This is a genomic window from Methylotenera oryzisoli (assembly GCF_004661485.1).
Classification (GTDB): domain Bacteria; phylum Pseudomonadota; class Gammaproteobacteria; order Burkholderiales; family Methylophilaceae; genus Methylotenera; species Methylotenera oryzisoli.
Genome location: NZ_PQVH01000008.1, coordinates 1 through 114571 on the forward strand (window position 1 = coordinate 1; position 114571 = coordinate 114571).

The window sequence follows — 114571 nt, forward strand, 5'->3', positions numbered from 1 at the left end:
GCAGCCGACCAAGCCGCAGTGAAAGTTGAGGCAGTTTTGCTGCGTGATAGCAATCTTGGTAATGCTGGCGATATTGTCAGCATTAAAGAATCAGAAGTTGCAGCATATACATTGCACGGGATTTTGGATGTTCACCCAGATGCAGTGAGTTATGCAAAGTCTCAACAGCAGCAGTAAGCAAATTAAAAAGCCTCACTTAGTGGGGCTTTTTTGTTTGTAGACAGATGTTAAATATTAATTAAAGGTAGTGATAAATGGGATTGAAACTAATTACAGCGCCAGCTGCTGAGCCGTTATCTCTGCCTGAAGTAAAACTGCATTGCAGAATTGACCATGACGCAGAAGATACGTTATTGGCTATATTGATTAAGACGGCGCGTGAAAAGGCTGAGCACATGACTGGCCGTGTATTAATCACGCAAACGCTAGAGCTTGCGTTGGATGACTTTCCGTGCACTGAGATTGAGATGCCTGTTTCTACAGTGCAAAGCATTGCAAGCATTAAGTATCTTGATCTAACTGGTGCTGAGGTGACGTTGCCTTCGCAAAATTACAGTTTGGATAATTACGGAATAAAAAACTTTATTTGTTTGCGCCCAGGCTTTTCATGGCCAAGTGTTTACTCTGATCAGAATGCTGTAAAAATTCAGTTTGTTGCTGGATATGGTGCTGCTGATAGTGTGCCATCTGGCATTAAGTCTTGGATGTTGTTAACGATTGAGACCTTGTATAAGAACAGGGGTGCTGTTGTTGAGGCGCAAAACTACGATATTCCATCGCGTTTTTATGATTCTTTGTTAGACCCGTTCCGCGTTTGGGGTTTTTGATATGGACGCAGGCAAACTTAACCGCCGTGTACTGATCCGCAAGCAGACGGATATTCCTGCAATGGGCGCTGCAATCACGCAAACGTTTGATGCAGGCATCCCAGCATGGGCCAATGTTGAGCCGGTTGGTAATGCCATTTTTTACGGTACCAAGCAAGTTGGCGAGAGTACAACGCACCGCATTATTGTGCGATACCAACCTGGTACCGTCACCGATATGGTCATTACTGGTGATCATGTGATTGACCAGGTAATTGGTGGCGTGACTGTACGTTACCGTGTGAAGCGTGCGAGCGATCTGCATGATGACCGCACTTATGTATTGATTGAAGTGGAGCTGTTGGGCAATGCTTGAAGTTAACGCAACCATTACAGGCTTTAGCCGTATTGACTTTGATAAAAAGAAAATACGCAAGGTGCTGCGTGCTGAAGGTGCGATCATCAGAAAAGAGTCACGTAAGCTAGTGGCTAGACGCGCAATTGCCTCAGCGCCTGGTGATTACCCTGCAAGGCAAACCGGCACGTTGAGACACTCAATAAAGTTAAAAGTTAGTAAACCTGGATTTTTGGTGGTAATTGCACCCTATAAAACATCCGAAATGTCTGCTTTTTATCCTGCATTTCTAAATAACGGTATTACTGGATTGCCAGCCCGTAAAGATAGGAAGGCGCAATTAAAAAACGGAAAGTGGCGTGTTGCACCGCGAAAAAACTACATGATTGAGGCCTTGAATCACAGAAGAGAAACATCACGTGCGGCGATTTTAAACGCCTTGCAAGATTCACTCATACCGAGAAAATAAATGATTATTGAGATTGTCGAAGCTTTAAAAACTCGGTGTGTGACACAGTTTACAGGCAGAGTAGCTGGCGCTGCAGAGTATCAGCAGCTAGACCCTGCTGCACATATGATGTTGCCAGCTGCTTATGTGATTCCGCTAGATGATTCAGCAGAGCCTAACACGTCAGACAATGGTTATACCCAGGTGATTCGAGATAACTTTGCGGTGATTGTAGTGTTAAGCAATGTTGCAGACGAAATTGGTAAGGCTTCCATCAGCCAAGTCATTCCCACACGAAATGCATTGTTTTCAGCGCTGTTAGCTTGGTCACCAGATGATGAGCATGGCCCCATTGAATATGAGGGCGGCAACCTCTTAAGCATTGACCGGGCTAGGATGTATTACCAGTTTGAGTTTTCGTGTGAGACACAGATTGGCGAGGCTGACACTTACCAGGGTGCGGCTAATGCACTGTTGCCAGATTTTACGCAGGTTGGTGTAAAGGTTGACCTTATCGACCCTAGCCTTACTGGTGAGCCTGATGGTGATTATGAGGCTGTAATTCAAATTGATGTACCCCAAACTTAAAGGATAAATTATGTTTATTGTACCTGTAGGCAAGAAGCAAATCCCAGACCCAATTCGCGGTGGTTTTTTACCGCCAGAAGGTGGTCGTGTTGATGAGCATGACATTTACTGGCAGCGCCGTATTGCAGATGGCGATGTTGAAGTAGTAAAAGAACCTAAGAAATAAAATCCCCATTTTAAGAAACCCGACTTTGTAACCCGCTTAGGCGGGTTTTTTTATGCCTGAGAGGAATACAAATGACTGTATCGTTTAACAACACGCCAAAAAATGTGCGTGTGCCATTATTTTATGCCGAGGTTGATAACTCTCAGGCTGGCTACTTTAGCCAAAACTTACGCACGTTGATTCTTGCGCCAAAACTAGCAGCTGGTAATGCGGTTGCTGGTGCATTGCAGTTAGTTTCTAAAACAGATGAAGCTAAAACCTTGGGTGGCCTAGGCTCTATTGCTGCAAAAATGCATGAGATTTATCGCCAGAATGATGCTAGCGCTGAAGTTTGGATGGTGATGGTCGATGATCCTGCAGGTGCAAAAGCATCAGGCACGCTGACCGTGAGCGGCAGCGCATCAGAAAGCGGGACATTAAACGTATATATCGGTGCGCAAAAAGTGCAGATTGCGGTGGTTGCAGGTGATGCTAACACTGCTATTGCAACGGCAATTAATGCAGCAATCAATGCTGATAGCACATTGCCAGTCACTTCTACGGTGGCTTCTGGCGTTGTGACTGTTACTGCGCGTCACTTTGGTTTGGTTGGCAATGATATTACCTTACAGCTTAACTACAGAGGCACTGCAGGCGGTGAAAAAACACCGGCAGGTGTAACGGTAGCCGTTGTCACTTTAACAGGAGGTACGGGCTCTCCTAGCTTATCTAGCGCATTGGCCGCGCTAGGTGATGAAGAGTTTGATTTCATTATTCATCCGTTTAGCGATACGACCTCGCTCGATGCGCTTAAAACACTAATGAATGATACTACTGGCCGCTGGGCATATAACCGCCAAATTTATGGCCATGTTTACACGGCTAAAAAAGACACTTACTCAAACTTAGTAGCTCTTGGTTTAGGGCGCAATGATCAGCATGCAACGATTGCTGGTTATGAAAATGGCGTGCCAAACCCTGCTTATGAGTATGCGGCTGCTTACGGTGCGCGTAATGCGGTGTTTGTTGCGGCAGACCCTGCTCGTCCAACACAAACTGGTGAGTTGATTGGCATCTTGCCTGCGCCTGCTACTAGCCGTTTTATTTATGCAGAGCGTAGCAGCTTGCTGAATAGTGGCATTGCAACTAGCTTTGTGGGTGGTGGTTCGGTGCGCATTGAACGTGCAATTACTACGTATCAGAAAAACACATTCAACATTAGTGACCCAAGCTACTTAGATAGTGAAACATTGCACACATTGGCTTACGTGTTGCGCCGTTTGCGTTATTCAATTACGCAAAAATATCCACGCCATAAACTGGCAAATGATGGTACGCGCTTTGGCGCTGGCCAAGCAATTGTGACGCCTGCGGTGATTCGTGGTGAGATTCTTGGTGAGTACGCAGCACTTGAGGAAGAGGGCATTGTTGAAAACGCTAAAGCCTTTGCTAAATACTTAGTGGTTGAGCGTGATATTAACGACCCAAATCGTATTAACGTGCTTTACCCACCTGACTTAGTGAACCAATTACGTGTGTTTGCAACGCTGGCTCAGTTCCGCTTGCAATATCCAGCTGCAGCATAACCTTAGTTTGACAAATACAACCCTGCTTTTGCAGGGTTTTTTACTTTTGAGAGGTAATAAAAATGGCATCAAAACCACTTGCAGGCACTGCATACGTGAAGGTTGACGGTGATCAGCTTGAGTTAAAGAGCGATAGCGGCATTAAAGCGCCGCCGTTTGATAAAAAGCGCGAAACCATCATGGGACAAAGCGGCCCAGCTGGCTACAAAGAAACAGCACAGATGCCTTATGTAAAGGGCACGTTCTTGGTGAATAAAGACTTCCCGCGTGAAAAGTTAAATGAATCAGATGATATGACTGTCACCGTAGAGTTTATTGATAAAACGGTTTACACGTTATCTGGCGCTTACGTCGTTGGTGAGTCAGAGCGTGATTCAGATACTGGCGAAATTGAGCTTGAGTTTAATGGTACGAAAGGCATTTGGTCATGAGATACCAACTAAGTAAGCCAGTAATGCATGGTGACACCGAGATTGCTGAGCTTGAGCTACGTGAGATGACTGGTAAAGACATCATTGATGTTGGCTTCCCTTACTTAATTGGCGTAGATGGCGGTGGTGAGCTGAAGATTCAGGCTTCTGTGATTGTGAAATATGTCAGCCGTCTTGCAGCAGTGCCGCCAAGCGTAGTTGAAAAGCTAAGCCCATCAGACATTACTGGATTAACCGGTGTGGTGATGGGTTTTTTCGGCCAGTCAGCGGGAGCCTAGAGCAGTTTGAAAATCTGTGTTACGAGCTGGCTTACTTTTGGCGGCTCAACCCAGATACCGTTTTAGATTACACGCTGGAAAAAATAACAAAGCTTTCTGCACAAGCAGAGCGCATTGCTGAGGCAATAAGAAATGGCTAATAAAACCGAATTACGCGCAGTATTAACCGCTGTTGACAAGATGAGCGGCCCACTAAAAAACATAGTGCGCGGCTCACAGCTTGCTCATAAATCATTGCGTGATATTGGCAATGCTGGTGGTGAGCTGATGCGTAAAATCGGCTTGCCTGCAATTGCCTCATTCACTGCAGTAACGTATGCAGCGCTGAATGCTGGCAAGGCGTCTTTAGAGTACGCTGGCAACATTCAAGATGCTGCAGACCGCACAGGTGCCGGTGTAGAAAATTACCAGGTATTAAGCAATATGCTTGGTTTGGTTGGTGCCTCAGCTGAAGACAGTGAGGCGTTGATCACTAAGTTTAATAAAGGAACATCAGAAGCTGCTGCAGGGGTAGATAAAAACTTTGCTGGGCTGATGAAAAAATTAAAAATCCCGCTTAAGAGTGCTAATGGCGACATTATTAGCCTAACTGATGCATTGCCAGATTTGGCTGCGGCTTTCGCTGCTAATAAAGACCCAGCACTTCAAACGCGCATGGTGATGGAGTTATTTGGCAAAAGCGGTACTAAGATGCTGCCTATTTTAAATAAAGGGCGTGAGGGCGTTAAGGCGTGGATTGCAGAGCAGTCACGCTTGGGTGCTGTGGTTAAAGAAGAGTCAGTCGGGGCATTGGATGATCTCGGTGACTCATTAGCGACCGTGCAAACGCAAGTTAAGGCAATGCAAACAAATGCGTTTGCTAAGTTGGTGCCAGCACTTAAGCCAATTGTTGACAGCATGAGCGAATGGCTTGCTGTTAACCAGGAGTGGTTACAGGCTGAAATCGTATCCACGATTACAGATATTTCTAATGCACTTAAAGAGGTGAATTGGAAAGAGGTTATTAAAGACCTTAAAGAGACTTTTGCCGTGATTGGCAGTGTAGTCAATGCGCTAGGTGGCCTTAAAGGGGTGGTCATAGGCATGGGGTTGGCATTCATTGCAGGGCCGATTGCTGCTGTATTAACCATTGCCGGTTCTGTATTACGGTTTGGCTCAGCTATTGTGATGATGCTGGGTGGCTGGTCTGCAGTTGGCGCGGTGATTATGCGTGTGGTTGGTATTGGCCGAGTTTTTGTGAGCGTGCTGATGCTTGTTGGTAAGTCTATATTCTTAATTGGCCGGGCTATTTTAATGAACCCTATCGGACTTGCAATTACTGCTTTAGTGGCTGGTGCATACCTGGTTTATAAAAACTGGGACAAGATTAAAGTTTGGTGGCAAAGCTTCTCAACCTGGATAGGCGGCATTGTGACGGATATCGCTAAAAAGCTAACCAACTTAATGCCTGATTGGGTTAAGAATATGTTTACAGGTAGTTCTATTTCAGTCATGGGTGCGCCATCTAATGTGAATAGTCCTGGCAATAAATCCAACATATTAGGCGCTAACAAACTTAATGGTGAGATGACAGTGCGCTTTGAAAACGCACCGCAAGGGCTACGGGCTGGTCAAGGTAAAACGAATCAAGCGGGGGTTGGTATGAATGCAGATGTTGGTTACAACCCATTAGCGGCATTTTCATTATGACCTGGCGCGATAATCTACAAAAAGCCTCTTTCAGAGGTGTGGCGTTTGAAGTTGATACTGAAGACGGTACTTTTGGCAGACGTGGCACGCTGCATGAGTTCCCTCAACGTGATAAGCCTTACCGAGAAGACATGGGGCGTAAAGCTCGTGGTTTTAGCTTGGTTGGGTTTGTCATTGGTGATGATTACATGGCCAAGCGCGATGCGCTGCTGGCTGCAGTAGAGAAAGAAGGTGCCGGGGAGTTAGTGCACCCTTGGTATGGCCGCATGATGGTGAGCGTGCAAGATGATGTGCGCGTAAGCCATAGCCATGCAGAGGGCGGAATGTGCCGATTTAACCTTAGCTTTATTGAATCTGGTGAGATTGCATTTCCATCATCCGGCATTGCCACTGGTACGCAGTCTATTGCGGCAGTAAATGTACTAGAGCAGGCAGCGATTGCCGATTTTGCATCGTCATTTAGTGTAGATAATCTGCCTGATTTTGCGGTGCAGGATGCAGTATCTACAGCTAGTGCTGCGCTTTCGTTGGCAGATTCTGCACTGGGTAATCTTAATGTGGTGTTGCGTGATCCAATTGGTGTGCTGCAGTCTGAGTTGGGTGATTTAGTACGTGACCCGATGGCATTAGCAACGCGCATGTTTGGCATTTTGAATAAAAGCAGCGCGTTGATTGATGTGGTGGGGAGTCTTAGCGGTTTAAATTTTATGCGTGTGTTTAGCGTGCTTAACTTATCGGCTAATTTTCCAAGCCGCACGAGCGCTGCAGCAACACCTACACGCACGGCAATGCTTGCCAACTATAACGCCACGCAGACTTTAATGCGCCGTGTGACACTCGTTCAAGCGGCTGGCATGGTGGCTAATATGAGTTTGCCAGTGTATGACGATGCTTTGTCGCTTAAATCTAAGCTATTAACGGCCCTGGATGATGAGGCGGCCGTTGCAAACGATGATGTTTACTTGGCGCTGAATAATGTGCGCAGTAAAGCATTTATTGACGTAAACGCTAAGATTAAAAACTCAGCGCGGATTAACACAGTGCAGCCCAAAGAAGTGACGCCAGCCTTGGTGCTGGCTTATGACTTATATGAAGACGTGGCGCGTGAGAGTGAGATTGTCTCGCGCAACAAGCTGCGTCATCCTGGCTTTACGCCTGCCATTGGTATTAAGGTGCTTAGTGTATGACAGACTTAGTTTCATTGCGTGTAAATGGCGCTGATTATGCTGGTTGGCTAGATGTTGAAATCACTGCCGGCATCGAGCGCCAGGCGCGTGATTTTAAGTTAAGCATTACGCGCTCATGGCCTAATGCGCCAGCTAATGTGCGGCGTGTAAAGCAGGGTGATCTGTGTGAGTTATACATTGGTGCGGATAAAGTGCTAACCGGATTTGTGGATGCAATGCCCATCGGTTACACCGGCACTAGCATTTCACTGTCAATCACAGGTAGAAGCAAAACGGCTGATTTAGTCGATTGCTCTGCTGACTTTGGCTCTGGCCAATGGCGCAATAGAAAGATTGAAAAAATCGCGGCTGATTTAGCCTCAAGTTACGGCATTAAGGTAATTACTGATATTGATACAGGTGCGCTGATTAGTGATCACCAAATTGATACAGGTGAAACTGCGTTTGAAAGCATAGGCCGCTTGTTGCTGCTAAGGCAGATGTTAAGTACAGATGACGCTGAAGGCAACTTACACTTAATTTCAGCAGGCTCTGGCGGGCTAGCAAACACCGCGCTTGTATTTGGTAAGAATGTATTAGCGGCCAGTATCGGCAATGATTACAAAGATGTGTTTAGTGACTACGTAGTGAAGGGCCAGCGAGCTGGTAATGATTACGATAGTGCTGAGTCGGTAGCATCGGTCTCTGCAGTAGCTAGTGATACAACATTAGCCAGGCATCGCAAAACAATCATCATGCTCAATGGCAACGCAACGCAGCAAGATTGCTCGCAGCGGGCAAGGTATGAGCGCTTGTATCGCGCGGCAAAGGCGATTGAAACTGTTTATACCGTGCAAGGTTGGCGGCAGGATGATGGTTCGTTATGGCGGCCAAATCAAATGGTTTCTGTGAGTGATCCAATCATTGGCTTTGAGCGCACGCTATTAATTACTGAAGTTTCTTACAGGATTAGCGAGTCTGACGGTACTACTTGCGATATTAAAGTGGCACCTAAAGAGGGGTTCATTCCATCGCCTGAAGTGGCAAAAAAAGAATCAGACAAAAAATCTGGCAAGGCTTCTACAGATTGGCCAGACGTAAAGGCGGCAACATGAGTGAACGATTATCTAGCAGAATGATTGCATCATTGCGCCGTAGTTTACAGAACATCGCTTTGCGTGGCGTGGTAACGCTAGTGAATAGCGCCACCAAGATGCAGTCTGTGCAAGTCTCGTTAAGAGAGGGTGAGCTTAAAGATAGCCTTGAGCATTTTGAGGCTTATGGCTTTACAAGCAACCCAAAGGCTGGTGCTGAGGCTGTTACGCTGTTTTTTAATGGTGATCGTAGTCATGGCATTGCCATTGTAATTGGTGATCGCCGTTACCGCCTTCAGGGTTTGGCATCTGGTGAAATGGCGATACATGATGACCAGAATCAAAAAGTACATATTAAACGTGACAAGATTTTAATTGAAACGCCGCTAGATATTGAAATGCGCGGCAATAACGTGCGCATACATGGCAACGCCAGCTTGATTCTTGAATGTAATGGCCACGGTGAAAAATGGCTACCTACACATAAAGAGAGCTGGACCATTGGCAGCACTGGCGCTAGTTACGCAATTAACCCGCCTCAAATCCCGTAGGAATTCCAGATGATACAAAACGATATGACCATCACTGTTGATGGCATTGAGAGCACTTCGCTCGCGCCTGGCGATTCACTTGCTAGGGCGGTGATTATCAGCTTATTTACTTGGCGGCGTGCAAATGCAGATGATATTGCAGAAGGCCAGAAAATGGGCTGGTTTGGTGATGTTGCCGAGCCCCTGGTGGCGAACGACAAGATTGGCTCACGGCTTTGGCTGCTGAGCCGTGAGAAACTGGTGCAAAGCACATTTAACCGTGCGCGTGAATATGCGCGTGAAGCGCTGCAATGGTTGATTGATGACCAGATCGCCGTGCGCGTAGACGTGAGCGCAGAACGCTATGGTATGGATGGCATGGCGCTGGTATGCACCATCACCCGTGAAGATGGCAGCAATATCAGCCTGAGATTTAACGATGTTTGGGAGAAAGTACGTGCCATTTAGCAGACCGACTTTAAATGAAATAATCACCAGAACACGCGCTGACGCACAATCGCGCTTGAGCGCTGAGCAGATGCGCCGCTCAGATTCTGAGGTCTATGCACGCCTAATTGCAGCAGCTTCACATGAGCTGCATGGGCATCTTGCATTTATTGCTTCACAGGTGCTTTACGATACTGCAGAGGCTGAGTTTTTGGACAGGTGGGCATCCATCTGGCTGACTACGCCACGTAAACAAGCTGTTGTTGCAATTGGTGACATAGTTTTTACTGGAGTAGACGGCACAGTAATTCCGGCTGATACCCCGGTAATTCGTGCTGACGGTGTTGAATTCACTACAATAAATGAAGTCACTATCACATCAGGCGCGGCAACGGCCACGATAGAAGCCAGCGCAGCGGGGCAAAATGGAAACACTGTCGCTGGCACAATTTTAAGTATGTCATCTCCAATATCTGGCATTGATAGTAATGCTGTTGTGAGTGTAGGTGCTATCACTCAAGGGGCTGATGTCGAAGATGATACTAGTTTGCGAGAGCGTTTAGTTGCTCGTATTCAACAGCCTCCACAGGGGGGTGCAGCACATGATTATGTTACCTGGGCGCTTGAGGTGCCTGGTGTAACACGCGCATGGGTTTATCCGAAAGAGCTTGGCGATGGAACTGTTACCGTGCGCTTTGTGCGTGATGATGATGCCAGTTTGATTCCTGATGCTGCAGAGGTTTTGGCTGTGCAGGAGTATATCGATGCATTGCGCCCAGTTACTGCTGATTTAGCCGTAGTTGCGCCGGTGCCAGTACCGCTTGATTTTACTTTGGCGGTCACACCAAACACATTGTCAGTGAAAGCTGCAGTTGAAGCTGAGTTAAAAGACTTGCTCACGCGTGAAGCTTCGCCTAGTGCAACTATTCTATTGAGTCACATTCGTGAAGCAATCTCAATTGCTGCAGGAGAAAGTAACTACACCATGATGGTGCCAAGTGCAGATATTACGCATAGCACTGGGCAAATTGCGGTGATGGGAGTGATTACATGGCTTTAACTGCTGAAAGTTATTTACAGCAACTGCAGGCTTTATTGCCGCAAGGTCCAGCATGGCCAAGAGAAGAGGGTGCGTTAAACACTAAGTTGCTGGATGCGTGGTCTGCAGAACTAGCTAGAGTAGATGCTCGTATCGAGGCGCTAATTAATGAAGCTGACCCTCGCGTAACGTCTGAGTTACTTGCAGACTGGGAGGCGCTTGCTGGTCTGCCTGATCCATGTGTGACTGTAGATCAAACAGTAGATCAGCGGCGATTGGCGCTGGTTAGTAAGCTCACTAACCTGGGTGGCCAAAGCCGCCAATACTTCATCAACTTGGCTACAAGCATGGGTTATGCAGATGCCACGATAGATGAATACAAGCCAATGAACTGCAATGACAATTGCAATGATGCCCTTTATTCAGATAACGACCGCTTTTATTGGACGATGAACTTGCCATCAGATGGCGGTATTTTTATTGCCAATTGCCAAAGCCCCTGCGATTCCCCGCTGCAGTCATGGGGCGACGAAGCGATTGAGTGCCGTATTAATAAATATAAACCTGCCCATACAACCGTAATTTTTGCTTACCCTTAGGAGATGATGAAAAATGAAAAGAATTGATACATCAACCCGTGCTGTAGATTTGTTCGGCGCGGGTAAAGATGGTTATAAGGATGGCAATAAAGCACTAGGCATTGTGCCAACAGATATGAATGCTTCATCTTTAAACTCAATCCAAGAAGAGATTGCTTCCGTGATTGAAGGCACCGGCGTTGCACTCAACCCTGCTGATAATGCGCAGTTAAGCACGGCAATTAAAGCCTTGATTGCTAATTACGGCAACGACTACATTGCCAAATTCACCACCACCGCCAATATCAACCTTAACGGGTTGGCTGCACAAGCTGGTGGTGATTGGTCAGGCGCACTTACGGCTGGTGACGTCATCCTAGTGAAAGACCAAACCACAGGTGCGCAGAATGGTTGGTATGTTGCCGCAGCTGGTGCTTGGTCACGTGTTACCTGGGCAGACGTCTCTGCTGAAATTAAGCCTGCAGTATTAACAATGGTGAGCGGTGGAGCAACGTTAGCAGACAGCATTTGGATATTAACCACGGATGCGCCAATTACATTAGGTACAACTTCACTAGTGTTTGCGCGTAAGGATGGTGGTGCAGTAACAGCGGCTAGTGACCCAACCTTCGTTAATAACAGCTCATCACCGGCTAGTACAAGCTGGGTACGCGGTGCGATGGCAGCCATTGCTACAGCAGCAGGTTTTGCTGTTTCATTAACCGCTAATGGATATATTAAATTTCCTAGTTGGCTGGGTGGGTGGATTGTTCAATGGGCTACTGGTACTAACGATGCGGCAAATAATACAGAGGTCTCTCAAACAATTACATGGCCTTTAGCGTTCCCAACTGCAGCCTTGTTTTCAAGCGTAAGCACTCAAACAGCCACTCTATCAGGTTCTTGTGATTTATTTTATCAGTCAGCACCACCAACACTTACCAACATTCAAGTGCAACGTAATCAAACAGGGAGCGCGTCATCAAACTCAGTTTTAACTGCACCCAAAGCATGGGCAGTAGGATATTAGGAGGAATCATGTTTTATTCAGCAACAACTAAAGGCGTTTATTCAGAAAAACATCATGGGGAAAACATTCCAGCCGATGCTTTGCCTATTCCAGATTTGCTCTATCAGTCATATTTGAATGCTGAAATTTCACGCTTTGATGTGATTGATGGGGTTGTGGTTGCTTATAAAAGAGCAGAGCCAACGCCTGAAGAATTTACCGCACAAGAATTTGAGTCAGTACGCGCTAAATTGCAATCAGAGATTGATGCCAAAGCCAAGGCACTAGGCTTCAGCGGCGGCAACGCACTGATGCTTTACGCTGGTTTCTCAAATGGCTTCCAAACGCTAGCTCAGGCGTTTGCACAATGGGAGGCGGATGTTTGGATTCAGGCCGGGGCCTATAAAGATGAGGTGTTGGCTGGCACCAAGCCGATGCTAACACCTGATGAGGCAGTCGCCATGATGCCAGAGTTGGTACTGCCGGCATGATATTAATCTACCTAAAAAACAACGCCATTGCCTTTGATCAGCAAGTCAATGCGTTGTTGGGTGGTTCGCCAGATGAAACGCTATCCAGCCGCGCTTACCGGGTAAGTAGGAATGGCAGCTGGTGGCGCTGGCAGATTTGCATGGTGGTGATTAATAGCTTGGCTTTTAACCGTAACCACTGTTACGAGTCTTATTTAAGTGAACTTAACCGCAGGCAGCGCCGCGCGAATTTTGGGTGAATTGAGATGAAACTAATCATTATTTTAACTGGCCTCATCAGCTTTTTAATTAAGTTGGTGCTAGACCTTCCGTTGATGTTGCTAGGCTTGCTAGTGATCGCAATCGCTTTGCCATTCAGAAAAAACAATCACCTACCTGCATGGGCTGAGTGGTGCTGGGGTAATCGTGATCACGGCAATGATGGTGAATCATTCTGGGCTAAGCGTACCATCGGCTGGCCATACTTCATACGATGCTGGTGGTGGTTGGCAGTGCGTAACCCTACGTTTAATTGGTCAAAGTATGTGCTTGGCCTCAAGGTGACGCAGTTGGCCGTGAGCATTGGTAATACCACTGTTGATGAAGATGAAGGCGCAACCGGCTGGCACTACTCCATTGGCGATGCGTTTGAGTTCAGGTTCATCGGCTGGCCATATACCGTTTTTGGTAAACACTTTTGCGTAAAACTAAGATTTGGCTGGAAGATTGAAGGCAAGGATATTGGAGAGATGGCACAGTTTTGCTTTGTGCCTAATCCGGTGTGTGCTTTTACACCAAAAACATAATAAAAATTCAATTTGTACTAGTTGATAAATGCCGCCTTGAGCGGTTTTTTTTACGTCCAAAAATAATAAAAAGGGGTGGTAAATGCCAGATCCAATAACACATGCTGCTAGTCCGTTAGCTATTGCAACATTATCTACGGCGGCTAGTTTTCTATTTGATCTGCCTCTTGGGGTAGTGATTACTGCAGTCGGTGGCGCTTACTGGGCCGTATATAGAAATAAGTCACTGAAGGTGGGGCGGTCAATTCTATTGATTATTGGCGCTACGCTTATTGCCGTGACCTTAGTGCATGGTGTTACATGGATGTTCGATACTTTACTCAACATGAAAGACATCCCTCAGCGTCCGGTAGCTTTCTTGCTAGGTTTCGCTGTGATAGATAAGCCTTTTAGGGATTCATTAATCGCCTGGGCTAAATCTAAATTTGACTTCCTGCAGGTGCAAAAATGAGTGCAATTTTAAGTATTTTAATTGGAATATATATCGTGGTGGACGCAGCATATCTGGCTGCAATTGCAGACAGTGAAACTAGGCATTGCATGATTGGGAAACACGCTGGCGCAGTTATGAGCGGGTTGTACATGATTGTTGGTTTTCACAATGACTTTACCATTTTGTTTGGAGTGACCATCGCACTATTCATGTGGCCAGATACTTACTTTAGGTTGCTAGATTACCTGCAGGCAAAAAATCACCGAGTGTACCTCTTTGTTATTGGGCTTTTTAAACATAGATCACGTAGAAAGAGCGGGTCGTAATGAAAAGAACTATTAATGCAATTGTGATCCATTGTGCTGCCACCCCCAATGGTAAGGCTTTTGAGGCGCTAGATATTGACCGGATGCACAAGCTGAGAGGATTTAAACGTGATAGCCAGGCTGTGCGGAACTTCAACCCAGAACTAAAGAGTATTGGGTACCACTTTGTTGTTGGTGTAGACGGCAAGACTCAAACGGGCAGGGGCCTTGAAGAGATTGGTGCGCATGTGCAGGGCAGTAATGCCAAATCAATTGGAATATGCATGATTGGAACGGACCAATATAGCCAGGCGCAATGGTTGGGATTGCGCGAATGCTTAGTTAATCTGTCAAGCAAGATATTAGGCCGCACTATTTTAACGCCTGCATCGATGCTGCAGTCATTAAATGATGCTGGTATCAGCATTAAAGGCCACCGAGATTATTCGCCTGACTTAAATGGCAATGGCGTGATTGAGCGGAATGAGTGGATTAAAACCTGCCCAGGTTTTGATGTTGCTGCATGGATTAAAGGCGGCATGGTTCCTTTGAAATAAGTTGGAGATAAATAATGATAGGTTTTCTTTCTGGATTAAGTCTGCAGACAAAAGCATTAATTGCTATTGGTTTGTTTCTAAGTGGACTTGCCTCTGGCTGGGTAGTGCATGGATGGAAAACAGACTCCAGTGCAGCCAAAAGTATCAACAATCAAATTAAAACGGCCACAGCGCTTCAAAATGAATCTAAGCCAATTATTAACAAGAAAATAAATGATCTACAAAAGGCCGAGATTGTTTATAGAACGATTAAGGAGAAAATCTATGAAAAGAATGATACTGACATCTGCTTTGATGCTGAGTCTCTCAGCTTGTGGAACAGTGCCATCGCAGGTGCCGATAGTAATCGACCAGAGCCTGCTAGAGAGGCCGCAGAAAATGAAGCCATTGTCGCCAGTGTTGAAGAAGTCCTTGTCAACGCCTCAGACAACTTTGAAACCTGCAACAAAAACATTATCAAGCACAACGCTTTAATTGATAAAGTTGAATCCCTTGATGGTAAAATGTGCGCCTGCAGCAGATGATCATTTTGTTGGCTTCACCAATATGATCATCTGTTTTGCGGAGCGGCCCTAAAATTGCGGAGCGGAATATTTTATAAAATAGCCTGAATCCATTGTTAAATAAGGCTCGTAAGCAACAACGCCCCCGTAGCTCAGTGGATAGAGCATCCCCCTCCTAAGGGGAGGGTCACACGTTCGATTCGTGTCGGGGGCACCACATTCAATATTGTTTGCAGTTGTTTAAGTACAGTTAAAACATGTTAACTAGCTGTGTTTGATTATTTGTGTTTAGAAATTGGCGTATTTGGAAATTAAGTAGAGTTGGAAGTTAAGTATGCTTATGAATAAGCATACTTGGGAGTAACTGCATAACCTTAGCGAGTGACCACTAGAAAACCTATAAAAATGACATCAACAGTATTTCAAAGATTATCTCTAGCACTATTTTCATTACTAACTGTTTTTATTGTGGTGACTTTTAAGCAATACGGTATTAGTAATGATGAGCAGGTGCAGCACGTTTATGGGCAGCTGCTACTTAATTTTTACAGTAGCGGGTTTGTGGATCACGCAGCGTTTACTTACAAGAACCTCTATTTGTATGGTGGTTTATTTGACCTAATTGCCGCCATGTTAGAGAAGCTTTTACCGCTTTGGGTGTGGGATATACGTCATTTACTTTCAGCATTGTTTGGTTTAGCAGGCATTGTGGCAGTGCATAAAATTACCAACGAGCTAGCAGGTGCACGGGCAGCTTTTATTGCAGCGTTTTTACTTACCATTACTGGTGCATGGACCGGTGCAATGTTTACGCACACTAAAGACGTGTCTTTTGCTGCTTGTATGGTTTGGGCTTTATATTACACATTGCTTATTGCTAAACAGTTGCCTCGCATCCCATTGGTCTTGAGTTTAAAGCTTGGCGTGGCAGTCGGCCTAGCGTTAGGTTTGAGAATTGGCGGTGCCTTTGCCGTTATTTATTTGCTATTAATGGTACTGGTCGCCGGGTGCTTAACTGCCGAAGGTTGCAAACTGAAAATAACGTTTTATTGGCAAAGTTTTATTGGTCTATTGCCGGCAGGTGCCATGGCTTTAGGTTTAATGGCTATTTTCTGGCCGTGGTCGGTGATGGGCTCTGATCATATTCTAATTGCTGTTAAGTCTTTTTCACACTTTTCTTTCGATATGAATACTATTGTGAATGGTCAGTTTGTTAGCATCGGGGAGGTGCCACGTACTTACTTATTTCAGTATTTGGGTATCCGCTTGCCTGAGATTTTTCTGCTTGGCTTAATAAGCTTAGTTATCGTGCTGGGGCTGAGATTAAAGCAAGCATCGTTTTTGAAGCTAAATTTGTTGCCAGAGATTACGGTGAGTATCGCTTTACTTACCCCTTTAGTCTTTGTGTTGTTGGATCGTCCTGCGCTTTACAATGGCGTACGGCATTTTACTTTTGTGATTCCTACATTAGCGATTGTTGCCGGGGTTGGTTTATCCAAAATGTTTGATGTTTTGGTAGGCTATAAAAAATGGCGCTTAGGCTTTGTTGCAGTATGTACGCTACTGAGTGTGAACACGATATGTACGCTTTACGCGCTGCATCCATATCAATATCTTTACTACAACCATTTTGCAGGCGCTGATTTTAAACATGCCCAACATAATTGGGAGGGGGATTATTGGTCTAGCAGTTTGATTGACGCGACTAAAATGTTAGAACAGTATGTAGATGCAGAGGCTGTGAGTTTGCCAAAGAAAAGTGACGCTGTATATTCAGTCGCGGTTTGCGCAGAAGCTTTTCAAGGGCAGGCGTATTTAGACAAGCGGTTTAGTATCACTGAAAATTGGGTGACTGCTGATTTCTTTATTTCTAGTACTAATATGAATTGCGATAAAGTGTTGCAAGGTGAGGTTATTGGTGTGGTAGAACGTTTAGGCGCACCACTTGCGGTCGTGAAAGATCGTAGAAGATTAATAGGCGATGCACGGATACCACGTGCCGCACCACGGGATTAGGGTCATGAATAAAAACATTTTTCCACGAGTAGGCACTGAAGCGCATATTAGCGTGATTGTTCCGGCCTTTAATGAAGAGGCCGCAATTGTTAGCACTATCCATACCATTGTGGATCGTCTAAAGCAGCTCAGTGAAAACTGGGAAATCATTGTGATTGATGATGGAAGCCGTGACCAAACAGCTAATATAGTACGTAATTTACCTGAAAGTTTACGAACAACCCTAGTACGTTTTTCGCGTAATTTTGGTAAAGAGTATGCCATCACAGCCGGTTTGGAATATGCGACGGGCAATGTGGTGATATGCATGGATGCCGATGGACAGCACTCATCTGAGTTGTTAGCGCAAATGTTAGAAAAATGGCGTGAAGGATATGACATGGTCTATGCATACAGGCAAGACCGTGATGTAGAGTCGCGATTTAAGCGTTGGGGCTCACGTATTTTTTACCGAGCAATTAGTCTAGGTGGTCAGATTCATATTCCACGCGATGCTGGTGATTTCCGCTTAATGGATAGGCAAGTGGTCAATGCTCTGCTTTCTTTGCCTGAGCGTAATCGCTTTATGAAGGGTATTTATGCATGGGTTGGCTACCATTCTATTGGTATTCCATTTATACCATTGCCTCGCTCACATGGTGAAAGTGCATTCTCGAAGTTAAAACTGATTCAGCTGGCTTGGACTGGGGTCACCAGTTTCTCTGTGATGCCATTGCGATTGGCAAGTGCAGTAGGGGCTTTACTTGCTTTGCTGTCTTTCACCTATGGGATGTACGTAGTGGTTGATCATATGTTTTTTGATGAGTCAGTGCCAGGTTGGCCCACTATTATTGCCAGCATGATGTTTTTTGCCGGAGTGCAATTGTTGTTTATTGGTATATTAGGCGAGTACCTATCACGTATTTATGACGAGGTTAAAGGGCGGCCACCTTATATTGTGGCAGAAGTGCTTAAGCCTAAAGTGATCACGCAGCACCAATGACACAAACCCATCGACATTCCATTTCCTGGTTTGCAGTAATTGGTGCACTGGCTGCTGGTGTGCATTATGTTGTTGCCGTCGGCTTAGAGCTTAGCCACTTACTTACAGCTATTCATGCAAACACAATAGGTTTTTTGTTTGCATTCCCTGTGAGCTATTTTGGGCATCGTAAATTAAGTTTTTCTGGGCAGACATCTACACACTTGCATGCATTTCCGCGTTTTTTTGCCGTTGCAGTATCCGGTTTCTTAGCGAATCAATTTTTAGTGATTAATGCCATTTACTTTACGAACATTCCATTTTGGTTGGTGCTGGGGGTGGTGATGGTGATTGTTGCTGTTTCAACTTATTTTTTGAGCCGTTACTGGGCATTTAAAGGCAAATAGTCATGAAGCTTATTATCTGTGCTGACGATTTTGCACAAAGCCCAAGTATTGACGCTGCTATTGTGCGCCTTATCGAAAATAACAGACTGACCGCAGCGTCCTGTATGGTCAATAGCCCACACTGGGCATCATCTGCCAAATTGCTCACTTCAGATATTAGAGACAAAGCGCATATTGGCTTGCATCTTGATTTTACGTTATTTGGATATCGCTACCCACACGGTATATTGACCTTGCTGAGCCTGTTACGCTGCCTGCCAAAAGCTTCAATTCAAAACAGTATTGAACATCAGTTGAATCAGTTTGAAGTGGCGTTAGGCACGCAGCCTGATTATGTTGATGGGCATCAGCATGTGCATCAGCTTCCACAAATTCGTCAGGTTTTGTTGGCGGTGTTAAAACAGCGTTATCACCATCAATTACCTTGGATAAGAATTGCGAAGCCCAATGATGAAAGCGGCATTAAAGGCCGCATCATTAAAATGCTTGGTGCCAGTGCGCTGGAGCGGGAAGCTAAACAGCTGGGGTTTAAGTGCAGTAATGTGCTATTAGGCGTTTATAATTTTAGCGGAGATGTGCAAGATTATAAAAAGCGCTTAATTGATTGGGCAACACAAGCTAAGCATAGTGTTGGTACATCGGTGTTGATGTGTCATCCAGCCGTGGCGGCAGCAGAAGGGTACATCAATGATCCTATTTACCCTGCCAGAGTGAATGAGTTTAGCGTACTGAACAGTGATGCTTTCGCCACAATATTTAATGACGTTAAGATTGTGCGAGAGCCATAGTTTGTACGAGTGCTGCTATTGCCTAGTAACTACTCTTAGTAGCTACTGATTGGTGCAGCACTCACATTAACTAGTGGTTTATGGTTTGTTGGTATTGAATGCTATAGGTTTAAGCCGGTTTGGGTAATTTTTTGTTTGATTGTGCGCTTTTTTGCATGACGCAGGTTTCCTTGCCATAAGTGCCAACATTAGAATCTACTTCATAGTAATGATTGGTGTAAGCATACTTACCAGCCGGGTTTTTGCTGATATTCGCAATGCCGGTACTGAATTCTGCAGAGCTGACCTCAGACATACTTAAATTAAAGGCAATCTTGTTTGCGTTAGCGACTGCTTTGCCTTTGTATGTGAAAGAGTTTTCTGTTTCGAGTGCAAAATCATAAATGCCGATGCTGCCTCTGCTCGCTGCGCGATTTAATGTGAGTTTTGCTAGCACTTGATAGTCACCAACTTTACTGTTGTTGCCTTTGCATGAATAAGTGCCACTGTAGTTTACGCCAACAAAATTAGGTTTTGCTTCCGCTATCTGAATGGTGCTGATGGTGATTAATAAAGAGGTAAGAATCGCACGTTTCATGATGGATATTTTAGGATATTTTAAAAGCGTCTATTGTAGCGTGAGGCTGGTATGTGATGAAACTTACTTTTTATATTTTTTATGCCTTAATGTTTTGTTTTGTTTATGTGCTTGCATTATGATGGGCGCCTAAATCAATTTTTAATCGATTATTTGACTTAATACATCAAAATTTATGCAAATTTCCCCAGTTAAGGCATTATCGACCAAGTTACTTTGGCGTTTCTGTATCTTCAATATTGCTTTGCTATTAGGGTTGATATTCTGGCTTTGGCAAGCAAGTCAACCCGTTAACTTAATACAGCCTCAATTGCCGAACGATGGCAAGTTGCAGTGCGTTTCTTACTCCCCTTATTACCACCCAGGACAAACACCACTTAACCCTAACAGTTTTATCCAGCCAGCACAGATTGATCATGACCTTGCTGCACTTTCCAAGCGGTTTAATTGCGTACGAATTTATTCGGTCTCTCAAGGCCTTAGTTATGTGCCGGAAGCAGCCTCTAAATTAGGGATTCAGGTATATCTGGGGGCTTGGATAGGCTGGGTAGCTGCGAACAACGATAAAGAGTTGGATTTGGCCATAAGTGTTGCGAATAAATATCCGAAGACTGTGAAGGCACTGATTGTCGGTAATGAGGTTTTATTACGTGGTGAGCAATCTGAGGCCGCGATGCAGGCGTATTTGGAAAAAGCACAACGCTCAACCTTAGTACCAGTGACTTATGCTGATGTTTGGGAGTTCTGGCGAAAACATCCAAAACTAGAGGCTAATGTGGATTTTGTGACGGTGCATATACTTCCGTATTGGGAAGATGATCCGCAGGCAATCACTGAAGCAACCCAGCATGTAGTGAATGTGATGAGTTTACTTGCAGAGACCTTCAAAAAGCCTATTTTAATTGGTGAAACTGGCTGGCCATCCGTAGGTAGGCAGCGTCAGGCTTCTGAGCCCAGCTTAATTAATCAAGCGAGTTATTTACGTGGATTTTTACAACTCGCACATGATCATGCTTGGCAATACAACTTGATTGAAGCAATTGATCAGCCATGGAAGCGAGATCTTGAAGGTACCGTTGGTGGTTATTGGGGTATTTTCGATACGGAGCTAACGCCTAAGTTTGCCTTTACTGGTGATATACAGCCACGTCATGATATAAAGGCTATCGGGCTGTCTGGCGCATTGGGCTTTGCCTTATTTCTAGGCTTGGCGTTTTTATTTAAAGCGCGTCAAGTTTATATGAAGTTAGGTTTATGTGCGGCCGGCATCGTGTTTGGCATCTCAGTCTGGCTACAGACTCAATACTTGATCAGTGCTTGTCGAAACATCACTGAATGGCTAACCTTGAGCGGGTTAGCTTTTGTTGGCTGGCTACTGGTGGTTGGTTTGATATGGCGCATATGCCAACCCAGTAAGCATCATGCGCTAGTTTTAAAAACAGGCGTATTTATACTTTCAGTTGCGGCAATCAGCGCCACAGTTTTATTGATTGTCGATGGAAGGTATCGTGATTTCCCCATCAGCTTATATGTCTTGCCGATTTTACTGTTATCATTTTCCTCTGTATTTTTAGAGGTCGATGTGAAACCAAAGCGCTGGCTGGGCTATGTGCTTAGCTCAGTTCTAATGGCTGCGGCACTGTATTGTGTTTATTTAGAAATTGAAAATATATCTACTTATTATTGGCTTGGTCTGTGTGGCTTACTTATAGCTGCATTATGGCCAAAATCTCAAGCTTCAATTCGTTCATCACTTTGATAGAAATTCTCAGCGTAACCTTATGATTAACAAAACTAAACGCTATTTAATTCCACTTTTGTTTGCAGTGCTAGTGGCTGCGATCCACTTTAGTCTTTGGTATATTTCCAATCGCGCGCTACCTTTAATTAATGCGCCAGAAATTGTAAATGGCTTTGCCTTTAGTGGATTTCAGGAAAATCAGAGCCCATTGCGGAAAGAGTATCCGAGTACGGCTGAGTTGGAAAAAGATTTACGCTTACTCAAACCTTTGACTCATCGTGTTCGTATTTATGGTGCGCTGGAGAATAGTGAAGTTACTGCGCTTGCTTCTAGTTTAGGGTTCCATGTAACAGCTGGTGCTTGGTTGGGTAGTGATGCCGCTGCAAACTATCGTGAAGTTGAGGCGCTGAAGGCCAAGATTAAAATCTATCCAAAAATTGAGCGTGCCATTGTGGGTAATGAGGTTTTACTTCGTAACGACCTAACGCCTGAGCAATTGATTGGTTACATAGAAGACGTTCGTAAAACCACGAAACTGCCAATTTCTACCGCAGAGCCTTGGCATGTCTGGCTGAAAAACCCTGAACTGGTCAAGCACGTAGATTTTATTGCGGTGCACTTGTTGCCTTACCATGAAGGCGTACCGGTAGAGGATGCCGTAGATTACTCACTGAAGCGTTATCAAGAGTTAATGGATGTGTATCCAAGAAAAAAAATCGTGATTACAGAGATTGGTTGGCCTAGTAATGGGCCAACATTAGGTGCAGCAGTAGCCTCTAAAGTGAACCAAGCGCTTTTTGTCCGGGAATTTTTGGCTAAAACAGCACATAAAAACTACGATTATTACTTAATGGAAGCATTTGACCAGCCTTGGAAAAAAGAGCTGGAAGGTTGGGCTGGCGCCTACTGGGGCATGTTTGATGCCGAGCGCAATGAGAAATACTCATTGCACGGCGCAGTCCCTAAAGATGATCGCTGGAAAGCAAAAGCACTTTGGGCAAGTCTGTTAGGTTTGTTGCCAATATTCTTTATTGCTTATCGCTTCAGGCATTGGGGTTTACGCGCCCGTAGTTCGATGGCGGTGTTACTGCAAGCTTGTATTACCACTTTAGTGGTTGCTTGGAATTTACCTGGAGATTATTACTATACGATGAAGGATTTTGTCGTGTTGATTGCATTACTGATCGGCATGGGGTTAACGTCTGCAGTATTGATGATTTATGCGGTTGAGTTTAGTGAAGTGATGTTCAAGAAGGGCTGGAATCGTGCATTTAAGCGTGCAAAGCCACTGCCTGCGGATGAAGAGCTGTTTGTTTCTGTACATTTGGCATGCTACAACGAGCCACCAGAAATGGTGATCACCACCATTGAAAGCTTGGCTAAACTTAACTACACCAACTTTGAAGTGATTGTGGTTGATAACAACACTAAAGATGAAGCGAAATGGAAGCCGCTTGAAGCCTATATGGCAAAAATGCCGGAGAATTTTAAATTCTTCCATCTGCCGCAGTGGCCTGGCTTTAAGGCCGGTGCTTTAAACTTTGCACTAGAGCAAACAAACCCTAATGCGCAGGTAGTGGGGGTAGTGGATGCCGATTATGAAGTAACCCCTGATTGGCTGTCTGATTTAGTACCACATTTCCTTGAGCAAAAAGTGGCTGTGGTGCAAGCGCCTCAGGCCCATAGAGACTGGGAGCATAGTTTCTTCCGCAGTATGGGTAACTGGGAGTTTGAGGGTTTCTTCCGCATTGGTATGCACCACAGGCACGAACGTAATGCCTTGATTCAGCATGGTACGATGACCTTAGTGAGATACCAAGCGTTAATGACTAGCGGAAAATGGTCTGAATGGTGCATCTGCGAAGATACCGAGTTAGGCTTACGTTTACTGGAAGACGGCTATGAACTACGCTACATTGATGATACGTTTGGCCGTGGCTTAACACCTGCAGACTTTAAAGCACTCAAGTCACAACGCTTCCGTTGGGCATTTGGTGCGATGCAAATTTTGAAACATCACATACCTAAGTTGTTAGGGGATTCAACCTTGACCTTTGGGCAGCGTTATCACTTTTTAACGGGTTGGTTCGGCTGGTTAGGTGAGGCTTTGCAGCTAGGCTTTACCATAGGCTCTATCGCATGGTCTGTGGCTATGCTGTTATTCCCAGAAGAGGCGAGTTTGCCGGTTTCTCTGATGATTACCACCATTATTTGCTTCTTGGTGATTAAAGCGATTATGGGCCCGATGTTGTATCTAAAAACCATGACGTGTCGCTGGATTGATATCTTTGGTGCATCTGTCGCCAGTCTTGGGCTATCACATGCTATTGCCAGAGGCATTATCAGCGGCATCATTAAAAAAGATGGCGTGTTTAAAGTGACTGCAAAAGGCAAGGGGCTCAAAAAATCCAACTGGTATGATTGGATTGCACCAATTCAAGAAGAGTTATTTCTACTGAGTGCGTTAACGCTGAGCAGTATCGCGATGCTAGCTACCCGCGGAGTTGGTAATAGCGATGCTCAAATCTGGGTGGCTATGTTGAGCTTGCAATCATTACCTTACATAAGTGCGGTTGCCTGCCAAATTATTAGTAAAAGAGAAAACGGTTAATATCATTTGATGAACACGAATACACCAGAGCCGCATAAAATGAATACGGATCATCGTGGCCGCCATGTTTTACGCGGTGCCATTAGGTTTGCAACCTATTTATGCGCATTCTTTTTAGTGGCCGTAGCTTATTGGGTGGCTGATAACTTTGGCGAGCCTTCACTAGAACAACTGTTCTATCATGCGCAGTTTGGCATGGGCGGTTTGATTGATACCGATGCCGCAATTATTAAGAGTTTCGTCATTTGGTGTATTGCGCTACCTATATTTATCGCATTGTTATTGGTGTTGATTGAGTATTCAATTGCGCTATTTCTCACGCATGGATCTTCACACTGGTTAACCAAGCCTGCCAGGCTTGCCAATATTCATTTCATCAAGGTGTTTTATTGGTTTATTGGACACAGAGCCCCTTTATACGCATTAACCGTAGCAACAGTGTATTTTGGAGTGCAGTTCTCCGTTACTGTTTTTCTACATAATCTATTTGGTAAAGATTATTTTTCGGCACACTATCTAAACCCGGCGGAGGTGCAAGTAGAAACCACAAAACCTAAGAACCTAGTGTTGATTTATGTAGAGAGTTTAGAAAATAGTTATCAACAACCTGAGCTGTTTGGTAAAAACTTGCTCAGCAGCCTAGATCGTTTAAAAGGTTTAAGTTTTACTGACTATAGAAAAGCGCCAGGTACATGGTGGACGATTGCCGGTATTACCGCAACGCAATGTGCCGTACCGCTGAAAAGTGTTAGCTTATATGACGGTAATGACCAAGGTGAAAAAATTAAAAGCTTTTTGCCGAATGCGGTTTGCTTAGGCGATATTTTGCATGATGCCGGTTATCACAATGTTTATATGGGCGGTGATGCACTTGGCTTTGCAGGTAAGGGCATGTTTTTTCAAGATCATCACTATGATGAGGTGTATGGTCGTGATGAGTTAAAAGGCAAGCTCACCGATGCGCAATTGAATTTCTGGGGTTTGTATGATGATGATCTATTTGCATCAGCCAAGACTAAGTTGATTGCGCTACATAAAAGTAAGCAGCCTTTTAATCTAACCGTGACCACTATTGACACGCATGGCCCAGACGGACATTTTTCTAAATACTGTAAGTCTGTAGGGACTAAAACGTTTGAAGGTATTGTAGAGTGCACCTCAAATCAGGTAGTTAGTTTTGTTAAATTCATTCAGAAAAGTGGCTACTTAAAAGATACTAATGTTGTCATTCTTGGTGACCATTTAGCGATGGAAAATCCAGTGAGTGAGAAGTTGGATTTGATTAAAGAGCGCCATATTTATAATCAGTTTATTTCAAATGATCACTTTGAAAAGAACCGTAATCAGATATTGCCATTTGACATGTTTCCGACCATTTTAAACTTTATTGGTTTTAGCGTGCCAGGAGGGAAGTTAGGCTTAGGTTATACCGCTTTGTCTAAAGAGGCTGATTTGTCGTTGCTACTTAACTATGAGGAAATGAATGAAGACCTGCTTAATCAATCGGATATGTATCTAGACCTTTGGAGGGATGAAGCTAAGCTGTAGTTTTTAATGATTAGCGCCGTTTGTATCGTCATCCTTACCACTGGTACCGTACTTTATGATCAAAATGATATGCGTACAGTGAACCAAATATAACTGAAATACATATCAATTAACGTAAAAAAACCAGCTGAATCTTAGCTGGTTTTTTAGTTTGAGACTTTGTAATTATGCGTTACGTTTATCTAGCGCTTCCCAACGCGTCATCTTGGCTTCAACCTCGGTATCAATTGCAGTTAACCGAGCTTGCAGTACTTTCACCTTGTCAGGGTCTTGCACATAGATATTAGGGTCAGCCAGCGTTGCATTAATACTGCTTTGCTCAGCTTCTAAGTCTTCAATCAACGCCGGTATTTCATCTAGCTCTTTTTGTTCTTTAAAGCTAAGTTTGTTGGCCGGAGTTTTAGGGGAAGCCTCTTTCGTGACAGGCTTGCTTGTTTGGGCTTTCGCTAGAGCGGCCTTATCTGCTTCACGTTTAGTGCTAAAGCGCTGCCAGTCATCATAACCACCGCCAAACTCGGTCAACACACCGTTACCTTCAAATGCAATCACTTGCGTTACTGTGTTTTCCAAGAACGCACGGTCATGGCTCACTAGGAACAATGTGCCGTTAAAGTCTTGTAATAGGTTTTCCAATAATTCTAGGGTGTCAATATCCAGATCATTGGTGGGCTCATCTAGTACTAAAATATTAGCAGGACGTGCAAACAGACGTGCTAATAGTAGCCGGTTGCGTTCGCCACCGGAGAGTGATTTAACTGGTGAGCGTGAGCGTTGTGGTGGGAACAAGAAGTCCTCCAGATAGCTAATCACATGTTTACGCTCCTCACCAATTTGCACAAAGTCAGAGCCTGGGCTAATGGTGTCTGCCAATGTGGCTTCTTCATTGAGCTGTTCACGCATTTGGTCAAAATAGGCGACGCTTTGTTTGCTACCGCGCTCAATCGAGCCGCTATCTGGCTCAATATCACCGAGGATTAGTTTAAGTAGTGTGGTTTTGCCTACGCCGTTAGGGCCTAGCAAGCCAATTTTATCGCCACGTAAAATACGTGTGCTGAAGTCTTTAATCAGCACTTTATTACCATAGGCCTTGCTGACGTTTTCCAGCTCCGCAATCAGTTTGCCACTACGTTCGCCCACATCTACATTTAGTTTCACGTTGCCTTGGCGTTCGCGACGTGCGGCGCGCTCTAATCTCAGCGCTTCCAGCCTGCGTACGCGGCCCTCATTACGTGTGCGGCGTGCTTTAATACCTTGGCGTATCCAAACTTCTTCCTGTGCGAGTATTTTGTCAAACTTGGCTGCATGGGTTTCTTCAACGGCAAGCAGTTCTTCTTTTTTAACTTGGTAGGCGGTGAAATTGCCGACAAAATCTGTGAGTTTGCCACGGTCTAGCTCAGTAATGCGTGTCGCAAGTTTGTCCAGAAAGCGTCTGTCATGGGTAATAAACAGTACGCTGCCATTAAAGCCTAGTAATAAATCCTCTAGCCATTCAATAGCACTTAAATCCAAATGGTTGGTTGGCTCGTCTAGTAACAGTACTTCAGGTTCTGCCACTAAAGCACGACCCAAAGCCACACGCTTACGCCAGCCACCTGACAGCGTGCTGATAAGCGCATCTGCATCTAAGTTTAAGCGGCTAAGCACGGCCTCTACACGGGATTGTGCTGCCCAGCCATTTTGCGCATCTAAATCATGCTGTAGCGCCTGCATTTTTGTCATTAGGGCTTCAATGTCGGCATCTGGCATTCCCATGTCATGGGTAACTTGATGGTAATCAACGAGAATCTGTTGCAGATTGCCCAAACCTTCTGCTACTGCTTCAAACACCGTGTGCGTTGCTACCAGCTCTGGTTCTTGTGGTACATAAACCACGCGTGCATTAGGTGCGCGCCAAACCGTACCATCATCTAGTTTAATGGTGCCTGCGATGGCTTTTAATAAGCTGGATTTCCCTGCGCCGTTGCGGCCAATTAAACCAACGCGTTCACCTGCATCTAGCTGAAATGCAGCATGGTCGAGCAGGGCATGGTGACCAAAAGCGAGGCAGGCGTTATCGAGGGTAATGTATGGCATGAGTGACTTTCAAATTTTTACTTAAGTATATTAAATGCTAGTAGAAGAGATGGAAAATTTATTGTTTATTCAGCATGGCCCTGATGTTTGCCATTTTTGATTTACCAAAATCTTTACTCGCTTCTGGGTCTTTATTAAATGGGTTACCAAAGTGGCGCAGATCATCTTTAGGAATTTCCGCAATAAAACGGCTGGGCTCGCACATTTCCATTTCACCCGCACGTTTGCGTTTTTTACACCATGATATGTTGAGTGATTTTTGTGCGCGGGTAATGCCTACATACATTAGGCGGCGCTCTTCTTCAATCTTGTCATTATCAATTGATTCGCGGTGTGGCAGTATGCCTTCCTCGGCACCAATCAAAAACACATGACCAAACTCTAAGCCTTTAGAGGCATGTAGCGTTGATAGTTTGACCGCATCTGGCTCGCCGTTTTCACGGCCCTCCAGCATGCTCATGAGAGATACCATCTGGGTGAGTTCTAGCAGATTTTTGCCTTCTTTTTCATTACCATACTCAGTGCTAGGCTCACCTTTTTTAGACAGCCAGCCGGTGAAGTCCAGTACGTTTGCCCATTTCACTTCTGCCGCACGCGGCTCTTCAGAGTCGTATAAAAACGCCTCGTAATGTATGGATGATAACAAGTCATTCAGTACTTCATTGGCAGGGTCTCTTACCGCACGTGTTTGCAGTTTATTGATGTATTGGCAAAAGTTAAGCAGGTCTTCTAATTGCTTATTCCCAATTTCGCTTTGAAAACCGCCTTCGAATGCTGCCGCGAATAGTGAAATTTTATGCGCGCTGGCGTATTCACCTAGGCGCTCTAGTGTGGTATTGCCGATCCCTTTTTTAGGGGTGGTTGCGGCACGAATAAATGCTGGGTCGTCATCTTCATTGGCAATTAATCTTAAATAACTGATGAGGTCTTTAATTTCAGCTTTATCAAAAAAAGATTGCCCGCCAGATACGGTGTAGGGGATTTTATGGTTACGTAGATGTTGCTCAAGTATACGGGCTTGATGGTTCCCACGATAAAGAATGGCGTAATCTTTGTAGAAAGTACGATGCTCAAATTTATGTGCTTGTAGCTTCATGACCACGCTTTCAGCCTCATGCTCTTCACTCATGGCTGCTGTCACTTGAATTAAATCACCCGTGCCTAGCTCACTCCAAAGCTTCTTCTCAAATAACTTAGGGTTATTTGAAATGACTTGGTTTGCCGCACGTAAAATGCGTACGGTAGAGCGGTAATTTTGCTCAAGCTTAATGACTTTAAGTTTGCTGAAGTCTGTGGTCAGTTGGCGCAGGTTTTCAACATCGGCACCGCGCCAGCCGTAAATAGCCTGGTCATCATCACCTACTGCGGTAAATTGGCCGCGTAAGCCCGTTAGCATTTTTACCAGTTTATACTGGCAGGCATTGGTATCTTGGTATTCGTCAATTAATAGATACTGTAACTTACGTTGCCATTTGTTGAGTGCTTCTTCGTGCTGCTCAAATAGCTCTACAGGAAGTTTGATTAAGTCATCAAAATCCACCGCCTGATACGCTTTTAGGGTTTGCTGGTAAATCTGGTACACCCTGGCAGCGGCATGGGTGAGCTCTTCGTCCGCCTGTGCTTTGGCTTGGTCCGGATTAATAAACGCGTTTTTCCAGCTGGAAATCTGCCATTGTGTTTTACGCAGCAACTGTTTATCTGTGGTGGCCAACACATCTGCCAAGATTTTAAAACTATCGGACGAGTCTAGAATCGAGAACTGTGGTTTATAGCCAAGTAAAGATGCCTCAGCCCGTAGCATTTGTAAGCCTAGGGAGTGGAAGGTGGCAATGGTTAAACCTTTGATGTTAGTGCCTTGCATCAGCTTACCAACACGCTCTTGCATCTCTAACGCAGCTTTGTTGGTGAAAGTAATCGCTGCTATTTCTTTTGGCGCGTAACCAGCCTCATTAATCAGGTAGCTGATTTTTTGCGTAATCACGCGTGTTTTGCCACTACCGGCACCGGCAAGTACCAGAAGAGGGCCGTCTAAATACTTTACTGCCTCACGCTGGGGCGCATTCATTGAATTTAACATTGCAGATTACTATTGTGCGGAGTTGGTTGAATCGTCTGTTTCGGCGGCTTGCTCTGAGTTATTGGCTGGGCTAATTTGTGAAATGGCCATCATTTCTGCCCTAGATGTGGGCGTTTCTAAGCTGACACGGCCAATCGCACCGCTGCGGTAATCAGTTAAAAATGCAACTGCAGTTTTTTCCATATCCCATAAACCATCATGCCGTTTGTAAGATCTGCGCTTTGCAATTGCATCAAGTAGATCAACACCATCCATTTGTGTGACATCAAGCTTCATTGCGTCTAGTTTATAACGCGCATTCAACAGAGCAGGGTAGCTCTTTAATAGGTTGTTGGCTAAAAATGTAGCGACATCTTCATCAATCACCGCATTTCTACCAATGGCATGACTAGCAGCCAGCATGTAGCCATCTGACTCGTAAGCGATTCTAGGCCACATCATGCCTGGTGTATCGGTAATGCTCATCGTGTCGTCTAAATCAAAACGTTGCTGGTTTTTAGTCACCGCTGGTTCATCACCCACTTTTGCCACGCGGCGATTGAGTAGGGCGTTCATGAGGGTAGATTTCCCCACGTTAGGGATGCCCATAATCAACATGCGTAATGGTTTTAAATGCGTGCCACGGTGTGGTGTGATTTTTTTACAGATGGCAGGTATTTTTTTAGCATCACCCGCTTTTTTACAGGAAAGCGCCACAGCTTTAGTATTAGGCTGCGCGTTAAAGTAGTTTAGCCAAGCTTGGGTAGCGGCTGGGTCTGCTAAGTCTGCCTTATTTAAAATTTTAAGCTGAGGGCGTTGGCGGAACAGCCGCATTTCATCAATCATTGGGTTATGGCTGGCTGCTGGTACACGCGCATCTAATACCTCAATCACCATGTCGGTAAACTCCATGGTCTCTTCAGCTTTTTTACGCGCTTGGGTCATGTGACCCGGGTACCATTGAATTGCCATGTATTTTTTCCCTCAATAATTCTGACTATGTTGCCTACTGCTTGGCTGACATAAAAGTGTAGTGTCTAAAGTATGGTTTCTTTGGCTTTATGCCTTGTTATCTTGCGATGTTGAAACGAAAATTGCTTTAAACTAATTTCGCTATTTTAGCATCGACGGCTTCAATTCAAGTTTTTATCTGTGATTCTCCATGGAATATTTATGTAATCATCTGGTTATTGTGCTTGTTCCATTTTTCTTTCTTTAATTTGTTCACGCAATTCACGACGCTGCTCTGGACTCATATTCCTGATGCGGTTTTTAAACGCCTCTTTTTGCTCAGGCGACATATTTTTCCAGCGCTCACGTAGCGCGCTGCGTTGCTCAGGGGGTAATTGTCTAAATTTTTGTATGTGCTCTTTCACCCGCGCCTTGTCCTCTGGCGATAAGTTCTTAAAGCGTGCGATATTTTCTTGAGCGCGCGCTCTTTGTTCAGGTGGCATGTTTGCCCATTTATCTGCACCTTTGCTTAGTCTTTCCTGACGGTGCGGCGGCAACTCATTCCAGTGATCTTTCACAGCACTTAGCGTCTGCTGTTGCTGCGGATTGAGTGATTCCCAAGCAACGCCTTCTGCCATGGCTGAGTTTGCAAATAAACTGATCCCAAGCAAGAAGGTGTATGCCATTACACGTTGCTGAAAATATAAAGTGGTATTCATTTTTTGTTGCCTCCTGCAGGTGTGGCTGTGTCAGTGTTTTGTTTGCTGCTGTTTTGGTTGTTGATTATTTTCAGGTTTTTACTCGGCTTGTTTTCCAGCTCACTTAATGCTGCGGCCAGCATGCTGTCATCCTCTATTTCTCCCAGCAGCTCAATGACATCTAATGGTGGGTTGGAGGCTGCAGTGGCTGCAAATGAGTAGTTAAAATTGATGAGTATTAGTAAGGCGATGGCTGGTAATTTAAACTGCATTTTTCATACCTTCAGTTGCTAGCACCTCATCTATCCAGACATAAAAGTCTGGGTCAGTCGCAGTCTCCAAGTCTTCTGTATTCGTTATTAGTTCTAGCATAGTGAGATGCTCAGGCTGTTCGTGACTAATGTTTTGTTGGCTTGCTACGCGCTGTAATGCATCATCCAAACTATTTGGTTGATAGACAAACAATATCGCGAGTAAAGCACTGAGTGCAAAAGCGCTTGCAGGTCTCCATGCATTGAAGTTGAACCAAGTGCGATGTTGTTGTTTTTTTAGCGATATTTCGCGTATAGCTGCTAATGCCTGCTGGGTATCTTGATCTAAGGAAATGACGCTAGCATCCAGGCTGGATTTAATTTTGGATTCTAATTGTGTCGGTTCCATTGTCTGTTTGGTGGTCATTGGTGATCCCCTAGCTTTTCACGTAACTTTTCTAACGCGCGTGCATAGTGCGTTTTTACACTGCTTGCCGAGCATTGCATGATGGAAGCGGCTTCATTGATATCCATTCCTTCCCATACGCGCAGTAAAAATACTTGTTGCTGGCGTAGCGGGAGTGCGCTCAGTGCAACATTTAAACTTGCCATGAACTGATTATCCTGTAGCTTGGCATCTGGCGTTTGGTTTGTATCATCCGGATGCTGTGCTAATGCGTCTTCAATACTCTCATCATCGTCATCATGCCAGTTCAGCCAACTTCTAAAACGGTTACGTACCGATTGCCTGCGGTGCCAATCTAAAATGCGTGTATTCAGTATGCTGTAAAACAATGCTTTCCATTCGGTGGTAGGCTGATGGCTGTATTTTTGCACCAGCTTCATCATCGTGTCCTGTACTATTTCCAGCGCATCGTCACGATTGCCTGTGGCAATTTGTGCCATACGAAAAGCGCGACCTTCAATATCTGCAAGAAAATGATTCATACTCAGGTATTGTTTATCAAAATCGCGCTCCATAGGCATAGATATTCGCTGCGTTTATTTACGTTTAGCGCGTCTGTCCAGGCGGTTGTTGATACGCTCGCCCTGTCTATCCATATGATTATTAACGCGCTCGCCACGGTTATCTAAGTGCTGGTTAATTTGATCACCTTTGTTTTCTAAATGGTTAGCACGTTTCATGTTGCCATTTTCACGCGCTCTATCAGCTTTGGTATCTAAGTGGTTTTCAATTGCGTCTCCACGGTTGTCAAGACGTTGTTCAACGCGATCACCTTTATTATCTAAACGCTGCTCTATACGATCACCACGCTCATCTAAGCCAACTTTTCCATGTGTGGTCTCATCAGCCGTTGCAGATGCTGAAGCAAGTATTGTGAGTAAAATGGTTGTGATTGAGAGTATGTTTTTCATCATGATGTCCTTATCTTGTCTAATTGGTTTTTGCTATCGGAACACCAATGCATAAGTGCCCTTGCTATATAAAACGCAGTAATGATTTGTTTGACGACAAGTCAGATAAAAATATTATTTTCCATTAAAATAGCGAGATGCAAAATATTCCAGAAATAAAGCCTAATCAATCCATTGAGTTACTTAAAGCGTTACATATACTCACGCGTGATGGCAAGCTTAACCAAGATAGCCGTCGTAAACTCAAGCAAGTGTATCACTTGGTCAATTTTATCGAGCCATTATTCAATGATGTGTTGGCGCATAATGCAACCCCAATTTTGGTGGATCATGGTGCGGGTAAGTCATATCTTGGGTTTATCCTTTATGATTTGTTGCTGAAGCAGTTAGCGGCAGGAGAGGTGGTTGGCATTGAGACACGGGCGGAATTAGTTGAGAAATCAAAAGATTTAGCACAGCAGCTTAGCTTTGCACGTATGCGCTTTGAGCACTTAACGGTAGAAGAGTCGACCACGTCCCATGTTATCCCTAATAAAGTCGATATTGTGACCGCTTTGCATGCATGCAACACCGCAACCGATGATGCGATTCAATTTGCATTGAAAAAACATGCTAAATATATGGTGTTAGTGCCATGCTGTCAGGCTGAGGTGGCGGAAGCATTAAGGCAGCATAAAAATGAAAGCTTCGGTAAAACCCCATTGAGTGAGATTTGGCGTCATCCTATTCATACCCGTGAGTTTGGCAGCCAAATTACCAATGTGTTACGTTGCTTGCAATTAGAGGCTGCTGGTTACAGTGTGACAGTGACTGAACTTGTGGGGTGGGAGCACTCCATGAAAAACGAGTTAATCATTGCAAAATATACGGGCCAGCCGCGTAAAAATGCAAAAGAGCGTATTGCCGATATTTTGAGCGAGCTGAATCTGGAAAGCATGAAGCCTAGATTTTTAGGGCAGTAATGAGGATTTAATAATGAAATACTTTATTTACAGTCTATTCTTGTTAATGAGCTTTAACAGTGATGCGGAGCAAACTGTTGCGCCAGACTTTAGCGGTGTCTACAACTGTGTGGGAGATGATACACACGAAGGAAAGTATACTGGCGTTGTTACCATGGCATTAAAACCATCACACAGTAAAGGTAATTACGCGAGCTATGACTTCAAGCTGGAGGTGCCGGGTTACGGCACCTATTTAGGACACGCTGCGGCAAATGGCTACCATGTTGCCATGCACTTTGCGCTGCAGGATCAAAGCACTAAAGACTACGGCACAGGGATTGCCGAAATGAAAAAGAATGCCAGTGGTCAGTGGGGCTTTCATAAGTTTTACTTTGAACCAGAATTTAAAGGTGGCAATACTGGGGTTGAAGACTGCACTATTCAATAAGCTTATAAGCAATAAGTTATCAGGCGATAACGACTAAACTTGAGCTTGATGGTTTCAAGTGATACGTATGAGCTAAACTTAATTTTTAGCGTCTAACTCTACATGCGTTTATAATAGAGCTGTATTTGGGAGATTAGCTCAGCTGGTAGAGCAGCGGACTCTTAATCCGTTTGTCGCGAGTTCGAGCCTCGCATCTCCTACCAAAATATATAAAGCTTCTAACGAGTTTTTTTACATTGTACTTATGTCGCAATACTGGGCTTAACGCGCCAAAATAAACACTTTTAAACTAAGCACAAACAGCACGCACTTGTGTGATGTCTGTATTGCCATTTAAGATTTTGATAATTCCATCTTGTTTAAGCGTGTTCATGCCGCTTGCTAAGGCTTCATGTGTAATCTCACTAACAAGTGCGCGTTTTTGAATCATCCGTTTTATTGCGGGCGTTACAGTCATTAACTCATACAGGCCGATGCGGCCACGATAGCCAGTCTGGTTGCAAGATTTGCAGCCCTTAGCTTTATACAAGGTCAGTTTATGATCTTTTGTGTACTCTTGTTTCCACTGTTGTAGTGTGACGTTTGCATCACCATCTGTGTTATCAACAAACTCTGCCGCGAGCGATTCCAACTCACTCTCGGCAGGTTCGTAAGCTTCCTTGCATTTTGGGCAGAGTGATTTTGCAAGACGTTGAGCCAATATTGCAAGCAAGGCATCAGCAAAGTTAAACGGATCCATTCCCATATCTAACATACGTACTATACTTTCAGGGGCACTGTTTGTATGTAATGTTGATAGTACTAGGTGGCCTGTTAGCGATGCTTCAATTCCTATTCTTGTTGTTTCTTCATCTCGCATCTCTCCAACCATAATGACATCTGGGTCAGCACGAAGAAAGCTTCTCATTGCCGCTGCAAAAGTAAGTCCTATTTTTGGATTCACCTGAACTTGCCTTAAGCCAGTTTGTGAAATTTCGATAGGGTCTTCTGCCGTCCATATTTTACGCTCGGGCGTGTTGATATGTCCTAGAAGCGAATGCAGTGTGGTAGTTTTACCTGAGCCTGTGGGGCCACATACTAGAATTAAGCCATACGGGCGTTCGGATAGATTCTTAATGGTGTTATACGCGTTTGGATTTAACCCCAGCTTTTCCATTGGTAATGGTTTCGACGCGGCAAGTAAACGCATCACGATATCTTCAAGGTTATTAGAGGTAGGGATTGTCGCAACCCTCAACTCAATTTTTGCTGGACCAAATTGCTGAAAATCTAATTTACCATCTTGCGGCTTACGGCGTTCAGAAATATCTAGTTGCGACATAATCTTTATACGCGATATCAAAGCATTGCGGAAATTGGCTGGGATCTCAAGATAGGGGGTAAGTGATCCATCTTTACGGAAGCGTACTTGTGTATTTTTCTTACCAGGATAAGTTTCAATATGAATGTCAGACACACCGTCTTTATACGCGTCTAGAATCATTTTGTTTACAAGCTGTACTAACGTATTGTCAGACTCCTCGATTGGTTCTGAGGCAATTTCTACGTTATGCGATTGTTCTTCACTGAATAATTTGCTTGCAAGTGCATTAATGCCAGATTCGGATGAAATACTATCATTTAAATCGAATTCAATTGAACCATCGAAGTTAGCGTGGTGGTTGCTTAAATCATCTGTGCCGTAATTGTTTTCTATAGCGGATAAAATATCTGAACGTGATGCCATGACTGACAGCACTTTCATCTGCGTTACAAAACGTAGCTCATCAATTGCTTTTGAATCCATCGGATCCTCAATGGCAGCGACCAGCATGCCATCATGGATGCACAATGGCATTAGCATTAACTTTCTTGCGAGTTGCTTATTGACCAATTTGATCGCATTCAGGTCAAAATTGAATTTGCTTAAATTGACAAATGGAATCCCTAATTTTTTTGAGAGCGTGCTTTTTAGTGTATTGTCATCAACAATTCCCATGTCGATGATGATCTCACCAAGTTTTAATGAACGATTGAGCTTTTGTTTAGCTAGTGCCTCTGCTAGCTGCTCTTCGGTGAGAAGATTAAGCTGTATGAGTGCTTCCCCCAGTCTAAGTACTGGTCGCTGTTCTTGGTGGACAATTGCCTGCCTGAGTTGCTCGGCCGTCAGGATCTGATTTTCATTTAAATAGTCACCAATTCGTTTGGTGCGCAATTCTTGTTGGTATTGCAAAGCACTTTCAACTTCAGTTGCTGTTGCAAGATTCTCATAAATTAATATTTCACCAATGTGCATGCCTGTATTGAAGCTTTTAATTGCATGGTGTGGGATAAAATGCCGCTCTACTTTTTCATTGCCAGTAAGTGGGTAAATGTATAAACCAGCATCTGTGTTGACAGAACCAAAAGTTTCACCGGTCTTTGTTATGTCATTTGTAAATACGAGTTTATACGGTTGTTTATCCGACAATTCAAATACATCTTGAGCACGAGCCTCAAGAAAGCTCTGCTCTCGCACAAAACTAATCGGCTTTAGTAATTGCAGTTCTCTAAATTGGTTAAAGCTTATAATTTCGCTACTATTACCCGTCACTGGCTGAAATAAAATGCGTGACTCTGTCGGTGAGAATCTAATGAGGTAGCCAGCTAACTCTTGCCCATCGTTCAAATGCACAAAGCATGTTTCTTTTTGTGACTTTCCAGTACTTTGTGTAAATTTAAAGTAAGGCGGCTCCGGCCATTCAAGGCTGTTGCCGTTATATGCTGTGTTTAAATTTACATTTTCCATTTATGGTTCTTAATTGTTCGTTATTTGTGATTCAATCGATAAACTATATTATGAAATGTGAGTAAAGTCCAAATGCAATATTTTACGTCACTGTTAAATAACAGTAGTTTTGATGTGCGGATAGAAAAATTAATGGCGACTCAACTCAAGGATTTATTCTCGGCCTATCAATGTACTAAGCTGATAAGTGTGCATTTGCCTTAATTTGTTTTCAAATGCGTCCACAGGCAAAGGCTGGCTAAACAAGTAGCCTTGGCACAGATTGCATTTGTTTTGCTCCAGAAACTCACGCTGAGTCTCTGATTCTACCCCTTCTGCAATCACTTCAATGCCTAGATTGTTAGCCATGCCAATAATGGTTTGCACGACTACAGCATCTCTATTATTCATACACATATTCCGTATAAAGGACTGGTCGATTTTTAGCTGATCCAACGGCAGTTTGGTTAAATAAGAGAGTGATGAAAACCCAGTGCCAAAGTCATCCATAGAGAAGAGTACGCCATAAGATTTAAGTGCCTGCATTTTCATAATGGCTTCTTCTACATTATCTAACACTAGACTTTCTGTGAGTTCCAGCTTGAGGTTGCCAGGCTTGATTTTGTGGCGGCTCAGCATTTCAATTACTCGCTCGACAAAGCTCGAGTCATGAAATTGGCATGCACTCACATTAACCGCAACTTGCAAATCACGGGTTGCTGGGTCACTTTCCCAACGTTTAATTTGCGCACATGCCGTTTCCATTACCCAGTGTCCAATTGGAATAATCAGTCCAGTTTCTTCGGTAAGTGGGATAAATTGTAACGGGGGGACTAGCCCTTTTTGAGGGTGCTGCCAACGAATGAGTGCCTCCGCACCATGCACATTACCTGAGTGGTCAACTTGCATCTGATAGTACAGTCTGAACTGATTCTTTTTGATAGCCAATCGCAAGTCAGTTTCTAATGCGGCGCGAGCCTCTAGTGCTGCTTGCATGGTGGGGTCATAAAAGCGTTGTGTGTTGCGCCCCGCATTTTTTGCCTGATACATGGCTATATCAGCTCTTTTCAGTAACTCATCTACCGTGAATTCTTGGTTTCGAAATAGGCATACACCAACACTAGTAGAGCTGTGATATAAATAACTGTCTAAGTAGTAGGGTAAATTGATCGCAGAAATGATCTTAGCGCAAACTGTTTCTGCTTGAACCGCTGCTTGGGATGAATCCTCACTTAGGTCTTGCAGTATCACTACAAACTCATCACCACCTAATCTTGCTAAGGTGTCTCCTTCCCGCATGCAGGTTTGTAATCGCTTAGCAACCTCCACTAGCAATAAATCTCCAACGCTATGGCCTTTGGTGTCGTTTAGTGTTTTAAAATGGTCTAAGTCGATAAAGAGCAGGGCACCATGGTTGTGATGTCTGGCACTCATTGCTAAAGTGTGTTGCAGGCGATCAATCAGGAGTAGTCTGTTAGGCAGGTTCGTTAGTAAATCATAGTAGGCCAAATGTTGAATTTTATCTTCGGCTTCCTTCCTTCTGGCAATGTCTTGCTGTAGAAATTGGTTGGCTTCTTCTAACTGCAGCGTTTTCTCTTCTAGTTTGCGGATAAGTATCACGCTGTAGTCTTTGAGCGTGTCACTATGATCGTTATTCGTCTCGCTGGTGCTGTCTGGCGTGGCTACTACACCTTTAGCCAGAACTTCAACAAATCGGGCAATAAAATCTTCGGGCTCGCATGGTTTAAGAATAAATGCATCAGCGCCAAGACTAAGCGCCAGTTTTTCATCTTCAGGCTCTGTATAAGTGGCGGTGTAAACGATAAACGGAATTTTTTTTAGCTTAGCATCACTCTTCCAGTGACGTAGCAAGGTGTAGCCATCCATGACCGGCATAAGTAGATCAGAGACAATCAGTTGAGGTGGATTCTGGCGCGCTTTGACTAGTGCCTCAGCACCATGGCGAGCGAGCTCAACAATATACCCATTACCAGTGAGCAGGGCTTGTAGGTAATAAAGGTTCTCCTCTTTGTCGTCAACAATCAAAATATGCTTCATAAACTTCCTTGTACAGCTAATCAAGCGGTTAGATAAAGGGAAATCTCAGCTACAAAAGTTTCAGGATTGATTGGTTTTTCAATATACCCATTACAACCGGCGGCTAGGCATTTTTCACGGTCGCCAACCATGGCGTATGATGTGACAGCAATAATGGGAACTTGTTTTAATGATTCTATTTTTCTTAAGGCCGTAGCAACAGCGTAACCATCCATCATGGGAAGTTGTATATCCAGCAGTATCAGGTCAGGTAATATTTTTTTTGTTAAATCAATACCAGTCGGGCCATCTGCCGCGGTAACCACATTCATGCCATTCGTTTCTAAAAGAAAAGTGGTCAGATAACTATTCTGTTCATTATCTTCAATCAGTAGTATGTTTTTTTTCATGATTTGACCGCACCCTCCATCGGCAGTAGAACCGTAAACTTGCTACCTGCTGACCATTCACTCTCAGCTGAAATTTGCCCACCCATGAGCTCCAGTAGACGCCGACAGATGGCAAGCCCTAGCCCTGTGCCTTCGTGCAGGCGTGAAAGCCCACTATCAATTTGATGAAACGGTTGGAATAGCAAGTCCAGATCGTCAGGCTTAATACCTATGCCTGTATCGATGACGCTTAGTTTTAAGAATGGGGCAGGGGTGGTGTCTAATGATGCTTTGAAGTCACTGACTAACTCTGCGGTAATGGTGATACTGCCTTTTTCTGTGAATTTGGCTGCGTTGTTGACTAAATTAATGAGTATCTGTTCAAGTCGCCTGCGATCACTCACAATTAAACCTAACTCTTTGCTAATTGAGGTGCGAAGCAGTAAGCCTTTTTTTTCTATTATTGGCGTTAATGAATTCACCACTCGTTCAATGAGTGCTACCAGATCAAAGGCTTCGGTACTCACCTCTAATTGGCCTGCTTCAATTTTAGAAATATCGAGTACATCATTAATTAACTCCAGTAGATGCCTGGCGCTGCCTCTAACCATTCCAAGCTGTTTGGTTTGTTCGGTATTCAATGGGCCAGCCATGCCTTGTAAAATAATGCCAGTAAACCCGATAATTGAGTTTAATGGTGTTCTTAACTCATGCGACATCGTAGCTAAAAAGGCTGATTTAATTTTATCTGCTGCTTCTGCTCTAACCAGCGCCGTTTGTAGTTCTTCTGTACGTTCTGTAACACGTTTTTCTAGGCTTGCATTCAGCTCTCGAATCTCTTGTTCGGCGAGTAATCTTTCCGTGATGTCATTACCAATGCTAAGTATTTCTACCACTTTGCCTTGTGCATCCAGCACTACCTTGTTTGTCCAAGAGATCCATACGCTTTCACCATTGCTACGTATATTCTCGTTGATGTTTTGTTCAAACACTTTCGTATCCAGACAGATCTGTTGCATCAGCACTTGCAGATCGCGTCCGGCGCTATCTGTATTAGGCACTATCGTGCCGATTACATGCTTGCCGACGATTTCATCAAATGCATACCCAAAGAAATGCAGCCCGAATGAATTAAGAAAAGTGATGTAACCTTGAGCGTTCCAGCGCAAGATGATGCTATTAGCCGACTCTACTAGTTCACCATACTTTTGCTCACTTTCATTGAGTCTAAGCTCTGCATTCTTTCGTTCGCTAATATCTATGCCCATGCCAACTAAGCAGTCGGTGCCCTTGAAAGTAACATTTCTACCTGTAAATAAATAAGGTGTTTTTTTACCGTCTTTGGATAACAGCGACGCCTCTACAAATGCTTGTCCTTTGGTAAACACCTCTGATATTTTATTTGCAATAGCCGTTTTTTCTTCAGGTGCAAAAAAATCTAACGGATGCATCTTGGTGATTTCTCTGCTGGAGTAGCCAGAAACAGTTTGAAAATTATGATTCCAACGTAAGAACCTGCCTTCGTGGTTATAGAAGTAGAGAATTCCTGGCATGCTCTCAATCATCATGTCTGAAAATAATGATTCATTTTTAGCATTAAGCTCTGCTTCTTTACGCTTTTCTTCACGCTCTAAGTTTTCTAAGGAAAAAGAAATATTGCCGGCTGCTTCTGCCAACAATGCAATTTCTTTATCATGGAAAAATAAAGCTTGGTTGGTGTAAACGCTTAGAATGCCACTTACTTTATCTTTTGCTTGAATCGGAAAAGCGGCAGAAGCGCGAAAGCCTAAGCGCACTAAATCATCACACCAAATCTGTGTTGCTGGGTCTGCCAGCATATCGTTGCAAATGTAGGGTTCCCCGGTGCTAAAAGCTAGGGTAATTGGTCTTTTGACTGCACGTTTATCGTCTGCATAAATTTTGATGTTGTTAAAGTAATCGTAATGTTCACCCCAAGATGCAACTGGCGCTATTTGCTGAGTCTTGCTGTTATGCCAGCCAATCCAAGCCATGTGAAAGCCGCCTTCATCCACCAGAATCTGGCATACTCGCTTAAAGAGCTCTTCTCTGGTAGGTAGCCAAATAATGGCCTGATTGATTTTAGTGAGTGCAGCGTAAAGCCGAGATAGTTGTGAGATTTCACGTTGCTGCTCTTTCAGCACAGTAATGTCTCGTATCAAGCCTAGCAGATTGCCATCAGGCATAGTGGTTGCCATGATTTCAGCACTAAAAACGGAGCCGTCTTTGCGCCTTAGCAACCATTCCCGCATGTAGTCAGATTGTGTTTTGATGGTATCCAGCGCGGATTGGATATGGGGGACTTCAGTTTGAATAACGATATCAGTGGCGTGCATGCCGATCAGTTCATCTCGGGTGTAGCCTAACATGTTGCAGATGCTTGGGTTAGCATCCAGATAGTAGCTTTGAGCGTCAGCAATAAGAATGCCGTCTGGCGCATATTCAAAGAGTGCCCGATAGCTCGCCTCACCAATCTGATGCACTGATTGGCTACGTAGCTCTTCGGTTGATTGATTCTTAACACTATGTTTTGTCAAGATATTTCACTCTTTAGAGTTTTTTGTTTTTCAATTTTATAATCATTAAGAAAATAAAATTGCGTATTGTTAATAATCTACACGTAATTTTATTTAAGCGAAATAAGAAAACAGCATATATGCTTAATTATTATTAAGTTTTTCCGGCAAGGAATGAAGTTAAGTGCGTTTATCTGCATTAAACGGGCAGTGAACCATCAGAAATAGCGACACTCGAATAGTTAAATACAAACAACTTAAATATAAACGACAAAACGCACTGTCAGATTCAAATAAGCTTATCCATTGAGTTATGGTGGTGCGTATGAATAATTAAGCGTAGCCTGCATATACTTTTGCACATATTTGGTGCGTTATGTATACTGTAATAGGTTGAATATTTTGATATTCCGCACCTTTTAATGTAATTCAGGCTGTTGTAGCTATAGGTTTTGGTGTTTTCAGAAAGGGAGTCTCTATTCTAAATTACCGAAAACAGATTCTACTGCCACCGATTGTTGCATCAATCATACTGTTGATTGCAATGTCATGGGTCTTTTTTAGCGCGCAGAGTTTGTTGGTGCTGAGTGACCGCAAGGTTAAAATTGCAGACACGCGTTACGAAGTGGTCAAACTCATGAACACGGTTGTGAATGCAGAAACCGGGCTAAGGGGCTATCTCCTCACCGGCAGTGTGCAATTTCTTGAGCCATATAATCGCTCATCTAAAGATACGGCTTTACTTTTCTCTCAAATCAAAAGTCGTGAAAAAGACTTTGCCGAGTTTACCCCCATTCTGATTACGCTTGATCAACTGATTAAGGAAAAATTCAGTGCTATCGAGTCAACGCTTCAGGTTCAACTTACAGCAGGGTCATACTCACCTCATTTAAAATTTACGACGGGCGCTAGTAAGCTGCTGACGGATGAAATTTCTAATGAGGTGAATAAGCTCGATAAGATTTTACGAGATGAGAATGATCGCATTGAGGTAACGCTGTCTTTAACCATTAATCGCTTGAAATTAGCCTCGCTAGTGGTTGTATTCTTAATCATCAGTATATTGCTTGTTAATTATAAAAGAACCATTTCGCTGTTTGAGCATGCATCTTCTAGCCAAGAGCTTGCTGAGGAGTTTGGTTACCTTGCCATGCATGATGCGTTGACGCATTTGCCAAACAGAAGAAATTTTGAGCAATACCTCAAAAAATCGATTTCACAGGCAGCGCGCAGTAAACAAAAAGTTGGTTTGTTATATATGGATCTTGATGGGTTTAAATTAATCAATGACCAGTTTGGACATGATGCAGGTGATGATGCACTGATTGGTGCTGTGACTAAAATTAATCATGTATTGCGTGATTCTGATTTTATTGCACGGGTGGGTGGAGATGAGTTTGCGCTAGTGGCACACAACTTTAATGATTCTAGTGAGTTGTTAATTTTGGCTAATCGTATTATTCAAGCGCTCAAAGAGCCGGTTATTGCAATAGCTGGCAGGGATGTTTTTATGGGGATCAGCATAGGCATTGCGATCTACCCTGATCAAGTGAAAAGCATTAAATCTTTAATTTCTGCCGCAGATGAGGCAATGTATAAAGCAAAATCAACAGGCAAAAACCAGGCAGTTCTCCATTAGTCACTGGCTGTTGTGAAACGCGACGGTTGTTTTTCTATTTGCTAATCTAAAGTCGCTTTTAGCTTTATACACACCATGTGCGCATGGTGCCTTGCAAGCCTTAATCATGCTTTTCTCCACCCCATGGTTTAGTTTTTATGGATATCTCGGCTATATATACAGTGTTTGTAAATTTTTAATTATTATTAATATTCAATATATTAATAACTTTTATTAAAGTTTAAGTTTAACTATTTCGCACAGTTTTTTATTGCTGTATTTAAGTGGCTTTGATGCGTATTTCTTAGGATTCATGTAACCTTGTGAAGCAATAGTTTATTTAACAATTACAATGCAGCTTATGTTTAACGGCATGACAAACAGCTCCACATTATTAATTATAAAAACAATTACTTCCTATGGGCACTTCTAATTTTCTGATTCAAACGATGATTTATCTATCATCAGCCATACTGCTCGTGCCAATTTTTAAAAGATTAGGCTTGGGCTCGGTGCTGGGTTATTTAATCGCAGGGATATTGATAGGTCCTTACGCGTTGAAGCTTATTCCTGATCCTGAGCATGTGCTGCATTTTGCTGAGTTTGGTGTTGTGCTTATGCTGTTTTTGATTGGGCTAGAGCTTGAGTCCCAAAAGGTTTGGGAGCTACGAAAGATCTTATTCGGGTTAGGTGGGCTGCAAGTACTTGGTACATTAGGTCTGGTAGCAGTCGTTGCGCACATGATGCATTTTTCATGGCCAGTGGCTATTGTGATTGGCATGGGTGTTGCGATGTCATCTACGGCAATTGGGCTTACTGCACTTGCAGAGAAAAAACAGTTAAGTACACCTGGCGGGCAGGCATCATTTGCCACATTGCTGTTTCAGGATTTGTCAGTCATTCCGTTGTTTATGGTGCTGGCGTTTATTGCGCCTGATAGTGGCCAATCCAGCTTTGATGTCTGGGCCGTGGCCAAGGCGTTGGCTGTGATAGCTGCCATTATTGTTGCTAGCAGAACTTTGCTGCGACCGATTATGCGCATTGTTGCGCAGACGGAAATCCGCGAGATTTTCGTGGCATTCTCATTACTTCTGGTGATTGGTGTATCACTAGCTATGCAGTCTGTAGGCTTATCGATGGCGCTAGGGACCTTTTTGGCCGGTGTACTGTTAGCAGACTCAGAGTATCGCTATGAACTCAGGCTGGATATCGAGCCGGTAAAAGGTTTGCTGCTAGGCTTGTTTTTTATTGCGGTTGGGATGTCTGTGGATTTGTCGTTATTGGCGAATTCACCAGTGATGATTTTTGGATTAGCTTTACTGGTCGTGATGGTCAAGATAGCCATATTGTTAGGCCTAGCATATTTATTTAAATACTCGTTGAGAGATGGTTTGTTATATGGTGCCGCGCTCTCGCAAATTGGTGAATTTGCGTTTGTGATATTTGGTATCGCTTTCACACAAAACACCATTCCGCGTGAGACTTACAATGTGCTCAATGCAATTGTGGCAGTATCTATGCTCATCACACCGATATTATTATTGCTTTATGATCGGTTTTTAACGCTGCAATGTGGCGAGCGCCCTAAAGATAGCATTGACGAAAATAATTCAGTAATCATTGCCGGATTTGGTCGTTTTGGGCAAATCGTTGGTAGGGTGTTGCTGGCTAAGGGAATTGCGGCAACCTTAATTGATAATGACCCAAATCAGGTTGACTTGATGCGCAAGTTTAAGTGGCGTTGTTATTATGGCGATGCATCTAGGCTAGATCTGCTAGAGGAGGCTGGGATAGCCACTGCTAAGTTATTGGTGATTTCGGTGAACGACCCTGTGGCTGCACTCCATATTGGTAAACTGGTAAAAGAGCGATGGCCTCAGCTTGCTGTTGTGACTAGGGCGCGCAGCAGAACCGATGCTTTTGATTTGCTAGATGTGGGCTTAGACCCTATTCGCGAGACTTTTTATTCTTCATTAGTTGCAGCTAAGCAAGCTTTGTTGGCGCTTGGTGAAACACCAACCTCTGCTGCAAAAATCATTAAACACTTTGAGCGCCATGATATAGAGCAGCTAGAGGCTGCTCGCAACGTCAAGCACGATATGAATGCACTGCTGAGCATGTCAGAAAAGGGGCGCCAAGATCTTAAAGATTTACTCGCGCTTGAGTTGGATGAGGCAGGGAAGCCTAGTGGTAGCTAATTTACGTTAAATCACATCCCAACTGGCAGGAAGGGCGGAAGTTAAATGATTGATGAAGGTTTTAACTTTTAATGTCATAGCGTGATGGTCACGAAAGCACGCATAAAACTCCAGTGGCTCATTATCCGCATGCACGATTGAAGGGTTACTTATATCTTGCTGGAACAACGAGATTAATTGCCCACTCTTGATTAGGGGATTGGCAATAAATGCAGCAAGCCTTGCGATGCCAGCGCCGGCAATGGCTAACTCGGCCAATGCGTTGATATCATTGCTGATAATAGACGGTTTAAGTTCAGGCTCAAAACGTAGTTCGTCGCGCAGAAATCCCCAGTTTAATAACAGCCCGCTGGTGGGCATGCGAAACATCAGACAATCGTGTCGTTGTAATTCCTCAGGTGTGCGTGGCTCTCCCTTACGAGCAATATAAGCTGGGGATGCACAAAATAATACTGGAATGACAGCAATCCTTTTTGCAACCAAGCCAAGCTCTAATTGTTGCTTGAATCGGATGCTGATATCAATATCCTGTTTGACGTGATCAATGTTCTGATCGGTAAGAATCAATTCAATTGATAGTTTTGGATACATGGCAGTGAATGACGGGATAATGCTGGAGAGTACATGCCGACCAAATGCCGCGGATGTTGCTATTCTCAGCCGTCCTTGAGGTTCACCTTGGAACTCTGTCACTAATGACTGTGCGTTTTCAATATCATTGATGACATGACGCACTTTTTCATAATAGATTTCACCAGCCTCCGTTAAGGCTAGGCTACGCGTTGTCCTAGTCAGCAAACGCGCGTTCAGTGACGCCTCAAGCCTGATAATGTTTTGGCTGGCCGCCGCCGGGGTAATGCCTTGCAGACGCGCGGCAGCTGCAATACTTCCGCCTTCAATTGCTTTTACAAAGCTTTCAATGCTTCTTAATGTGTCCATCTGGCTATCGATTTTGTGTGGTGATTCGATAGTTTATATTTAAACTGAGCATAGTGTTAGTGCTCTATGCATGGATTTAGTTAGGCGTTACAGTGGCACCCTAATCTTTACCTTCAAGGACTATGATGAAAATTCCTCACCGATATACTGGTTATGTGTTCGCATTTTTTATGGCTATGATTATGGCACTATTGATGTGTACCATTATTGTGGCGGCCAATAGCGGTATTGGCGCTGGTTACTTGCAGCGCGTCATTCATGCCTACACATTGGCTATGCCATCGGCCTTTGTATGCATATTGTTTGTAAGGCCTATTGTCGTTAAATTGATGTCATGGGTTGTTGAGGCACAATAACCATTAGTTTTTTATTGATGGCTTCTGCCACTAGCTCATCTTTCGATTTAAAGCGAGCATAGAATCCACTTAATAATCTTTGACGAGTAAGCTGCCTGTGTTCATTTCTTAACTTTACGGTAAATGTTCACTTTGGAGTGAATATCACTGGGCATATTTAATTACTTTAAGAATTACCTATAATTTTTAGATAAAACTGGAAATAAGTAAGAATCTAGATTTTTCTGATATCATTAATTAAATGTAATTATTTGTAACAAATTGTTCGGTGCGCATATCCAAAGGCGGAATGTTGTACTAAAGCAAGTTACGCAAGTTATTAGGGCCAACGTAGGCTCATATTGGATAAGTAGTTCAAGACAAAGGCGTCTTGATAACTGACTAAACTTTTTTAAAGAGTTAGTCGGTTGTCATGCGCCTTTTTTTTTCGTCTAAATTTTGTGTCATTAATGATTCAGTTGCAGCGGTGTTGATTCGATATAAAGGTAACAAAGATGAGCTATTACAAAGGTTTTGAGGTGGATGATCGTTTGTATGGAGTGATTCGACATATGAACGGTGTTGAAAAATATCGAGATGATTTACATAAGCAGCAGGTGGCATGGGATTACTTATCGGTATTAGGGCAACTGGCTAAGTTGGACACGGAGCTATCTCAAACACGTAAAGAGTTTACTCAGTTGACGGGGACCTTGCTGAATCAATTGGGGTTGGAGTTGTTAAATAAGTCGGTACGTCAGTACGCGTTTAAGGCGCAGGTCGCGATTAACATTATGATTCGCAATCTGTTTGAGCGTACTGCCGATATTGGTTTTATTGCAACGGACGATGACGTTTGTGCTTACTTGAAACAACTGGAGTCTGACCCTGACTCTGAAGTTTTAAATGAGAAACGCCAGTACTTACTGGACAGATTTGAACAGTATGTTGCTAAATATTCTGTGTATCACAATATCATTCTGCTAGATACGCAAGGCAATGTGGTGCTGCAGTTAGACCAGCACAATCCAGTGACGCAATCTAAAGACCCTTTAATCATGGAGTCTTTGCATACGGAAAACGCTTATGTAGAAAATTTCAGGTATAGCGATTTATTACCCAATGAACAAAATAGTTTGATTTACTCATATCGTGTTGTATCGCCAGAGGATGGTCATGCCCTGGGGGTGATATGCCTGTGCTTTAAATTTAAAAATGAGTGTGATGGCATTTTTGCTGGTTTACTTAGTGATGATCAATTAGCAATTGTTACCTTACTCAATAAAGAGGGTAAGGTCATTGCGAGCAGTTCTGATAAGGTGGCCTTAAACGCAAGGTTTAAACCAGAGCTTAGCCAGGATTACAGCGTGGTGAATTATGAAGGCGTTGAATACTTTTGTTGTACACGCCAGACCGATGGTTTCCAAGGCTATCATGGTTCAGGCTGGCTTGGCTTTGTGATGGTGCCACTTAGGAAAATATTTGGCCAGCAGTCTAATGTGGCTATAGATTTACCAGCCGCATTGCTTGATTCTGTAATGCAGGGGGCGTTATTTAATGCGGAGATTAAAAATATCCCTGTTAGTGCAAGTCAAATTCAGCGTGAGTTGAATAGGTTGGTTTGGAATGGAAACGTACAGCAAGCAACTGATAAAAGCAGCAGTGATGCGGTTGTGTCTAAAGTGCTGCTGAGCGAGATTAAACACACCGGCGTATTGACCAAACACATATTCGAGAACTCAATTGCGGATATTCAAAAAACCGTGATTGCATCTGTATTACAAGGCAGCATGAATATGGCTGCGCTTGCCATTGATATTATGGATCGTAATTTATACGAACGAGCCAATGACTGCCGCTGGTGGGCTCTCACCACAACCTTCAGAAGTTTGATGAGTAAACAAGCCTTACAAACGCAAGATGTGGGCGAGATACAGTCTGTACTGCATTACATTAATAGCTTATACACTGTCTATGGCAATATTATTGTGTTTGATACCCAGGGCAGGGTGATTGCTGTATCTAACCCGCAAGAGCAGAGCTTGCAGGGGCAGGTACTGACAGAGCCTTGGGTGAGAAAAGCACTGGCCTTAAGGTCTGCGCAGGATTACGTAGTGTCTGACTTTGTTACAACCCCTTTGTATAACGCCTTGCCCAGCTACATCTATGCGGCGGCTATCCATGCAATCGAGGATGAGAAAGTATTAGGTGGAATTGGTATTGTATTTGACGCTGCACCGCAATTTTTGGCAATGTTGCAGGATGTACTGCCACATGGAAAATTGGATAGAGAGCAGGAAGTGCAGCTTGATTACAGCTTTGCGGTTTACACTGATGCAGATAAATCGGTGATTGCCTCTACGCACAAGCGCTTTTCAGCGGGCGATTTACTTGATATTAGCGATGACTTTTTTGCGCTGACGCATGGGCAGTCTATGTGTAAAGTAGTTACATTCCACCATAAGAACTATGCAGTGGGGTGCAGTAAATCCGCTGGGTATCGTGAGTACAAAGGCACTGCCGATCATTACCAGCAAGAGGTGTTTGCGTTTGTGTTGATTTATCTGGGTGAGGAGACGCAGGCTGTGCAGCAGCCGGCATCGCTCAAGCCAGTGTATGTGCAGCATAGTATGCATAACAGTATTTACAACCTACAGCTCGCTACATTTTATGTTGGCAATAACTGGTTAGCACTGAGTGCAAATCAGGTTGCAAGTGCGATTCAAGTAGATACGCACCTGCCAATTTCAGGTGGCGAGCAAGATATAGTAGCGGGCTATTTGATGTACAGAGGTAACTCATTGGCGCTCGTGCATACCTCTATGTTGCTGGGTGGTGCAAAGCCTGTGAATCAAAAGATTACGGAAGTCGTCGTTGTTAAAATAGACAGTGAATATATTGGACTGGTTGTAGATGCACTGGGTGAAATGATGGATGTTGCGATGGAGCAGATTCGACCAGTAGGTACTGAAATTTCAGCTTACAACCAGATAGTGAAATCGTTGGTGCTATCTAGCTCACAGAACCCGCAAGAACCTATGCTGCAAATTATTGATGTTGAGCAGTTGAGTTATTGCTTGCAAGAGACTGCCGAAGCTTAAATTCGCCATATTTACTGCGTTGGCCTTGTTAGCTAACGCATTTTTTATGATTTAAGTGCTGACTCAAACTCATGTATAGGTAATGGTTTGCCAAGCAGATAGCCTTGGAAGTGTGTGCAGCCATTGTTGAGTAAATACGCACGTTGGGCTTCGGTTTCTACGCCTTCAGCAATCGTTTCTAAACCAAGGCTTTGTGCCATGGCAATAATGGTACGAATAATCACTCGGTTGCTTTCATCCACCGTAATGTCGCGCACAAATGACTGATCTATTTTTAATTGGTTAAGCGGCAATCGCTTGAGATATTGGAGTGATGAGTAGCCAGTACCAAAGTCATCGAGTGAGAACCGAACGCCAGTGGTTTGTAATCTACTCATGATACTAATCGTGTCTTCAATCGAGTTGAGCAGCATACTTTCAGTAATCTCAAGTTTAAGTAAATTAGGGTTTATTGCATACTTGTCAATGGTGTTTTTTACAGTAGAGGTGAAATCTACTTGATGCAGCTGCTTTGCGCTGACATTCACAGACAACACTAAATCCTGAGTGCGTGCGTTTTGCTGCCATTGTTTAAGTTGCGCACAGGCTGTATCCAGTACCCATGAGCCGATAGGGATGATTAAATCATTTTCCTCTGCCAGCGGGATAAATTTAGCTGGCGAAATTAAGCCCATTTCAGGGTGTGGCCAGCGGATAAGTGCTTCAGCGCCTATGGCTTGCCCGTGGCTGTCTAGCTGTATTTGGTAGTAAAGCTGAAACTGCTGCTCATTGATAGCAATGTTTAAATCGCGCTCAAGTTCAACGCGAGCATTAATGCTGGTTTGCATTTCGGGGTCAAAGAAGCATATTGCATTACGTCCAAGTTTTTTAGCTTGGTACATGGCAATATCAGCTTGTTTGAGTAGTTCATCTTGCGATTGTTCGTGATGGTGAAATAGCGCTGCGCCAATACTGCAAGTGATTTGGTACTCATACTCGCCCAGGTTGTAAGGCTGACTTAATCGTTGCAAAATCTTTTCACCGATTAATTTGGTTTTAGACGCGGCCTCATCTAGCTGTAGGCTTAAATCTTCTAAAGTAATCACAAACTCGTCGCCACCCAGTCTCGCTACGGTGTCACCTTCGCGTACACAGCTATTTAACCTCTCCGCTACATGAAGCAACAGCATGTCACCTACTGCATGCCCTAGTGAGTCGTTAAGGTTTTTAAAATTATCTAAATCAATAAATAATAAAGCCCCTTTACTTTGACTGCGCGCGCTTGAGGCGAGGGCATGGCTTAAGCGGTCTATGAATAAGCGTCTATTTGGAAGGTGTGTGAGTGGGTCGTAAAAAGCTAATATTTCTATTTCTTTTGCAGCTGCCTTGTTCGAGGTAATGTCTGCCATGGTCGCTACATAATTAGTCACGGTGCCATGCTGGTCTTTTACTGCGGTAATCGTCAGGTATTCCGGGTAAATTTCACCATTTTTACGCCGATTCCATATTTCTCCGCTCCACGAGCCTTTATTGGTAATACTTTCCCACATGGCGCGATAAAAGTCAGCATTATTCTTACTGGAGCTAAGTATTCTTGGATTTTTACCAATGACCTCTGTAGCCGAGTAGCCGGTAATGGCAGTAAATGCATGATTAACGCGCAAGATGATATTGTTTGCGTCCGTGACAATCATTCCCTCTTGCGCCTCAAACACATAAGCGGAAATTTTTAGTTCATTCTCTATACTTTTGCGTTCGGTGATATCGTGACTAATGCCAAGCACGCCGGTAACGTTGCCTTGCTCATCATAGATTGCAGTCTTAGTGGTTTCCAATAGTTCAGAGTGACCATCATCGGCGAAAGTAATCCATTCTTCATTAATGCACGGTACGCTGCTTGCCATTGCTTTTTTATCATTTTCTCGGAAAGAGTCAGCAAGCATGATATCAACAAAGTCATAATCCGTTTTTCCAACAATCTCAGATTCTTTTTTACCAAAGAACTTCTCAAAACGTGAGTTACAAGTGAGATATATACCATCAGGGCTTTTTAGCCAGACCAAATCTGGAATCGCGGTCAGCAACCCTCTGAGGCGTGATTCGCTATCCTGAAGCGCGTGCCTGGAGAGTTGATGTTCAGTTGTATCTCTAAGTACGCCAATAATACGTGTAGGCTCTCCAGCCGAGTTGCGGGCGACTGCTACCCCTTGTTCCAATATCCATTTGGTATTTCCATTGTGATCAATAATGCGATGCTCACTGATGTAGGTTTTTGTTTTATTATTTAAATAGTCGTGTACGCTTGAAAACACACAAGGTTTATCCTCAGGGTGAATGTTGCTCTCCCAAGTTACCATGTCATTGTTGATGATGTCATTGCTTAAGCCATGAATCTCTGCCCATTTACTTGAGTAGTACGTTTTATTGGTTTCCAAGTTCCAATCCCAAACCCCGTCACTTGTTCCTTCAATTGCAAATCTCCATCTATTTTCTGTTTCAATGCGTTTGGTTATTTCATCACGCAATGTTTTTAGTGTATAGAACAAAATTCCAATACCAATCAGCAAGCTGATCAGCATAACTACTTGCGCGATGCCTACTTTCAGCGATGCTAGACTCTGACGTTCATTTGATCTGTTTTGCACGGCGATATCAAACGCATGCAGCTTTGAAGTCAGCAAGTTAGTAAGGTGATTGATGTTGCCTTCAGTAATGATAGAAATACTCGGGCCAACAATGACTAAGCCACCTTTGGTCGGCAAGATAGACTCAGACTCATTAATGGACTCTCTAAAAATCCCTTCGACGCTTTTAATCTGGCTTTGCATTTCAAGGTTTTGTCCCGCCATTTTTTTAATTGTAGACAATGACTGGAATACATTGGAACGTATGGACTGCAGGTTTTCTAACAGGCTAGGGCTTGGGTTGTGTAGATACTGAGTAATCAGGGATTTATGGTCGTAAAATCCGCTCTGTAGATTTTTAGATAGATTGAGTAACTGGTAGGTTTGTTCTAACGTATATGCAGAGATTTTGCTTTGCTCTGTACTGGTGAGCATAGCCACAGACGAGATGATTAACATGCCCAGCGACAGCATGATATTAAAAACAATAAATCTGGGGTGCTTGAATGAAAGTTTTAAAGACAGACTTTCATTCATCATATTGCCTGTGTTGGACAAATACAATATGGCTGACGTTGCTAGTTTCATTACGGGCATTGGTAACAGCGCCTAGGTTCAAATATACTCATGGAGTGTGGCTCAGAGTATTTTGTTTTGCCGAAGTCTGATTTGATGTATATCAAATCGTGAGTGTTTTGCTTTTAATTAAGCAAGTCGCTGCTTATTTCTAGCATTTTCCGCAGATTTACTACAGATTCTTTGTACTCATCGTATGCAAAAGTGGCATATTAAGCGCTATTTGCAAATGCTTTTGTATGATTATTAAAGTAGAACAGCACGGCATGATAAAATTTGCGCCTATGAATGTGAGTAAACCTGATAATTTAATCCCTGCTAATTTTGAACACGCGTTACAAAGCTGCATGTTGGCCGATCGCTATACATTGCGCCGTAAAATGCAGGAAATCAAATCGCTACAAAAACTTGGGGATGAAAAGTCGCTAGCCAAGGCTCAGCGCATGGTCAATGAAGTCTTGCAAAAGATGCACGCTTCACAGCAGAAGTATCAATTACGTTTAGCGCAATTGCCTAGGCCTGAGTATCCGCTAGAGCTGCCAGTAAGCGGCAAGCGTGATGAAATTGCGACCGCAATCAGTAAACACCAAGTGGTGATTGTGTGCGGTGAAACCGGCTCAGGTAAAACCACGCAATTACCTAAAATCTGCTTAGAGCTCGGGCGCGGGGTTTCCGGATTTATTGGCCATACCCAGCCGCGGCGCATTGCCGCAAGATCAGTCGCCAGCCGTATTGCACAAGAGCTAAAAACGCCGCTGGGTGAGGCAGTGGGCTACAAAGTACGATTTAACGATAAGCTATCTGAGTCCAGCTATGTGAAGCTGATGACAGATGGTATTTTGCTTGCAGAAACACAGGGTGATAAGTTTTTAAACGCTTACGACACCATTATCATCGATGAGGCACACGAGCGTAGCCTCAACATCGACTTCTTACTCGGCTACCTTAAGCAGCTGTTACCCAAACGCCCTGATTTAAAAGTGATTGTTACGTCAGCAACGATTGATGCTGATCGCTTTTCGCAGCACTTTAATGGCGCCCCTGTGATTGAAGTGTCCGGCCGCACTTTCCCCGTAGAAATTCGTTACCGACCATTAGGCGCAGCCGGATTCCGTGCACGTGAGGTGGCTGAGGCTGAGAATGCACAGTTTGACCTAGAAGATGACACTATTTTTGGTATTGCACGTAAAGCCAAAACAGAGGCGCGCTGGCTAGAAGAGGATGATGAAGAAGAAGCGATTGAAGAGGCTATTTTAGATGCGGCCGATGATTTATTGCGACAGGGAGATGGTGATATTCTGGTGTTTTTACCAGGTGAGCGCGAGATTCGTGATGTGGCAGAGCATTTGCGCAAGTATCAAGGACGCTCAGCTAAGCTGAAGCACATAGAAGTGCTACCTTTGTTTGCCCGGTTAAGTATTGAAGACCAGCAGAAAATATTTAGAAGCCATAGTAGCAGGCGCATTGTGTTGGCAACCAACGTGGCCGAAACCTCGCTGACCGTCCCCGGCATCAAATACGTGATTGATGCTGGACTGGCGCGGGTAAACCGTTACAGTACGCGAGCAAAAGTTGAACAGCTGCAGATTGAGAAAATTAGCCAAGCTGCTGCTAAGCAGCGCGCAGGGCGCTGTGGCCGTGTTTCAAACGGTATTTGTGTGCGGCTCTATTCTGAGCAGGACTTTAACGGCCGCCCAGAGTTTACTGAGCCGGAAATCTTGCGCAGTTCGCTGGCTGCAGTGATTTTACGCATGGCAGCCCTGCGTTTAGGTGATGTAACCGAGTTCCCGTTTATCGAGGCCCCTTCATCGCGCCTGATTGCAGATGGCTATTTGCTATTGCAGGAGCTTGGCGCAGTAGATGCACGCCGCCAAATTACAGATACCGGCTTGCAATTGGCGAAGCTGCCGCTGGACCCGCGTGTAGGTCGTATGATTCTGGCGGCCAAACGCGAGCATTGCTTAAAAGAAATCTTGATTATTGCAAGTGTGCTGAGCATACAAGACCCACGTGAGCGCCCAATGGATAAGCGCGAAGCGGCGGATAATGCACATGCCAAATTTGCGGGTGAGGGCTCAGATTTTATGAGCTATCTCAAGCTGTGGGACTTCTTCGATAACGCACTCAAAACTAAAAAATCTAATAAAGACTTGCTCAATCAATGCCATAGCAATTTTTTATCATTTTTACGCTTAAAAGAGTGGCGTGAGTTACACGGGCAGTTGCTAGAGATTGTTTCCGAGATGGAGTTTAAGCTGAATGAGCAAGAGGCTAATTTTGAGCAGATTCACAAAGCGCTGCTCGCCGGCCTGCTAGGTAATATTGGATTTAAAGATGGCGACAGTGACTCCTACGCCGGTGCACGTGGTATTCGTTTCCATGTTGCACCAGGCTCTACACTCAAGAAAACGCGTCCAAAATGGGTAATGGCTGCCGAGTTGGTAGATACCACCAAGCTATATGCGCGATGTGTCGCTAAAATTGAGCCTGACTGGATCGAGCCGCTAGCCAGAGGCCTTACCGATAGCCATTATTCAGACCCGCGCTGGGATAGAAAAATGGGCATGGTTAACGCTTGGGAGCGCGTCAGCTTGTATGGTCTGACAATTATTCCAAAACGTCGTGTGCATTATGGCCCGATTAACGCTGCAGAATCGCGTGAAATATTTATACGTGAAGCGCTTGCGAACGGAGAGTTTGACACCAAAGCAGCATTTTTTACTGCTAACGAGCGCTTGATTGCAGAGGTTGAAGAGCTAGAGCATAAGGCTCGCCGGCAAGACGTATTGGTGGATGAGCATAAACTTTTTGCTTTTTACGATGCCAAAATACCAGTGGATATTTTTAATGCCGCCAGTTTTGAAAAGTGGCGGGCAGATGCTGAGAAAATATCACCGAGGCTGTTGTACTTAACGCGTGATGATTTAATGCGCCATGGTGCAGATGCCATCACTGCAGTACAGTTTCCTGAGAAAGTCATGTTAGATGGTGTTGAAACTAATTTGAAGTATCGTTTTGAGCCGGGCCACGTGCTGGATGGTGTAACTGCGACGGTGCCGCTTGCCTTATTGAATCAGCTAAACCCGGTGCAAACCGAGTGGCTAGTCCCAGGCATGTTGCGTGAGAAGATCACATATTTGATTAAAGCGTTGCCTAAAACATTTAGGCGTGTATGTGTGCCTGTGCCCGAGTTCGTCACCGGTTTTTTGGACGAAGTGAACCAGCAGTTCTCACAGCCTGTACTTGAGGCCTTGGCCTCTTATATACAGCGTAAAACTACGCTCAAAATTAGCAAAGAGGATTGGAACCTGAGCGATATTCCGTCACATCATTTGATGAATTTTAGTGTGCTGGATGATGGTGGCAGGGAGTTGGCCATGGGGCGTGACTGGAACGCCCTGAAAAAGCAGTTGGGGTCAGCCGCGCAGCTTACGTTTAGAAATACCTCGCCAGATATAGAAAAAACGGGTTTAAAACAATGGGATTTTGGTGATTTGCCACAGACCCTTAGTTTTGAACGTGATGGACTAAAAGTGACAGGCTACCCTGCGCTTGAAGATGCGCATGACAGTATTGCCGTTAAGCTGTTTGACACAGAGCGTGAGGCTGCACTTAGTCATCGCAAGGGCGTGTGCCGCCTGATGCGATTTGAACTAAAAGAGCAGATGAAGCAGCTGGAAAAAAGCCTGCCAAACTTTAATCAGTATGCGATGGTCTTGCGTAATGTGATGTCGGCAGATGATTTGCGTGAGGACATGATTCTAGCGATTGCAGACCGTGCGTTTATCGGCGAAGATGATTTGCCGCGTAATAATGCTGAGTTTATGGTACTGAAGCAACGTGCTAGAACACGCTTGCCAGCCGTGACACAAGCGGTAGCAAGGCAAGCACAGGCAATTGCTACCGAATACCAGTTGCTAGTGCAGAAGCAAGGGCAAATGGCCTCCACCGCCAACCGGCTAAAACGTGATTTAGAGCAGCAAATTGGTTTGTTAGTATACAAAGGAAGCTTTCACCAAACACCTTGGGAGCAATTGCAACATATTCCGCGTTATTTAAAAGCACTGCGACTACGTATCGAGAAGCATCCGGCTAACCCGGATCGCGATGGTAAAAATGCGGCAAGCGTTGGCTTGGTTTGGCAAAAATGGCAAGATAAAGTCAATGCTTTAAATACTGCGAATTTGGATATTCCACAGCATTTGCAGGATTTTAGATGGCTAATTGAAGAGCTGCGTGTGTCTTTATTTGCACAAGAGCTTAAAACACCGTTTCCTGTGTCGCTCAAACGCCTTGAAAAAACTTGGGCAGACATGCGCTTTTAATCTCCATGTATTCAGATCAAATTAATCACAATCAAGTCGAAGAAAACTTTGATGAATTTCTAGCGCGGGCGCTCAAATTCAAGCCTGTCAACGAGCAGCTGATTCGCGTGAATATCAGCCGTAATACTTTATTCGCGATTGTTATTTCTATCCTAGTTCATTTGGCCATCTTCTTTCTAGCACCCAAAGTTCAGTTTGATCAGCCGCCGGCTAGCACATCCAGCCCGATTGAAGTAAGCCTAGTGCCGCCCAAGCGTGCACCAGTCGCTGCGGCAGCATCCCAGCCTAAAACAGAACCTCCGGCTAAAGTTGAGCCCAAGGTAGAGCCTGTAAAAAGAAAACCGGTAGTAAAACCAAAGCAAAAAGTGATTGCAAATATACCCACCACGACGGCTGACTCAAGCTTAAAGGTACCAGATACGCCTAAGCCCCCACCACCCGTACAGGAAAATAAGCTGGATCCCACTAAGTTCCCGGATATGGCCTCTTACATGAAAGCAGTACAAGCCAGCAGACAGGGCACTGAGTACGATGCCGCTCGGCAAAATGCGGAGGCAATTGCCAAGGAGCGTGGGCCGAGTGCAGAGCAAATGCGGGATGAACGCATTAAAAACAACTTTAAAAGCGGTACTAACGGTATTTTTGAGATTACCAGCAGAAGCTCACGTCACGCGACTTTTGCCTTTAAGGGTTGGACTAATGACTATAGCAACGCCAAGCTGCAATACTTTGAAGTTGAAGCCGGCAGCGGCCAAGATATTCGTTTGATGATAGTGAAACGTATGATTGCGTTGATCCGTGAACATTATCAGGGTGATTTCACTTGGGAGTCTCATCGACTTGCGCGTTCGGTCACGCAGTCTGCACGCTTGGAAGACAATGCCGGTTTGGAGGACTTCTTAATGATGGAGTTTTTTGGCAGTAACTACCGTAATAACTAAGCGGATTAAATATGGTGTTTAATCCGCTTAGATTTGCTACGTTTTTGAGTTGGATTTGCTTTTACTTTGCTATTGATTACTTTTCTTTATTCAGCGCGCGTCTGTACTCTTCAAGTCTTTCCTGATAATTTTCTGCATCCCCGTAATCAATAAAGCGCGAATAGCGTGAGTGTGTGCCTAATATCTTTCTGGCATGTTTAATCGGGCAAAAGTATTGTTCCGTGCGTGCCACAATTTCACTAATGTAGGCAATCATGCCGCTACCATAGGCGCAGTAGGTGCAATGAAATTTTTCTATAAAGTTTAGGTACTGTAACTGCTGCCGATCATAAATAATGTAATCAGCCCGGCGTACTTTTTTAATGCCGTAAATCGGGAAGCAAGTTAACTGGTAAAACGTGATGAAAATATCGGTAATAACCAACGGAATAATCATGGCATAGATGATGGGCCCCGTAATCAAGTTTTGTGGGCGGTTAGTGATAAGCCACGTAAAAAAATTTCTTTTAAGGTGCTTGTGGGTATCTTTGATTGATTTTTCAAACTCAACACGCTTTCCTTTGATTTGAAAAAATATGGTGGACTGTTGTTCATTTAGTGCGCTGCGTAAATCATCTTCAAGTTCGGTAATTTGATTTAGTAATTGTTGAATCCGTTCGTTCATGCAAACCCCTTGCGCAGTTAAATAACTTATATAAATTACAGCACAGTATGTGATACTCCCTGTTGACGAGTATAGCGCTATATCAGTTAATTAGCTGATATATAGTAATTTGCCATAGGTTACGTTGGCAAAAACTATACACATCTGTATACTTTAAGTTGAATCTTGCCTATTTAAGCTAAATTAAGGATGCTTTTTATGTATCAGCAATTGAGTGTCAAGCAGTTAAAGCCTGTCGTTAATGTGTTGTTAATGGCAACTACTGTTTTAGTGACCGCATGTTCCGGCTTGGAAAACCAGCACTCATCATCCACACAAAAAGATTGGCCTATCCATGGTGGCGATTACACCAACCAGCGTTTATCACCTCTGACGCAAATTAATACGCAAACGGTTAGCAGGCTATCATTAGCCTGGTCTTTTAAAACCGGCGTATCCGCTAGCTTTCAAGCTACGCCAATCGTGCAGGGTGGCATCATGTATGTCGCTTTACCTTTTAATCATGTAGCCGCGCTTGATGCTAAGACCGGTAAGCAGATTTGGCGTTACGAGCATACCCGCAAAGCAGATTGGAAAATGTGTTGTGGGCCAGCTAATCGTGGCGTGGCGGTGAGCGATGGCAAAGTATTTATTGGTACTGTGGATGCAAGGCTCATTGCTTTGGATGCAAAATCGGGGCGTAAACTGTGGGACATTGATGTCGCTGAAGATACCGCGTTAACTGAAAATACAGGTTTACTCAGCAAAGCAGACGCTAAAAGTAAAAAGGAAATGTATGGCGGTACCGGAATTGGCATTGCAATGGCACCGGTGGTATATAACGGCAAGGTCATTGTAGGTGTTACTGGCGTTGGCTATGGGCTGCATATTGACCAGCCAAGATTAGATGCACCACTCGGTGCTGTTGTCGGGGTGAGTGGTCAATATGGGCGCCCTGGTTTCTTGGCCGCCTATGATGTACATAATGGCGAAAAAGTATGGCAGTTTGACACGATTCCATCCCAAGGCTGGGAAGGAAAGTTCGCTGAAACCACCTCTGATGGTGTATCACTTAATCGTAATATTGCTGCTGAAAAAGAAAATCTGAAAACACATCAAGATGCCTGGAAGTTTGGTGGCGGTTCTGCGTGGACTACCCCAGCGATTGATACAAAAACCAATACGCTATTTTTTGGCACAGGCAATCCTTCACCACAGATGAATGATGTATCTCGTCCGGGTGATAATTTATATACCGTATCTCTGGTTGCCTTAAATACCGAAACAGGAAAGATTAAATGGCATTATCAGCAAGTGCCCCATGATATTTGGGGCTACGATGTAGCGAGCCCGCCAGTGCTGTTTGATTATGTGAAAAATGGTAAAAAAATTGCTGCGGTTGGACAGGCTGGTAAAACCGGCTGGTACTACGTGAATGACCGAGCAACTGGCGCTTTGTTAAACAAGTCCGATGCTTTTGTACCGCAGCATAATATGTTTGCCAAAGCAACGAAAGAGGGCACCGTATTGTATCCAGGCATACTAGGCGGCTCAAACTGGAGCCCCAGTGCATTGGATGAAAGTAGCCAAACCAGCTATGTGGCTGGCATACATGCGCCGATTAAATATACTTTAGTGGAAGAACCAGCCAAGGGCGATTTACCTGCCATACAGTATGTCTCGTCTGAGCCAACCAATGATGCGCGCTGGGGTGTGTTGTCTGCAATTAATTTAAGCACCGGCAAAATGCGCTGGCAGGTGAAAACGGAGCAGCCGTTAATGGGTGGTCTGCTGGTCACACGCGGCGGCCTAGTGTTTATGGGGGAAGGCAATGGCTACTTTAAAGCTTATAACAGTCTTACCGGCCAACAAGTTTGGCAGTCAAAAGCCACTGCAGGAGTTAATGCACCGCCCATTAGTTATGAGGTTGATGGTGTGCAATATGTTGCCGTAGTCGCTGGAGGCAATGCTATTTTTGGTTTTCCTGCTGGGGATGAAGTTCTGGTTTACGCACTCCATTAATGCACTGGATGTTAAATGATTAAACGCTTATTAGTTGCTGCAACTTTGCTCTTGTTGGCAGCTTGCGGCTCAGGCCAGCAGTTTACTGCACTCTCAGCCAATGCCAATGTTGTCGTTCTAGGAGATAGCCTAACTTATGGTACGGGTGCCGCAAGTGGTGAAGATTACGTGAGCTTATTGAGCAACAGTACTGGTTGGAATATCATGAATGCAGGTATTCCAGGCAATACCTCTGCAGATGGTTTGGATAGGCTTGACGCACTATTAGCACCACATGATGATGGCTCACAGAAAATCGATTTGCTCATTGTCGAGCTTGGCGGTAATGACTTTTTACGGCACATTCCTGAAGCAGAAACTGTGCATAACTTAAGTGCAATACTGGCAAAAAGCAAAGCGCGCAGCATTAACACAGTGTTAATTGCGATCCCAAAGTTTAGTCCGATAGGAGCAGCGTTGGGTAGTCTTGAAGATCATCCTTTGTATGAAAAGCTCGCGGAGCAGACTAATACGCCGCTGGTAGAAGATGTGTTTTCTGATGTGCTGGCAAAAAATAGCCTGAAAGCAGACCCAGTGCATCCTAATGCAGATGGTTATCGCATCGTAGCAAGTGGCTTAAAAAGTGCTTTATCGGACTTGGGATTGTTAAAGCACTAAAATCCGCTTAATTCGAATGCGTGATTTTCAGATATAGCACTACACACGCCAGTATGAAGGTGATACTGTTGGCAATAATAATTGGCCAACATGTCATCAGGACGCCATACACCAGCCAGCCAAACACGCCTAAGCTAAATATGCTGTACATAGGTAGAGATACGCCAGATAAATCCCTAGTTTTCCAAGAGTGTAGTGCTTGCGGCACAAAGGCAAATGTCGTTAAAAATGCTGATAAATAACCTATAAAATCTGTCATGTTCAGCATTAGCTCGCCTTAGTTACTGGTAATAGTTTTTTAACAGCCAGCATTGCTACCAAGGCCGCAATTCCTGCAACTACACCAAATAATCCATTTAATAAGGTTGGGGTAATGCTTTGCAGAAAACCACTACTCATGCCATTACCGATATGCTCAATGGCGTGATGTACCACTGGTATACCGTGAACCAAAATCGCACCACCTACTAAGAACATGGCAGCAGTGCCAACCACTGATAACGTTTTCATCATGTGCGGTGCAAACCATAAAATGCCGAAGCCAAGTTTACGTTTTAAGCTGGCGAGTATGGTGTGGCCTTTGCAGCTCGCTAGATATAAACCACCATCATCCAATTTTACAATCCCAGCGACTAAGCCATAAACACCAACGGTCATTATGACGGCAATCCCTGTTAGCACTAATATTTGCTGCGTAAAGGCTGCGGTTGCCACCGTGCCTAAAGTAATGACAATGATTTCAGCTGAGAGCACAAAGTCTGTGCGAATGGCACCTTTGATTTTTTCTGTCTCGAGTACTTCTAAGGTTTTACTCTCGTCCAGACCAATCATTTTTTTAGGATCATGATGTACGGTTTCTTCAGCATGAAAATACTTATGAAACAGCTTTTCAACACCTTCAAAGCACAAAAATAAACCACCTAGCATCAGTAGCGGTGTAACTAGCCAATTGGCTAAAGCGCTGATCACCAGTGCCAAAGGTACTAAAATGACCTTGTTCACAGCAGAGCCTTTGGCTACAGCCCAAACCACGGGCAATTCTCTATCGGCATTCACGCCAGCAACTTGCTGAGCATTCAGCGCCAAGTCATCTCCCAATACCCCCGCGGTTTTTTTTGCCGCAACTTTAGTCATGACAGATACATCATCTAAGATGGTTGCGATATCATCAATCAGCGTTAAAAGACTTGCCCCGGCCATGATTGCTCGTTTCTACACAAAAGTTAAAGGTTAATTAGGTTGACGAGGATTATAATGGATTACCAACATAATCATCTTTACTGATACTAAAAATCATGGCTAATCAAGCAAATAGTGAACGGGCATTAGCGATTAAAGGCATGACTTGTGCATCTTGCGCGAACCGAGTCGAAAAGGCACTACTTAAAGTGTCAGGGGTGCTCAGTGCGGAGGTTAACCTCGCTTTAGAAACTGCGCAGGTTGCTGCTGTAGACAACGTCACAATAAAGCAGTTAATCGATGCCGTGGTCGCTGCAGGCTACCAAGCGCAGTCATTAAACGCAGAGCAGGACAGAGTTGAACATCTGGCAAGTGTGGTCCAACAGCATCAGTGGTGGCCGAGTGCGCTTGCAGCCATGTTCTCGCTACCGCTAGTGATTGCAATGATCACTCAATGGCTAGGCTGGCAGGGGCAGATTCCTGGTTGGGTGCAATGGCTGTTATCCACACCGGTACAGTTTTGGTTAGGTTGGCGTTTTTATCAAGCAGGCTGGCATGCGCTTAAGGCCAGAGCCGGCAATATGGATCTACTGGTTGCAATCGGCACTTCCGCTGCCTATGGCTTAAGCGTTTATTTATTATTTATCCCGTCTCACAGTGGTGCTGTGCACCACTTGTATTTTGAGTCCTCTACTATTGTTATTACCTTGGTGTTGTTTGGTAAGTGGCTGGAAAGCCGCGCAAAATCGCAAACTACGCAGGCAATTCGCGCCCTTAATACCTTAAGGCCGGAGTTTGCTACGGTGGTAGTTGACGGACAAACGCAGCAAGTCTCAATTGCAATGGTGAAAGTAGGGGACATAGTCTTGGTGCGGCCGGGTGAGCGAATTGCGGTGGACGGCAATGTACAGCAAGGTGATAGTCAGGTGGATGAGTCTTTAATTACGGGTGAGAGCTTGCCTGTGGCTAAAAAAGTTGGCGATAAAGTCACTGGCGGTGCCATGAACGGAGAAGGTGCGCTATACGTTGAAACTACTGCTGTCGGCGCTGAAACGGTACTGGCGCGTATCGTAAGACTAGTTGAATCTGCACAAGCAAAAAAAGCACCGATTCAGCGTTTGGTGGATAAAGTGAGTGCAGTCTTTGTGCCAATTGTCATGGTGATCGCGCTGCTGACTCTGCTGGTGTGGGGCCTTTATAATGGTAACTGGGAGGCTGCTATAATTAACGCGGTAACTGTGCTCGTTATTGCCTGCCCATGCGCACTGGGTTTGGCAACACCAACGGCTATTATGGTGGGTACTGGTGTTGCCGCGCAGCATGGTATTTTAATTAAAGATGCTGAGGCGCTTGAACTTGCCCATGCGATTAAAACAGTGGCGTTTGATAAAACAGGTACGCTAACAGAAGGGCACCCTAAGCTGCTTGCCATGCATTCCACTGCTAAAGGGGAGGATGCTCAAGATAACGACCAATTACTGATTTTGGCTGCAAGCTTGCAAGCTGGTAGCGAGCATCCGTTGGCAAAAGCTGTGACAAATGCCGCCAATGCCAAAGGCTTGTCGCTGCAGTTGGCGCATGGATTACAGGCATTGGCAGGTAAAGGTCTGTTGGGTGAGGTTAATGGGCAGAAACTGTATATAGGGAGCTCGCGCCTGATGAATGACTTAAAGGTCAATCTTTCTAAATTTAAAGATGATGCACTGTTGCTGGAGAAAGCCGGGCATAGCGTTTCTTGGATAGCGCAGGCGAGAACGCTCGACAACTTTGCACCCAAGCTGTTGGGATTTTTCGCCTTTGGCGACACGATAAAACCAACGGCGCAGAAAGCAATTGCGAATTTATCACGGGCTGATATAAATACAGTGCTGATATCGGGTGATAACCAAGGTAGTGCTGCTAACGTGGCTAGTCAATTAGGTATTTCACAATATTATGCGCAAGTGTTACCGGATGAAAAAGCCGATATTGTGTTAAAACTGAAACAAAATGGGCTGGTTGCCATGGTGGGTGACGGTTTAAACGATGCACCAGCGCTAGCTGCGGCAGATGTTGGTGTTGCGATGTCTAGCGGTACAGACGTGGCAATGCATACCTCTGGTATTACCCTAATGCGCGGCGATCCTGCCTTAATTGCACAAGCGATTGATATTTCTAAGCGCACCTATCAAAAAATCAGACAGAATCTATTTTGGGCATTTATCTATAACGTAGTCGGTATTCCGCTGGCAGCCATGGGTATATTAAGCCCGGTACTGGCTGGTGCGGCGATGGCGTTAAGTAGTGTGAGTGTCATTTCCAATGCGTTATTGCTTAAGTTCTGGCGGCCTTCATAACGCGCTATTTATTTGATTGCTAGGACTTTAACGCTGACTGGCATTTTTACTTACTTAGGGTTTGATGAATTTTCTTGAGTTGCTGATCAACAAAGCTGGCAAGCGCGGGGCTGAGTGAGCCTATTTGTTGCGCTCTAACAAATGCTTGTTGTGCATTTTCAAGCTTACCTACGGCTTGTAAAGAAATACCTAAACCCACCAATGTGTTGGTTTTTACACTGCCGGTGTTGTTTTCAATTGCAATGGCTTTGGTGTAGTGGGTAATCGCCGCATCATGTTGGCCGCTACGCTGTAACAATGTAGCGAGAAAAGCATAATAGTCTGCACGATTACCTGCATAAGGCAAACCTTGCTCTAAAGTGCTGAAGGCTGCGGCTTGGTCGCCAGCGTTGACTTGCAAACGCGCTAAGGCGATACGAAACTCATTTTGCTCAGGGGCAATTTGCAACCCTGTATTGAGCACGTCTTTTGCGTCATTTAGCCTTTTGTTATCAAGCAACAAGCTTGCAAGTGTTAGTCTAGCCTCATGATGTGCAGGGTTAAACTCAAGCACTTTTTCTAAGTAAGTCTCTGACTCAGACACTCTGCCTTGCTGTAAATAAATCAGTGCTTGCTGGTAGTTGCTATTAGCCGTTTGTTCGGGGCTCATTTTTTTATGGATATTGGGCTGCTTATTGGCAAGCGCCAGTGCGTTTGTACTTTTACTGGTAACAGTCTTTTCGCTGTCATTTTTTATACTATCTTTTTTTTCAGGCTCTTTAACATCAGTTTCTTTTATTGGACCTTCTTTTGTTTGCGGTGTTGCTGTACTGTTTTTTTCAGCGACCAATGATAGGGGGCTTTTTTTTTGCAGACTGGAGTCTGCGTTTTTAGCTGGTTGTTCTTTAATCGTTTGTGGGGTGAATTTAAGCGATCTTTCAAATAAATGAGCTGGCTCATTAGGTTTGGTTAATGCGCTAGCGGTAGGTTTATTCATAACGGGAGGGTTGACGTCAGATTCATTGCTGATGTCAATACCGGCTGCTTCTGGTGACTGATTGGGCGCTACGGTTGCTGCTTCTGGTAACGTAGCTGTAGCTGCTGCTTTGTCTTGTATGGGATGCCCAAATTTTGAGGTCTTAATTTTCGCGGCAGGGTTGCTGTTGTTATCGTTGGTGGGTTGATTAAAGCCTAGTATTTCTTTGAGACGAGCCAACTGTGCAGGGGATGAAAGTGCAGCGTAGCCAATTACGATAATAAGCAAGCTAACACTAATCATATAAATGGATTTGCTACCGCTTTTTTTGGTGTATGCGCCAAATTGTGGTGTGATTGAAGGTTGTTGAACATCTGTGGATGTTGCACCACGTTGTTCAAGGTCTTTCAACATTTGATTGATTAAACTCATCGATTGTCTTTTTTATTGAGATTTAATATGGCTTTAGATTGTTAATGAAAATAAACACGATTAAGCCGATCGCTCCAAGCAGCATGGTTAAAGGTAAACTTTTTAACCCAAAATTTCGCCATGTTGCGTAGACAGACTCTGTGTCCGACGCAGCAGCCAGTACTTCGCGCATACCTACTTGGTGCTTACCTTTACCGTAAGTGGCTAGTAAGGCTTTATGTGCCAATATGTTAATCAGCCTAGGTACGCCTTTTGAGTAATAATACATTAAATATAAAGCGGTACGGCTAAACATACGGCTACCTTTGTAACCGGCAATGGTTAGGCGGTGATTAAGGTAGTATGCCATTTCGTCGCGGCTTAGTAGATCAAGCTGGTACGCAAAAGTAATCCTTTGCTTGAGTTGCCGGATGGAAGCATGGTTGAGTTTATCTTCAAGCTCTGGCTGCCCAAAAATGACCACTTGCAGTAATTTTCTTTTTTCAGTCTCAAGGTTGCTAAGTAAACGTAGCGCTTCTAACGTTTCTATTGGCATAGCCTGAACTTCATCAAGGCAGACCACTACTTTAATGTTCTCTCTCGCAAAGTTTAACAGTGCATGGGTCAGCGCATTGAGTATCACATGTTGCGTTATCTGTGTGTCAGTGGGCAAGCGTATGTTTAGCTCTTCAGCCAGTACCATTAAAAGAGATTGGGGCTCTAGGTAGGGGTTTGGTACGTATGCAATTTTATAGCTTTGATCCAGGCTGGACATGAGCTTGCGACATAGCAGGGTTTTGCCTGTGCCGACTTCACCAGTGATTTTAATAAATCCCTCACCGGTGGTCACTGCGAATATGACAGTATTTAGTGCATCTTGATAACTTGCGGATGCAAAGAAATAACTCGTATCTGGTGTAATACTAAAAGGAAACTCATTAAGCCCGAAGTGTTGCAGGTACATGGGTTATTGAGCCTCGGTGCCTGCGTCTTGCCTACGCATGTCTTCGATACGCTGTTTGCTTGATAACATGTCGTTTGACCAACTATCTTGCCCTTGAACAACGGATGCTTTTAGCAAAATGACCAATTCAGTTTTTGTTTTAGCAGTGCTTTGTTGACGAAAAGCAGCGCCTACGCCTTTGACATCACCCAGACCAGGTACTTTAGATTTTGTGCTAGATGCGCTCTCTGTCATTAAACCGCCAATCACTATTACGCGCCCGTCACGGGTGCGAACAATGCTGTCGGTCTCACTGATATTGCTAGATGCTAATGGTAGGTTAATTTGACCAGCAGTCCCACCTAATGTTACTTGCTTATTGACGGTAGAAACCTGGCTGATAGAAGGATGCATGTGCAGAATGATGTTGTCATCCTTATCAATCTGCGGTGTTACATCCAAGGTAATCCCAGAGAAAAATGGTTGTAATATTACTTCTGGCACAGTGGTAGTTGCACCTACAGATGCAGTGGTGTTAGAGGAAATCCCTGTTACAAAAAACTCATCGGTACCAACTTTGAGTACTGCTTTTTGATTGTTAATCGAAGAAATACGTGGGCTGGATAGTACTTGTACGTCGCCTTGTGTCTCTAAAAACGATAGCAGTGTGGAGAAATTAGCGCCTTGAAGTGCAATAGCAAATAGTGGGCCACCTAACGCGGTTGTTGCAGCATTAGTCAGTGCTGTGCCGCTAGAAGCCGTTAAGTCGCCGCTTACAAGGTTGCCATTGCCACTGCTTGAAAGACGTGTGTTTGCATTAATATTTCCTACAATACCAGTATTAGAACCGCTACGACCGAATACTGACCAGTTCACACCGCTTTGGGATTGATCATTCAGTTGCACGTTGAGTATTTTGGCTTCAAGTATTACTTGGCGCTCAATTGATACCTGCATTAAGTTTAAAAAGGACTCAACGTTACGAATCTCGTTCGGCATTGCGCGCACGACAATGACACCTGACTGCAAGTTAACAATAATACGACGACCATTCTCGTTACCCACAATACCATTTAATGATTCTGTTAAATCACGCCAAAAATCGTTATTGGAGGTAGTGTTGATACTTGAGCTAGTAAATGTGCGGTTGTTGTTGGCGCCACCACTGATGTTGTTTGATACTTGTGAAGTCGCGCCGGTGTTATTAGTGCCTTGCTGGTTGTTTTGACTGCCGCCGCTAATCGAACCTGATGTCACGCGGATATCAGATGCACCCTTACGTTGCCCGACAATGTAGTTAACTTGGAATACACGGGTTTGCATTGACTGTTGTTCAATAAAGATGCGTGAGCCATCTACTTTATATTCGTAACCATAGAGCTCTCTTAAAGCGTCTAGAGCCTCAAATACAGTGACATCTTTTAAATTAACCGAGATATCTCCTTTAATGTCTGGATGCACCAGCATGCTGTACCGTGTGCCGCCTACAATCCCCATCAAAACCTGATTTGCCGGTGCATTGTTAATGACTAAATCAAAACGTTGTTCCAGTTTTTTTGCAGTAGCTTTTGGGATTTCAATTTTTAATGGTGGTAGTAGTGCGTCATTAATTTCTACTGGCGTAACAGTTTTAGCAGGCTTTGTTTCAGCCCCAACAGTTAACTCATTTTTGATTGTGTTTAGCGTGGTTTGATCATGTGGCTGCAAAAAACCAGCGCAGCTAGTGAGTAGTATTACAATCAGTAGTGGAGATAGTCGGATTGCAGTTGTCGGCATGTTGTTCTCGTTTGGTACATTTTTTCTATATTGAGCAATCATTATTGCTTAATTTGACCGCTTTTTTTAGCAAAGCTAGCCTGACCATTAGTGGAAAGAATTTTCTTTTGCATAGCATAATCCATCGTTAATATTTTCAAAGTATTGTCTGGGTTACGCAGAATGGCCTCTCGCTCATTAAGTCTGATTAATGTTGCACCGTCATATTTCATTCCGAGCATAACTTTTTGACCATTAATAATCGCTGCATGGTGATTAGCACCGAGAATGATTGATTGTAGCACGGGGCCATCAAGCAAACCGCTACCATCAGTGCTGTGTGCTTGATTATAAAAGGCTGGAGGCGGTTGAGTTGGATCTCTTAGTGCTTCGGCGTAGACAGTATTCAGTGTAAGCAAGCACGTTGCCCCGATCTGCCATAGTTGGTTGAAAGTCATCTTCATGCTTATATGCTCAACCATGTTTTATCAGAGCTCAAAGTATACACTGTGAGCTTAAGCTGGTTATTCGGAAATGATTTTACGGTTAGTTCGCCTCGGTTCCACAGCACATGCCAATGCATACTTTCGATAGTACTAACATATTCCAGTAAATCTAAATAACGACCCTCTACAGTAATTTCCACTCCATGCTTAAACAAAGCACCCTCTTGAATAGGCGCTGGATTTTGCTCGGCTGAGTCAGCTACCGATGCTGTAACACCGCTATCAGTAGGTTTTAATGGCATCTCTACGAGATTTTTGGGTGGTAGCGTATTTAATGCGATTAATTTTAATTTGCCGTTTTTGGATAACAAATCCCTTAATAACTCAGGCATCTTTTCTGGGCTAATCAAGCTAGCATTAAGTTGACTTTGCTTGGATTCAAGCGCTTGCAGCTGGGTATGTAACTCTGCAATCCGCTGCTTGTTTTGTGCATCTGGGTCAACTGGAGGTTTGCTTTTGTACAAAGATGTCTGTTGCTGTAACTCTTGCGCTAGTGCTTGATCTGTCGAAATTTCAGTTAGTAATCTTTTTTTGCTTGCCTCAAATGAGTCGATCAGCAACATATGCATTATGGTATACGTCAACAATGCAGCTGCGCCAAGCACCATCAAACGTTCACGCTGATTGAGTGCCTCAACTTTACCGGAAAGCAATAACCATTTTTCCATGAAAGTGGTTTTCAAGGTTTTCCTCCAGTCATGGGGCTTGGGTTTGTGCTTTGAAGTGGGGCACTGGTTGTTAATGCCGATGTGTTATCAAGTCTGGACTCTAATGAGAACTCGATGTAATTAGGTTGATTTGTAATAGTTAATGTGTTTTTGGTATTGTTTTTTTCCGCTTCTGCTTCGGGCTTGCTTTGTGTTGTTGGCACCGGTATGTTAGCTAATTTCGGCGTGCTAATATTTAAACTAGAAAATAATTTACCTTTTAGTGCAGGTTCGTTGCTTAAGCCATTAATATACTGCGGCACCAAATCGCCACGTAGTGCACGACCCTGAATATTAAGCGTATCCGTTTGGCTATCAACACTAAAGCCCGTTAACCAAAGGCCATCAATGTTCTGTTTGGCAAATGCACGCATTAATGCTGCGTAGCTGTTAGTTGGTATTTTGCTTGATTGGTTAAGTGTGTTGAGTATCTGCTGCTGCACCTTTTCGCTTTCTTCTAGCGTTTCAATTTGCTTTTCCAGTGCGCTGTCTTTATCACGCGGCATGTGCAATGCAGTGATTGCTTTGAGTTCGGTTTGTGTTTTGATGAGCTCATTAGCCACTTGCTGGCGCTGCATGCTAAGAGAGCTAACTTCGCTTTTAATATAGGCGTAATAAGCTAGCATTGCAATTGTGATTACCCCTAGTATTACAGCGATGCTATTCAGGGTTAAGAATTGTTTTTGTTTGATTAATGCAAGGTTGACGAGGTTAATCTGTTGGTTCACAGTTCGCCCCCGTCACGCAGAGCGGCACCCAACACAGGGAAGAACAAGGCTTGAGACTCTAAAGTATTGAGTTTAGCATTACTTTCAAAGTCAAATATGTCTGATAAATCCAAACGTTCAACTTTAATATATAAATAAGAGCTTAGATAATCGTAAAAGTCTTCACGACCAACAAAAGGTGAGAGCACTAGGCGGTTAATTGTGAGTTGTGGGAACTGACGCTCAAAATTATCTAGAGAACGTTGAATTTCCAACCCAAATCGTTCGAAAATATTAGATTTTTGTTCGCTGTTGTCGCTGGAAAACGCTTCTGTGTTTAATTCAATCTGCCTCGCGTGGTATAGCGCCTTATTAGCTGTGAAGGTAAGTAAGCCGCCATTGCTGTCGATAGATAATAACGCTAGCCCACGGTTTTCTTCTTCAATGTATGATGCAATATTCCTTTGCGCCATCTCTTGAATATCAATCACCTCTAATCCGGATTTGCTAATATCCGCAAATTGCTGCATATAGTTGCCGATCACGGTGTTCTTGGCTGACACCGCATACACATAAGACTGCCTATTTGATTTGGTGTCATCAAGTGGAATATGGATCACGTCTACCGTTGCTTGCTCAACGGCATAATCAATCATATCTTTAAGCTTCCAGCCAATGGCTTGCTTTAATTCATTATCAGACACATTTGGTTTTTCAATCTGAAATATCTGGTATTCACCTTGCTTCATCAGCAAAGCGCAATGAAAACTATTGAAATCTAAGTCAGTATCCGCAATGATTGACTTAATATCAAAAGCATCTTTGGTGTTGTTTGCCTGAGAAATCGTCATTTTTACCAAGGGCTTACGGTCGCGGATTTTTATCACATGGGCAAGTTGCGTGCTATGCCCTGATGGCTCGATACACAACCATCCTTGCGATTTTTTCTTGGTAAAAAATTTGATCATGAGCGTTTCATCGAAGCCAAAATTTATTCTTGCTTTTAAATAGTATATACTACATTAAGTTGTACGTCGTAACTTATTGTAATATATCATTAATCGACTCAACTTTCTCTTTTATAACCATTTGTTTGGCACAAACGTACAGTCAATTAACTGGAGAGCACTAGAAAACTTCTCGCAAGTAAATAATAGGTGCTCTATAAGTGCCAAATGTGGCGCGTGCGCTTGGATTCGTGTTTCCTGCCCCTGTCCAGTTATATTTAAGCCAAGCAGGCACGGTTGCAGTCACATCTATTGAGCCGGTGTTGCCTGCGCCGGGAGCCCTGAGTGTTAGGTTGAAGTTACCATTACTTGGCGGTACTTTAAAGCGTTTGGATGCAATTCCTGACGCTGTACAACCTAAACCGCTACTGCCTGGGTTGCCTGTATCCAGTACACACAACTCACTGGGTACTAGGCCATCTGCGAGATTGGGATCTGTAAAGGCTAAGCTAACACCTGTCGTACAAATGTCGTTGCTATTGAGTGCCCATGAACCATTATTCCAGTACTGTGCCACCATTGGCATTGGCAATTCTAGCAACTCAGATCCGTAGGCATTTTGTATGCGTATGCGACCACTGCGTATCAAGGTACTGCCTTCTATGATTCCAGATGCAGAGCTTACCGCATCTGTATCGGCAGCTCTTAATTTAATAGTTGCTGGTGAGGTAAGCGCACTGGTGAATGTGTAATTTGGTGTGGTATTGGCAATGCCTTGTGTGAATGATGCCAAAGGCACGCTTGCGTTTAAAAGTGAGCCGGTTGCAATTGCATTAGCATCGCTCAATGTTGTAGTCTTGGAGAAGTTAGGGCTGGTATTTGCCGTGCCGTCATAGTTTATTGTGATGTTGCCAAGCGCATTCATTGCCTTAACTTGCACATTAAAGGGTTGGGCAGAGTAGCTAAAGTTTCCTGCATTACATCCTTGTGTAACGATGGTATCAAAATGATCTGGGATAAAACGGCCAACGTTACCTGCGCCATTGCACACGGTGCCACTATTGCCAGTATTATTGCTAGCCGTTATATCTGATCCTAAATAGCTACCACTGGTTAAAGTTGCCGTGATATCTCCATTTCCAACTTCAGTCCATTTTAGCGTACTGGCTGTTGCTACGCCGTTTGTAAATGATCCTAATGAACCTGTAAAGCTACCATTGACTGAATTGCTACCGGATGGTTGGCATTTATTAAAACTCAGTGAAGCGCCTTCTGCCGTAGTTTCTTTACCAAAGTTTGGGGTAGTTGTATTTGCTGAGTTTTGTGCAGTGACGGTAATGCCAAAGTTGCTACCAGCTTTAATCGGGGCTGTACTAATTCCTGAAAATGCAAAAATAGCTGGGGCAGTAATGAAATTATCAGAGCCTGTCATATTTAGACCACCTGTGGTGATTTTAGCGGTGAGAGTCATATTGCCCACATCTGCATATTGCACCGTAGTAGTGGCAACGCCGCTGGCATTAAAGCTTAAGTTGACGTTTTGGCCGCTGCTATCGCAGGCGGCAGTTGTGCTATTGCCGGAGTTTAATGCTTTATTGCCTACTCTTACTGGCATAGAGCCTGTGGCAGGGTTGTTGTAGTTACAAGTGAAATTGATATTTCTGTTAACGCTAGCGAATGCAGGCGTACAGGTTAGGCTGTTATTAGACTTTCTAACTGCACTGACGGTGACTGTTTGACTGACTTCTGAAATATGGTTTAAAACATCAAATAAAAAACCAGCTTCTAAAAAAGTAAGGTTGCTGTCACAGGTGGATCCAAAGGTGTAGTCTGAAGGGACGCAAATGACACCTGCGCCGCTTGTCTCTGTGATTTGACCGGGACCCGATTGACCAGAGGCTAGATTGATATTCAGTGTTTCAATAAACCCATTAGTTAACCCTAGCGTGATGCGAGATTCATTACTGAAGGTGTAATTGGCGGTACCGTTGCCGGTATCGTTAACAGGGTTAATGGTAGAAATGCCAGACCAAGTGCCATGGCTGCTGCTAGTAGCAATTTGCATGGTCGTGCCAGCTAAATTAAATAACGCATGGGCTGCATCATGGGCTTCTACTACGACATTTGCCGGGTTGCAGCCAACCACTTGCCCGCTATGCACAATGTGGAAATGATCTAATGACGTACAAGTGGTACGTACGATATTCATATCAGCCTCAGCTTGTGTTGCACTAATATCTCTGGCGTATATATATATCTCATCAATGGTGCCGTTGGCACCATTAGGTGTGCCGGTATTGGGTGTAATGCCAGAGGTGCGGTTGTCACCAATATAAATGGAACTTAAGTTTGTAATATTGCCACTTGAAGTGCTGCGGTACGGTGTAGTAGTGTTGGTTGTTTCTAAGTCGCCATCCAGAAATATTTGCAAAACAGTTTGGTTACTACCGGGCTTGATGTTCCAGCTCACGCCCACATGATGCCAGGTGTTTGCGGCAAAACTACGGCTCGTTGAGGTTTCCGCAGTGAGCACGGTGCCTGCGCTGTCTGTAATCGCAAACCTTAGCCTGCCATTGGCTAGCTTCATAAAGAAAAATGGCTGCGTGGCAATTTTAGTTGCATCAAAGAATGTTGCATTGGAAGACCCAGCATTCCACGCAACATTTGATTTGTACCACATATCTACCGAGCCTGTGTTACCCGGTACTATTGGCGTAGCAATTGCATCTATTGTTGTATTGGAGGTGTTGTTGGTAAAGCTGCCGCCACGACAAAGTTTACCAGTGGCTGTATTAGTTACCAACCCAATCACGGATGCATTTTGGCTATTGCCAGAGGTATCTTTAACTTCATTGGGAGTGTTAGTCCAAGTGCTTTCATCGAACCGATACTCAGCAGTTTTTGGGTCTAATTGATTGGCTGGATACCATAAAATAGAAGTGCCGTTAGTGGTGTCGATAAACGCTTGATTGTACGAGTATTGTGTGGAGTCAGTAGTACTTAACTGCACACCTACGGTAGCCGCAGAGCCTGTGCTGCTACCTGTTGTGTAGTTGTACTTAAAATTGCCGTTAACACCAGTATTGCTTTCGTAAAGTACGACTTGAAAGTTGTAGCGTGTCGTGGTGTTGTATAACTTCACGTTCACCCACGAAATCACAAAGCGATCTTGATTCGTTACCGGATCGGTAATGAGCTCATATTTCACAGAGGCGCCAGTTGTATTGTTACCTGTACCGGCAACAATATCGGTCCAGTAAGGCAGCATAATGTTGGTTGGTATGCCTTGCGAGCAACCTGTAAAGGCTAACGCATTTGATGTGATTGGGAGCGCTAAGTTTGAATAATTACGATGGTAGCCAGACGCGTCACTACCAAATTTTAGGATGCCGTTAGAGTAAATTCTAACATTAGTGTAATCAACACCGCCAAACGTGAACTTAAACCCGGATGGAAAGCTAATGTCAGCCCAGTCATCATCGCCTAGAGGGTAAGTTGTACATGCAGGTGACGCACCGGTGGCGTGCCAAGTAACCGTACTGGCTGAAACTGAAGGTGTATCGTAACTAAAGCTGTCATTCCTATATGCATAGGTTGCAGCATTTGCAAGGCTACTTATTAATGATAGCGCTAAGCTTAATATTAAAATAAGAAACCGTAAGTTCATTATTATTTAATCCAAATTACCATCAATTTTATTTTGGCCTAGTTGCACTGGCTGGCTGGTGTGGTGTCTGTTGCACGGCATTTGCTTACGGTTGCATCTAAACGGCGCTCACTGTATTCAATTGTACCAGCAACGCCAGAGCTTGCCGTGGATGTAATTTCAAAGATGCGAATAGTACGATCGGTGCCTTGCTCAAAGTAATCGATCGATTGAGCACAAGTAACTGCTACCACGTAGGATCCAATATTAATATTGGCTGGAGCAGGGCAGTTCACCAAGTTTGCCGTGCCTGGGGCCAGTACTTGAAATATTACCGACTCCAGCCCCGCACGTGCAGCCTGATAGGCTTGCGCACCTTGTATATCTTGCCTGGATGTTGCCTGTTGTATGCTGCTTATATTTAAAGCATAAGCGCCTAGTGCAGCTAAAATGACGAGCAAGAAGATTGCAGCTGGCAGTAAAAATCCACGTGTGTATTGTTTATTCATGGTGAATTAGCCACATTGATTTGATGCATCAGCGTTACTCTGGCTGTGTCCTCTGTGAGGCTGATATTGACAGAAACTATACCTGATCTTTGCAACACGCCAGACGTGTAAGTGATTTGGCAGCTTTCCAGATTATTAGCAAGTTGGCTACGCTGAACCCCTGCTAAACCATCAAGCGCGGCAATGCTGGCAGGTTGAGCAGCCTGAAACGCATAGCCCTGATATCGCCACAATATGCGATTAGTCATATCGCATGCATAAGTGACTGGTGTAGCGACCACTTGAAAACGGTTAGAGGGGGAGGCGAGCGGAAAGCTACTGCCAGTAAAGCTCAAGGTATTGCTATTGTTTGCAGCGTTCAGTGTACGCCTGCTAGTACCTTGGTAAACATCGGCCCCAGAAATGCCTAAGTTGTAGATAACTAATGACTGATTATTTGTGACGGTCATTGCCGTGCCTAATACATCAAAGTTGGTATCAGTAGGGTTAGAAAAATCTAAAGGATTATCCGTAGCAGGTGCAGTACCTACTGCCGCTCGATAACGTCCTGCTTTGAGTACAGGGGTAAACTCTAACATGCTATCAGCACCGTTGACCGTAGTTCTTACACTATTAGGTAGAGCGTTTCTGATGTCTCTAGACATGCGGCGTAAAGCGATGTCAGCACGGTCTGATAAGCTTGCCCGCCGCTCACTATCAAAAAAAGACTGCGTAGGGTTGCCAATAAATAATGCCACACCACCTGCAAGTATGCCGACGATTGTGATGACTACAACCAATTCAACCAATGTAAACCCTTGTGTGAAGGCGGGCTCTAAGCGCCTGCGGGCATGGGAGGGCATCTGTAAGTAACGTACAGATAAGTGGCTAGCTTTTAGTGGATGCCTATATATTGGGAGCATAACGAACACGGTAACCTGATAAGGTGACATCTGTATTGGCTGGTCCCGTCACACGTACACTAATTCTAAGTGCGGCATCATTACTCAAACCGAAAACACCGCCAGCTCGACTAATGGTGACTGCGGCGGTGTACGCTCCCAAACCTGCCAGTGGTGTAGTGTCGTTAGGGTTGCAAATGCCAGCACATGCAGCATTAGGCATTGAGAATCCGCCGTAATCTGCAACATTATCAAAAGGGTTGGTATTGCTGTAGCGGCTCTCTGAACCGGGAAATGGCCCAGCAATCGCTCCAGCACCTGCTGGATCTGTATCTTGTGTTTGAGTGGTGCAGTCAGTGGAGCTAGTTGCTATTGATGCGTTGGCATCATCTGGGTCACAAAAGGTAAATGGCTGCTGCTGGATTTCTAGCAATAGTGATTCAGCAATGGATAAGGCTTGTTTCCTCACTAACGGATCAGCACTATTGCGTCCGGTGATTTCCAACACTTTTAATACACCTGCTAAAGCAACGCCCATAATCACAATAAACACAACCAACTCTACTAAAGTAACACCCCGTTGGGTAATACCCACTCGCGAAAACGCAGATGGCATTGAGCGTTTTAATAAGTCAGCTGGGCGAGTATATGGTGGTAGGTGGTTAGGTTTATCGGACATAACCGGTTTCTGCTTCTACTGTAATAGTGCGCGCAGGTTCTAATGTGACTGCATTTTGGATTTGAAAGGTTGCGGTAGCATTGGGTAGAGGGCTGCCTAAACCATCAAAACCAATCACTGCGGTGCTTGCGGCCACTGTGACGTTGTTTGGTAATACTTTAACGTATGCTGCGCGCGTAGCGGGGTCAAGTACTGGAGCGCTACAGTTATTCGTGTAGCCGAGGCAAATGGTTCGTGTTGCGATGTTCACATTGGCGAAAACTGTGGTGCGTTGCGCAATAGCTGTTTTTTGTGCGTATCGTAAAGCTGACATCAGGGTGCCATAGGCTCCCCTTGCATCAAAAGCATCCCTGCCAATAAAACGAGGTGCAGCAATTGCGGCAATTAAACCTGTAATTACAATTACTGCTACCAGTTCTACAACGGTAAAGCCTTTTAATTGACGCATGCTTAAACGAGTATACGCTGCATTTACACTTATGATGTTTATATTAAACTGGGATTGGTAAGCAACTAGCACCCACCAGTCGCTACGGCAACTGCACCTGTAGTGCCATTATAACTAGCTTGGCATGTTACGCTGCCACCGTTAACTGGTCGGAATGTAACGGCCGTTGCTGTTGTGTAGTCGGGCGTAACTCCCTCTGCGACGGTTAAGCCTGTCATTGCAGCCCCAATGCCAGCGAGTGTGCCAGTAGGTATGCCGGTAGCTGCAGCAACCGCAACTACCGTGCCATCAACCATAGTTACCGTGTTTGCTGTGCCGCCGTTTGCAAAATGTCTTGCTTGTACTACGCCTACTGATGATCGCAGACCACCAGCCAGACCATTTACCGCAGCAATTCGAGCATCATTTGTTAAGTTAATAAATCTTGGCAAAGCAGTAGCCGCCAAAATACCTAAAATCACAATCACCACTACTAATTCAACTAAGGTAAAACCAGATTGTTGTTGCTTCATTATTAAAACTCCTTAATACGTTACGGGGTGTTAAATAGATTTTTTATAAATTTAAAGTATCTATGTTTATTACAATTAAATAAAAGCAGTGTTAAATTTTTAACGGGCACATATCCAATTAATCAAGATCCATACTTGAAATTTAGGTTTTCTTAAAGTTAGCAACCAGTTGGGTCAATCGGCGTGATCACCGGTGCACCGTTAGCTGCTGCTTCAGTGTAAGTAAACTGGCATTGTGCAGGCGTAGGTGCACCTTGAATTTGAAACGTAGCAACCGTGCCTGTGTCTGTGTAGTTATAGCCATCTGCCTGTAACTGTGCCAGTGTAGGATTAAATGTTGTGGTTAAGCCAGCCGCTGAAAGTACGCCAGCCGTACCTATTGCAGTAACGTCAGGGTATGCGTTTACTAGGTTAATAATGCCATTTTCTGTACACACTGTACCGGTTGCCCCGTTGCTATTGTCTGCCGTGCCGCCGCCTGGGCAAGCTGTTGTGTCAGCGATATTGTTTCTGGCCAATACTGTTGCATGGGCTAATGCTGCCGCTGCGGCAACGCTACCTCTAGCCGCATTCAGTTTTGCAATGCGCGCATCACGTTGTAGATTGGTGAATCTAGGTAGGGCAACTGCTGCCAAAATACCCAGAATAATAATCACCACAATTAACTCAATGAGGGTAAAGCCTTTAATTTTGCTAGGCATTTTTTTCCTTTTTTTAAACAAAAATGATTAATTTGTTACCAACGCTAAATCTAAACCACCGGCACTCAGTTTTGATGAACTTTGACTGGTGGAGGTGTTAATGAGCTCATACCGCGCTTCAGTATCATCACTATGTACATATACTAACTGTTTTCTGTTGATATCGAAATACCAAACAGTATGTAATCCGGCTGGTTTGGCTGACATTTCTCCAATATAGTTGATTGGTATTTCATTAATGAAGCGCATTGGATTGGTTTTGACCAATGTTTTTACATCAACCGATTCATGTCTTGCTTGTTTGTGTACCCAGCTCTCGGCAATTGCTAAACGTATATTGTTAAGCTCTGCATCACGCGTGACTTTTCCTATACTCACTTGTGCCCTGTTCAGGCTATAAAGCAGCAAGGTTGTTAATACACTAATAATGACCAACGTGACCACAAAGTCAAATCGGTGTGCACCAGCACTGTGCTTTTTTAACAAAGCGGGCACGGAGTATTAGCCTTTGTGCAATGCAATGTTGCCAAGATCCCATATTGGTAAGAAGATGCCCAGTGCCAGAATCAACACCATCACTCCTAAAAATACGATTAAGATAGGCTCAATCTGCGCACCTAGGGTTTTAATTTCATATTCAACATCACGCTGATACATGTCGGCAATTTCTTCCATGAGATCATCTAGAGAGCCTGATTCCTCACCTACGGCAATCATCTGCAGAACAATGGGATTAAATACACCACTATTGGTTGCAGTGCGTAGAATGCTTTCACCACGTTCCACACCTTCGCGCATTTGGTCGATACGGCTACCCACATAATCATTATCGGCAGTTTGTGCAACGAGCTTTAGCCCATTGGTAATCGGTACACCACTTTTACTTGAGAGTGCAAAACTTCTGGCAAAGCGTGCCATGGTCGCTTTATGGACAATTTTACCGGCGATAGGTATTTTTAATTTAATGCTATCCCAGTTATACCTGCCGATACTGGTTGCAGTATATGAGCGAAACAAAAACACAGCACCAACTATTAGGGCCAATAAGTAGGGCCAAAATGCCTGCATAAAAGCTGAGAACGCCAACAAACCTCGTGTCATTAAGGGGAGCTCAACACCAAAGCTTTGAAATACTTTTGCAAACGCCGGAATGACAAATAAGTTCACCACAACAATAGCGACAGCCATCGCAATCACCACAAAAGTAGGGTAGCGCAATGCAGCTTTAATTTGATCGCGCATAAATCGTTCAAACTCTATATGTTCGAATAACCTAAAAAATACGCTATCCAATAAACCGGTACTTTCGCCTACACGTACCATGCTGACATAAAAGCTTGAAAAAACGCTAGGGTGCTGTGCTAGTGCTACTGAGAGTTCACGGCCACCAGCCAAGCTCTCCCGTACGTTACCAATAACTGAAGAAAAAGCTTTGTTTTGTGTGGATGCCTGTAAGCCGTTGAGTGCGTTCATAATCGGAATGCCAGCTTTTAATAAGGTGTACATTTGTCTGCTAAAAAGCATGACATCTAGCGTACTAATCTTTTCTTTAAATAAATTAAAGTTGACTTCTTTAGTTGCCACTTTTGCTGATTGAGCTTTAATTTCTATCGGCGTGATATTGATGCTCAATAGCTGCGAGGCAACATTGCTGCTGTCTATACTTTCCATGGTACCCTGTACCAATGCCCCTTGGCTGTCTCTACCTTTGTAAGCAAACGATGGCATGCTGCTTTACTCTTCGAACTGATTGTTGATGCGCATAGCCTCAGCAATCGTCGTGCGTCTGGCCAAGACTAGGTCAATCGCACTTTTGCGTAAGGTTTTACCAGCCATGTTTTGGCGACCTAACTTAATGAATTGATTCGGGTCGCTGTGGCTAGCAGCGTCCACCAAGTCGTTATTCATCTCCAGAAGCTCATACACGCCAAGCCGTCCCTGATAGCCAGTTCCATTGCAAAGGCTGCAACCTTTGCCATGCGCATATTGGTGTTTTTCAGTTTCATGGCCGATTTCATATCGCAACCATGCATGCTCAAACGGTAAAGGTTCATAGGGTTCAGTGCATCCCTCACACAGAAGACGCACTAATCGCTGGGCAACAACACCGACGATTGAAGTTGCTACCATGTAGCGGGGCACGCCCATATCCATCATCCTAATCAGTGTGCTGGTGGCATCATTCGTATGTAGTGTGGATAGCACCAAATGGCCGGTCATCGCTGCCCTTAGGCCAATTTGCGCTGTTTCTTGGTCTCGCATCTCACCAACTAGAATAATGTCAGGGTCTTGCCGCAATGCTGATCTAAGTACGCGTGAGAAGTCTAAATCAATTTTTTCATTAACTTGCACCTGATTGATTCCGGGTAGGCGATATTCGACAGGATCCTCAACAGTAATGATTTTATTGGCAGAGGAATTTCTCTCGTTTAGTGCGGCGTAAAGTGTTGTGGTTTTACCACTGCCAGTTGGTCCCGTTACTAGCACCATGCCGCTGGGGCGGTGAATTAGTTTACGAAACCGTTCCAGCATATCGGGAGGCATCCCTAGCTTATCCAATGCAAAGTTGCTACTATTTTGGATCAACAGACGCATGACCACAGACTCGCCGTACTGCGTTGGCATCGTAGAAATACGGATATCAACGGGCTGCTGTTTAATTTTTAATGCAAAGCGGCCATCTTGGGGTAAGCGCTTTTCAGAAATATCCAAACTAGACATTAGTTTAAGACGTAGCACTAATGCTGAAGTAATTTTTAATTCTGCTTCGGTTTGTAGGTGCATCACACCATCTATCCTAAATCGAATATATAGCTTGTTTTCCTGTGGTTCAATATGAATATCTGATGCGCGCACCTGTGCTGCATCTTCAAAAATTGTTTGTAGTAGCTTAACAACAGGTGCCTCTTCGCTATTTCCCGTAATTCCTAGTGCAGCAAAGTCGATTGCGGTGTCACCAAGGTCTTGCCCAAGCTCCATAGCAAGGTTTGAAATTTCGTCGGTACGGCGATAACTGCGGTCAATCAATTGTAGTAGTGCATTTTCTTGCACAACCGCTAGCTCTATATCTTTGTGCAGGATACGAACGATTTCATCGTAAGCAAATAGGTCAGTCGGATCAACCATGCCGACTAGATAAGTGGCGCCTCTGTCTTCCAAAACCGCGCTACGGAAGCGCCTAGCTTGCGCTTCTGGCAATTTGTTAATTACTTCGGTTTTGGTGCTGAATTGCTGGATATTGATGTAGGGGATTTTTAACTGGTGTGCAAGCGCTTCAGAAATTTGTGTTTCTGTCACATATCCACTGTCTACAAAAATACGGCCAAGCTTGCGACCGGTGCGTTTTTGCTCTTCTAGTGATCTATTTAAATCGTCAGCAGAAATCAGGTTTTGCTGAACTAACACTTCACCAAGGCGAATCTTTTCAGGACGTGCCATTTAAACCTCAAGTTTATTCATTTTATTAGTATTTTATTTTTGTAATAGTTGATATTACACTTGGCAAGTAATTGAGTTTATCCTGAGCATGCTTAAATTTACTCTTTAAATTAATTATATACGCTGTATATTGCACTGAACGTATTGAATGTGCAACCAACTCATTGGCATTTATCATGATCGCATTGGATATAGGTCTCAGTGGTGCAGTGCATTTTTACCCAAGCTATATTTTGGCTCCTGTGAGGTTGAGTGAAAAACTATGATAAAGCCTTTGAGTTTTATGATTACCCTAAGTAAGCTTAATGCTAAATTTTAGGACTTACTGCAATTTTAAACACGGCTTTGTGAATATTGCCTGTGCCAACTAATGCAGTATGTGCATCTTCAGGAAAGAAAATACAAAAAGAGTTTGCCGGAGTGGCGACCCATGCGGTTGGCATAGCATTAAATAGCTGTACATCGTAAGTCGCGTTGTAGTCACTCTCAGGATTTTCACAGTCGGCAAGCGATTTCCAGCCCATCTCATCCACCCCATCTAGCACTAGTTGAATATCAATATATTTGCGATGGCATTCTAATTGTGTTGAGTCTCTACTTCTACCTTGTATCCGCTCAATAATGACAAATAAATCATCGCCTGCGATAGAGTGTTTGCCGGGCGCTAATGCATGTAAGTTTGTGCTTTGTATATAGTCGAATACCTTTGTAAACAAAGGATGCAACATGGCGTAGCGATGTGCATTGTTTATCGTATCTAAAATCATAAGAATTAACCTTTAGCCATTAATCACTGTTGAGTTGTCTATACGTTGAGCTAGTACTGTCAAACTTTGTGTTATCTCGCTGAAAACCGGGCGCGAACTTACATCTGGTTGTGCGCAATGTTGTTGGAGTATACCTAAAGCATCTACGATGTGCTTATTTTCAGGCTGAGGGCGGCAGCGCTCAAGCAACTCTTCAAGCAGACAGGCAAAAGCGCGGGCTTCTACGCGCTGCAAGCCAGAAGTCAGCTGCGTATCATGTTGAGGAATAAACGAGGCGGCGCCAAAATCTCCAAGTAAACAATTCCCTTGCTCGTCCCATAGAATATTATGCGCATATAAATCGCCATGGGTGATGCCTTGCCTATGCAGATGTTGCGCTGCACTGGCAATACTCAAAGCAATGCTGAGCACAGAGGCTAAACTAAAACTGGTATGTTCTGCGTAACAATCACGGGTGCAAGATTCCAGGCTAGGTGGCCCGGCAAGGTTAACGAAACTAGGTGGGATTAAAGACATCAGTAACCCAGATCTGCCTGATGTGTGTCCGACCACATTACCTGCGACTGGAATCAGCGCAGCATGAGCACCGGCTGCAATGCTTGCACATTGCTCACTGCTTGGTAAGCCATCACTGGTAACGGCTCCTTTAAATATCTTTACAGCAACAGGTGAGGCTAAGCCTTGTATCTGATGGGTGGCGTTGTAGATAGTGCCAGATGCGCCTTCGCCTAGTTGCTGCTGAATATTAAGGTTGTGCCAATCAATCTGTGGGATCTTTTGATTGGTTATTGCGGCAGATTCATAGGCTTCGCTAAATGGATTGCCTGCGTAAGCTAACCAAGCAAGGCGTGGTAGCGACACTAGCCAGCAAGGTAATGATGTAAATTGATTGGCAGAAATGCGGAGTAGTTCTAAACGGGAGCAGTTCGCCATGGATGCCGGCAAATCTCGCAACTTATTTCCTGCGAGCATCAGCTTTTGCAGCATTTTGCAGTTGCCTAGTTCTTGAGGTAACTCAGTAACTTTATTGTCAGTTAAAATCAGCCAACGTAATTTTGCTGGTAAAGCAGATGCCGAAACCTTGTTAATCTGATTGGATTTAAAGCCTATCATTTCAAGATTAGGGCAAAGTCCCAACACCTCAGGTAGCTCAGTAAAATTGTTTTCTGAACAAAAGATAATCCGCAACTTGCTTAACCTAGGCAGATCATCGGGTAGGGTATTTAGGGCATTGTTCGATAAATTAAGAATCTCTAAAGACTCGCTCAGCTCAAAGATTTCTCGAGGGAACTCAGTTAACTGGCAAGCAAGATCCAAGCGTTTAATGCCAGTGAGTTTACCTGCGCGTAATAAAGAGAGGGTGTGCATACTTAATTCATTTATCCCGATTAATTTACACTGGCGTAGTGAACATGATATTGACTTGCAGAGGTTAACGTAAGCGCCATAAAATAAAAAAGCCCTGCATTTCTGCAAGGCTTTGTATTTGGCTCCTCAACCTGGGCTCGAACCAGGGACCTACGGATTAACAGTCCGGCGCTCTACCGACTGAGCTATTGAGGAATCGGTGTTATCACTCGAAATCAAACTTTGCATCAATGCAAAGCATGAAAATTTGGCTCCTCAACCTGGGCTCGAACCAGGGACCTACGGATTAACAGTCCGGCGCTCTACCGACTGAGCTATTGAGGAATCGGTGAAGGCGCTATAATACTTACCGAGCGGCCTTTGGTCAATCGCTACTAGCTAATTTTTAGGTTATTTTCATGAAAAAAAATAAAAAAATATTAATTGGAATTTTTATCTTAATTAGCGTGTTGATTATTCTACCTTTTTTCATTCCTATCAAAACTTACCTAAATGAAGCAGAAAAGCTTGCTAGTGCCGAATTGGGCGTGCCAGTCACGATTTCATCAGGTCGATTGCTCTTGCTACCTAGCCCACGGGTTGTAATCAGCGGGGTTAACGTAGGCGAGGGGGATACGTTAACAATTGAGCAGCTTGCTGTTATCCCATCATTAACTACAATTTTTTCTGCAACCAGAGTAGTTGATATACATATTACTAAGCCCACCGTTAAAAAAGAAGCGATAGATATTATGTTGGCATTGGCTGGTAAGAAGACTGACGCAAATAATGAGCCTAAGATGGTTAATGTCAGGCGCGTTAATGTAAATGCATTGCAGTTGGATTGGCCAAACCTGAAGTTGCCGGCGATGAATGCTGAAATCAGCTTCTTGCAAGATCAACAACTAAGTGCCGCAATGCTTGAGTCTGTGGATGGTGCTTTAAGCGCTAAGGTGACGCCTGAGCAAGGCGAGTATTTGATCTCTATTGATGCTGAAAAGTGGACATTGCCAGTAGGTTTGCCTTTGTTGATCGACAAAGGCAAGTTAGTAGCGCACTTAAAAGCGGATCGGTTAGATGTGTCGCGTATCGAGATGGAGCTATATGGTGGCAAGGTTAATGCTAATCTCAATATGTCGTGGCAAAAAGGTTGGCGTAGTAACGGTAAAGTGAAAGTGGAGGGGCTTGCCGTTAAAGAACCGAGTAGGTTAATCAGTAAGGCTGTTTACTTGAGTGGTCAGTTGTCGGGTAACGGCTTTTTTTCAAGCGCAGCAAAAAATGCCGATAGGTTGATAGATAACATCAATGCAGAGTTTACATTTAAAGTGCATGATGGTGTGGTGCATGGGGTAGACTTAATTAAAGTGGCAAGCTTGCTAACCAAGCAAACTACGGGCGGCGAAACCGCATTTGATGATTTTTCAGGCTTGGCTAACGCAAAAGGCAAGCAGTATCATTTAAAAGATCTTAAGCTCAGCTCAGGCTTGCTCTCAGGTAGCGGGCAGGTTGTGATTGCGGAAAATAAAACGCTGGATGGCACAGCTGAGGTGGAGATTAAGCGCAGCGTGAGCTTGGTTGCGGTGCCGCTGGATATATCCGGCACGGTAGATAATCCCGTGGTTTTGCCTTCTAAGGCAGCGCTTGCTGGCGCTGTTGCCGGCACAGCAATTCTAGGGCCGGGCCTTGGAACCAGCGTAGGCATTAAAGCTGCTGGTGCTATAGATAAACTTAAAGGCTTATTTAAGAACGATTAACCGTTTTAAATAAGCCTTTATTTGTATTGGGCAACATGGTGTAAGCCATGTTGCTAATCAATTGCTACCTTATTGCAGCGCCTTTTCAATGCGATCCAATGCATTGCGCAGGTTGTCCATAGATGTTGCAAATGAGATTCTGAAATAGCCTTCTGCACCAAATGCTGAGCCAGGCACAACGGCAACATCAAACTCTTCAAGCAGATATTCAGCTAACGCCATATCATTTGCGGCTTTAATTTTTCCAGCTTGAAATAAGTTATCAATCGCTCCACGAGCGTCAGGGAATGCATAGAATGCGCCACCAGCCATCAGGCAGCTTAATCCCGGCATGCTATTAAAGCGATTAACTACATAGGTATGGCGCTCTTTAAATGCTGTCACCATAGGCACGATACATTCTTGAGAGCCCTCAAGTGCAGCTTGCGCCGCTACTTGCGAGATTGAGGCAGGGTTGCTGGTGGATTGTGACTGCAAAATTTCCATCGCTTTAATGATGTAAGCAGGGCCTGCTGCATAACCAATACGCCAGCCGGTCATTGAATAAGCTTTTGAAACACCATTAAGCACAATGCAGCGGTCTTTTAACGCTGGTGTAGCGTTTAAAATGTTGTAGAACTTGTTGCCGGTCAGGTTTACGTGCTCATACATATCATCTGTTGCTACTAAAACATGTGGGTGTTTAAGTAAAACTTCACCTAATGCTTGTAGTTCAGCCAATGTATACACTGCGCCCGTAGGATTTGACGGTGAGTTAATCATAAACAGTTTGGTTTTAGGAGTGATGGCAGCTTCTAGTTGTGCTGCTGTCAGTTTGAACCCTTGCTCAATACCGCATTCGATAATCACTGGTGTGGCTTCTGCTACCAATGCGATATCTGCATACGATACCCAGTATGGTGCAGGAACAATCACTTCGTCGCCTTTGTTCAGTACGGCCAAGCACAGATTGAAAATAGTTTGTTTACCACCTACGCCTACAATCACTTCATTCAGTGCGTAGTCAAAACCATTTTCGTTTTTAAATTTTGCAACAATTGCTTTTTTCAATCCAGGAATACCAGCAACTGGGGTGTATTTTGTAAAGCCGGCGTCAATCGCAGCTTTGGCTGCATCTTTAATATGTTGAGGCGTATCAAAGTCTGGCTCGCCAGCCGCTAAGCCGATAATGTCTCGACCCTCAGCTTTGTATTTACCTGCCTTAGCGGTAATGGCTAAAGTTGGCGACTCTTTGATTGATAAAACGCGTTGGGATAATACGGAGTGTGACAAGGTCTGTTCCTTAAGACAAATTTGTATGTAACCGGTTGAATTGCCGCCATTTTACGCACAAATATGTGGATTAGGAATAGCACAGAGTCTAAAAAGTGCAAGAAGACGGCATGCAAATGTATGCCGTCTTGAATTGATTGGCTAGCGTTTGAGTTCTACTAGGTTAGCAGTGGATGTTGCAACCTAGCATTTCACTAAATTCTTTGGCTAGATTTTCATCAATTTTGGCAATCGTGGAGTTGATGGACGCCATGCTACTTTTATCACCTTGAGATTGTGCAATCACCCCCAGCCTGAACAGTGCACTAGTGTTATTGGCATCAATCGCTACAGACTTTAAATATGATTGTTTTGCATCATCCAGTTTATTAAGTTTCTCTTGCGCTACACCCAGTTCAAACCAAGCCTCGGTATCTTTAGGATAAGTTTCCGTCCATTTGCCAGCTATTTGCTCTAACTTAGGCCAGTCTTGGTTGATTTCTGGAATGGCCATTTGCATGAAAAATGGCTTTTTATCGTCATCGTCCTCCCAAAAAGCTTTGCCCGTAATTGGGAATTTAGTTTCCGAAGGCAATTTCTTTAAATCTGCCAGCCACTCAATCGGAAGCGAGTAAAAGTAAGCAGGGCGCCCGGGTGTTTTAAATGTATTGATGCCAAGTAAATTTCCATCCGTATCAAATATGCCACTGCCGCTTGCGCCCATTAAAAACTTTGCGCTACTGCGGATTACTTTACCACCATCAAAGTTGTAGGTTGTTTTAATCACGCCTGAAGATGTGATTGGTACAAGTACGCCGTTGGAGTGTCCGATTGATAATATTTCCTGCTCTCTTTTGATATTGTCACTGCTGCCAATAGGCGCTGGTGTAAAAGGCATTCTTGCTGTGACTAGACATAGATCATGCCAGCGGTCTGCCTGTACCGATTCGATTTCATAAGTGTCTTCGCCACGCGTTACCCATGGTGCGCTGGTGCTGCGAAAAATGTGGCAGTTGGTAATTGCTTTGTTTTCTTCCACAACAACACCGGAACCGTATGCTAAACCTCCGCTGCTGTTATAACCCCGTATCATGACGACTGATTGTAAGGATTTAAGTACTTTCACCTGATCTAAAGCTAAAGACGTTTGTGTAAAACTCATTAATGCGGCAAGCAGGATAAATCCACGCATAAACTACTCCAAAAGTTAATTGCTGCATATTTTTAGATAAACCCAGAGGAGCGGGTAATCAATAGCAGCTTGATGATTGATGGTTGTTGTGAATTTTTACACTTATTATTTTGTTAAGTGACCGCCTATTTTTGGCAAAGTTCGCATTAATCCCGCCTGAGGATGTTGGTGGATGAGATTGTTGAGGGGTGTTGTTTAAATTTCTGTTAAAATTTAAGTGTTTATATCCATATAAAGCATAACGTGTTCGTTACATTTCCTAATAGTAAATATCAACTGCATCAGCCTTTTCCTCCTGCTGGTGATCAGCCTCAGGCTATCGATAAGCTAACGCAAGGTGTGAATGATGGACTGAAATTCCAAACCTTGCTTGGGGTGACTGGTTCAGGCAAAACTTACACCATGGCGAACGTTATTGCTCGTACTGGCAGGCCTGCCATTGTGATGGCACCTAATAAAACACTAGCCGCGCAGTTATATAGTGAGTTTCGAGAGTTTTTCCCGAATAATTCCGTTGAGTACTTCGTAAGCTATTACGATTACTACCAGCCAGAAGCGTATGTGCCATCGCGTGATTTGTTTATTGAAAAAGACTCCAGCATTAATGAGCATATTGAGCAGATGCGACTTTCTGCAACCAAAGCCTTACTGGAGCGTGAAGACAGTATTATCGTGGCAACTGTGTCTGCCATTTACGGTATTGGCGACCCAACTGATTATCACGGTATGGTGCTGCATGTGCAAGTGGGCGAAAAAATAGCGCAGCGCGATATGATTCAGCGCTTGGTAGGCATGCAGTATGACCGTAATGAGTTTGATTTTGCACGTGGTACTTTTCGTGTACGCGGTGATGTGATTGATGTTTTTCCGGCCGAAAATAATGAAACCGCGGTACGCATTTCAATGTTTGATGATGAAATTGAATCAATCACTTTGTTTGACCCGTTGACTGGACAAGTCTTTAATAAGATTCCGCGCTATACGGTTTATCCGTCTAGCCACTACGTAACGCCGCGCGAGACGACCATTCGTGCGATGGAAAAGATTAAGCATGAACTTAAAGATCGCGTAAGTGTTTATCTTAAAGATAATAAACTGGTGGAGGCAGCCAGAATTGAGCAGCGCACTCGCTTTGACCTTGAAATGCTTAATGAAATCGGTTTTTGTAAAGGCATTGAAAACTACTCACGCCATTTGTCCGGGCGCAATCCGGGCGACCCACCACCAACTTTGATTGATTACTTGCCCGATAACGCTTTGATGATTATCGATGAGAGTCACGTGACAGTGCCACAAATCGGCGCCATGTATAAAGGCGACCGTTCGCGTAAAGAAAACTTGGTGGATTACGGCTGGCGCTTGCCATCTGCCTTGGATAATCGGCCGTTAAAGTTTGAAGAGTTTGAGCGCATCATGCGCCAGAGTGTGTTCGTTTCTGCAACCCCAGCAGAGTATGAAAAGACACATCAGCAGCAAGTGGTAGAGATGATTGCGCGCCCAACCGGTTTGATTGACCCTGAAATTATCGTGAAGCCAGCAGATACGCAAGTGGATGACCTGCTCGGTGAAATTAAAAAACGTGTGGATGTAGGTGAGCGCGTGTTGGCGACCACGTTAACCAAGCGCATGTCTGAAGACTTAACAGACTATTTAAGCGAGCATGGCGTTAAAACACGTTATTTACACAGTGATATTGATACCGTAGAGCGTGTGGAAATTATCAGAGACTTGCGCCTAGGTGAGTTTGATGTGTTGGTTGGCATTAATCTGCTACGTGAAGGTTTAGATATTCCTGAGGTGTCTTTAGTCGCAGTGTTAGACGCTGATAAAGAAGGTTTCTTACGCTCCGAGCGCAGCTTGATACAAACGGCGGGGCGTGCTGCGCGTAATTTAAATGGCCAAGTTATTTTTTATGCTAATAAAATCACCCGTAGCATGAAGTTGGCTATGGATGAAACCGAGCGCAGGCGTGGCGTGCAAATGGCGTTCAATGCAGCACATGGCATTACACCTAAGGGCGTAAGTAAGCGCATCAAAGATATTATTGATGGTGTTTATGATAAAGACGAAGCCTTGCGTGAGCGTAAGGCGCTGCAAGATCAGGCGAATTACGAATCGTTAAGTGAAAAACAAATCACTAAGGAAATGAAGCGCCTGGAAAAAGCCATGCACGATGCTGCTAAAAATCTGGAGTTTGAAAAGGCCGCGGACTTTAGGGATCAGCTTAAAAAGCTAAGAATTAAATTTTATGGTGCAGAGATGCCGGACCTTGTTTAGTGCGCTTGTAAGCGCCATGTGCTTCAAAATTACATCATATTTAAGTTTTGGCGTGCAAAACGATTGATTTTATTAAATATAATTTGATTAGTCCTGTGCTTTTGTCTATAATCCTGCGCTTGCTCGGTAGTGATATCGAGTAGTTTTTTGTTTTTTTACCTTGTCACACTGCATAAAGTAGGTGGCTTTTATCCAAAAGGAGTGTCTATGAGACATTATGAAGTAGTATTTATCGTCCATCCGGACCAAAGCGAGCAAGTGCCAGCGATGATTGAGCGTTACCGCGCACTTATCACTACTAACGGTGGTGCAATTCACCGTTTAGAAGACTGGGGCCGTCGTCAATTGGCTTATCCAATCCAAAAAATTCACAAAGCACACTACGTGTTAATGAACATTGAATGTAACCAAACAGTGTTAGAAGAATTAGAGCATGGCTTTAAATTCAACGATGCAGTATTGCGTCACCTAACAATGGCTACAAAAACTGCTGTTACTGCACCATCACCAATGATGAAAGAAGAAAAATCTAAATCAGTGTTGAGTAAAGATGCAGCACCGGCTGCGCCAACTGAGGCAGCTGCTGCTTAATTGAATAAATTGGTGATACAAGCTGAAGTGGTGCAAATTGAACCGCTTCGCTACACACCAGCAGGCATACCGTTGTTAAGTGTTGTATTGCGACATGTTTCAGAACAAATCGAAGCTGGCATGAAGCGTAAAGTAGAGTGTGAAATTAATGCAGTAGTCTTAGGTGACTTAGCATTAAAAGGCTTAAAGCAAGGCGTTCAAATAATAGCGCAAGGTTTTCTAGCTAAACGCAGTCTTAAAAGCACACAATTGGTGATGCATATTAATGACATGAAGACTATGTAAGCAGTGCTTACATAAATTAAAGAATTTAGGAGTTTAAGATGGCAAGAGATATGTACAAACGCCGCCGTTACTGCCGTTTTTCAGCAGAAGGCATCAAAGAAGTAGATTACAAAGATGTTGATCTTTTAAAAGACTTCATCTCTGAAAATGCAAAAATCATCCCAGCACGTATGACGGGTACTAAAGCTCGTTATCAACGTCAATTAACATCAGCGGTTAAACGCGCTCGTTTCTTGGCATTGTTACCATACACTGACAAACACCCAGGCTAAGGAGAGATAAGCATGCAAGTAATTTTATTAGAAAAAGTAGCTAACCTTGGTGTGTTAGGTGATGTTGTTAAAGTTAAAGACGGTTTCGGTCGTAACTTTTTGATCCCACAAGGTAAAGCAAAACGTGCAACTGAAGCTAACAAAGCTGAATTTGCGGCACGCCGTGCTGAATTAGAAAAACAACAAGCTGCAATCTTAGCTGGTGCACAAGCGCGTGGCGAAAAATTAGCTGGTTTTGTTGTATCAGTGACTCAAAAAGCTGGTGTTGATGGTCGTTTGTTTGGTTCTGTCACTAACGGTGACATCGCTGAAGCTTTAGTTGCTCAAGGTCACGACGTTGTTAAATCATTGGTTCGTTTACCAAACGGCCCATTGAAAACAATCGGTGATCACGCAGTTTCTGTAGCATTGCATCATGATGTTGTTGTTGACATCACTGTAACAGTGGTTGCTGAAGCGTAAGTTTTTACAGCTTTAAAAGAAAGCCGACCAGATGGTCGGCTTTTTTGTTTTCTAGGTATCGAATCATGCCTACCTCACTCTCGCTTTATATCTTTCTATGTCGCCGCACTACTACATATAGTGTCTAGCGCTACAGTGCTGAATAATTAATTTAGATGGCATAAATTCTTAGCGAGTTAATCGTGCACTGATATAATCACGGCTATGGCTGACGAACAATTAGATACATTTAAAGTACCCCCACATTCTGTAGAAGCAGAGCAATCCGTTATTGGCGGGCTGCTGCTTGAAAATGAAGCGCTAGATAAGGTTGCGGATATTCTCCGCGCTAAAGACTTTTACCGCTATGACCACAAGCTTATTTTTGAGCATATTTCCAGACTGATTGAACACAACAAACCGGCTGATATCGTGACGGTGGCTGAGTCGCTGGAAAATGCGGCTGAGCTTTCTGGCGTAGGCGGTATTGCCTACCTGGGTTTATTGGCGCAAAACACGCCGACTGCGGCTAATATCCGCCGCTATGCAGAAATCGTGCATGAGCGTGCCGTAATGCGTCAGTTGGTTGTGGTAGGTTCTGGTATTGCAGAAAGCGCTTATTTACCAAACGGTCGAGATGCGCAGCAATTATTAGATGAAGCTGAAGCCAAAATCTTTCAAATTGCTGAGGGCGGCAAGCGCAGCAGCGAAGGTTTTATTGATATTAAAGTGTTATTGCCACAGGTGGCTGATCGTATTGATCAACTCTTTTCACGTGATAATCAATCCGATGTTACCGGTATCCCAACTGGTTTTGCTGACTTGGACTCGATGACTTCTGGTCTGCAGGGGGGTGACTTGATTATTGTGGCTGGGCGTCCTTCAATGGGTAAAACCGCTTTCTCACTGAATATTGCGGAGAATGTAGCATTGGATACTGGGTTGCCAGTCGCTGTATTCTCAATGGAGATGGGCGGCGCACAGCTAGCAATGCGTATGATCGGCTCAGTAGGGCGTTTGGATCAACACCGCATGCGTACCGGTAAATTAGAAGATGAAGACTGGGAAAAGCTCACTACGGCACTGGGCAAACTAAACGAAGCGCCTATCTTTATTGATGAGGGTGCAGGTTTAAGCAGCTTTGACGTGCGTGCAAGGGCGCGTAGATTACACCGTCAAACCGGTAAGCTGGGCTTAATTGTCATCGACTACTTGCAGTTGATGGCGGCACCCGCTGGCAAGCAAGGTGAGAACCGTGCTACCGAGATTTCTGAAATTTCACGGTCTTTAAAGGCCTTGGCTAAAGAGCTTGATGTACCTGTCATTGCATTGTCTCAGCTTAATCGTGGTTTGGAGCAGCGCCCAGACAAGCGTCCAGTGATGAGCGATTTGCGTGAGTCTGGCGCGATTGAGCAGGATGCGGACGTAATCTTGTTTATTTACCGTGATGAGGTTTACAACCCAGACTCGGCAGATAAAGGCACGGCTGAGATTATTATCGGTAAACAACGGAACGGCCCAATTGGCCGAGTTCGCCTGACATTCCTTGGCCAGCACACGCGCTTTGAAAACTTTGCAGGCAGTGCACATATGTCAGACGAGTACTAGAGCTGAAACATGCGGCCTATTCTTGCTACGGTTTCTCTTAATGCGTTACGGCACAACTTAGCTGCTGTACGCAAATTCGCACCACATTCAAAAACCATGGCAGTGGTGAAAGCTAATGGATATGGCCATGGTTTAATCAATGTCGCGCATGGACTGAGTGCTGCAGATGGTTTTGCAGTGCTTGGTATCAATGAAGCCATCGATTTGCGCGATGCGGGCTTCCAGCAAACTATTTTGTTGTTAGAAGGGGTATTTTGCGCCCAGGAGCTTAATCTCGCCTCTAATCTCGGCCTGAATGTTGTGATTCACTCACAGCAGCAATTAGAAATGCTGGAGTCAGCGATTCTCGTTAAACCTATGCATGTGCATCTTAAAATGAACAGCGGCATGAATCGTTTAGGTTTTCAGCCTGAGGCGTTTATTCATGCGCAGGAACGCCTGAGAGCTTGCAAAAATGTTGCAGACATTACGCTGATGACACATTTTGCAACCGCAGATGATGAAGCCGGTATTGATAAGCCATTAAAGCTATTTAGAACTATCACCCAAGGGCTAAACTTGCCCGTGTCTTTAGCCAACTCTGCTACGATTTTGCGCCACCCAGATGCACATGCCGATTGGGTGCGCCCTGGCATTATGCTATATGGTGCCAGTCCAGTGGGTGATGCGGCTGCTACCGCCTATGGACTAATGCCGGTGATGCAGTTCACCTCTGAAATTATTGGGGTACAGGAAGTTAATGTTGGTGAAACTGTAGGTTATGGTAATCGCTTCACAGCAACGCAGCCCACTCGTGTAGGCATTGTGGCTTGCGGTTATGCGGATGGTTACCCAAGACACGCCGGCTTAGTGAGTAGTTATCAGGGCGGTGCGCCAATTGCAGTGGCTGGTAAGTTAACCACCACATTAGGGCGTGTTTCTATGGATATGTTGTTTTGTGATTTAACCAATATCCCAGAGGCTGAGATAGGTTCTTCCGTTGAGCTTTGGGGTAATCAAGTACCTGTAGATGCCGTAGCTGCAGCTTCTGACACTGTAGGCTATGAATTGCTTTGTGCCGTTGCGCCACGTGTGCCGATGAAAGTGATTGACTGATGGCTAAAGCCAAAACCATTTACACCTGCACTGAATGCGGCGCAAGCGAGCCTAAGTGGCAAGGACAATGTCCGAGCTGCCATGCATGGAATACACTGGTTGAAACCATCGCAGAAACCACTAGTGCCAGCCGTTTTGCACCGTTAGCCGAAACCGCAGGTTTACAAAAGCTCGCAGAGGTAGAGGCAGCAGAAGTGCCGCGTCAACCTACAGGCGTGAGTGAGTTTGACCGTGTGCTTGGTGGTGGATTGGTACCTGGTGGCGTAGTGTTAATCGGTGGTGACCCAGGTATCGGAAAATCTACACTATTGTTACAAACCCTGTGTCATATCGGCAGCGCACGTAAAGCAATTTATGTCAGCGGTGAAGAATCTCCACAGCAAATAGCCATGCGAGCTAAGCGACTAGGTTTGGATGCTAGCCCGATATCATTACTTGCAGAAATTAATCTGGAAAAAATCATTGGCATGCTGCAAAAGCATAAGCCTGATATTGCGGTGATTGACTCCATTCAAACCGTTTATTCCGAGGCTTTGCAATCAGCACCAGGTTCTGTAGCGCAAGTGCGGGAATGCTCTGCACAATTAACACGGTTAGCAAAGCAGGCTGGCATTACTGTCATACTGGTCGGTCACGTAACTAAAGAGGGCGCTTTAGCTGGTCCGCGCGTGCTAGAGCATATTGTAGATACCGTACTGTATTTCGAAGGCGATCAGAGCTCTAGTTTCCGCTTGATTCGCGCATTTAAAAATCGGTTTGGCGCAGTGAATGAGCTTGGTGTTTTTGCGATGACTGAAAAAGGATTGCGCGAAGTTACCAATCCCTCTGCATTATTTTTATCGCATCACAGTGAACAGGTGGCAGGTTCCTGCATTACCGTGACAATGGAAGGCACGCGTCCACTGTTAATTGAAATACAAGCGCTGGTGGATGAAGCTCATGCACCTAATCCCAAACGCCTGTGCGTGGGTTTAGAGCAGAATCGCCTGGCAATGTTATTAGCGGTATTGCACCGTCATGCAGGCGTGGCTTGTTTTGATCAAGACGTGTTTATCAATGCAGTGGGTGGTGTTAAGATTTCAGAGCCAGCGGTGGATTTGGCTGTGCTACTATCAATCACTTCTTCATTAAAAAACAAACCATTAGACAATAAACTTATCGTGTTTGGTGAAGTTGGTTTGGCGGGGGAGGTGAGGCCTGTACAGCGTGGACAAGAGCGCTTGAAAGAGGCAGCCAAACTTGGCTTTACAAAAGCAATCGTACCTAAAGCCAATGCGCCTAAGCAACGTATAGACGGTATCGAGGTGGTAGCAGTGGAGCGTTTGGAGCAAGCACTTAACTACGTGAAGAACTATTAAGCTAACTAAGCATGCTTAGCTTTACGATGCATTCGCAATCAGGTTTGCACAATAAACACCACTTCTGACTGCACCTTCAATCGTGGCTGGGTAACTAGCATAGGTGTAATCACCAGCCAGATAAAGATTGTTCTGTGCCGTTCTATTGGTGGGGCGCGTTAAGTACGGTACGCATGAAAATGTAGCGCGTTTCTCTGCAATCACTTTATGCCATAACGGTTTAGGTAGATGCGGGAACGCCTGTTGTAACTCTTTTGCAACTTGTAACGCCAGCGCATCTTGTGTCATTTTTTGGTGAGGGCCCTCAGCGCTCACAATAACCGCCAGCAATCCTTTTTCTCCGCATAATTCACCTCTATCAAACACCCATTGACTGATGGCGTTAGCCAACCCGGTCATTACTTGTGGCAGCTTAATCTCAGTTGGGTATTGTAAGTAGATAGTGTAAATGGGCTGGTATTGATAATGCTGTGTTTTATCTTGGCTAGCTTTAAGTCTGGGGAGCTCTGCTAACAGCTTATCTGTTCTTGCTGGTGAGGTAGCAACAATCACATGACTAAAGTGGAGCATGCCTTGTTTTGTTTCCAAATGAAAGCCGTCATCCGCCTCTACCAGTGAGCGTATCCGATGGTTTAATTTGATAGCGCCACCTTTGGCTTGTATGTAGTGTGCTACAGGCTGGGAGATGATTTTTGATAACTCCAGTTTAGGGATTAAAAAATCGCTATTCTTTTTATCTCCACTAAATGTATCTCGCAATACGTTTAAAAATATGCGGCTGCTTGCTTTTTTAAGTGGTGTATTTAATGCAGCCAGGCACAAAGGCTCCCATATCATTTGGATTAACGTTTTGGTCTGCTTGTGCTGCTTTAACCATTTAGCTAAAGGCAGGTCCATACTCAGTTCATAGTTAGACGCTTGCAGATGCCGCATGAACTTGAGCGCTGCGACCCGTTCACTTAAGGTAAGGCCTTTGCAAAACAAGAAACCAACCAACATGTTGAGCGGGGCGGGCAAGTAATGTGCTGACTTTAGTGAAAATGCCGATTTAGCCGCACCAGACTGCATATTCAGTTGTAACGGTAGTCGCAAAAAGGCTTCATCTTCTTTTACGCCGGCTTTTTCCAGCAGAGATAGTGTGGCACTGTAAGCACCTAATAGAATATGCTGGCCGTTATCAAGCAATTGCAATAAATCTTTGTTCTCTACCACCACACTGCGTGCGCGCCCGCCAAGTTGCGAGCTAGCTTCAAATAGGGTGACCCTATAGCCACGCTCAGTTAAGCTTGCGGCCGCACTTAATCCAGCACAGCCTCCGCCTATGATTGCAATATGCTGATTTGTGTTCACACGTAGTCTCTGTAATTATTATTAAGTGTTTAAACCAAATGCTTAGCCCAAGTACTGAAAGCAATCCATAACTTGCGTAATGTGCCCAGTGATATACGCGCATTCAGTACTTTCTCAGCGCCATCTACTTTTATTTCGCGGAGCAATGTGCGGTAAATCGCAGTCATGATTAAGCCTACGCGCTGATTCTTTTTATCTTCTCCAGGTAGTTCGTTAAGTGCTTTGTCATAATAAGTTTCAGCACGCTCAATTTGGCTCTCTAGCAGTTTTTTTACAGCATCAGATTCACGGCTTTTTAAAATATCTTCTTCTGTGACATTGAACTTTGCCAGCTCGTCTAACGGCAGGTAAATGCGGTTGCGACGTGCATCTTCACCTACATCTCTGATGATGTTAGTGAGCTGGAATGCCATGCCGAGATCATGGGCAAATTTAAGCGTTTTTCTATTTTTAAAGCCAAAAATTTGGGCTGAGAGTATGCCAACAACGCTGGCAACCCGATAACAATAGAGCTGCAGCTGCTTGAAATCCTCATAGCGATTGAAATTTAAATCCATCTCCATGCCATCAATAATTTCATGAAAGTGCTCTTCATCTAATTGAAACTGTTTGATGACGGGCTCAAGTGCTTTAGTTACTGGATGTATGGGTTTATTTAGATATAAATTGCGAACTTCATCTTTCCACCAGGCAAGCTTTACTTGAGCCACTTTTAACTCAGTGCACTCATCGACAATATCATCCACTTCACGACAAAAGGCATATAGCGCGGTAATTGCTTCACGCTTCTGCTTTGGTAAAAACATAAAGCTATAGTAAAAACTGGAGCCGCTCTTTGCTGCTTTTTCTTGGCAATATTGCTTTGGGGTCATATTAGGATTGTTGAAACTAAGTGATTAATGTTTATAGCTTAAATAGGGCTTTAGAAAAAATGATAGCCCAGTCCCAGAAGTTGAGTTTGGGTCTGTGGTTAAATACATCGCCATTGACTGCGCTGATTTTATAGATAATACGCTCACCACCGGCAATGATCATGCGCATTTCAAAACCAATGCGCCCCTTTAATATGCTGCCTAAAGGCTTACCTGCGTTGAGCAGGGCTTGGGTGCGACGCAAATTAAAATGCATAAACTGCTGCCAATAATCATCAATCGGCTGCGTGGCATTTACATACGCTCTAATGGTTTGCTCGCTGATGCCAAAAGCCACTAGCTCATCCTGGCATAGGTAAATACGTTGTTTACCTTCATTTTTTTTAAAATCAATGGCAATGTCTTGTAAAAAATTGATCAGTTGTAATGCAGAGCAAATGTGATTGGAGTATGTAATATTTTGAGGGGTTGCTTGCTGATATAAATGCAGTAAAAGGCTACCGATAGGGTTTGCAGAGCGTGCGCAGTAATCGAGCACGTCTTCGTAATCTGCGTAGCGAGTTTTAGTCACATCTTGGCTAAAGGCATCTAACAAGTCGTAAAATGGGGCAAAGGGTAACTTTCTCTCGCGAATCATTTGACCTAATGTCATAAAAAAAGCAGACTTTGGCTTGATATAGGCTTGTAGCAAGTCAAGCTCATCACGAAAGCCATTAAGCAAGTTCAGTCGCTGCTCAATAGTCATGTCACCTTCATCAGCAAAATCATCCGCCTGCCGTGCAAAGCTATAAATTAAAGCAATAGGCTCCCTTAAGTACTCCGGCAAAAAGTATGAAGCAACAGGGAAGTTTTCATAATGGCGGCTGGCTAAGTCGAGGCTTTGTTGAGCCACTGTTGCTGACGAATCGCTAGACGTTGAGCAAATATTTACCATGGCGTGAGTATGCCACAAAATTAAATCATTTTTGGTTACAAAGCCTGCTATTTATGATGAACATTTGTTTTTCTAAGGTGGTAAATATTTTAAGAAAACAATTAAAGCTTTGTTAAAATAAAAACGTACTCATATAGAAAGCGATTATGTTAGCAATTATTGGTGGCACAGGTCTGACGCAACTAGACAACTTAAATATTACTAGACGTTTAATTGTACGAACGCCTTACGGTGAGCCATCGCAACCACTTATTTTTGGCGAGATTTCTGGGCGAGAAGTCATTTTTTTGGCACGTCATGGCAACGGACACACGATTCCGCCACATGAGGTGAATTATCGTGCCAATATTGCCGCCCTGCATTTACAAGGCGTGACGGAAATAGCTGCGATTGCAACGGTAGGTGGCATTCACCCAGATTTGTCAGCCGGCAAAATAGTAATCCCGCATCAAATCATTGATTACACCTACGGTAGAAAAACAACCTTTCATGATGGAATTAGCAATCCAGTAAAACATATCGACTTTACTGAACCATACTGCCAAACCTTACGTGAAAAGTGGAAAAGAGCTGCTATTGCCGTTGGTGAAGAAGTGGTTGATCATGGGGTGTATGCTGCTACGCAAGGCCCTAGATTAGAGACTGCTGCTGAAATTAACCGTTTAGAGCGAGATGGAGCAACCGTGGTAGGAATGACCGGTATGCCAGAAGCGGCACTTGCGCGTGAACTTGGCATTAGCTATGCGACAATTTGTCCAGTAGCGAATTATGCGGCTGGTCGAGGTGACAATTTGCATGAAATTAAATATGAGGAAGTCATCTCTAATTTAAACCTCACCATGGTACGCGTGCGCAATATTATCGCTCAACTGGTCAAGCAAAACGGACATCACTAGAAATGTCAGCCACTTTGATTTGGGTGATGCTGAGACTGACGAATGCTTAAGGTAAAAAATGGCAATTAAAACTGTATTAAGAATGGGCGAGCCATGCTTGCTGGCAAAAGCTGAACCTGTAACGCATTTTGATACAGCAGAATTGCATGAATTAATCCAAGATTTAGAAGATACCATGAAGCATATGAATGGTGCCGGCATCGCTGCTCCGCAAATTGGCGTTAGCTTGAGAGTTGTTATTTTTGGTCAAAAGGAATCTACTGCTACCAATCCTCGGTATCCAGATGCAGATGCGGTACCTTACACTGTACTTATTAACCCTGAATTAACATTAATTGGCGATAAAATTGAAAATGATTGGGAAGGGTGCTTGTCAGTTCCTGGAATGCGAGGTATAGTGCCGCGTCATCTGAAATTGCATTACACGGGGTTTGATCAGTACGGCAATAAAGTTGATAGATTGGTCAGCGGCTTTCATGCGCGAGTAGTTCAGCATGAATGTGATCACTTGGATGGTGTTTTATATCCAATGCGGATAATAAATTTAAAAGATTTTGGATATTCTGATGTTTTTTTTCCAAATCAGGATTTTCAAGATGATTAATTTGTTGTTATAATGCTGACCTCGTAACGCAAGTAACGATTTAGATGGAAGAGTGGCAGAGCGGTTTAATGCTACAGTCTTGAAAACTGTCGTGGGTTCACGCCCACCGTGAGTTCGAATCTCACCTCTTCCGCCAGAATACATAAGCCAGTACTAGCTCTCAGCTGTACTGGCTTTTTCTTGGGGCAAATTTGGGGCAAATAGGGCGTTATTAACCTTGTCCAGCTCTCGTGACTTATCTGCAAGATCAATCCATTTGCTGTAGACCTCTAGCGTGATTTTCATATTGGCGTGGCCAAGCTGACGCGCAACCCACATCGGGTTAGCACCGGCCATTAGCATTAGGGTGGCGAACGTGTGTCGCATTTGGTAGGGGTTACGGTGGTGTAATTTCAGTTGCTTGAGCGTAGGTGTCCAGTAGACCTTACTTTGCGAGCGTTGGTCGTTCCACGTTGTTTCTGTGATTGGGTTAAGAAACACGTACACTGATTTAAGTTTAGTGTGTGCTTTTTGTCTGGCCAGCGCAGCTTTTGCTCTAGCGTTCAGTTCAACAAAGCGCACCTGGTTAGTCTTGGTGGTTTTGCTTTCGCCTTCCACCTTAGCGCTGCGCACAACGACTAGTGTTTCTTCAACATCTCCCCATTTCAGATCTATAAGCTCAGAAGTTCTTAGCCCACTAAAAAAACCAAACTCAAAGTAGTTGAGCACTTGCTCGTTGTACGTGGTTTTAATGTGCTCTAGGATCAGGTTCACTTCATTTATCGTGAATGGGTCAGGCTCTGGGCGCTGAGCCTTTACGTTGCGGATTCGAGCTGCAGGATTGCTTGCGATGATGCCATCTAAAAACGCGGCATCTAGTATGCGGCGCATTGGGATTACTATGTTATTTCTGGTTTTAGGTGTGACTTTCAGATCGGCAAGGTGGGCCATCAGTTCGGTGTAGGTGATTTCTGTAATTTTGTGCTTACCGAACTTAGGCAACCAGTGCTTGTTTAGGTGCTTTTGATAGGTGGTAAGTGATGATTTAGCCAGCTGGCTATTGGCTTTTAGCCATGTATCGCTTGCGTCTGCGAAGGTGTCTATCTTTTTAACGCCAGCTTGTGCTTTGGGGGATTCTGGGAAGTAGTCAGCATAATCAAACGTGCCGAGTCCTATTTTGCGTAGAATCTCGGCACGCAGACCAGCTGCATACTGCATATTGCTTTTAGTAGGTGGTATGTTGATTGTTTCACGGCATCTTGCACCTCGCCATTGAAACGATACTCTTATGCTGTTGCCACGCTCTTCAATTCCAGTCTCTCGCCGCTGACCCATTCGTTGTATGCCTCTATTTTAAATTGAACCCGGCCATCACGTGACTTCCTCCAGTGATAGCCTTCAATAAAGTCGCCACGGCTTATTTTTGCCCTTAATGCGGCGACTGTGTAACCTGACTCTCCGGCCAGTTTTTGGATAGTAACCCATTCAAGCATGCTTACTCAATTCACTATGTTTATTGATAGCCTCATCTATCGTTTTAAAAAATCCCTTTGATTCACCATCAAAATTAAGGCCATAAGGGTAGGTGGCGTTTTTAGCGTAGGTGATTGTCCAAGGTGATGCACCAAAACGCATGTGGTAATCGTCTATTTTTTTCCACTTCATGCAGCCCTCCGTTCTTTGATTTCATCATAAAACTCATTCAACTCAGCTACACAATCGTTATATAGATTTGTAGTCTGTCGCTTCCAGAATGCATCATAAAAAACAACCAAACTACGCAGCGCGTCACGCTCTTCACTATCAACGCCGAACTTGCCTGTTCTTTGATAGCGCTCAAGTATCAACGCGGCTAAGAAGTTAATTGCATCAACCGTAGGCTTAAGATTTTCAGCGCCTTTGTACTTGGCGGCAATATTGAGCATGTTTGCCATGCGCACCAGGTAGTCGTAATCCGATTGTTGCGCTGTGCCAAATAGGAATGCATTAACCATTGCAAGCTCTTCTTTGCCCTCGATGTTGTCATTCACTACCCGATTAACTAGCATTGGCACGCTGGCGTGAAATGATTTGTGTTTTTTGTTGCGCTTGGCTTGTTTGCCAAAGTTTTGTTTTCTTCGTTGGGCGCGGTTCATGCCTGTAACTCCTGAAATAGTCCTAATGAAGCACCTAATGCGTCTACGCATGCTGGGTTTAACCAAACAACCTCAGTCCTGATGCTGGTGCCGCGATATGCTGAAGCTCTTGATTTTGTGCTATGTTTTTGCCAGTTGCCACTTGCCAAATTCATCAATGCATCATCGTATAAATCGCTTTGGTAGCCGTTGAGCACTACCATACCTTCTACATTTTTTAATTTATCTAGCAGGGCTATATGATCTTGCTCTGTCATTTCATGCCGGTAGTAGTGATTGTTGTTATCCATTACTCGCGTGTTATGCATGTATGGTGGGTCTACATAAAAAAGTGTTTCAGGCGTGTCATGGTTTTCAATCACATTTAAGGCTGGTCGATTTTCAACAAGAACACCTACCAGACGATCAATTATCGGCCTTAATATTGGTGGGTATTTAACCCAGTCCATTTGTGCCGTTGTGTATCTGCGTGAGGTATCTGACCTAAAGCCAGTGGTGCCTTTTGTTGCGCCACTTGAGCCAAAACCCATTTGGGCGCGAATGATAGTGCGCCTAGCACGTTCAATCTCGCAATCAGTATATGTAAATGCTAATTCGAACTCAGATCTAGCAAATAAGGTAATTTCTAGCAGTTGAATTAAGCGTGCGCTCTTTTTATCGTCCTGCAGTACGCGAAATAAGTTGACGACATCATCGTCTAGATCGTTATATACCTCTGCATAAGACCTATGTTTTTGCAGCAGTACAGACGCGGCGCCACCGAATGGCTCACAATAAATTTTATGGTTAGGGAAGAATTGTATTAACCAAGATGCAAGCCGGAACTTACCACCGTGATATCTTATTAGTGGGCGAGTTACTTTCATGCTGCACCACCTTGAGCGGCCATCAAACCCGCTACTGTAGGTTGCACCCATACAGGCGCTGCGCTTAGTTGGAATGTTTCCCCAGCCCATGACAATAGTAAGGTTCGGAACATTTCACTGGCTACAGCTTGCGCTGCCGGTGGCGGCACTGCGTTACCAATACGCTCACGCCAAGACATATCGTTTAATCCGTCTAGCTGTAGTTGTTCTTCAGGATCGATAAGGCCTTGCAATGCTGCTAATTCAAGTGTGGTAAATGGGCGATGCCATGTGCCATCCATTGACTGAATAATTGCAATTACTTTATCGTTTGATTCTGGAATTCGTGGATCTGCAACAGACCATCTACCATTATCAAATTTACCTGATGCACTGATAGCGCCGCATTTCTCTTCAAAAGGAACGACACCGTAATGACCACCAGTTAAATAGTTATCACCTTTTTTGCGGTCGATGCCACTGCGTGGATCTGCAACAGCAAAAGCACCTTGCCCGGTTGTGCTGGCTGCAATCACAGTGTTGCTTGGTGTCTCGTAAGCATTGACGATATATTTTCCAGAACCGTTAAATCCAGTATTGGAACGCGGGTCTGCTACAGACATAGCTGCACCGGCTACGTGCGCAGCTCCGGTGACAGATCCTGATGCACCTTCAAATTTAACGACGCGGTAAATTCCGTTTTGACGGTTCTTACTTTCTGGCATGCGTGGATCTGCAACTGTGTAAATGCCGCCACCTGGTTTAGATTGTGCGCTAACAACACCCATCGTTTTATTGAATGGCAAAACACCATACTGGCTGTATTCTTTACCGTTGTAGCGTGGGTCTGCCACAGAAAATTTGCCATTGGCAGGCGATGATTTTCCAGTGACTGTGCCACTTGATTCGTTCCAATTGTGCACATCTAAATAACCGCTATAAAACTCTGGCACGATTAGGTAATCGCGCAATTTGCCATCCTCGACCGCTAATTTATTCAAGCTGCGCCAATCGCTACCAGCTTCAACAAATGCCAAGCGAACCCATGTTTTCCATTGTAATGATGGGATGCGGTGCATAGGGCCAGCCGCCAAATCACCTGGTAACAACATGCGACCTAATACATCGCCAACGGAACGAAGAGGGCGCTTAACTGGCTCATATAGATAGCTAGGCACTTTTTCCATGTGACGTGCGACCAATAGGAAGCGTTTACGGCTTTGCGCTAAGTTGCCTAACTCACCACAATCATGAGTAGTCTCTGCAACTGCATAGCCATAATGGCGTAATAACTGGTTAATTTGATCGAGCAGATATCGGCCACGAGTAGAGATTCGTGGCACGTTTTCAAAAACAATCAACTCTACAGGGTCATCTTTCCATGCTTCGCACATTAACCAAACGCAGCGTAACGTTAGCTGATTAAGTGCTTGATACTTTGTAGTTTTGCTTAATGACTCAGAAAGCAAACCAGACAGGCCTTTGCACGGAGACGAAATGAAAACAATGTGAGGGTGTTCATTGCCTGCAGCAGCTTGGATATCAGCAGGGGTTGCTTCTTTCCAGCTCACAGGAGGCTCTTTGCCATGAAACGAGATGTACTGCTCACGGGTAAATAAATCCATCACCGTACCTGCACGGCCATCTCCCATTTTGTCAAAGTCACGTATAGCTGCGGCATCTATATCTACACCACCTATGCAACGAGAACGTGCCACCATATTGCCTACGCGTGCGCTGGCTTGGTTAAATCCTTTTTTACCGCCACCAAGACCGCAGGCAAAGTGAAAGTGATTGATTGTGCGGATATCGTTCATGCTGCCACCTCGCCTTTAAATTCGTTGATTAGTGATTGCAGTTTTTGGTCATACAAGTTCATGGTGGTCTCCATTGTTGTTGTTTAAATAAATGCGCGGCGGATGGTGATTTTTAGTGCTCTGCACTTTGAGTGGCCGCTTTCACGGTGGTAGTTGTAGTCGCTCTTAAGTGATAGAAAAATCACGATTGCGATTGGGCTGAAAAATCCGCCGATGTAGGCTGTTATTAGTTGTGGCATGGTTTGTTTTCCTATGGTGGTTAGTTAATTAGTTAGCTGCGATTTGCCATGGGGCAGGGCGTGTGATGTACCAGTTTTTAGCGGTACCGCATTTTTTTCGCCCTAGTGTTGAGGCGGCACTTTTGCTTAGTCTTAGCGGTAGCTTGAAATGGCCAGCTTTTTCTAAGGCTTCAAGGCGTTGCATAGATGTATGAAACTTGGTTTTAAGCTGTCCACGCGTTACGAACTTCTGCGTTTCCATGTGTGTTTTTACAGCCTCGATCAAGTCTTCATCGCTCAATGGCGCTAGGTAGCAACGTGCCATGGCTTAAGCCACCTCTGCCGATGTGCATGCTTGTTGGCGGTACATGGCGCTTTGTGCTTGGTTTAGTACCAGGTTATCTGGGCGATACTTGATGATTAGGCCTTGGGCGCGAATTTGTGCGACCTGTGTATCTGTTAGTCGGCTAGCGTTAATCACGGCGTGGTGCTTGAAGTTATCTAATATTGATTTGCTCATGGTCTGCTCCTGTTAGTTGATCTGTATTTAAATTTCCTGCCACCAGTAAGGCTTTTGCTGGGTGGCTGGTAGTGCTTTAGCTGGCGCTTGTTTCTTTGCTGCTTTTTTTTGTGCGATAAGCGCCATGCGCACTAAACATTTTTTGGTGAGTTCGCACTGCATTGCTTTCTCAAAGCTGTAGCCAATACGTTTTAACCCTGTGCGGTTATAGGCGGCTTTTAGTTCTGCTTCGGTTGTACGCATGGCTAGCTCCTGTGTTAGTTAGGTGTTTGCTACTTGCAGGCCTAGTTTGTTAACCAGGTGGTCAAGGTCATCAGCTGAATCGATTAGCTCTTTAGCTAACTCACGTGCTTGCTTCGTTGTTAGTGCTAAGTTGTTACCTGAACCAATTGGTGCGCTAACCATAACTGCTGCTTTGTGTAGGTTTGTATCGATGTAATACCAAGCTGTAATGCTCATGTTTGCTCTCCAGTTATGCTTCAAAAATCCAGCATTTGACGGTTTCAGGGCGTGCTGGGTTATCAAACCCACGGTGCTTGTTGTGCTCGCGGTTAATTGCGCTGCTGACTGCTTTGGCCTCTACAAACTTGCGTTTGCGGCTGGTCTTAAGCAGTTTTTTAAGGTCTGATAGCAGCGGGATCTGTTGTTTTTTCTCGGATGCAACCTGTACAAAGTGATTGAGGTTAATGGCGATTAGCGCAGGGTCGCAGCTGTGATTGAGGCGAGGCTCTAGGTCGTCACCATTCAAGTATTCGTAGGCTTCCCAGAAGGCTTGCACGTCTGGGTGATCTGCATTGATAGATTGCTGACGCGCTACCGCCATTTCGACCACTTCATCCCGGGCGGCTTCTAGCATTTGGTCGTTAATATTGATTACTAGGCTTAGTGCATCTACTAGCGCCAAGATCTGTGCGTGGTTTTTGATGATGCGCAGGTTTTTGATGCCATCTATGTTTTGCAGCGTTTTTTCGTAGCTGGTAGATTTTTCTTTAAATGCAGCCATGATTGCTGTTTCCGCGGTGATGGCTTTGATTAAAAAGCCTGATAGTTCTTCTACTGGTGTGCGCTCTAGTTGCTCACCAGCTAACTTGCCCGCAGGGGTGTGGCTTTTAACATCGCAATGGATATGGCAGATACGCTGCATCATTGCATCGCTAGCTGATACGGTTGCGTTTTGGCTAATCACAATGGCGCCACGGAATGGTGGCTCGTAGGTTTCGTTACCGCCATTTTTAACGCCGCGTGATCGCACTGAGCGTCCGTTGTAGGCTGTTTTTAGCTCATCCCAATCAAAGGTTTTAGCGTGGGCTTTATCTTCACCACCACGGTCACTTTCGATCAGCACCACTGGCATGCCTGCCACTTGTGAAAAGTTACGTGCACGTGCGGCTAGTGTTGCTTTTGAAGGGTCGAAGCCTTCGTAATCGTTACGGCCAAGTAGCTTCCATAAAAACTCAATCAAGGTGGATTTACCAGCGCCCGGGTCGCCTACTACTTCTAAGAATGGGTAGGACTTGTGATGCTGCCTGATTTGTTCTGCAAATAGGCTGCCCATCCAAAAGGCTAGTGTGACGATGCCTTTAGCTTGGTAGCACTTCCATAACAGGTTTATCCAATCGGCATTGAACTCTTTGGCATCTGTATTGATGTTTAGCGTGACAGACTGGCTAAGTGATTTAATTGATAGTCTGCCAATGTCGAAGAAGTCTTCTTCATTGAGTGGGTGGACTTGTCCGTTTTGCACTGCGATATCATTAAATACATAGGTGGCGTGCTCTTTGCTGTAGCCGATGTAGTCAATTGTCTGCACCGTTTTCATGTTGTAGAGCTGGTCTTTAATGATGCGGTCTAGCTGGGATGCGTTGCCACTGAACACCGCGCCTGGTGCGATAGATAACAGACGCTTTTTAAACTCTGTAGAGCTTGATAGCTGTGCACCAGTGAATGTGTTTTTAATGCTGCTTCCGTCATGTGGGAAGTCCACACGTAGGTAGTACCAGCTCTCATCTGTTAAGAGGTTTGCTTGGTAGTACAGGGCTTGTGGGTAGCAGTTGGCGATTTCGTACACTGACTTAGCTTCTAGCAGTGCTTTGCCTTTGATTTCATCTGGGCTTAATGCTGTGTTGGCTGATTCACTCTCTTTCTCGATGGCGCTATATGACTTGTGGTATTTATCAATATCTAATTGAAACCAAAACATGCGGTTAATAAAACCGTAAAAGAAGCTTTGTTCGCCTGTTTTGTTGTAGATGAGCAGGGCTTTATCTGTTGCAGATTTAGCAATGAGCAGGGCGCCGTTATATAGGGCCTCTTCAATGGCTTTGTCGTCTAGCTTGCCTAGTTGGTATAGATCGTTCCAATCTAGCTTTTTACGGTTGCGGTTCTTGATTTGTGCTGCACGTGCTACCCAGCCTTGTTCACGGCTAAGTTCTACGTGTTTACGAATGTACTTGCTGCCAGCCGCACCATCATCAAGCGCCCACACTAGCTCTGGTAATTCACGACCAGCTGCTTGGCATTGTTCTGCAAGCTCTTTAAGTGCTAGCTCTGGGTAGTTGTTGCAGCTCATGGCAGAGACTGCAGCACGTCCAGTTTGGATGTGTGAGATTGAGTCGAAGATGCCTTCAACAATCCATACTTGTTTAACGCTAGCGTCTGTTAGGTCTAGCGTTGGTGCTTTCCACCAGTGGCCTTTGTAGCCGCCTTTAAAGTTGGCTTTTTGACTGCCAAAGCGCTGTGGCTTATCAATTAATCGTTCCCAAAATGCACCGTTAGGCAATTGAAAGCGTACGGTTGCCGATCCTATTTTCTTTTCAGAATCGTAGAAGCTCTCTTGGGTGTACCAACCTTTAATAGTACTGATATCAAAACCACGGCCATCACGCATATAAGCATCTGCTGATGCGTTAGGTTCAGCAGGTGTAGGTTTGTGACGATCTGACCAGTTGTTAAATAGATCAGGGTAGAGGTCTTTAATATGAAACTCTGCACCGCATTTGTTTAAGCGGCCACAACGTAGAACCCAAGGCGCGTCTGCAAAGGTGTATAGCTCTTTCTTTTTACAAGATGGGCATTCACCTTGTTGCAGATGGTTGCCATGCTTCTTGAATGAGAAGTCACGGTCTAGGTGTCTGCTTATGTCGCTATGTAGGCTTGGGTTCATGGTCAAATCACAAATTTTGGGTAAAAAAATCCTTAACACCTTAAAAAAGGCGCTTTCGGGTGGTGCTTGTTTTGGGCTATTGGTTAGCTTGATTTGGCGCTGATGCGCCTAGCGCTAACCGCTTTGTGGTGATGTAGTTTCTTGCATGGCCTCAGTCTTTACAGATTGCGGTATAAAGACCGCAGGGTTAGGGATTCGGCTTGGTACGATTGTTCGGACTGCTGATAGGACAGACGCCCAAGTATGGCCGCATTCAATGTTGGTGCATTGGTAGTAGATCTCACGGGTGATATTAGTCACTTTTTTGCTAGTGCTAATGCGCGCTTTGCTTGAGCAGTGCGGGCATGATGCGCTGTTACTTCTTCCCATTTTGTCTCTCCATTAGCATGTTTTGAATGACGGCTTTTGCTTCGGTAAGTGTTGCAATTGCAGTAGCGCTAGTTTCTAAAGCTAGCTCTAACTCGCCCGGGTCAATGCCATCTACTAACTGCGCGTAGGCATTGGTTACTTCTGAAGTTTCTTGCAGGATTTGGCGCAGCATTTCAAGCGGCTCTACCTTGGTACCGTAAACGATAGGCTTTGCTGTTAGCTCTAAATCTAATAGCAAAGTGTTTACCGTTTTAAGGCGTAACGGCATTGGCAACGCTTTTAATATTGACTTGATGAAGTTAGCCGGCAGTAGGTTGTTATCTTTAGTTAGCTCATCTAACCAGCGGAATATCTTGTTAGCGTTGGTATGTTGGCGGCGGTATTCATCGTTACCTGTTATTTCAAATGTGATGCCGGTGACCAAATGCGAAGAATTATTCACATGGGATTGCACGATTTGGTCAGCCACTGTTTCACGGCTCCAATCGTTTTGGCGCTTCCATTGGTTAACTGCGTTAACTAATACAGAGATTAAAGTGCCTTGCTGTTCTTCAGGTGGGTGAGAATTAGCTCTCATGCTTTTGTTGTTCATCATGGCTATTATTTACCCATCGAACTTGAAGAAAAATCAGCGGTGCCAACTATGCTATCGGCACCGCTGGCAACTGACGCAGCGGCGACTGCGGCAGGGGAGGAAGCGGTTAAAACCTTAACGCCAGCAAGATATGCTAGACGCGCAAATGCGGATTTTGTTTTGTTAAATTTACTAGATAAAACCTCTGCTTCTTCGCGTTCTTCAAGCATTAAGCGAAGCGCGATTGGACGTTTATAGTCGAGGCCATCTTCATTACGTTTGCGTGGTGTACTCATTGAGTATAATCTGTTAAATAGTTACTAAGTGCGTTCATTATTACGAAGAAAAATTCTTATGTCAACAGAAATAACCGAATATTTATTCGCAATTGGGCAGAGATTTAAGAGTGAGCGTGAAAGATTGGGTTTCACGCAGGCTCAGCTTGGGGAAAAAATAGAGGCGACTAGCCGAACTATTGGTAAGTACGAAATCGGCGAAACTGAGGCGAGAATTAGTCAACTACTTAACTTCATGAGGTTAGGTGCAGACATTAATTACATATTGCTTGGTTCGCGTGCGGGATTAGTCACTGGTGAACCTAAAGCTTCTTATCAAAATGCGGAGCTAGATATGATACTTAATGCTTATGCACATGCTGATGAGTTGGGTCGTGCTGCGCTGGCGGCCGTTGCTACTTTTGTAGCAAAACATAATTAAATAATGCACTTTGTAAAAACAATAACAATTTAATCAAGGTAGCCTATGCAAACCGTATTTGGGATTTTGTCTATTATTAGTGTGGTCGTTTTCTTTATAGGCATGGTTAAACCAGCGATCTTAATAAATAAGAAAACAGGTGAGGTGCCAGAACGTAAAAACCTAGCAGCAGGCGCCATTGGTTTATTTCTATTCTCATTAGTGATGGTTGGCTTGCTCGGTGATGAGAAGCCTACCAACAATCCAGACAGTGAGAAGCTAGCTGCAGCTGAAGTTAAGCAGCCGTCATTAAACATTACCCCTGAAAATTTTAGAGTGAAATTCAATGAAGTTTCTGAGCTCATTGATACTAGCTTTCACATTAATCGGATTGATGTAAAAGAAGGCCCGGTATCAGATACTGCCAATGTGACGTTATCTGACCAAAATTCGTTAGTAATTGCAGTAACAAAAGATGGAATGGTTAACTCTGTCACATCAATATCTATTGGTGACGGCACATTTAAGTCTGGTGCCAATATGCTTTTTCTTGCAACTACCATTGTTCGATCTATTAGCCCACATCTTGAAAGTGAAAAAGCAGCTCAAATTGCTATTGAGTTGATGAAGCTAAGTACGAATGATAAAGCAGGTGAAGCTCATACTAAATTAATAGATGGCGTTGAGTATTACGCAATATTTAACAAGCAACTAGGTTTTTGGTTTGGTGCAGAGTTGCCTGACACTAAGTAAAAATGGGACGTTACTATTTAGCCTTAGCCATTTCTCTTTTAGTACCAGCCATCTGCTTTGCTGGCACACTGTCAGGCGTTGTAGTTGGCATTAAGGATGGTGACACCATTTACCTTTTAACGCCTGATCGCCAAAAAAAAGAAGTGAGATTTAATGCAATAGATGCGCCAGAAAAGGCACAGCCGTTTTACAACAAATCACAGCAGTCATTATCTAACTTATGCGCGGGAAAAGATGCCACCGTCAATACCTATGGGCTTGATAAGTATGGACGCACGCTAGGTGATGTATTTTGCCAAGGTAAAAGCGCAAACGTGCACCAGGTTGAGAATGGGTATGCATGGGTTTACAGACAGTATAGCAATGATGCGAACTTGATAGCGCTAGAAGCTGCAGCAAGATCTAAAGGGATAGGGTTGTGGAACGACCCGTCACCAATTCCACCATGGGATTTCAGGCATGGAAAAAGGCCAGAAACCTTTGAACAAACGCAGGCGAGGGTAAAGGCATCAGCAAATAGTGCTGAGGGCTTTAGCTGTGGTAGTAAAAGATATTGCCGACAAATGGTGAGCTGTGAAGAGGCTAGGTTTTATTTAAAACAGTGTGGCTTGCATAAGTTAGATAAAGATGGTGATGGTGTGCCGTGCGAGGTGCTTTGTGGTGGGTGATGCGTAGCTAAGATTAGCTCTGACTCTTAGGAGGGTATATGCAATTTCAATGTAAGGCATGTTCAACCAAAATAGAATATGACCCAGCAATCACCCTAGAGGCAATGCCTAAAGGTTGGAGAATGCATCAAATTGGAACGTCTAGGGTCTTATTGTGCAAATCGTGTGGAAGTCAGATAGATTTTAATGGTGAACACTCTCCCTATCTAAAGCAGATGTTAACTACAGGTAAGAACAATACTTGAAATGAGTAAAGGTATAAATGGAGCAATCATATGAAGCGGGATTGGGATTTAATACGTAAGC

Annotated in this window: 113 protein-coding genes and 5 tRNA genes (1 of these 118 cut by a window edge); 59 read left to right on the forward strand and 59 right to left on the reverse strand. The window is 44.2% G+C overall.

All coding sequences use genetic code 11. From position 1 onward, the window contains the following. The first annotated feature begins 254 nt into the window (after window positions 1–254). The 28 genes from C3Y98_RS04605 to C3Y98_RS04740 all read left to right on the forward strand — a co-directional run bounded on the left by C3Y98_RS04605 (window position 255) and on the right by C3Y98_RS04740 (window position 19435). A complete protein-coding gene (locus tag C3Y98_RS04605; RefSeq protein ID WP_245234321.1) occupies window positions 255–827 on the forward strand; it encodes a head-tail connector protein in 573 nt (190 codons plus the stop codon). Window position 828: 1 nt separating this feature from the next. After that, complete coding sequence (locus C3Y98_RS04610) at window positions 829–1182, forward strand: head-tail adaptor protein (RefSeq protein ID WP_135276945.1); 354 nt, start codon at window positions 829–831, stop codon at window positions 1180–1182. Next, window positions 1175–1630 carry a hypothetical protein gene (locus C3Y98_RS04615; RefSeq protein ID WP_135276946.1) on the forward strand — a complete coding sequence of 152 codons (456 nt, stop codon included), beginning with the start codon at window positions 1175–1177 and terminating at the stop codon, window positions 1628–1630. Before C3Y98_RS04610 ends, C3Y98_RS04615 begins: the two co-directional genes overlap by 8 nt. Continuing rightward, a complete protein-coding gene (locus tag C3Y98_RS04620) occupies window positions 1631–2197 on the forward strand; it encodes a phage tail terminator protein (RefSeq protein ID WP_135276947.1) in 567 nt (188 codons plus the stop codon). A 10-nt stretch (window positions 2198–2207) separates the two neighbouring features. Next, a complete protein-coding gene (locus C3Y98_RS04625) occupies window positions 2208–2363 on the forward strand; it encodes a DUF2635 domain-containing protein (RefSeq protein WP_135276948.1) in 156 nt (51 codons plus the stop codon). 71 nt (window positions 2364–2434) lie between these two features. Then, complete coding sequence (locus C3Y98_RS04630) at window positions 2435–3928, forward strand: phage tail sheath subtilisin-like domain-containing protein (protein WP_135276949.1); 1494 nt, start codon at window positions 2435–2437, stop codon at window positions 3926–3928. 62 nt (window positions 3929–3990) lie between these two features. Then, window positions 3991–4359 (forward strand): phage tail tube protein, encoded by a 369-nt coding sequence (locus tag C3Y98_RS04635; protein ID WP_135276950.1) that lies wholly within the window; start codon window positions 3991–3993, stop codon window positions 4357–4359. Next, window positions 4356–4637 carry a phage tail assembly protein gene (locus tag C3Y98_RS04640; RefSeq protein ID WP_135276951.1) on the forward strand — a complete coding sequence of 94 codons (282 nt, stop codon included), beginning with the start codon at window positions 4356–4358 and terminating at the stop codon, window positions 4635–4637. Before C3Y98_RS04635 ends, C3Y98_RS04640 begins: the two co-directional genes overlap by 4 nt. A 132-nt stretch (window positions 4638–4769) precedes the next feature. Continuing rightward, window positions 4770–6326 (forward strand): phage tail tape measure protein, encoded by a 1557-nt coding sequence (locus C3Y98_RS04645; RefSeq protein WP_135276952.1) that lies wholly within the window; start codon window positions 4770–4772, stop codon window positions 6324–6326. Further along, window positions 6323–7513 (forward strand): DNA circularization protein, encoded by a 1191-nt coding sequence (locus C3Y98_RS04650; protein ID WP_135276953.1) that lies wholly within the window; start codon window positions 6323–6325, stop codon window positions 7511–7513. The genes C3Y98_RS04645 and C3Y98_RS04650 overlap by 4 nt, the downstream gene beginning before the upstream one ends. Next, window positions 7510–8607 (forward strand): phage baseplate assembly protein, encoded by a 1098-nt coding sequence (locus C3Y98_RS04655; RefSeq protein WP_135276954.1) that lies wholly within the window; start codon window positions 7510–7512, stop codon window positions 8605–8607. Before C3Y98_RS04650 ends, C3Y98_RS04655 begins: the two co-directional genes overlap by 4 nt. Continuing rightward, window positions 8604–9137, forward strand: a complete 534-nt coding sequence (locus C3Y98_RS04660) for a phage baseplate assembly protein V (RefSeq protein WP_209308744.1) — start codon at window positions 8604–8606, stop codon at window positions 9135–9137. The genes C3Y98_RS04655 and C3Y98_RS04660 overlap by 4 nt, the downstream gene beginning before the upstream one ends. A 9-nt stretch (window positions 9138–9146) precedes the next feature. Then, window positions 9147–9584: a phage GP46 family protein gene (locus C3Y98_RS04665; protein ID WP_209308745.1), complete on the forward strand. Its 438-nt coding sequence runs from the start codon at window positions 9147–9149 to the stop codon at window positions 9582–9584. Continuing rightward, the gene (locus C3Y98_RS04670; protein WP_135276955.1) at window positions 9574–10623 is read left to right on the forward strand and encodes a baseplate J/gp47 family protein; all 1050 of its coding nucleotides are present in this window, start codon (window positions 9574–9576) and stop codon (window positions 10621–10623) included. The genes C3Y98_RS04665 and C3Y98_RS04670 overlap by 11 nt, the downstream gene beginning before the upstream one ends. Further along, entirely contained in the window at window positions 10614–11201 is a 588-nt protein-coding gene (locus C3Y98_RS04675) for a YmfQ family protein (protein ID WP_135276956.1), read from the forward strand. The genes C3Y98_RS04670 and C3Y98_RS04675 overlap by 10 nt, the downstream gene beginning before the upstream one ends. 13 nt (window positions 11202–11214) lie before the next feature. After that, window positions 11215–12210, forward strand: coding sequence for a gp53-like domain-containing protein (locus tag C3Y98_RS04680; RefSeq protein WP_135276957.1), 996 nt, complete (start codon window positions 11215–11217; stop codon window positions 12208–12210). Between the two features lie 8 nt (window positions 12211–12218). Then, window positions 12219–12680 carry a hypothetical protein gene (locus tag C3Y98_RS04685; protein ID WP_135276958.1) on the forward strand — a complete coding sequence of 154 codons (462 nt, stop codon included), beginning with the start codon at window positions 12219–12221 and terminating at the stop codon, window positions 12678–12680. Beyond that, window positions 12677–12919, forward strand: coding sequence for a DNA helicase UvrD (locus tag C3Y98_RS04690; RefSeq protein WP_135276959.1), 243 nt, complete (start codon window positions 12677–12679; stop codon window positions 12917–12919). Before C3Y98_RS04685 ends, C3Y98_RS04690 begins: the two co-directional genes overlap by 4 nt. A 6-nt stretch (window positions 12920–12925) precedes the next feature. Beyond that, window positions 12926–13465, forward strand: coding sequence for a DUF7338 family protein (locus C3Y98_RS04695; RefSeq protein WP_135276960.1), 540 nt, complete (start codon window positions 12926–12928; stop codon window positions 13463–13465). A gap of 82 nt (window positions 13466–13547) precedes the next feature. Then, window positions 13548–13916: a hypothetical protein gene (locus C3Y98_RS04700; protein WP_135276961.1), complete on the forward strand. Its 369-nt coding sequence runs from the start codon at window positions 13548–13550 to the stop codon at window positions 13914–13916. After that, entirely contained in the window at window positions 13913–14224 is a 312-nt protein-coding gene (locus tag C3Y98_RS04705) for a hypothetical protein (protein WP_135276962.1), read from the forward strand. The genes C3Y98_RS04700 and C3Y98_RS04705 overlap by 4 nt, the downstream gene beginning before the upstream one ends. Beyond that, window positions 14224–14760 (forward strand): N-acetylmuramoyl-L-alanine amidase, encoded by a 537-nt coding sequence (locus C3Y98_RS04710; protein ID WP_135276963.1) that lies wholly within the window; start codon window positions 14224–14226, stop codon window positions 14758–14760. The genes C3Y98_RS04705 and C3Y98_RS04710 overlap by 1 nt, the downstream gene beginning before the upstream one ends. A 14-nt stretch (window positions 14761–14774) precedes the next feature. Continuing rightward, complete coding sequence (locus C3Y98_RS04715) at window positions 14775–15284, forward strand: hypothetical protein (protein ID WP_135276964.1); 510 nt, start codon at window positions 14775–14777, stop codon at window positions 15282–15284. Window positions 15285–15404: 120 nt separating this feature from the next. Beyond that, window positions 15405–15480: transfer RNA gene (locus C3Y98_RS04720), tRNA-Arg, on the forward strand. A gap of 188 nt (window positions 15481–15668) precedes the next feature. Further along, complete coding sequence (locus C3Y98_RS04725) at window positions 15669–17279, forward strand: hypothetical protein (protein WP_135276965.1); 1611 nt, start codon at window positions 15669–15671, stop codon at window positions 17277–17279. A gap of 4 nt (window positions 17280–17283) precedes the next feature. Continuing rightward, the gene (locus C3Y98_RS04730; RefSeq protein ID WP_135276966.1) at window positions 17284–18261 is read left to right on the forward strand and encodes a glycosyltransferase family 2 protein; all 978 of its coding nucleotides are present in this window, start codon (window positions 17284–17286) and stop codon (window positions 18259–18261) included. Then, complete coding sequence (locus C3Y98_RS04735) at window positions 18258–18647, forward strand: GtrA family protein (protein WP_135276967.1); 390 nt, start codon at window positions 18258–18260, stop codon at window positions 18645–18647. The genes C3Y98_RS04730 and C3Y98_RS04735 overlap by 4 nt, the downstream gene beginning before the upstream one ends. Window positions 18648–18649: 2 nt before the next feature. After that, a complete protein-coding gene (locus C3Y98_RS04740; protein ID WP_135276968.1) occupies window positions 18650–19435 on the forward strand; it encodes a ChbG/HpnK family deacetylase in 786 nt (261 codons plus the stop codon). A 109-nt stretch (window positions 19436–19544) separates the two neighbouring features. Here the strand turns inward: C3Y98_RS04740 and C3Y98_RS04745 are convergent, their stop codons facing one another. Further along, the gene (locus C3Y98_RS04745) at window positions 19545–20012 is read right to left on the reverse strand and encodes a hypothetical protein (protein WP_135276969.1); all 468 of its coding nucleotides are present in this window, start codon (window positions 20010–20012) and stop codon (window positions 19545–19547) included. Between the two features lie 175 nt (window positions 20013–20187). Between C3Y98_RS04745 and C3Y98_RS04750 the strand changes: the two genes are divergently transcribed. From C3Y98_RS04750 to C3Y98_RS04760, 3 genes are read left to right on the forward strand one after another with little or no spacing between them, the layout of a single operon-like run. Next, entirely contained in the window at window positions 20188–21771 is a 1584-nt protein-coding gene (locus C3Y98_RS04750; RefSeq protein WP_135276970.1) for a glycoside hydrolase family 17 protein, read from the forward strand. 22 nt (window positions 21772–21793) lie between these two features. After that, the gene (locus C3Y98_RS04755; RefSeq protein WP_135276971.1) at window positions 21794–24364 is read left to right on the forward strand and encodes a glycosyltransferase; all 2571 of its coding nucleotides are present in this window, start codon (window positions 21794–21796) and stop codon (window positions 24362–24364) included. Window positions 24365–24373: 9 nt separating this feature from the next. Continuing rightward, a complete protein-coding gene (locus tag C3Y98_RS04760; RefSeq protein WP_135276972.1) occupies window positions 24374–25912 on the forward strand; it encodes a sulfatase-like hydrolase/transferase in 1539 nt (512 codons plus the stop codon). Window positions 25913–26077: 165 nt separating this feature from the next. Here C3Y98_RS04760 and C3Y98_RS04765 read toward each other — a convergent pair whose 3' ends face one another. The 8 genes from C3Y98_RS04765 to C3Y98_RS04800 form a co-directional block, all read right to left on the reverse strand. Continuing rightward, window positions 26078–27985, reverse strand: coding sequence for an ATP-binding cassette domain-containing protein (locus C3Y98_RS04765; protein WP_135276973.1), 1908 nt, complete (start codon window positions 27983–27985; stop codon window positions 26078–26080). Window positions 27986–28043: 58 nt separating this feature from the next. After that, on the reverse strand, window positions 28044–30062 hold the full coding sequence (locus tag C3Y98_RS04770; RefSeq protein WP_135276974.1) for a UvrD-helicase domain-containing protein: 2019 nt from the start codon (window positions 30060–30062) through the stop codon (window positions 28044–28046). A gap of 9 nt (window positions 30063–30071) precedes the next feature. Beyond that, window positions 30072–31013 carry a ribosome biogenesis GTPase YlqF gene (ylqF, locus tag C3Y98_RS04775; RefSeq protein ID WP_135276975.1) on the reverse strand — a complete coding sequence of 314 codons (942 nt, stop codon included), beginning with the start codon at window positions 31011–31013 and terminating at the stop codon, window positions 30072–30074. A 215-nt stretch (window positions 31014–31228) separates the two neighbouring features. Continuing rightward, window positions 31229–31711 carry a DUF3106 domain-containing protein gene (locus C3Y98_RS04780; RefSeq protein ID WP_135276976.1) on the reverse strand — a complete coding sequence of 161 codons (483 nt, stop codon included), beginning with the start codon at window positions 31709–31711 and terminating at the stop codon, window positions 31229–31231. After that, complete coding sequence (locus C3Y98_RS04785) at window positions 31708–31962, reverse strand: hypothetical protein (protein WP_135276977.1); 255 nt, start codon at window positions 31960–31962, stop codon at window positions 31708–31710. The genes C3Y98_RS04780 and C3Y98_RS04785 overlap by 4 nt, the downstream gene beginning before the upstream one ends. Next, window positions 31952–32368: a hypothetical protein gene (locus C3Y98_RS04790; protein ID WP_135276978.1), complete on the reverse strand. Its 417-nt coding sequence runs from the start codon at window positions 32366–32368 to the stop codon at window positions 31952–31954. Before C3Y98_RS04790 ends, C3Y98_RS04785 begins: the two co-directional genes overlap by 11 nt. Beyond that, the gene (locus C3Y98_RS04795) at window positions 32365–32928 is read right to left on the reverse strand and encodes an RNA polymerase sigma factor (RefSeq protein WP_245234322.1); all 564 of its coding nucleotides are present in this window, start codon (window positions 32926–32928) and stop codon (window positions 32365–32367) included. Before C3Y98_RS04795 ends, C3Y98_RS04790 begins: the two co-directional genes overlap by 4 nt. A 15-nt stretch (window positions 32929–32943) precedes the next feature. Next, window positions 32944–33321 carry a hypothetical protein gene (locus C3Y98_RS04800; RefSeq protein WP_245234323.1) on the reverse strand — a complete coding sequence of 126 codons (378 nt, stop codon included), beginning with the start codon at window positions 33319–33321 and terminating at the stop codon, window positions 32944–32946. A gap of 134 nt (window positions 33322–33455) precedes the next feature. Between C3Y98_RS04800 and C3Y98_RS04805 the strand changes: the two genes are divergently transcribed. From C3Y98_RS04805 to C3Y98_RS04815, 3 genes are all read left to right on the forward strand, one after another. Continuing rightward, on the forward strand, window positions 33456–34280 hold the full coding sequence (locus tag C3Y98_RS04805) for a class I SAM-dependent methyltransferase (RefSeq protein ID WP_135276980.1): 825 nt from the start codon (window positions 33456–33458) through the stop codon (window positions 34278–34280). A gap of 13 nt (window positions 34281–34293) precedes the next feature. Then, window positions 34294–34710 carry a hypothetical protein gene (locus tag C3Y98_RS04810; protein ID WP_135276981.1) on the forward strand — a complete coding sequence of 139 codons (417 nt, stop codon included), beginning with the start codon at window positions 34294–34296 and terminating at the stop codon, window positions 34708–34710. A 127-nt stretch (window positions 34711–34837) separates the two neighbouring features. Then, window positions 34838–34913, forward strand: a tRNA-Lys gene (locus C3Y98_RS04815). Window positions 34914–34999: 86 nt separating this feature from the next. Here the strand turns inward: C3Y98_RS04815 and C3Y98_RS04820 are convergent. The 4 genes from C3Y98_RS04820 to C3Y98_RS04835 all read right to left on the reverse strand — a co-directional run bounded on the left by C3Y98_RS04820 (window position 35000) and on the right by C3Y98_RS04835 (window position 42437). After that, on the reverse strand, window positions 35000–37477 hold the full coding sequence (locus C3Y98_RS04820; protein ID WP_135276982.1) for a GspE/PulE family protein: 2478 nt from the start codon (window positions 37475–37477) through the stop codon (window positions 35000–35002). Window positions 37478–37630: 153 nt separating this feature from the next. After that, window positions 37631–39514, reverse strand: coding sequence for a two-component system response regulator (locus tag C3Y98_RS04825; protein ID WP_135276983.1), 1884 nt, complete (start codon window positions 39512–39514; stop codon window positions 37631–37633). Window positions 39515–39534: 20 nt separating this feature from the next. After that, complete coding sequence (locus C3Y98_RS04830) at window positions 39535–39903, reverse strand: response regulator (RefSeq protein WP_135276984.1); 369 nt, start codon at window positions 39901–39903, stop codon at window positions 39535–39537. Further along, window positions 39900–42437 carry a PAS domain S-box protein gene (locus C3Y98_RS04835; RefSeq protein WP_135276985.1) on the reverse strand — a complete coding sequence of 846 codons (2538 nt, stop codon included), beginning with the start codon at window positions 42435–42437 and terminating at the stop codon, window positions 39900–39902. The genes C3Y98_RS04830 and C3Y98_RS04835 overlap by 4 nt, the downstream gene beginning before the upstream one ends. Window positions 42438–42960: 523 nt before the next feature. Between C3Y98_RS04835 and C3Y98_RS04840 the strand changes: the two genes are divergently transcribed. Together C3Y98_RS04840 and C3Y98_RS04845 are read left to right on the forward strand one after the other, a co-directional pair. Continuing rightward, window positions 42961–44055, forward strand: a complete 1095-nt coding sequence (locus tag C3Y98_RS04840) for a diguanylate cyclase domain-containing protein (protein ID WP_135276986.1) — start codon at window positions 42961–42963, stop codon at window positions 44053–44055. Window positions 44056–44453: 398 nt separating this feature from the next. Next, window positions 44454–46232: a monovalent cation:proton antiporter-2 (CPA2) family protein gene (locus tag C3Y98_RS04845; RefSeq protein ID WP_135276987.1), complete on the forward strand. Its 1779-nt coding sequence runs from the start codon at window positions 44454–44456 to the stop codon at window positions 46230–46232. Window positions 46233–46238: 6 nt separating this feature from the next. Here the strand turns inward: C3Y98_RS04845 and C3Y98_RS04850 are convergent, their stop codons facing one another. Then, window positions 46239–47171 (reverse strand): LysR family transcriptional regulator, encoded by a 933-nt coding sequence (locus tag C3Y98_RS04850; protein WP_135276988.1) that lies wholly within the window; start codon window positions 47169–47171, stop codon window positions 46239–46241. A 125-nt stretch (window positions 47172–47296) separates the two neighbouring features. Here C3Y98_RS04850 and C3Y98_RS04855 point away from each other — a divergent pair, with 125 nt between their 5' ends. Beyond that, window positions 47297–47527: a DUF2798 domain-containing protein gene (locus C3Y98_RS04855; protein WP_483414308.1), complete on the forward strand. Its 231-nt coding sequence runs from the start codon at window positions 47297–47299 to the stop codon at window positions 47525–47527. Window positions 47528–48021: 494 nt separating this feature from the next. Then, a complete protein-coding gene (locus C3Y98_RS04860) occupies window positions 48022–50607 on the forward strand; it encodes a chemotaxis protein CheW (RefSeq protein ID WP_135276990.1) in 2586 nt (861 codons plus the stop codon). Window positions 50608–50651: 44 nt separating this feature from the next. Here the strand turns inward: C3Y98_RS04860 and C3Y98_RS04865 are convergent, their stop codons facing one another. After that, the gene (locus tag C3Y98_RS04865; protein WP_245234324.1) at window positions 50652–53798 is read right to left on the reverse strand and encodes a bifunctional diguanylate cyclase/phosphodiesterase; all 3147 of its coding nucleotides are present in this window, start codon (window positions 53796–53798) and stop codon (window positions 50652–50654) included. Between the two features lie 227 nt (window positions 53799–54025). Between C3Y98_RS04865 and hrpA the strand changes: the two genes are divergently transcribed. After that, window positions 54026–58111: an ATP-dependent RNA helicase HrpA gene (gene hrpA, locus C3Y98_RS04870; protein WP_425339460.1), complete on the forward strand. Its 4086-nt coding sequence runs from the start codon at window positions 54026–54028 to the stop codon at window positions 58109–58111. Window positions 58112–58116: 5 nt separating this feature from the next. Next, on the forward strand, window positions 58117–59052 hold the full coding sequence (locus C3Y98_RS04875) for a hypothetical protein (protein ID WP_135276991.1): 936 nt from the start codon (window positions 58117–58119) through the stop codon (window positions 59050–59052). 76 nt (window positions 59053–59128) lie between these two features. Here C3Y98_RS04875 and C3Y98_RS04880 read toward each other — a convergent pair whose 3' ends face one another. Then, complete coding sequence (locus tag C3Y98_RS04880; protein ID WP_135276992.1) at window positions 59129–59716, reverse strand: hypothetical protein; 588 nt, start codon at window positions 59714–59716, stop codon at window positions 59129–59131. Window positions 59717–59914: 198 nt separating this feature from the next. Between C3Y98_RS04880 and C3Y98_RS04885 the strand changes: the two genes are divergently transcribed. Beyond that, complete coding sequence (locus C3Y98_RS04885; protein ID WP_209308746.1) at window positions 59915–61717, forward strand: pyrroloquinoline quinone-dependent dehydrogenase; 1803 nt, start codon at window positions 59915–59917, stop codon at window positions 61715–61717. Between the two features lie 15 nt (window positions 61718–61732). Continuing rightward, a complete protein-coding gene (locus C3Y98_RS04890) occupies window positions 61733–62374 on the forward strand; it encodes a GDSL-type esterase/lipase family protein (RefSeq protein WP_135276993.1) in 642 nt (213 codons plus the stop codon). Window positions 62375–62381: 7 nt separating this feature from the next. Here the strand turns inward: C3Y98_RS04890 and C3Y98_RS04895 are convergent, their stop codons facing one another. Next, window positions 62382–62642 (reverse strand): SemiSWEET transporter, encoded by a 261-nt coding sequence (locus C3Y98_RS04895; protein WP_135276994.1) that lies wholly within the window; start codon window positions 62640–62642, stop codon window positions 62382–62384. Further along, window positions 62642–63574, reverse strand: coding sequence for a DUF808 domain-containing protein (locus tag C3Y98_RS04900; protein ID WP_135276995.1), 933 nt, complete (start codon window positions 63572–63574; stop codon window positions 62642–62644). The genes C3Y98_RS04895 and C3Y98_RS04900 overlap by 1 nt, the downstream gene beginning before the upstream one ends. A 95-nt stretch (window positions 63575–63669) precedes the next feature. Here C3Y98_RS04900 and C3Y98_RS04905 point away from each other — a divergent pair, with 95 nt between their 5' ends. After that, a complete protein-coding gene (locus C3Y98_RS04905) occupies window positions 63670–65889 on the forward strand; it encodes a heavy metal translocating P-type ATPase (protein WP_135276996.1) in 2220 nt (739 codons plus the stop codon). A 46-nt stretch (window positions 65890–65935) separates the two neighbouring features. On the opposite strand, the gene C3Y98_RS04910 is transcribed toward C3Y98_RS04905, so the two are convergent. From C3Y98_RS04910 to C3Y98_RS05010, 21 genes are all read right to left on the reverse strand, one after another. Further along, window positions 65936–67276: a tetratricopeptide repeat protein gene (locus C3Y98_RS04910; RefSeq protein WP_135276997.1), complete on the reverse strand. Its 1341-nt coding sequence runs from the start codon at window positions 67274–67276 to the stop codon at window positions 65936–65938. A 22-nt stretch (window positions 67277–67298) separates the two neighbouring features. Beyond that, complete coding sequence (locus C3Y98_RS04915) at window positions 67299–68219, reverse strand: ExeA family protein (protein WP_135276998.1); 921 nt, start codon at window positions 68217–68219, stop codon at window positions 67299–67301. 3 nt (window positions 68220–68222) lie between these two features. After that, window positions 68223–69974: a pilus (MSHA type) biogenesis protein MshL gene (gene mshL / locus C3Y98_RS04920; protein WP_135277727.1), complete on the reverse strand. Its 1752-nt coding sequence runs from the start codon at window positions 69972–69974 to the stop codon at window positions 68223–68225. A 41-nt stretch (window positions 69975–70015) separates the two neighbouring features. Further along, entirely contained in the window at window positions 70016–70417 is a 402-nt protein-coding gene (locus tag C3Y98_RS04925; protein ID WP_135276999.1) for a hypothetical protein, read from the reverse strand. Between the two features lie 2 nt (window positions 70418–70419). Continuing rightward, the gene (locus C3Y98_RS04930; RefSeq protein WP_135277000.1) at window positions 70420–71142 is read right to left on the reverse strand and encodes an MSHA biogenesis protein MshJ; all 723 of its coding nucleotides are present in this window, start codon (window positions 71140–71142) and stop codon (window positions 70420–70422) included. Beyond that, entirely contained in the window at window positions 71139–71894 is a 756-nt protein-coding gene (locus C3Y98_RS04935) for a PilN domain-containing protein (RefSeq protein ID WP_135277001.1), read from the reverse strand. The genes C3Y98_RS04930 and C3Y98_RS04935 overlap by 4 nt, the downstream gene beginning before the upstream one ends. Next, complete coding sequence (locus C3Y98_RS04940; RefSeq protein ID WP_135277002.1) at window positions 71891–72841, reverse strand: agglutinin biogenesis protein MshI; 951 nt, start codon at window positions 72839–72841, stop codon at window positions 71891–71893. The genes C3Y98_RS04935 and C3Y98_RS04940 overlap by 4 nt, the downstream gene beginning before the upstream one ends. Window positions 72842–73001: 160 nt before the next feature. Next, the gene (locus tag C3Y98_RS04945) at window positions 73002–76487 is read right to left on the reverse strand and encodes a DUF6701 domain-containing protein (RefSeq protein ID WP_245234325.1); all 3486 of its coding nucleotides are present in this window, start codon (window positions 76485–76487) and stop codon (window positions 73002–73004) included. Window positions 76488–76525: 38 nt separating this feature from the next. Further along, a complete protein-coding gene (locus tag C3Y98_RS04950; RefSeq protein ID WP_135277003.1) occupies window positions 76526–76975 on the reverse strand; it encodes a pilus assembly PilX family protein in 450 nt (149 codons plus the stop codon). Further along, window positions 76972–77877 (reverse strand): type II secretion system protein, encoded by a 906-nt coding sequence (locus C3Y98_RS04955; protein ID WP_245234326.1) that lies wholly within the window; start codon window positions 77875–77877, stop codon window positions 76972–76974. The genes C3Y98_RS04950 and C3Y98_RS04955 overlap by 4 nt, the downstream gene beginning before the upstream one ends. Continuing rightward, complete coding sequence (locus tag C3Y98_RS04960) at window positions 77861–78535, reverse strand: type IV pilus modification PilV family protein (protein ID WP_135277004.1); 675 nt, start codon at window positions 78533–78535, stop codon at window positions 77861–77863. The genes C3Y98_RS04955 and C3Y98_RS04960 overlap by 17 nt, the downstream gene beginning before the upstream one ends. Further along, a complete protein-coding gene (locus tag C3Y98_RS04965) occupies window positions 78525–78983 on the reverse strand; it encodes a pilus assembly FimT family protein (protein WP_135277005.1) in 459 nt (152 codons plus the stop codon). The genes C3Y98_RS04960 and C3Y98_RS04965 overlap by 11 nt, the downstream gene beginning before the upstream one ends. Window positions 78984–79048: 65 nt before the next feature. After that, window positions 79049–79495 carry a prepilin-type N-terminal cleavage/methylation domain-containing protein gene (locus C3Y98_RS12890; protein ID WP_135277006.1) on the reverse strand — a complete coding sequence of 149 codons (447 nt, stop codon included), beginning with the start codon at window positions 79493–79495 and terminating at the stop codon, window positions 79049–79051. A 158-nt stretch (window positions 79496–79653) separates the two neighbouring features. Beyond that, on the reverse strand, window positions 79654–80196 hold the full coding sequence (locus C3Y98_RS04975; protein WP_135277007.1) for a prepilin-type N-terminal cleavage/methylation domain-containing protein: 543 nt from the start codon (window positions 80194–80196) through the stop codon (window positions 79654–79656). 27 nt (window positions 80197–80223) lie between these two features. Beyond that, complete coding sequence (locus tag C3Y98_RS04980; RefSeq protein ID WP_135277008.1) at window positions 80224–80691, reverse strand: hypothetical protein; 468 nt, start codon at window positions 80689–80691, stop codon at window positions 80224–80226. A gap of 6 nt (window positions 80692–80697) precedes the next feature. Next, window positions 80698–81924: a type II secretion system F family protein gene (locus C3Y98_RS04985; protein ID WP_135277009.1), complete on the reverse strand. Its 1227-nt coding sequence runs from the start codon at window positions 81922–81924 to the stop codon at window positions 80698–80700. 6 nt (window positions 81925–81930) lie between these two features. Beyond that, window positions 81931–83634 carry a GspE/PulE family protein gene (locus C3Y98_RS04990; protein ID WP_135277010.1) on the reverse strand — a complete coding sequence of 568 codons (1704 nt, stop codon included), beginning with the start codon at window positions 83632–83634 and terminating at the stop codon, window positions 81931–81933. A 308-nt stretch (window positions 83635–83942) separates the two neighbouring features. Then, window positions 83943–84401: a NanQ anomerase/TabA/YiaL family protein gene (locus C3Y98_RS04995; protein WP_135277011.1), complete on the reverse strand. Its 459-nt coding sequence runs from the start codon at window positions 84399–84401 to the stop codon at window positions 83943–83945. A 12-nt stretch (window positions 84402–84413) separates the two neighbouring features. Further along, the gene (locus C3Y98_RS05000; RefSeq protein ID WP_135277012.1) at window positions 84414–85769 is read right to left on the reverse strand and encodes a leucine-rich repeat-containing protein kinase family protein; all 1356 of its coding nucleotides are present in this window, start codon (window positions 85767–85769) and stop codon (window positions 84414–84416) included. A gap of 119 nt (window positions 85770–85888) precedes the next feature. Continuing rightward, window positions 85889–85964, reverse strand: a tRNA-Asn gene (locus tag C3Y98_RS05005). Between the two features lie 53 nt (window positions 85965–86017). Continuing rightward, a tRNA-Asn gene (locus tag C3Y98_RS05010) sits at window positions 86018–86093 on the reverse strand. 74 nt (window positions 86094–86167) lie between these two features. Here C3Y98_RS05010 and C3Y98_RS05015 point away from each other — a divergent pair. Then, window positions 86168–87502, forward strand: coding sequence for an AsmA family protein (locus C3Y98_RS05015; protein ID WP_135277013.1), 1335 nt, complete (start codon window positions 86168–86170; stop codon window positions 87500–87502). Window positions 87503–87571: 69 nt separating this feature from the next. Here the strand turns inward: C3Y98_RS05015 and C3Y98_RS05020 are convergent, their stop codons facing one another. Beyond that, window positions 87572–88774, reverse strand: coding sequence for a pyridoxal phosphate-dependent aminotransferase (locus C3Y98_RS05020; protein ID WP_135277014.1), 1203 nt, complete (start codon window positions 88772–88774; stop codon window positions 87572–87574). Window positions 88775–88937: 163 nt separating this feature from the next. Next, a complete protein-coding gene (locus C3Y98_RS05025) occupies window positions 88938–89945 on the reverse strand; it encodes a trypsin-like peptidase domain-containing protein (protein ID WP_135277015.1) in 1008 nt (335 codons plus the stop codon). A 243-nt stretch (window positions 89946–90188) separates the two neighbouring features. On the opposite strand from C3Y98_RS05025, the gene uvrB reads away from it, so the two are divergent. The 8 genes from uvrB to radA all read left to right on the forward strand — a co-directional run bounded on the left by uvrB (window position 90189) and on the right by radA (window position 97872). Beyond that, window positions 90189–92222 (forward strand): excinuclease ABC subunit UvrB, encoded by a 2034-nt coding sequence (uvrB, locus tag C3Y98_RS05030; protein ID WP_135277016.1) that lies wholly within the window; start codon window positions 90189–90191, stop codon window positions 92220–92222. A 207-nt stretch (window positions 92223–92429) separates the two neighbouring features. After that, window positions 92430–92813, forward strand: a complete 384-nt coding sequence (gene rpsF / locus C3Y98_RS05035; protein WP_019898377.1) for a 30S ribosomal protein S6 — start codon at window positions 92430–92432, stop codon at window positions 92811–92813. Beyond that, a complete protein-coding gene (gene priB / locus C3Y98_RS05040; protein WP_135277017.1) occupies window positions 92814–93098 on the forward strand; it encodes a primosomal replication protein N in 285 nt (94 codons plus the stop codon). A 38-nt stretch (window positions 93099–93136) separates the two neighbouring features. Continuing rightward, the gene (gene rpsR, locus C3Y98_RS05045; RefSeq protein WP_015832124.1) at window positions 93137–93370 is read left to right on the forward strand and encodes a 30S ribosomal protein S18; all 234 of its coding nucleotides are present in this window, start codon (window positions 93137–93139) and stop codon (window positions 93368–93370) included. A 12-nt stretch (window positions 93371–93382) separates the two neighbouring features. Continuing rightward, window positions 93383–93832 carry a 50S ribosomal protein L9 gene (gene rplI, locus C3Y98_RS05050; protein WP_135277018.1) on the forward strand — a complete coding sequence of 150 codons (450 nt, stop codon included), beginning with the start codon at window positions 93383–93385 and terminating at the stop codon, window positions 93830–93832. Window positions 93833–94036: 204 nt separating this feature from the next. Beyond that, window positions 94037–95419, forward strand: coding sequence for a replicative DNA helicase (gene dnaB, locus C3Y98_RS05055; RefSeq protein WP_135277019.1), 1383 nt, complete (start codon window positions 94037–94039; stop codon window positions 95417–95419). A 9-nt stretch (window positions 95420–95428) separates the two neighbouring features. After that, window positions 95429–96514, forward strand: a complete 1086-nt coding sequence (gene alr, locus C3Y98_RS05060) for an alanine racemase (RefSeq protein WP_135277020.1) — start codon at window positions 95429–95431, stop codon at window positions 96512–96514. Beyond that, the gene (radA, locus tag C3Y98_RS05065; RefSeq protein ID WP_135277021.1) at window positions 96514–97872 is read left to right on the forward strand and encodes a DNA repair protein RadA; all 1359 of its coding nucleotides are present in this window, start codon (window positions 96514–96516) and stop codon (window positions 97870–97872) included. The genes alr and radA overlap by 1 nt, the downstream gene beginning before the upstream one ends. A gap of 21 nt (window positions 97873–97893) precedes the next feature. Here radA and hpnE read toward each other — a convergent pair whose 3' ends face one another. From hpnE to hpnC, 3 genes are read right to left on the reverse strand one after another with little or no spacing between them, the layout of a single operon-like run. Then, window positions 97894–99222, reverse strand: a complete 1329-nt coding sequence (hpnE, locus tag C3Y98_RS05070; protein WP_135277022.1) for a hydroxysqualene dehydroxylase HpnE — start codon at window positions 99220–99222, stop codon at window positions 97894–97896. Window positions 99223–99251: 29 nt separating this feature from the next. Further along, the gene (hpnD, locus tag C3Y98_RS05075) at window positions 99252–100094 is read right to left on the reverse strand and encodes a presqualene diphosphate synthase HpnD (RefSeq protein ID WP_135277023.1); all 843 of its coding nucleotides are present in this window, start codon (window positions 100092–100094) and stop codon (window positions 99252–99254) included. Window positions 100095–100125: 31 nt separating this feature from the next. Then, on the reverse strand, window positions 100126–101028 hold the full coding sequence (hpnC, locus tag C3Y98_RS05080) for a squalene synthase HpnC (protein ID WP_135277024.1): 903 nt from the start codon (window positions 101026–101028) through the stop codon (window positions 100126–100128). Between the two features lie 146 nt (window positions 101029–101174). Here hpnC and C3Y98_RS05085 point away from each other — a divergent pair, with 146 nt between their 5' ends. From C3Y98_RS05085 to C3Y98_RS05095, 3 genes are all read left to right on the forward strand, one after another. Continuing rightward, on the forward strand, window positions 101175–101924 hold the full coding sequence (locus tag C3Y98_RS05085) for an S-methyl-5'-thioinosine phosphorylase (protein WP_135277025.1): 750 nt from the start codon (window positions 101175–101177) through the stop codon (window positions 101922–101924). A gap of 58 nt (window positions 101925–101982) precedes the next feature. Beyond that, window positions 101983–102528, forward strand: a complete 546-nt coding sequence (gene def / locus C3Y98_RS05090) for a peptide deformylase (RefSeq protein ID WP_135277026.1) — start codon at window positions 101983–101985, stop codon at window positions 102526–102528. A 46-nt stretch (window positions 102529–102574) separates the two neighbouring features. Continuing rightward, window positions 102575–102664 (forward strand) — tRNA-Ser (locus tag C3Y98_RS05095). A 17-nt stretch (window positions 102665–102681) separates the two neighbouring features. Here C3Y98_RS05095 and C3Y98_RS05100 read toward each other — a convergent pair. The 15 genes from C3Y98_RS05100 to C3Y98_RS05165 form a co-directional block, all read right to left on the reverse strand. Further along, window positions 102682–103842, reverse strand: coding sequence for an Arm DNA-binding domain-containing protein (locus tag C3Y98_RS05100; protein ID WP_135277027.1), 1161 nt, complete (start codon window positions 103840–103842; stop codon window positions 102682–102684). Then, window positions 103794–104000 (reverse strand): excisionase, encoded by a 207-nt coding sequence (locus C3Y98_RS05105; RefSeq protein WP_135277028.1) that lies wholly within the window; start codon window positions 103998–104000, stop codon window positions 103794–103796. Before C3Y98_RS05105 ends, C3Y98_RS05100 begins: the two co-directional genes overlap by 49 nt. Beyond that, complete coding sequence (locus C3Y98_RS05110; RefSeq protein WP_135277029.1) at window positions 103993–104172, reverse strand: hypothetical protein; 180 nt, start codon at window positions 104170–104172, stop codon at window positions 103993–103995. Before C3Y98_RS05110 ends, C3Y98_RS05105 begins: the two co-directional genes overlap by 8 nt. After that, on the reverse strand, window positions 104169–104642 hold the full coding sequence (locus tag C3Y98_RS05115) for a hypothetical protein (protein ID WP_135277030.1): 474 nt from the start codon (window positions 104640–104642) through the stop codon (window positions 104169–104171). The genes C3Y98_RS05110 and C3Y98_RS05115 overlap by 4 nt, the downstream gene beginning before the upstream one ends. Then, complete coding sequence (locus C3Y98_RS05120; protein WP_135277031.1) at window positions 104639–105508, reverse strand: DNA adenine methylase; 870 nt, start codon at window positions 105506–105508, stop codon at window positions 104639–104641. The genes C3Y98_RS05115 and C3Y98_RS05120 overlap by 4 nt, the downstream gene beginning before the upstream one ends. Continuing rightward, window positions 105505–107304: a DNA cytosine methyltransferase gene (locus C3Y98_RS05125; RefSeq protein WP_135277032.1), complete on the reverse strand. Its 1800-nt coding sequence runs from the start codon at window positions 107302–107304 to the stop codon at window positions 105505–105507. The genes C3Y98_RS05120 and C3Y98_RS05125 overlap by 4 nt, the downstream gene beginning before the upstream one ends. A gap of 83 nt (window positions 107305–107387) precedes the next feature. Next, a complete protein-coding gene (locus C3Y98_RS12765; RefSeq protein WP_167759902.1) occupies window positions 107388–107543 on the reverse strand; it encodes a hypothetical protein in 156 nt (51 codons plus the stop codon). 28 nt (window positions 107544–107571) lie between these two features. After that, on the reverse strand, window positions 107572–107847 hold the full coding sequence (locus C3Y98_RS05130; RefSeq protein ID WP_135277033.1) for a hypothetical protein: 276 nt from the start codon (window positions 107845–107847) through the stop codon (window positions 107572–107574). Window positions 107848–107850: 3 nt separating this feature from the next. Then, a complete protein-coding gene (locus C3Y98_RS05135; protein WP_135277034.1) occupies window positions 107851–108042 on the reverse strand; it encodes a hypothetical protein in 192 nt (63 codons plus the stop codon). A 27-nt stretch (window positions 108043–108069) separates the two neighbouring features. Next, window positions 108070–108285, reverse strand: a complete 216-nt coding sequence (locus tag C3Y98_RS05140; protein ID WP_135277035.1) for a hypothetical protein — start codon at window positions 108283–108285, stop codon at window positions 108070–108072. 18 nt (window positions 108286–108303) lie between these two features. Continuing rightward, window positions 108304–108501 carry a hypothetical protein gene (locus C3Y98_RS05145; protein ID WP_135277036.1) on the reverse strand — a complete coding sequence of 66 codons (198 nt, stop codon included), beginning with the start codon at window positions 108499–108501 and terminating at the stop codon, window positions 108304–108306. A gap of 13 nt (window positions 108502–108514) precedes the next feature. Beyond that, on the reverse strand, window positions 108515–111205 hold the full coding sequence (locus C3Y98_RS05150; protein ID WP_135277037.1) for a toprim domain-containing protein: 2691 nt from the start codon (window positions 111203–111205) through the stop codon (window positions 108515–108517). A gap of 114 nt (window positions 111206–111319) precedes the next feature. Continuing rightward, window positions 111320–111574: an Ogr/Delta-like zinc finger protein gene (locus tag C3Y98_RS05155; RefSeq protein ID WP_135277038.1), complete on the reverse strand. Its 255-nt coding sequence runs from the start codon at window positions 111572–111574 to the stop codon at window positions 111320–111322. Continuing rightward, window positions 111561–112169 (reverse strand): hypothetical protein, encoded by a 609-nt coding sequence (locus tag C3Y98_RS05160; RefSeq protein WP_135277039.1) that lies wholly within the window; start codon window positions 112167–112169, stop codon window positions 111561–111563. The genes C3Y98_RS05155 and C3Y98_RS05160 overlap by 14 nt, the downstream gene beginning before the upstream one ends. A gap of 5 nt (window positions 112170–112174) precedes the next feature. Further along, a complete protein-coding gene (locus C3Y98_RS05165; RefSeq protein ID WP_135277040.1) occupies window positions 112175–112444 on the reverse strand; it encodes a hypothetical protein in 270 nt (89 codons plus the stop codon). Window positions 112445–112502: 58 nt separating this feature from the next. Here C3Y98_RS05165 and C3Y98_RS05170 point away from each other — a divergent pair, with 58 nt between their 5' ends. The 4 genes from C3Y98_RS05170 to C3Y98_RS05185 all read left to right on the forward strand — a co-directional run. Continuing rightward, window positions 112503–112865, forward strand: coding sequence for a helix-turn-helix domain-containing protein (locus C3Y98_RS05170; protein ID WP_135277041.1), 363 nt, complete (start codon window positions 112503–112505; stop codon window positions 112863–112865). A 45-nt stretch (window positions 112866–112910) separates the two neighbouring features. Then, the gene (locus C3Y98_RS05175; protein WP_135277042.1) at window positions 112911–113597 is read left to right on the forward strand and encodes a hypothetical protein; all 687 of its coding nucleotides are present in this window, start codon (window positions 112911–112913) and stop codon (window positions 113595–113597) included. A gap of 2 nt (window positions 113598–113599) precedes the next feature. After that, a complete protein-coding gene (locus tag C3Y98_RS05180) occupies window positions 113600–114265 on the forward strand; it encodes a thermonuclease family protein (protein WP_135277043.1) in 666 nt (221 codons plus the stop codon). A gap of 275 nt (window positions 114266–114540) precedes the next feature. Continuing rightward, on the forward strand, window positions 114541–114571 hold the 5' portion of the coding sequence (locus tag C3Y98_RS05185; protein WP_135277044.1) for a DUF2513 domain-containing protein. The gene runs 383 nt beyond the window's last position; only the first 31 of its 414 coding nucleotides appear in the window; the start codon lies at window positions 114541–114543; its stop codon lies off the right edge, out of view.

Excerpts from the sequence above, each read along its gene's own strand:
- C3Y98_RS04680 (WP_135276957.1), top strand. The coding sequence starts at position 11,215 with ATGAAAAGAATTGATACATCAACCCGTGCTGTAGATTTGTTCGGCGCG.
- C3Y98_RS04805 (WP_135276980.1), top strand. The coding sequence starts at position 33,456 with ATGCAAAATATTCCAGAAATAAAGCCTAATCAATCCATTGAGTTACTT.
- C3Y98_RS04765 (WP_135276973.1), bottom strand. The coding sequence starts at position 27,985 with ATGCCATACATTACCCTCGATAACGCCTGCCTCGCTTTTGGTCACCAT.
- C3Y98_RS05110 (WP_135277029.1), bottom strand. The coding sequence starts at position 104,172 with ATGAAGTGGAAAAAAATAGACGATTACCACATGCGTTTTGGTGCATCA.
- C3Y98_RS04780 (WP_135276976.1), bottom strand. The coding sequence starts at position 31,711 with ATGAATACCACTTTATATTTTCAGCAACGTGTAATGGCATACACCTTC.
- C3Y98_RS04620 (WP_135276947.1), top strand. The coding sequence starts at position 1,631 with ATGATTATTGAGATTGTCGAAGCTTTAAAAACTCGGTGTGTGACACAG.
- C3Y98_RS04705 (WP_135276962.1), top strand. The coding sequence starts at position 13,913 with ATGAGTGCAATTTTAAGTATTTTAATTGGAATATATATCGTGGTGGAC.
- C3Y98_RS05025 (WP_135277015.1), bottom strand. The coding sequence starts at position 89,945 with ATGCGTGGATTTATCCTGCTTGCCGCATTAATGAGTTTTACACAAACG.
- C3Y98_RS04820 (WP_135276982.1), bottom strand. The coding sequence starts at position 37,477 with ATGGAAAATGTAAATTTAAACACAGCATATAACGGCAACAGCCTTGAA.
- hpnD (WP_135277023.1), bottom strand. The coding sequence starts at position 100,094 with ATGACCCCAAAGCAATATTGCCAAGAAAAAGCAGCAAAGAGCGGCTCC.
- C3Y98_RS04960 (WP_135277004.1), bottom strand. The coding sequence starts at position 78,535 with ATGTCCGATAAACCTAACCACCTACCACCATATACTCGCCCAGCTGAC.
- C3Y98_RS05120 (WP_135277031.1), bottom strand. The coding sequence starts at position 105,508 with ATGAAAGTAACTCGCCCACTAATAAGATATCACGGTGGTAAGTTCCGG.
- C3Y98_RS05015 (WP_135277013.1), top strand. The coding sequence starts at position 86,168 with ATGAAAAAAAATAAAAAAATATTAATTGGAATTTTTATCTTAATTAGC.
- C3Y98_RS04795 (WP_245234322.1), bottom strand. The coding sequence starts at position 32,928 with ATGCCTATGGAGCGCGATTTTGATAAACAATACCTGAGTATGAATCAT.
- C3Y98_RS04950 (WP_135277003.1), bottom strand. The coding sequence starts at position 76,975 with ATGAATAAACAATACACACGTGGATTTTTACTGCCAGCTGCAATCTTC.
- C3Y98_RS04675 (WP_135276956.1), top strand. The coding sequence starts at position 10,614 with ATGGCTTTAACTGCTGAAAGTTATTTACAGCAACTGCAGGCTTTATTG.
- C3Y98_RS05100 (WP_135277027.1), bottom strand. The coding sequence starts at position 103,842 with ATGGGTCAGCGGCGAGAGACTGGAATTGAAGAGCGTGGCAACAGCATA.
- C3Y98_RS04615 (WP_135276946.1), top strand. The coding sequence starts at position 1,175 with ATGCTTGAAGTTAACGCAACCATTACAGGCTTTAGCCGTATTGACTTT.
- C3Y98_RS04895 (WP_135276994.1), bottom strand. The coding sequence starts at position 62,642 with ATGCTGAACATGACAGATTTTATAGGTTATTTATCAGCATTTTTAACG.
- alr (WP_135277020.1), top strand. The coding sequence starts at position 95,429 with ATGCGGCCTATTCTTGCTACGGTTTCTCTTAATGCGTTACGGCACAAC.
- C3Y98_RS04810 (WP_135276981.1), top strand. The coding sequence starts at position 34,294 with ATGAAATACTTTATTTACAGTCTATTCTTGTTAATGAGCTTTAACAGT.
- C3Y98_RS04725 (WP_135276965.1), top strand. The coding sequence starts at position 15,669 with ATGACATCAACAGTATTTCAAAGATTATCTCTAGCACTATTTTCATTA.
- C3Y98_RS12765 (WP_167759902.1), bottom strand. The coding sequence starts at position 107,543 with ATGCCACAACTAATAACAGCCTACATCGGCGGATTTTTCAGCCCAATC.
- C3Y98_RS04985 (WP_135277009.1), bottom strand. The coding sequence starts at position 81,924 with ATGCCATCGTTTGCTTACAAAGGTAGAGACAGCCAAGGGGCATTGGTA.
- def (WP_135277026.1), top strand. The coding sequence starts at position 101,983 with ATGGCAATTAAAACTGTATTAAGAATGGGCGAGCCATGCTTGCTGGCA.
- C3Y98_RS12890 (WP_135277006.1), bottom strand. The coding sequence starts at position 79,495 with ATGAAGCAACAACAATCTGGTTTTACCTTAGTTGAATTAGTAGTGGTG.
- C3Y98_RS04910 (WP_135276997.1), bottom strand. The coding sequence starts at position 67,276 with ATGAGTTTAATCAATCAAATGTTGAAAGACCTTGAACAACGTGGTGCA.
- radA (WP_135277021.1), top strand. The coding sequence starts at position 96,514 with ATGGCTAAAGCCAAAACCATTTACACCTGCACTGAATGCGGCGCAAGC.
- C3Y98_RS04760 (WP_135276972.1), top strand. The coding sequence starts at position 24,374 with ATGAACACGAATACACCAGAGCCGCATAAAATGAATACGGATCATCGT.
- C3Y98_RS04905 (WP_135276996.1), top strand. The coding sequence starts at position 63,670 with ATGGCTAATCAAGCAAATAGTGAACGGGCATTAGCGATTAAAGGCATG.
- C3Y98_RS05175 (WP_135277042.1), top strand. The coding sequence starts at position 112,911 with ATGCAAACCGTATTTGGGATTTTGTCTATTATTAGTGTGGTCGTTTTC.
- C3Y98_RS04990 (WP_135277010.1), bottom strand. The coding sequence starts at position 83,634 with ATGGCACGTCCTGAAAAGATTCGCCTTGGTGAAGTGTTAGTTCAGCAA.
- C3Y98_RS04790 (WP_135276978.1), bottom strand. The coding sequence starts at position 32,368 with ATGACCACCAAACAGACAATGGAACCGACACAATTAGAATCCAAAATT.
- C3Y98_RS04890 (WP_135276993.1), top strand. The coding sequence starts at position 61,733 with ATGATTAAACGCTTATTAGTTGCTGCAACTTTGCTCTTGTTGGCAGCT.
- C3Y98_RS04700 (WP_135276961.1), top strand. The coding sequence starts at position 13,548 with ATGCCAGATCCAATAACACATGCTGCTAGTCCGTTAGCTATTGCAACA.
- C3Y98_RS04690 (WP_135276959.1), top strand. The coding sequence starts at position 12,677 with ATGATATTAATCTACCTAAAAAACAACGCCATTGCCTTTGATCAGCAA.
- C3Y98_RS05170 (WP_135277041.1), top strand. The coding sequence starts at position 112,503 with ATGTCAACAGAAATAACCGAATATTTATTCGCAATTGGGCAGAGATTT.
- C3Y98_RS04830 (WP_135276984.1), bottom strand. The coding sequence starts at position 39,903 with ATGAAAAAAAACATACTACTGATTGAAGATAATGAACAGAATAGTTAT.
- C3Y98_RS04740 (WP_135276968.1), top strand. The coding sequence starts at position 18,650 with ATGAAGCTTATTATCTGTGCTGACGATTTTGCACAAAGCCCAAGTATT.
- C3Y98_RS04655 (WP_135276954.1), top strand. The coding sequence starts at position 7,510 with ATGACAGACTTAGTTTCATTGCGTGTAAATGGCGCTGATTATGCTGGT.
- C3Y98_RS04770 (WP_135276974.1), bottom strand. The coding sequence starts at position 30,062 with ATGTTAAATTCAATGAATGCGCCCCAGCGTGAGGCAGTAAAGTATTTA.
- C3Y98_RS04755 (WP_135276971.1), top strand. The coding sequence starts at position 21,794 with ATGATTAACAAAACTAAACGCTATTTAATTCCACTTTTGTTTGCAGTG.
- C3Y98_RS04800 (WP_245234323.1), bottom strand. The coding sequence starts at position 33,321 with ATGATGAAAAACATACTCTCAATCACAACCATTTTACTCACAATACTT.
- rplI (WP_135277018.1), top strand. The coding sequence starts at position 93,383 with ATGCAAGTAATTTTATTAGAAAAAGTAGCTAACCTTGGTGTGTTAGGT.
- C3Y98_RS04660 (WP_209308744.1), top strand. The coding sequence starts at position 8,604 with ATGAGTGAACGATTATCTAGCAGAATGATTGCATCATTGCGCCGTAGT.
- C3Y98_RS04715 (WP_135276964.1), top strand. The coding sequence starts at position 14,775 with ATGATAGGTTTTCTTTCTGGATTAAGTCTGCAGACAAAAGCATTAATT.
- C3Y98_RS05140 (WP_135277035.1), bottom strand. The coding sequence starts at position 108,285 with ATGCGTACAACCGAAGCAGAACTAAAAGCCGCCTATAACCGCACAGGG.
- C3Y98_RS04975 (WP_135277007.1), bottom strand. The coding sequence starts at position 80,196 with ATGCCTAGCAAAATTAAAGGCTTTACCCTCATTGAGTTAATTGTGGTG.
- C3Y98_RS04785 (WP_135276977.1), bottom strand. The coding sequence starts at position 31,962 with ATGCAGTTTAAATTACCAGCCATCGCCTTACTAATACTCATCAATTTT.
- C3Y98_RS05105 (WP_135277028.1), bottom strand. The coding sequence starts at position 104,000 with ATGCTTGAATGGGTTACTATCCAAAAACTGGCCGGAGAGTCAGGTTAC.
- C3Y98_RS04625 (WP_135276948.1), top strand. The coding sequence starts at position 2,208 with ATGTTTATTGTACCTGTAGGCAAGAAGCAAATCCCAGACCCAATTCGC.
- C3Y98_RS05115 (WP_135277030.1), bottom strand. The coding sequence starts at position 104,642 with ATGAACCGCGCCCAACGAAGAAAACAAAACTTTGGCAAACAAGCCAAG.
- C3Y98_RS04995 (WP_135277011.1), bottom strand. The coding sequence starts at position 84,401 with ATGATTTTAGATACGATAAACAATGCACATCGCTACGCCATGTTGCAT.
- C3Y98_RS04605 (WP_245234321.1), top strand. The coding sequence starts at position 255 with ATGGGATTGAAACTAATTACAGCGCCAGCTGCTGAGCCGTTATCTCTG.
- C3Y98_RS04860 (WP_135276990.1), top strand. The coding sequence starts at position 48,022 with ATGAGCTATTACAAAGGTTTTGAGGTGGATGATCGTTTGTATGGAGTG.
- C3Y98_RS04955 (WP_245234326.1), bottom strand. The coding sequence starts at position 77,877 with ATGCTCCCAATATATAGGCATCCACTAAAAGCTAGCCACTTATCTGTA.
- C3Y98_RS05000 (WP_135277012.1), bottom strand. The coding sequence starts at position 85,769 with ATGCACACCCTCTCTTTATTACGCGCAGGTAAACTCACTGGCATTAAA.
- C3Y98_RS04880 (WP_135276992.1), bottom strand. The coding sequence starts at position 59,716 with ATGAACGAACGGATTCAACAATTACTAAATCAAATTACCGAACTTGAA.
- C3Y98_RS05155 (WP_135277038.1), bottom strand. The coding sequence starts at position 111,574 with ATGGGAAGAAGTAACAGCGCATCATGCCCGCACTGCTCAAGCAAAGCG.
- C3Y98_RS04840 (WP_135276986.1), top strand. The coding sequence starts at position 42,961 with ATGTCATGGGTCTTTTTTAGCGCGCAGAGTTTGTTGGTGCTGAGTGAC.
- C3Y98_RS04645 (WP_135276952.1), top strand. The coding sequence starts at position 4,770 with ATGGCTAATAAAACCGAATTACGCGCAGTATTAACCGCTGTTGACAAG.
- C3Y98_RS05165 (WP_135277040.1), bottom strand. The coding sequence starts at position 112,444 with ATGAGTACACCACGCAAACGTAATGAAGATGGCCTCGACTATAAACGT.
- C3Y98_RS04855 (WP_483414308.1), top strand. The coding sequence starts at position 47,297 with ATGAAAATTCCTCACCGATATACTGGTTATGTGTTCGCATTTTTTATG.
- C3Y98_RS04730 (WP_135276966.1), top strand. The coding sequence starts at position 17,284 with ATGAATAAAAACATTTTTCCACGAGTAGGCACTGAAGCGCATATTAGC.
- C3Y98_RS05135 (WP_135277034.1), bottom strand. The coding sequence starts at position 108,042 with ATGAGCAAATCAATATTAGATAACTTCAAGCACCACGCCGTGATTAAC.
- C3Y98_RS05130 (WP_135277033.1), bottom strand. The coding sequence starts at position 107,847 with ATGGCACGTTGCTACCTAGCGCCATTGAGCGATGAAGACTTGATCGAG.
- C3Y98_RS04940 (WP_135277002.1), bottom strand. The coding sequence starts at position 72,841 with ATGATCAAATTTTTTACCAAGAAAAAATCGCAAGGATGGTTGTGTATC.
- C3Y98_RS05145 (WP_135277036.1), bottom strand. The coding sequence starts at position 108,501 with ATGAGCATTACAGCTTGGTATTACATCGATACAAACCTACACAAAGCA.
- C3Y98_RS04735 (WP_135276967.1), top strand. The coding sequence starts at position 18,258 with ATGACACAAACCCATCGACATTCCATTTCCTGGTTTGCAGTAATTGGT.
- C3Y98_RS04965 (WP_135277005.1), bottom strand. The coding sequence starts at position 78,983 with ATGCGTCAATTAAAAGGCTTTACCGTTGTAGAACTGGTAGCAGTAATT.
- C3Y98_RS04885 (WP_209308746.1), top strand. The coding sequence starts at position 59,915 with ATGTATCAGCAATTGAGTGTCAAGCAGTTAAAGCCTGTCGTTAATGTG.
- C3Y98_RS04640 (WP_135276951.1), top strand. The coding sequence starts at position 4,356 with ATGAGATACCAACTAAGTAAGCCAGTAATGCATGGTGACACCGAGATT.
- mshL (WP_135277727.1), bottom strand. The coding sequence starts at position 69,974 with ATGCCGACAACTGCAATCCGACTATCTCCACTACTGATTGTAATACTA.
- C3Y98_RS04825 (WP_135276983.1), bottom strand. The coding sequence starts at position 39,514 with ATGAAGCATATTTTGATTGTTGACGACAAAGAGGAGAACCTTTATTAC.
- C3Y98_RS04745 (WP_135276969.1), bottom strand. The coding sequence starts at position 20,012 with ATGAAACGTGCGATTCTTACCTCTTTATTAATCACCATCAGCACCATT.
- C3Y98_RS05160 (WP_135277039.1), bottom strand. The coding sequence starts at position 112,169 with ATGATGAACAACAAAAGCATGAGAGCTAATTCTCACCCACCTGAAGAA.
- C3Y98_RS05180 (WP_135277043.1), top strand. The coding sequence starts at position 113,600 with ATGGGACGTTACTATTTAGCCTTAGCCATTTCTCTTTTAGTACCAGCC.
- C3Y98_RS04610 (WP_135276945.1), top strand. The coding sequence starts at position 829 with ATGGACGCAGGCAAACTTAACCGCCGTGTACTGATCCGCAAGCAGACG.
- C3Y98_RS05085 (WP_135277025.1), top strand. The coding sequence starts at position 101,175 with ATGTTAGCAATTATTGGTGGCACAGGTCTGACGCAACTAGACAACTTA.
- C3Y98_RS04865 (WP_245234324.1), bottom strand. The coding sequence starts at position 53,798 with ATGAAACTAGCAACGTCAGCCATATTGTATTTGTCCAACACAGGCAAT.
- C3Y98_RS04945 (WP_245234325.1), bottom strand. The coding sequence starts at position 76,487 with ATGAACTTACGGTTTCTTATTTTAATATTAAGCTTAGCGCTATCATTA.
- C3Y98_RS04925 (WP_135276999.1), bottom strand. The coding sequence starts at position 70,417 with ATGAAGATGACTTTCAACCAACTATGGCAGATCGGGGCAACGTGCTTG.
- hpnC (WP_135277024.1), bottom strand. The coding sequence starts at position 101,028 with ATGGTAAATATTTGCTCAACGTCTAGCGATTCGTCAGCAACAGTGGCT.
- C3Y98_RS05150 (WP_135277037.1), bottom strand. The coding sequence starts at position 111,205 with ATGAACCCAAGCCTACATAGCGACATAAGCAGACACCTAGACCGTGAC.
- C3Y98_RS04750 (WP_135276970.1), top strand. The coding sequence starts at position 20,188 with ATGCAAATTTCCCCAGTTAAGGCATTATCGACCAAGTTACTTTGGCGT.
- C3Y98_RS04900 (WP_135276995.1), bottom strand. The coding sequence starts at position 63,574 with ATGGCCGGGGCAAGTCTTTTAACGCTGATTGATGATATCGCAACCATC.
- C3Y98_RS05125 (WP_135277032.1), bottom strand. The coding sequence starts at position 107,304 with ATGAACGATATCCGCACAATCAATCACTTTCACTTTGCCTGCGGTCTT.
- hrpA (WP_425339460.1), top strand. The coding sequence starts at position 54,026 with ATGATTATTAAAGTAGAACAGCACGGCATGATAAAATTTGCGCCTATG.
- C3Y98_RS04845 (WP_135276987.1), top strand. The coding sequence starts at position 44,454 with ATGGGCACTTCTAATTTTCTGATTCAAACGATGATTTATCTATCATCA.
- ylqF (WP_135276975.1), bottom strand. The coding sequence starts at position 31,013 with ATGGCAATTCAATGGTACCCGGGTCACATGACCCAAGCGCGTAAAAAA.
- dnaB (WP_135277019.1), top strand. The coding sequence starts at position 94,037 with ATGGCTGACGAACAATTAGATACATTTAAAGTACCCCCACATTCTGTA.
- C3Y98_RS04665 (WP_209308745.1), top strand. The coding sequence starts at position 9,147 with ATGATACAAAACGATATGACCATCACTGTTGATGGCATTGAGAGCACT.
- C3Y98_RS04630 (WP_135276949.1), top strand. The coding sequence starts at position 2,435 with ATGACTGTATCGTTTAACAACACGCCAAAAAATGTGCGTGTGCCATTA.
- C3Y98_RS04635 (WP_135276950.1), top strand. The coding sequence starts at position 3,991 with ATGGCATCAAAACCACTTGCAGGCACTGCATACGTGAAGGTTGACGGT.
- C3Y98_RS04915 (WP_135276998.1), bottom strand. The coding sequence starts at position 68,219 with ATGTACCTGCAACACTTCGGGCTTAATGAGTTTCCTTTTAGTATTACA.
- C3Y98_RS04685 (WP_135276958.1), top strand. The coding sequence starts at position 12,219 with ATGTTTTATTCAGCAACAACTAAAGGCGTTTATTCAGAAAAACATCAT.
- C3Y98_RS04875 (WP_135276991.1), top strand. The coding sequence starts at position 58,117 with ATGTATTCAGATCAAATTAATCACAATCAAGTCGAAGAAAACTTTGAT.
- rpsR (WP_015832124.1), top strand. The coding sequence starts at position 93,137 with ATGGCAAGAGATATGTACAAACGCCGCCGTTACTGCCGTTTTTCAGCA.
- C3Y98_RS04695 (WP_135276960.1), top strand. The coding sequence starts at position 12,926 with ATGAAACTAATCATTATTTTAACTGGCCTCATCAGCTTTTTAATTAAG.
- C3Y98_RS04710 (WP_135276963.1), top strand. The coding sequence starts at position 14,224 with ATGAAAAGAACTATTAATGCAATTGTGATCCATTGTGCTGCCACCCCC.
- C3Y98_RS04650 (WP_135276953.1), top strand. The coding sequence starts at position 6,323 with ATGACCTGGCGCGATAATCTACAAAAAGCCTCTTTCAGAGGTGTGGCG.
- C3Y98_RS04850 (WP_135276988.1), bottom strand. The coding sequence starts at position 47,171 with ATGGACACATTAAGAAGCATTGAAAGCTTTGTAAAAGCAATTGAAGGC.
- rpsF (WP_019898377.1), top strand. The coding sequence starts at position 92,430 with ATGAGACATTATGAAGTAGTATTTATCGTCCATCCGGACCAAAGCGAG.